Here is an 89,567-nt window from a genome sequence, read left to right as displayed (position 1 = left end):
CCGAGAAGGACATCTACTGGGGCGAGGAGAAGGAATGGCTGGCGCCGAGCGACAACCGCTATGGCGACCTCGCCGACGCCAAGACGCTGGCGAACCCGCTCGCCGCCGTCCAGATGGGCCTGATCTACGTCAACCCGGAAGGCGTGAACGGCAAGCCGGATCCGCTCAAGACCGCCGCGATGATGCGCGAGACCTTCGCGCGCATGGCGATGAACGACGAGGAGACCGTCGCCCTGACCGCCGGCGGCCACACCATCGGCAAGAGCCATGGCAATGGCGATGCGGCCAATCTCAGCCCGGCGCCGGAAGGCGGCGCGATCGAGGACCAGGGCCTCGGCTGGATGAACCGGAAGGGCCGTGGCATCGGCCGCGATCAGGTCGTCAGCGGCATCGAGGGTGCCTGGACCACCCATCCGACGCGCTGGGACAACGGCTTCTTCGAGATGCTGCTCGGCCATGACTGGGAGCTGCGCAAGTCGCCGGCCGGTGCCTGGCAGTACGAGCCGGTCGCGATCGCCGACGCCGACAAGCCTGTGGACGTCGAGGATGCTGCAATCCGCCACAACCCGATGATGACAGATGCCGACATGGCCCTGAAGGTCGACCCGGCCTACCGGGCGATTTCGGAGCGCTTCCTCAACGATTTCGATGCGTTCTCGGATGCCTTCGCCCGCGCCTGGTTCAAGCTGACCCATCGCGATCTCGGCCCGGCCTCGCGCTATTTCGGCCCGGACGTGCCGTCCGAGGAGCTGATCTGGCAGGACCCGGTCCCGGCCGGCCGCGTCGGCTACGACGTCGCCGCGGTGAAGGCGAAGATCGCGGCCAGCGGCCTCTCGATCGCCGATCTGGTCTCGACCGCCTGGGACAGCGCCCGCACCTTCCGCGGCTCGGACAAGCGCGGCGGCAGCAATGGCGCCCGCATCCGCCTCGCCCCGCAGAAGGACTGGGCCGGCAATGAGCCGGCGCGCCTGGCGAAGGTTCTGGCAGTGCTGGAGCCGATCGCGGCCGCGACCGGCGCGAGCATTGCCGACGTCATCGTGCTCGCCGGCAATGTCGGCGTCGAGAAGGCGGCCAAGGCTGCCGGCTTCGACGTGGCCGTGCCCTTCGCGCCGGGTCGTGGCGATGCCAGCGACGCGCAGACCGACGTGGCCTCCTTCGCGGTCCTGGAGCCGCTCGCCGACGGCTTCCGCAACTGGCAGAAGGAAGCCTATGTCGTCACCGGCGAGGAGATGCTGCTCGACCGGGCACAGCTCCTCGGCCTGACGGCGGCTGAGATGACGGTGCTGCTCGGCGGCATGCGCGTGCTCGGCACCAACCATGGCGGCACGAAGCATGGCGTGTTCACCGACCGGGTCGGTGCTCTGACCAGCGACTTCTTCGTCAACCTCACCGACATGCACTACAGCTGGGTGCCGACGGCGAACGGCCTCTACGAGATCCGCGACCGCAAGACCGGCGCGGTGAAGTGGACCGCGACCCGCGTCGACCTCGTCTTCGGCTCGAACTCGGTGCTGCGCGCCTATGCCGAGGTCTATGCCCAGGACGACAACGCCCGGAAATTCGTCGACGACTTCGTCGCGGCCTGGGCCAAGGTGATGAACGCCGATCGATTCGACGTGGGCTGAGCCGCGGTAACAAAGCTTCCCCGCATCGAGAATATCCGACCTCGCCAGTTGCATCGGCGGGGTCGGATTGCATCACCATTGCGGGGTGCAAAAACTGATATTCTTCTTTGCCCGAATAACGCTGCAAGGGCTGATGCTTTGATACGTAGATCGGCGCGCAGTTGGCGCCCACCCGGCATCTAACTTTGGATCCTCGCATTTTCGATGCGCATTATTCGAGATGACGACGCATATCAACGACCTCATCTACGGCTTCGACCCGAACGCGTTTGCGGTGCGCGCCTATCTCACCTATGTGCGTGATGGACGCGCGGCCTTTCTCTGAAAGGCGCTCGCCTTCGAGTTCGAGATGATCGACGTCAGGGAATTTCAATGACGCGAAATTCCAGCGCGATCGAGTAGCGATCTACTCCGGCAAGCCCGCACCCCGGAGCGCCTCACCCATGATTTCCGCGAGGGCGGGCGCACAGTTCACGCCGGCGAACTGGCGGCTGTAGCGGAAGGCAGGCTGTAGTTCGAGGACGCGCGCCGCTGCGGCCCTTGCTTCATCCGATCGTCCAAGTTTGGCCAGTGCAGCCGTCAGCTGCACATAGGTTATGCTGTGCGCCGGGTTGGCCTGGACCGACTTGTAAGCAGCATGGCAGGCTTCGTCATAACGGCCGCGTAAAAGGTGACTCATCGCCTGGGCGTCGAATGCGGCGAAAGCCCACGAGTCGAACGGGCTGAGCCGCATGCCCCGCTCACTCCATTCGATCGCCCGCTCGGCTTCTCCACCCCATCCAAGCATGACGCTGCCCAAGATATAGGTCAGGGCCGAGGATGGGCTGATGTCGAGCGCAGCCTCCAGCGCCGTGAATGCCGCGATGCGATCGTGCCCGTCCATTCCGATGGAGAACCCAGCGAGTGTCAGCGCGGCTGCATCGTCCTGGCCATGGAGCATCGCGGCGCGAGCATGGCGGATCGAGGCAACCCGGTTCACCTCCTGCAGGCCGGTCCGAAGGAAGAGGCAGTGATGGCACATCGCCGCGTTGCCGTGGGCCAGAGCATAGGAAGGATCGAGGTCGATCGCACGTTCGAGCAGGGTGAGCGCGCGCGTCACCTGCTCCGGCATGCCGGAATCGACGTCGAGCTGAGCGCGGAGCACGAGGTCGTAGGCGTCGAGACTGTCGGGCCGCTTGCGCTTCACTCTGTCGATTTCCGCCTTGCGAAGGCTTGGTGCAATGGCACCGACCACAGCATTGGCCATCTCGTCCTGGAGGGCGAAGATGTCATCCGAACTGCGATCGTAATGCGCGGCCCAGACATGTGCGCCGGTCGACGTGTCGATCATCTGGCCAGTGACGCGAACATGACGGCCGACCTTGCGTACGCTGCCTTCGAGCACAAAGCGGACGCCGAGCTCACGGCCGACCTGCTTCACGTCAACGGCACGGCCCTTGTAGGTGAAGGTCGAGTTTCGCGCGATGACGAACAGCCAGTTGATGCGCGCGAGGCCCGTGATGATGTCGTCGACCATGCCATCGCAGAAGTATTCTTGCCCAGGCTCGTCGCTGAGATTGGAGAATGGGAGAACCGCCACGGAGGGCTTTTCAGGCAAGGTAGGCGCCGACGCGGCTCGGACAGAAACGTCACGGACGACAACAGCAGGGCCGACATAGCGATAGCCACGCCGCGGCAGCGTCTCGATCCAGCTCTCGCCGTCGGTCGTGCTCGCCAGCACCCGGCGCAAAGCCGCGACCTGAACCGTCAGGTTGTTGTCGGCGACCGCCAATCCGCCCCAGCCTGCTTCGACGAGGGCGTCCTTGGGCACAGGCACGCCTGCGGTTTCCAGCAAACGGCGCAACAGCGCGACTCCGCGGCGGCCGAGCATGGTCGGCTCGGCCTGATGGTAGAGAATGCCTCCCACCGGGTCGAGGCGGAACGGACCGAACTGATAATGGTCGATGCCGGCTGCCACACGTCAGCTTTAGCAGGTTTTTAGGAACAGATTCACGACTTCCCGGCGCGAGCGGCGGATTCTGTACAGGTCCCGAAAAATTGCGGACTGATGGAGGATCTCATGGGCGCCGAGGCTGTCATTCGCATGCCGGACGAGAACAATGGTGTCATGCTGCGTGGCCATCCCATGGCCTTCCTCGTCACCGGCGAGGACACGAGGCACACGAGCATGTTCGACTGGACGATCCCGGCGGGTTTCGTCACCGGCCGGCATGTGCATCGGGTGCAGGAGGAGACGTTCTATCTGCTTGAAGGCGAATGCGTCTGGCATGTTGGCGAGGCGACCGTCCAGGCGACGCCCGGCACTTTCCTGTTCATCCCGCCGGGCGTGCCGCACAACATCACGAATGTCAGCGATAAGCCGGCCCGCGTGCTGATGACCGTCTCCCCGCCCGGCCATGAGCACTATTTCGAGGAGCTCGCGAAACTCGCTGCCAGTGGATCTCCCGACCCGGCGGCGCTTGCCGATCTGCGAAAGCGCTTCGACACTGATCAGCTCACGACCTTGACGACGCGCAGCTAAACTCCCGGCAGCTTTCTCCAGCCGGGCAACCGCGGCACGAGCCAGCGGCTGGCGAACGCGTTGGTCGAGACCACCCTAGGAGGCTGTTGCTCGCCGACACGCTTCACTGCAGCGATAGCGCCGGCAAAGCCCTCAAACCGGCTGCGCACTGCCGAGAAAAGCTGCGTCCCGGCATCGGTCAGCGCGAGCGGCTGTGGCGTGCGGCAAAACAGGGCACAGCCGCAATAGCGTTCGAGCAGCCGAATCTGATGACTGATCGCAGTCGGCGTCATGCCGAGCCAGTCGACGAGGCCGCCGGAGGCTACCGCGGGAACGAGGGTCGACGTCATCGCGGCAGCGTCCTCGCGATCGCCCGATCATGCAGCACCATCCCTGCCGCCATCGCCGCGACGAACAGGACGACCGGGACGAGCCCCATTGACAGAGCGGCGATCGCCGGCCCCGGGCAGAAGCCGGCCAGCCCCCAGCCGGCGCCGAACAACGCCGAACCGGCAACCAGCCGCCCGTCGACTTCCGTCTTCCCCGGCAGATGGAAGCGGTCGTCGAGCCAGGGGCGACGCAGGCGGCGTTGCAGCATCACGCCCGGCACTGCCACGAGCAGCGCGCCACCGAGCACGAAGGCCAGACTCGGGTCCCAGTGCCCGCTCGCCAGATCAAGGAAGCCGAGCACCCGCGCCGGATCGAGCATCCCGGACAAGGACAGGCCGAAGCCGAAGAGAGCGCCGGCGAGGAGCGCGACGACAATACGCGGGAGCGCGAGGCGGGTCACTGCAGAACCTCCATCAAAGTCGCCACCGCCATCCCCACGACGAGAAAACTCGCGGTCGCGGCGAAGGAGCGCGTCGAAAATCGGGCAAGGCCGAGAATACCATGGCCCGATGTGCAACCCGAACCCATGCGCGTGCCGATCCCGACAGCGAGCCCGGCGACGAGGGTCAGGGGCCAGGGAGCCGCGATCGTGACATTAGGGAAATGGCCGAAGACCAGCGCATAGAGCGGCGGGCCGCACAGGAGCCCGATTACGAAAGCCGCGTTCAGCGTGACCTGCCCTCCGCCGAGCAAACGGCCAACGATGCCGCTGATGCCGGCGATCCGTCCGTCGAGCAGCAGCAGCGTGATAGCGGATAGGCCAAGCAGCATGCCGCCGATCAAGGAAGGCCAATAGGCGCTCATGGCCGCTACTCCGGTTCGCAGAAGATCGTGTAGAGGGCTTCGATCAATCGTGCGGCCTTCTCTTCGCTCAGGCGATAGAAGATCTGCTTGGCCTCGCGGCGCGTCGCGACGACGCCGGCTTCCCGCAGCGCGCCGAGCTGCTGCGACAATGTCGGCTGATGGATGCCCAACCGCGCCTCCAGCTCGCCGACAGCGTATTCGCCTTCGGCAAGCGTGCAGGCGAGCCGCAGGCGTGCGGGATGCGACAACGTCTTGAGCAGGCCCGCAACCTCGTGGGCGCGTGCTTCCATCTCAGCCGGCGGCATCGAGCTGCCCGTCCTGGTCGCTTTCACCACACGGCTCCCGCCAGCGCATCGAGCGGGAACTTGAGATAGCGCCGGCCATTGGCCTCGGGCTCCGGCAGCCGGCCGCCGCGGATATTGACCTGGAGCGCGTGCAGGATCAGCTTCGGCATCGGCAGGGTCCGGTCGCGCGCCTCGCGCAGCGCGATGAAGCGCTCCTCCGTCATGCCGGCCAGATGCGGATTCGCGCGCTTCTGCTCGCCCACCGTGCTCTCCCATCGGGCCGCGCGTCCGCCGGGCTCGTAATCATGTCCGGTGAACAGGCGCGTATCGTCCGGCAGGGCCAGTATCGCCTGGATTGAGGCCCACAGGGCGCTGGCGTTCCCGCCCGGGAAATCCGCCCGCGCGGTGCCCGAATCCGGCATGAAGACCGTGTCGTGCACGAAGGCCGCATCGCCGATTACATAGCTCACGGATGCGAGGGTGTGGCCGGGCGAGAACATCACGCGGCCCGTGAGCTCGCCCAGCCTGAAGCTGTCGCCCTCGGCAAAGAGCCGGTCCCACTGCGAGCCGTCGGTCGCCAGCCCCGGCCAGTTGTAGAGGCCCTGCCAGAGCTTCTGGACATCCGTGACGCGCGCGCCAATGGCCGTCGGGGCGCCCGTCTTCTGCTTGAGATAGTGAGCGGCCGAGAAGTGATCCGCGTGGGGATGGGTGTCGAGGATCCAGTCGACGACGAGCCCCTCGCGCGCCACATAGGCGAGAATCCGGTCCGCCTCATGCGTGGCGGTCGCCCCGGATTTCTCATCGAACTCGTAGACCGGGTCGATGATCGCGCAGCGCCTCGTCTTCGGATCGGTGACGACATACTGAATGCTGCCGGAGCGCGGCTCATAGAAGCCCTTCACCTGCGGCGCCCGGGCCGCATTGCGGGCAAGCCACTGCGCCGCGCCCGAGAGATCAAAACCGCGGGCGCGACCGAAGGCCTCGACCTCGCCGGGCTTCATCCGCCCGGCCAGCACCTCGCCCAGCACATGCAGCGTCAAGGAACGCGTGCCGCTGCGGCAATGGGCGTAGACGGGCCCTTTGGCCCCGGACACCGCCGCTTGGAAAGCGTGGATATCGGCCTCGGTGATCGTGGCGGCCGTTACCGGGATGAAGCGATAGGCAAGACCCGCCCGTTCGAGAATAACCTTCTCGGCTGGGCTGCCGGGCTGGCCCGCCTCCTCGCTGTCGGGACGGTTATTGATGATCGTGGCGAAACCGCCAGCAGCAAGTGCAGAGAGCGTTTCGCGGCTCGGCTGGCTGGCAACCGTCAGCCGGTCGTCGATCTTCACGGCGGTCATCGCGGCATCCTCTCGCAATTAATCATTATACGATATAATATAATGTATATTGATGAAATGCAAGAGCTTCGCGCAACCAGACGCCAAACACGCCCGGCTGCGGCAGATATCGGCTTGCCCAGACGCCATCGCAAGCTGGTCGCGCTCGAGTGCCCCGCTTTGCGCGACATTCGCTTTCGGGCAGCGGAAGTCGGCCTCTCGCTTCGCGAGCTCGCCAGAAAAGCTGAGACCGGACGATATTTTCAGCGCTTTACCCGTCGTATCTGTCTGAGGAGTATCGTGCGGGCAGCAGGCCTCTTTGGTGGAGAAGTTATTCTGCGACCGTCAGGCATCGAATGACCGCCCGACGTCGATGTAAGTGGAGGAAGGCCTCTTCCGTTCACTCCGGACGTGCTCCTTTGCGTCGAGCCTCTCTTGGACGCCGAATTTCCCAATGATCGCAGTGCCCATCAATATCTCGTTGGGCGCGCCAATCTACGGGCTCTTGAGATTTCAAGAGTTTCAGCCTTTCCCTGAATAGCCATCCCACCCTTGGCTCTCCCCGCGGGCAGGGGTCTTTCGTGCCAACGGCCCGCGAAAGGGACGGTGCCGGCGCCAGTCGCATGGCACTCCCAGATAGAGCAGCAGAGGAATCGACGCTGGGAGCGCCGGATCGGCCCTTGCGGAGAGCGCAGCATCGGTCGTGCCGCGAAATACTGCTTGTGTGATGGTATGCTGTCCCCTGGCTTCATCTGCGAGGAGCGGTCGCTCCTGCCCGCTTTGCGCTTTGGCGGCCGAGGGGCGGTCGGGCACGTCCTCGATCACATGCCCATGACGCGGGCCAGCTCCTGCTGCGCTCGAACACCCCTCGGCTTCGCGCTCATCGCGCCAGCCGGCCTTTGATCTCGATTTGGATCTGGTCATCCATGATGTTGACGCCCCGGCCAATGCCGTAGGCGGGCCCCAGAAAGCTGCCGCTGGCGCGGAAGGGCAAGGCGTTGCCGCGCCGGAGCTTGTCGACATCGCGATCGATCATGACTCGCACCCGGAAGGGATGCGTGATGCCCTTGATCGTGAGGCTGCCTCGGATGTCGAGATCATTCCCGCTTATCCGCGTCACAGTGTCCGAGGCGAAGGTCACCTTGGGGTATTTCGCGCTGTCGAGCATGCTTGCTCCCGCGATGAATCCGTCGACCAGAGCGGAGCCTGCGCTGATCGAGGCCGCGTCGAGCGTGACTTTGACATGGCTTTTCTCGGGGTGATCGAAATCGATCGAGAAGGTGCCGTCATAGCGTTCGAAGCGGCCATTGGCGACGACGGCGCCGAAGCTTTGGCCGATGAAGCTCACCTCTGTCGCCGCGCGATCGAAATTCCAGGTCGACTGGGCTTGCGCTGACAGGCCGAACAGGAAGAGGCCGAGGACGAGAATGCTGGGTCGGAGCATGGTCCACCGCAGGGCAATGCGAACTGCCCGCAGGCTAGCCCCTGTCCGTGAAGAGGACGTTGCCATTCGCGGCCGCGAGCGAGCCGAACGCGCCATGGTAAATCGTTAGCCATAGGCAATGTGAGACGCGGATTCGTCTCGGATCTTCGAAATTGCAGGCCTTCTCGCAAGGCGGGCTTGAGATCACAGTTGCCATATTTCGCCGGTCGCCGGCCAGTGGCATTCGTTGGGTTCGTCAGTCGACTTGTCTCGCGAGCTTGCCGGCGAGGCTGATCAGATCGGCTGGTGCGGCCACTCCTATCTTCCGCATTACCCGGCCGCAATGTGCCGCAGCTTCGAGGAAGCGGGGTCCACACCCCTTCTCCCCAAGGACCAGTGTGCATTTGCGATAATCGCGGGCCCCGATCTTGCTCCCCGCGCTGGAACTGATCAGCTTGCGACAAGGACTGATCGGAGTTCGCTCCGGTGTTCCCCCGGGCCTTGGATTTTGGCGACAGCGAGTAAGCTTGGAGCAGGGCAATGTCGGAAGAACTGGCCAATGAACATCTTGAGCACGCCGAGCATGCCGAGCACGCGGTCGCGGAAGGAAACAGCTTCCTGATCACCGTGTCGGCCACGATCGCCGCGCTGGCGGTCGTGGCGGCGATCATCGCCAGCCTGGAGACCGTCGAAACGAGCGGGGCGATTTCCGAAAAGAATGATGCCGTCCTGAAGCAATCCCAGGCGAGCGATCAATGGGGCTATTATCAAGCCAAGAGCCTGAAGCAGAAAATGTACGAGATCGCCGCGGCCGGAGGTGGTCCGAAGGCGGCAGATTTCGGGAAAGAGGCGCAGCGTTACGACGCCGAACAGAAGGAACAGGAGAAACAGGCCAGGGAACTGGAACGTCAGCGCGACGAGAAGCTCGCGGCCGGCGAAAAGCATGAAAACCGGCATCATGGACTGACCTATGCGGCGACCCTGGTCCATGTCGGGATCGCGGTGGCGACCATCGCCATCATCACACGCGGCCAACGCTGGCCCTGGTATGGCTCCCTGCTGCTGGGAGCCACGGGCGTGGCCATGGCAGCCTGGACCTATCTTCGCCCTCCGCTCTAGCTGGACCTGAGCGCGCGCCGTCTCTGAGCGGCATGCTTTATCGGCGCGGGTCCTTACCCTTCCCTCCTGGCCCGGAGAAGAGTCTCAAGGGCTACATCTTGGACGTTCCATGACGAGCGAAGACAAGAACCCCAGCCTCGGCGAAGGCCGGGATTCACAGAGAGCCGCTCTGCTCGAATGCGTCAGAGACGCTTCGGATTGCCGGCCAGGATCTCGTAGCGCTTGCCGCTTCCGTCATCGTCGGTGAAGGTCGCGATGTTGCCTTCGACCGTCACGCTGTAGCAGGTTTCCTCGTCGTCATCGGGAAATTCGAAGCAGACCTTGCCGCCCTTGACCGACCATTTTCCGGTCGCGGTCTCGTCGTCGTCGAGCTGCTTGACGGTACCGTTCTTGAGATAGAACTCGAACAGCGGATCGCCGTCGCTATTCTTGCCGGCGATGGTGTTGCCGACCAGCGCGTTCCAGGCGTCAAGACCGGTCAGGCGGCGCGGCGCAGCGGGCGCCGCCGTCGCGGGAGGAGCCGCCGATGCGACCGAGGGCGAAGCCGGGGAAGGCGCAGGCGCGGCTGCGCCCGGCAAGGCCGGAGACGCCGACTTCACATCGGCATCGACCTTGGCGAAGAACGTGGCGGGGTCCTTGATCCCGACAAGATCTACGAAACCGATCGGGCCGGCTTTCGGCTTCAGCGCGACCGAAATCGATGTCGGCTGCGCGACGAAGCGGGCCACGGCATCGCCGATCGCTTGCGCGTTCGGGGCGCCCGCGAGCAGGAGCGGCACGACCTGCCGCGCCATGGCAACGGTTTCCGCCTGCAGCGCCGCGGGCTGCTTGCCCTGCTGCTGCGCGAAAAGCCCGATCAGCTTGGCCGCGAGGCCCGCATCGACATAGCCCAACTCCACACCCGAAATCGTCCCCTGCAGGAGGGCCAGGGTGCGTTCGTTGCCACCGCCGGCGAAGGCCGCCTTGTCCACTCCGCCGAAGGTGGACTTGAGCTGCAGCGAGCCGGCATTCGCGCCGTTGATCGTGAGGTTGTCGAGTGTCAGCGTCTTGGTCGCCGGATCATAGGTGCTGCCGAAATCGAGCGCCAGTTCGAGCTTGTCATAGCCCGCGGCCTTGAGCTGCTGCCCCGCCACGGCAGCGGTCGGCGGCTGCACCGAAAGCCCCTTGATGCTCATCGCGCCTTTCAGCGGGATCGAGCCGTCGAATGTCGCGTCGGCCGTGAGCGCGCCGAGATTGATCGTGTAGAGATTGCCGCCCGCAGCCGTCGCCGGCGTATCCTTGTCCGGTGCGGTGATCGCCAGATTCGTCCATGAAAAGCGCGAGAAGCGCAGGCCGCCGGGATTGGCGGCGAGCAGCGCGGAGAGATCGGCGCCGTCGAGCACGACCGGTCCGCTCTTGATCGTGACGGGGCCGCCCTCGTCGGTCTTCCCGGCACCGTCGATGCCGGCCAGTTCGGCATGGCCGACCTTGCCATCTCCGACCGCGCCGGCAGCAATGCCGCTGACCGTGATGGTCGAGTTCTTGTTGGTAACGACAGCCTTCGGTATCGCGATCTTATCGGCCTTCAGCTTCGCGAACAGCGCCTTCTTCTCGTCAGCGGGCGTGGCCTCGGCGAACAGCTTCGCCAATTCATCCTGGGCGAGGTTCGTGCCCGTAAACTCGACGCGCGGGAAGGTAACCGATCCGCCATCCTTGTCATTGATGACGACGTTTTCCAGGGTGGTGTCGAGCGCCCAGGCGGGGGACGCGAGCGCACCGGCCATCATGACCAGGCACAGTCCGCCGGCGATTGACCAACCGCCAGCGCGCGATTGCGATGCCGCAAATGAAGCCATGCTTTCCCCCTTGGATTTCCACACTCGGCAAAGCTGCGCGAATACGATGTCGATCGTGACCGAGCGATCGCGACTCGGGTGTCCCAACGACAGGACACGCCTCTGTGACGGACGGCGCGAGCCCTTGCAAGATGGAAAGATCAGCCTGGCAGCGATCCGATTGCGCGAAACCCGCGGAGCGGCCGAGGACCAGGCGGGATTGCCCCGAGCATCATCCCCTTGCACTGATACGCAAGGACACGCTTCCGGCAGTGTCGATCCGCGAGCTTGCGATGAATCTGAAGCATTACGAAGCCTTCTACTGGATCGGCCGTCTCGGCAGCTTCCACGCTGCCGCGCGTCAGCTCGGCGTGTCCCAGGCTGCGATCTCCGCGCGCGTCAGGGAAGCGGAGGAAGGTCTCGGCCTGCCCTTGTTCGAGCGCGTCGGCCGCGGCGTCGTCCTGACACCGAAGGGACAGGAGCTTCTGCCCTATGCGGCCCAGTTCGTCGCGCTAGCATCCGAGGTCCAGCAGCGCATCGGGACGCGCGACGCGATTTCGGGCCGGGTCCGCTTCGGGGCGACCAGCATCCATGCCATGACCTGGCTGCCGAGCTTGGTCGACCGCATCGCGCGCTCCCATCCCGGCCTCGTGCTAGAGGTGGCCGTCGATTCGAGCGAGACGCTGCGCGCCGGGCTGGAGCGCGGCCAGCTCGATGTCGCCGTCGTCGCCGGTCCGCTCGATGGCAGCCGGCTGTTCAGCGTCCCGGTCGGAGCGGTCTCCAATGTCTGGGTCGCCCATCCGCGGCTCAATCTGCCGATGCGCCCCCTCACCGCGCGCGAGCTGGCGGCATGGCCGATCATCTCCGACCGGCCGGGGACGCTGCTGCATACGCTGATGCTGGACTGGTTCCGGCAGGACGGCGCCGAGCCGCACCGCAACCACAGCGCTTCGCATCTGCCGGTACGCCTGCATCTCGCCCGGGCCGGAATCGGCGTTGCGCTGGTCTCGCAATCAGCCGCCGAGCAGGATCTCGCGGCCGGCCATGTCGTGCGGATCGAAACGGCACAGCCAGCTCCGAACCTGTCCTATTCACTCGCCTGCGCGACCACGCCGCCGCCCTTGCCGATGCGCGTGGTCATCGATGCGGCCGCCAGCTTCATCGCCCAGAAAGGCGATCTCAACATGTATTACGCCGCTGCGGGACAAGCTGAGACGGAGGCTGTGGAACCATCGATGGCGCCAGAAAAGGTGATCGATGATTGAAAATATTAATCTATCAATTGGATCATTTATTGAATTTTCTGAAAAGTATTGTTGACTAGTCTTCGAACTGTGACAGACTGCTCTCGCCCGCTGATCGACGAGGTGCTGCCGTGGCTCGACTGAAACGACGTCAAATCCTGACAATGCTTTCGCTCGCGGCCTCAGGCTTGCCGGCGCGTCTGTCCGCCCAGGAGCGGAATGCCGTCATCGAAGGCGCGAAGCGGGAGGGCCGGGTCAATTTCGCGAACTCGGCCTCCGCACCCAATTTTCCGCAGTTCATCCAGGCCTTCACGGCGCGCTATCCCTTCATCGATGCGACGACGGGCCTCTATTCGGCGCCGGCCGGGCGCGTGCTGGCGCGGGTCGATGCCGAGCTGAAGGCACGCGCACTGACCTTCGACGTGCTGCATGTCGCCAATCTCGCGCCCTATCTGGCGATGTCGCAGCGCGGACAATTGCTAGGCTATCGCTCGCCGGAGCTCGATGCTTATCCGCCGGAAGCCTCCGACCGCGACCAATGGGCGATCGCGCGGATCGTCGGCGTCATCATGGCCTATAATCGCAATATTCTCCCGTCGGAGAAGGCGCCCAAGGCCTGGGCCGATATGCTGAGCCCGGAATTCAAGGGCCGCAAGCTCGTCATCCAGGATTCCGCGGCAGGCACGAGCTTCAACCAGATGTATCTGCTGGAGAAGCGGCTCGGCGCCGATTTCATGCGGCGCTGGGGTCAGCAGGAGCCCGTCATCGTCTCCACCGCGGCCCAACTCATCGACATGCTGGTGCGGGGCGAGGCGCTGGTCGGCGCCACCGTGGATCATTTCCGCGCCTTCGATCCCGATGCGGTCAAGGCCGGCATCGTCGGGGTCTATCCCAGCGAGGGCATGCCGCTCGCCACCGCCCCGGTCGCGATCTTCAAGGATGCGCCGAACCCGAACGCCGCGCGCCTGCTGGTCGACTTCACCCTCTCCGCTGAGGGGCAGACCCTGCTCAACACCGAGATCTTCAAGGTCTATTCGATGCGGCGCGGCGTTGCCCCGCCCGCCGGGCAGATGCCGCTGGACCAGACGAAGCCGATGTTGCCGCAGGACCTGCAGGACTACGAGCGCGCCTCCCGCCGCTTCCCGGAAACATTCGACCGCTATTTCAAGGCCTGAACCTTGTCCGTACGTCCGTCACAGAAGGCCGGCCGCGTCAGACGCGGCGCCGGGCAAGAGCGGCTGCTTGCCGTCTCTCTTTCGGCGATCGTCGCCCTCATGGTGCTGGTGCCGCTCGTTGCGGTCGTCATCGGTGCCTTTGGTGACGAGGACGGCTTCACCGTCACGGCGCTTAGCGATGTGCTCGCCTCGAGCCGTGTGCTCGGCAACACGCTGACGGTCGGCCTCGGCACGACGATCCTCGCCACGGGCTTGGGCGGAATCCTCGCGATCATCCTGGTGCGGACCGACACGCCCTGGCGCGCCGGGCTGGAGCAGCTCGTGCTGCTGCCCCTCTACATCACGCCGCTGCTGACCGCGGTCGCCTGGTCCTGGCTCGGTTCGCCGCGCGGCGGGCTGATCAATCTGCTGGCGCAAAGCGGGCTCGGCCTCTCCGGGCCATTGGTCAACCTGCACTCGGCCGGCGGCGTCGTCACCGTCGCGGCGCTGGCTTATGCCCCGCTGCCGTTCCTGCTGATCTCCGGCGCGCTGCGCGGCATGGACCCGGCGCTGGAAGAAAGCGCCCGGGTGCATGGTGCCTCGATCACCGCCGCCTTCCGGCGCGTGACGGTGCCGCTCGCCCTGCCGGCGCTGCTGGGCAGTGCGCTCCTCGTCTTCGTCCAGTCGCTCGGGCTGTTCAGCGTTCCCGCCGTACTCGGCATGCCCGCCAGCTTCTATGTCGCGGGGACCGAGATCTATCGGCTGCTCAACAGCTACCCGCCGCGCGTCTCGCAGGCGGCCGGCTGGGGCCTGCTCCTGCTCGTCGTCACCGCGGCCCTCGTCGCCCTGCAGGCGGCGATCCTGAAGCGCCGCTCCTATGTCACCATCACCGGCAAGGCCTTTCGCCCGCGCATCGTGCAGGTCGGCCCCTGGCGGCCGGTGCTGCTCGGAATCGTGGTGCTTTATGTGCTCGCCGCGGTCGTGCTGCCGGTCGCCACTTTGTGCTGGGCCGCGCTGGTGAACTTCATCACCGTCGATCCGAAGCTGATGAGCTTCGACCTGCGCCATTTCGCCTATGTGCTGTTCACCTACCCCAAGACGCTGCTGGCGGCGCGCAACAGCCTCGTCCTCGGCCTGCTCACGGCGACGATCATCTGCGCGCTCGGCCTCGCCATGGCCTGGGTGATCGTGCGCTCGCGCGGCGCGGCGGCGCGCTTCCTCGACCAGGTCGGCATGATGCCGCTGGCGATCCCGCCGATCGTGCTCGCGCTCGGTCTGCTCTGGAGCTATGTCGGCCTGCACTGGCTGCCGATCTACGGCACGATCGGCATCCTGCTGCTGGCTTACGTCACGCATTACCTGCCCTTCGGCCTGCGTGCGCTGTCGAGCGCGGTCCGCCAGCTCCATCCCGAACTGGAGGACGCAGCGCGGGTCTCCGGCGCCAGCCTGCTCGGCACCCTCAGGCGCATCGTCCTGCCGCTGACCCGGCCGACGCTGGTCGCGACCTGGACGCTGCTCTTCATCCTGTCGCTGCAGGAAATCTCCTCCTCGATCCTGCTCTACACGGCGCCGAGCACCGTGCTTTCCGTTGCTGTCTTCGACCTCTGGGAGGCCGGCAACGTCAACGCGCTCGCCGCCCTCAGCGTCATGCAGCTCTTCGTCACCTTCGCCGCCCTCGCCGTCGTGGCGCGGCTTCGTCAAAAGGCGGTCGCCGCGTGAGCCCTGCATTCGTCAGCGTCGAGGATCTCGTCATCGCCTATGGCGAGGTGCGCGCAGTCGACAAGGTGAGCTTCGGCATCGCCGCCGGCGAGCAGGTGACGCTGCTCGGACCCTCAGGCTGCGGCAAGACCACGACGCTACGTGCCGTCGCCGGGCTGGAACGGCCGCGCGACGGGCGCATCCTGATCGACGGCAAGCCGGCCTTCGACGGCGGCGCCGGCATCGATGCCCCGCCGGAGAAGCGCAACCTGTCGATGGTGTTCCAGTCATACGCCATCTGGCCGCATATGACGGTCTTCGAGAATATCGCCTTTCCCTTCCGGGTTCGCGGGCGTCCGACCGCCGAGCTCAAGCCGACCGTCGACAAGGCGCTGGAGCTGGTCGATCTCGCCCGCTTCGCCGACCGGCCCGCGACCATGCTCTCCGGTGGGCAGCAGCAGCGGGTGGCGCTGGCACGCGCCGTCGCGTTCGGCACCAAGCTCGTGCTGCTCGACGAGCCGTTGTCCAATCTGGATGCGCAACTGCGCCTGCAGATGCGCGACGAGCTCGCCGATTTGCGCAAGCGGCTCGGGTTCACCGCGCTCTACGTCACCCATGACCAGGAGGAGGCGTTCTCGCTCTCCGATTTCGTGGTGGTGATGCGCGGCGGGCGGATCGAGCAGGCTGGCCGGCCGCAGGAGATCTATCGCAACCCGCGTACCCGCTTCGTCGCCGAGTTTCTGGGCGTCCGCAATATCGTCCCCTGTGCGCTGGCGAACGGCGGCGACGAGGTCCGCCTCGAAGACGGAACCGTGCTGCGCGGCCGCGATGTCGCGCCGGAAGCCCCGCCTGATGCGCCCGCCATCGCCTTCCGGCCCGGCGATGTCCGCCTCGACGACCAGCCCGGTGCCGGACAGGGCGGCAGCGGCATCGTCACGCGCTCGCTCTTCGTCGGCGACGTCCAGCACGTCTTCCTCAGATCCGGCCCGGTGGGGCTGTGCGCCCATGTCCGCCCTCGGCCGGGCCTCGAGGAGGGCAAAACCCTGTTCTGGCGCGTGGCGCCCGAAGACTGCCTGATCCTGCGCAAGTGAGACACGCCATGAAAACCGCAACCCTTCCCAATCGGGGTCTCAGGATCCTCTGCCCGAACGGCCATCTCGGCTTCGCGCCGAGCCGTCGCGGCTCCTTCGACCACGGCATCGAAGCCTCGCCCGACATCGTCGCCTGCGATTCCGGCTCCTGCGACATCGGCCCGGTGCCGCTCGGCATGGACGGCACGGCGAGCCCGCTCGCCTGGCAGCGCCACGATGTCGAGATGATGCTGCTCGGCGCCCGGCCGCGCGGCCTGCCGGTGATCATCGGCTCGGCCGGCGACACCGGTACGGACAGCCGCGTCGATCGCTTCGTCGAGCTGGTCCAGGATATCGCGCGCGAGCACGAGCTGCCGCGCTTCAAGCTGGGCTATTTCTATTCGGAGGTTTCCAAGGAGACCGTGCGCGCCAAGATGGCGGCCGGCAGCACCATCGCCGGCCTGCCCGGCCGTACCGACCTGACGCCGGCCGAGCTCGACGCCACCGACCGCATCGTCGCCGTCGCCGGCGTGCACCCCTACATCAGGCTGATGGACATGGGCGCCGACGTCATCATCGGCGGCCGCTCCAGCGACTGCGCCATTTTCGCCGCCCCCGCGATCCGCAAGGGCTATCCCGAGGCGCTGGCCTATTACTTCGGCAAGGTGATGGAGTGCGCCTCCTTCTGCGCCGAGCCCTATGGCGGCAAGGAATCGATCCTCGGCGAGATCACCATGGACGATGTCCGCGTCACGGCGATGCTGCCGGAGCAGCGCTGCACCGTCGCTTCGGTCGCCGGCCACGCCATGTATGAGCGGGCCAACCCCTATTACGAGCACTTCGTCGGCGGCCATATCGACATGCGCGACTGCGTCTACGAGCAGCTCGACGAGCGCACGACGCGCGTGACCGGCCCGCGCTACGTCCCGGCCTCCGATCTCAGGGTCAAGCTGGAAGGCTCCGGCAAGGTCGGCGAGCGCTATGTCGGGCTGGTTGGCATCCGCGATCCCTATACGGTCGCGCGCGTCGACGAGGTCATCGCCTGGGCGCGCCGGATGGTGCAGGAGCGCTTCGGCAGCGAGGGTTACCAGCTCTCCTACAACGTCTACGGGCGCGACGGCGTCATGGGCATGCTGGAGCCGCTGCGCGACAAGCCCGGCCACGAGCTCTGCGTCGTCGTCCAGGCCGTCGCGCCGACCCGCGAGCTGGCCGAGGAGATCTGCATCATGGGCACGCGCCAGATGTTCTATGCACGGCTGCCCGACGTGAAGGGCACGGCCGGCGGCGTCGCCTTCTTGCTCGACGAGGTGATGCCGGCGAGCCCCGCCTATCGCTGGACGCTGAATCACACCATGCCGATCGACGACCCGATGGAGCCGTTCCGGGTCCACATGACCGAAGCCGGAGTCTGACATGAGCCCCGCGAGCCGCCCCCTCTCCGCGATCGCCAAGACGATCCGCAGCAAGAATGCCGGCGTCGACCACATCACCTTCGACGTGATCTTCCCCGACCGCGCAAGCTACGACCATGTCAGGGCGAGCGGCGCTCTCTCGCCCGACGCGGTCTGCAGTGTCTTCGGCATCGAGCGCGAAAGGCTGACCGACCATGTCGAGTTCGACCCGGCCTTCGCCATCAAGTTCACCATCGCCCGCGAGAGCGGCAGCGGCACACTCGGTGACGGCGACCTGTTCGGGAGCCAGCATTATGCGCCGTTGATCGACATTCCGATTCCGGAGCGCGCCGCCGGCTAGATCGCGTGCCGATGGAGCCATAATGCCACCGGCTCCTTCGAACGAGACATGATGTCCGCCGCTGGGCATGGCCTCGATGTTCGGCGCTGGCGCCCAAAGCCTGATCCATATCCCGGATGTCGGCGTCGAGAGTCGATCGATGTCGTAGCGATCCCGGAGACCGGCAAGCGCAGTCGGGTCGGGAGCCCTCGCGCCGCCGGCTTGGCGAGTTTCTCGAAATCGTTCTCGTTCCCGGGGCGGCGAGACGGCCATTCGCAGGGCAGTGACGCCCCGATGCCGAAGGCGCAACCATCACGGGGTCTTCGTCGTTGTAGCATCGTCCCTTCATCGTTCCGTCATTTGAGCCGCCAATAGTCCGGCCCATTCGGCTCCGGCTGCGGACAGCGGTACGGCGGCCTGCGCGCGACGACGAGGCGGCCATGGATGTGAACGCAGTCAAGGAAGCGGTCGCCTGCAGCACGGAATGCGCGCGCATCGGACCGCGATGCAGATGCGGCGACGCCTTCGCCTGAATGACCGCCTTCCGTCCCTGAAACCATCCGCCCTGTATCGAGTGTGAACATGTCCCCCATCAATATGGACCGCATCAAAGACGAGATCATCGACAGCTTCGACGAGGAGCTGGAGCTTCAGCTTGAAGACGACCGACTCGACGACCTGGTCGCGGAAGGGCTGGAGGGGCAGGCCGGCAAGATGCTCGACCGGAAGATCTATTTCCGCGAGCTCTTCCGCCTGCAGCATGAGCTCGTCCGGTTACAGGACTGGGTCCAGTACAAGAAGCTCAAGGTCGTCGTGCTGTTCGAGGGCCGCGATTCCGCCGGCAAGGGCGGCGCCATCAAGCGCGTGACGCAGCGGCTCAACCCGCGCGTCTGCCGCGTCGTCGCCCTGCCCGCCCCGACGGAGCGCGAGCGCAACCAATGGTATTTCCAGCGCTATGTCCCGTACCTGCCGACGGCCGGCGAAATGGTCCTGTTCGACCGCTCCTGGTACAATCGCGCCGGCGTCGAGCGGGTGATGGGCTTCTGCACACCGGACGAGCTGGAGGAGTTCTTCCGCTCGGTTCCGGATTTCGAGCACATGCTCGTGCGTTCGGGCATCATCCTGATCAAATACTGGTTCTCGATCACCGACGAGGAGCAGGAATTCCGCTTCCGCATGCGCATCGAGGATCCGCTAAAGCAGTGGAAGCTCTCGCCCATGGATCTGGAAAGCCGCGTCCACTGGGAAGACTACACCCGCGCCAAGGAGGACATGCTGGAGCGCACCCATACCGAACATGCGCCATGGTCGGTGGTGCAGGCAGTCGACAAGAAGCGGGCACGCCTCAACATGATCTCACATCTGCTGGCGCAGATTCCCTACGAGGACGTGCCCAAGCCGGAAATCGTGCTGCCTGCCCGCGTGCGCAACCCTGACTATCTGCGCCATCCCGTTCCGCCCGAGATGTATGTTCCCGAGCGCTATTGAAGGCTTCATCCTGTCACGCGCCCCTCGCGTGTGACAGGCCCTTGTGCCTCGCAGCAGCTGACCGCGATCATCGGCGGCTCGGTCCGGCTCGGCACCCGAGCCGGCTGCGGAAGTGATCATCCCCTGGTCCATCGCGAAGCGCCGAGTTTCGGCTTTTGCTTGCACGCTCGCGAGCGCTTCGATGCTTGCCGTCTCCAGCGGATATTCGCGGTGACCGACCGGCCCTCGACCGGGCGCAGAAGCGCGCCGCAACGAAGATCTGCGAAGACTTTCCGGGTCGTCCCGCTCTTTCTGTGGCTGACCTGATCATAACGATGCGATCGGCGACAGAGAGTGATTGCGCTACGGGGTTCTGCCGGGCAAGAACGAAGGTCGACGGGCACCAGAATCGTTTTTATGAGGCCGCTGCGCGCTGCCTGGAAGGTCAGATGGTCACACGCGCCGAATTGGCATCGGGGGTGGAACGCGCGTTCCTCGATCACGGCTATCAGTATCTGACGATGGCCGCGCTGGCCGATGCCATCGATGTGACGCGACGGACCGTCTATAACTATTTCGGCTCGAAGGAAGAGGCTTTCCGCTTCCTCATCGAGGATGCCAATGCCCGTGCCGTGGAAGCCGGCTTGGCCGCTGGTCGGGCCTGCTTGGAGCGAGCGCAGGATCCCGTCGAAATCTTTGCGACGGTGCTGGATGTCCGGTATGGCGACAACCGCCGCCGCCTCGCGAAATCGCCGCATGCCGTCGAGATCAACGACCAGGCTTTCCGTCGCTGCCGCGATCTCATGGTTGCCTCCGCGATCTCCTTCCAGGCGGAGCTCGCCACTTTCATCACGGAACTGCAGACCCTCAAGGCGCTTCAGCTGCGGCCGGGCCTCGACGCCCAGACCTTGGCTCAATTGCTCGCCGACGGTGCGCGGGGCACCAATCAGAGCCTCCCGCCGACCGACCCCGAGACGCTCAAGCTGCGCTATCGGGCGATGGTCGGTGCGATCCTGTACGGCGCAGCCACTCAACCCTGACACGCCGGACCGGCGACCTGACCTGACATGATCGGCATTCGCACGCGCCGTGCGGATTTCGGGCGCATTCGCGCACGCGATGCACGCCATCTATAGATTCCCAAATTGCATAAAAGTGTGCAATATGTGTCCCGTTGATTCAAGCGGCCGCGAACCGTGAAGCACCGGGGAAAGTATGAAGACGACGGAAGATCGGGCTTCGGAACTGCTTGCTGCGTCCGGCTTCGATCGCGTCGCCCGCCGTCTGGCCGGCGGGTTTCTGGCTGTCCATGAGGCTGTCCCTCGATTGGCCTCGCTTTTCTCGACGCAACAGCGCTGGCTCATGTCGCACGTGGCTCTGGCGCGCCATTTCTACGCAGTTCGTTCGGGAAGGCCGGGACTGTCGCGGCGCGAGTTCCTCGAGGATCTCCAGCCTCTCGGGCTGGCGAGCCGCAACACGGCAGCGGCCTTCTTCGACGAGGTTCTCCATTACGGCATCGTCCAGCCCGCCCCGGCCGGCGGCCGGGCGCCCGATCTCGTCGTGCCGGCGCCGGCCACGTTGTCGGCGCTGATGGAATGGTTCGCCCTCCATCTTGATGCGCTCGATAGGGTGGATGGCGGCAGCCGGCTCGCGCAATTGCGCCGGACCCCCGAGCACATGCTCGTCACCATGCAGCCGCTGGTCGCCGCCTCGCTCATCGGCAACCCGACCATCCGGCGGCCCCCGCAAAGCTATGCGATCTTCGCCTCCATCGATGACGGGGGCAGCCTGATGGACCGCCTCATTGCCGGCCTCGATGCCGACGCATCGCAGCATGAGGCGCGCGCGCTCACCAATGTCACCTCGATCTCGGCTTTGGTCCAGCGGCTCGATCTCTCGCGCACCCATGCCGGCCGCACGATCGCGGCCGCAGCTGCGATGGGCGCACTCGGCTGGGACGGAACGCCGGGCCGTTCCAGGCTCTGGCTCTCCCAGGCGTTCCGCAACGAGTACGCGCTGATGCAGGCCATGAAGCTGGCCATCATCGACGACGCCTTCGGCGTCACGGTCGGGAGGGACGAGCCGATGATGGAAGCCGACATACCCGAACGCACGGCCGATGATGCATGGGCCAGCCCGCCTCATTGAGCGGCGGCCGAACGCCGCCGATCCGGGTCAGAGACGCTCGCCAAGCAGCGCGAAATTCGCCAGGCTGATCAGATGGGCATGGATCGGCACCAGATAGCCCTTGCGACGCAGGTCGAGCCAAGCCTCGTCGGAAAGCCCGTTCAACCGCTCCTCGGAGATCGCCTGGAAGCCGCTATAGCTCGAGGTCGAGCCATCGGCCGCCCGGATGTCGATATTGATCGTCTGGAACAGGTCCAGTGCCTTCATCGCCTCGGTGAAGGCCGCCGTCGCCTTGGCGGCCTCGGCATATTCCGCGACGAAACCGATGATTCCCCGCAAGGCCTCGGCCGGCTCGCCATCCTCCTGGAACAGCCGCTCACCCTGCTCGTTCTGCAGGCCGGCATAGCCACCGTCGACGCAGATGATCTGCTGCTCGGCCGAGACGTCGCCGCCGATGAAAGGATAGCGCCGCAGATAGGCCGGCGCATGCTGACCGCGCCAGCGCCCTTCGCCGTCGACGAAGCGGCTTTCGCCGGGGCGCATCCCGACCATGAAGAGCGGCGAGACCGTACCGCCCTCGTCCAGGAACAGGATCGGCATGTCGCGGCAGCCGGGAACAAATTCAGCCGTCAGTGCCGGCAGGACATGGGCCTGGGCCGCAAAGGCATAGGGCTTGTCGACGGGCGCCAGGCGGGCTTCGCGACGCGTGTTGCGATCAAGCGCGGCGATGCTGGAATAGAAGAGCGGCAGAGCGGCCATGATCCTGTCCTGATGGCGATAGCTTGGTGTCAGATGGTTTTGCGCAGCGTCAGGCGGAAATAGAGCTCCGCATCGCGCTGGACGGCCGAGACCCGCTCGAGCGGGTGTCCGATGCCGCCTTCCAGCGTTGCCCATTCCAGCGGACGCCAGATCAACCCCGCACCGATCGAGGTGGCGCGCATCGTGAAGTTGGGATTGGCATAGGTCCGGCCGTGGTCGAGGAAGGCGAAGGCCTCGAACTGCTTCAGGACATCCGGCAGCGTGTAGTGCAGCTCGGCCTGGCCGTAAAAGCCGGAATTGCCGAAGGCCGCGCCGATCGGATAGCCGCGCACCGTCGTCGGCCCACCGATCTGAAAAATCTGGTCGCCCGGAAGCTGCGTCTCGCCGGTATATTGCCAGGCGCCGACCAGCGTGCCGTAGACATCGTCGCTGATGCGCCAGACCGAGGCGGTATTGCCGGTCCAGATCGTGTAATTCCGCCGCGTGTCGGCCAGTTTGTCGTGATGGGCGATCTGCCCCCAATTCACCGTGGACGAGTGGTTCAGGTTCGCGATGTTCACGTTCAGCGCAGCGCCGACGCTCGCGCGGGTATAGCGGGTATCGACGGTCGTGAAGTCGAGCTGCTTGCTGTGCCCCGCGCCGACGCCGACAGCGCCCGTTGCCTGCAGCAACACGGACTCGGTCGCGAAGACCGGCTGCGACAGGGTCAGCGACGCGCTTTCCGACACGCCCTCCGGCCGCAATTCGCGGATCGCGCCGTTGACGATGTGATAGCCCGAACGCGTGAAGCTGACGCCGAGCCGCGTGCCCCAGGGCGAGACGGGGAGCGTATAACTGCCGGTGCCGACGATGCTGCCGCGGGCGCGCGAGCCGTAGAAGACCAGGCGATCGTCGATGCCGAGCAGATTGCTGTGCTTCAGGAAGAGCGTTCCCTGGTAGCGGCCCGTCGAGAGCACGCCCTGATTGTCGAAGGAGATCTGGGCCAGGTTGCGCGGCGCCTCCGTCAAGGCGAGATCGAGATCGGTCAGGCCGAAGCTTGCGCCGGCATTGAGCTGCGCCCGGATCTGCGCCTCGTTGAGCCGGTTGAAGATCGAGACGGCGCGGTTGAGCTCCGGCGTGTCGACCACCTCTCCCTCGGCGACCGGAACTTGCGAACGAACATACCAGGGCCAGCTCTGGACGGCGCCCGAAACCGAAACCTTGCCGACGCGCCCCTCGACGAGGCCGATCTTCAGGATACCCCCCGTGAGCTTCTGCGGCGGCAGTACCGCACTCGCCGTGATCTGTCCTTTCGCCGCATAGAGATCGTTGACCGCCTGCAGAATCTTGCCGATCTCGGCGAGATCGACCTTGCGGCCGACATAGCGCGCCCGGATGGCATCGAGCTCGGCCGTATCGAGAAAGCGCGAGGCGTCGAAATCGATGCGCGTCAGCACGACGGTCGCGCCACCGGCGGGAAATTCGAGCCGCGGACCGGCCGGCGCTGCGACGACGCCGGGGCCGCTCTGGCGCTGCGGCGCGGTCCGACGCTCGATCTCCAGCCGCTGTCGCTCGGCCTCATTCTCGATCGTGCGCGACACGACCTGTGCCGAGGCTGTTTCGGCGACGCAACCCAGCAGAAGAACCCAACCGAGGCGCCAGGCAGCGCGCCGTGCCATCCTCAAGGCCGATCCTCCGTCTCATCCAGATTGACCGGCGGCTGGCCGGGTTTGGCCGAGGCCACAAACTCGAGAGGCTGCCCGGAGGGAACGCCGCGCCAGTTGCCGGCGCCGGCCCAGAAGCTGCGCCAGTTTCCGCCCGCGCCGAAGCTGAAGCCGCTGCCGGCGACCTCTCCCGCGGTATCGTTCAGCAAGGCGCCCAGTCGTGGCAGATCGCGCGTCAGCGAGCCGCCGGCCGAGGGCGGGATATCGACGACGTCGGAGTCGAAGCGAATGATGTAGGCGTTCGTCAGCAGCTTCGAGCCGTCCAGGTCGAGATAGAACGGGCGCCCTCTCGCATAGAGCTGCACGTCATAGGCATAGTCCGGTGCCAGCGAGCGGTTGTTGGTGAGCACCGTCATTGACGGTGTCTTCACCGCAAACGCACCGGGAATGAAGGCTTCGGCGATCCCGACCTTGCCCGCTGTCGTCGTCAGCGTGCCGTCGGTCGCGGCAATCCGGCTCGCCAGAATATCGCTGGCCTGGACGTTCAGATCGACACGATCGGCACTACGCTCGCGGAAGCCGGTGATGTCGAGCGCCAGCGGCAAGTCGCCACCCGGCAGGTGAACGATATCGGCGACGATCTGCGTGCCGGTGATGACGATGCTTTCGCCAGCGCTGAAACGGCCCAGGCGCACCGCGTCCGGCGCACCGGCCACAAGCCGACGCGATGCCCCGTTCTGGATCCTGATCGAGCCCTGACCGCTGCGCCCGGCCAGGAACGCCAGGGTGTCGCGGGCCGTGATTGTCCCGCCATCGATGTCACCTGCGGCCATGATCACAGCCGAGCCGCCGGAATTGATGGTCGATGCGACCACGCCCGCCTGGCTCGAGAGCAGGCGGATGTCCCTGCCGGCCAGAAGCGTCCCGATCGTCACGTCTCCAGCCGCTTCGGCATCGGCATTCCCGTCACTCGTCAGCACTGCCGCAGAGATGATTCCCGCCGCAGACCGGATGAAAAGATCTCCTCCGGCATGAGCGGTGCCAACGAGGACCGCCCCCGGCGCGCGCAACCCAAGTCTTCCGCCGGCCGTCAGGCTGGCAATGTCCAGCGAGCCGGCCGTCGTGGCGATTTCCGCGGCGCCACCTGCCGTCAGGCTGGTCGTGACCGATACCGGGCCGGCCGCGGTCAGCGTCGCCGCACCCGCCGCATCGATCGTCCCTGCCGTGATGCCGGCCGCGCTGGAGACCGCCGAGAACGCGCCTGCCGTGGTCGTCGCGCTGGTCAGGCTGATCAGGCCAGTCGCTTGGAGCGAGGTCGCACCGCCCGCCCGCAGGCTCGCCAGGATCAGCGTGCCGTTCTGCGCGGTGACGTCGGCCGTGCCGCCGGCAAGGATCGCGCCGGTCACGCTGATCGAGGTCGCCGCCGTCAAGGAGAGGTTGCCGGCGATGTCGAGGCCGGCCAGTGACAGGTTCGCGCCCGTCGAGGTCACCGCGAGGTCACCCGCCCTCGTGCTCGCATCGCCCAACGTCACCGCGCCCGAGGCCGAGAGCGTCGCACCTGCACCCGCCGTCAGGCTGGCGATGCCCAGCGTACCGGCCGTCGTCGTGACACTCGCCGCGTCGCCCGCGGTCAGGCTGGTCGTGACCGATATCGGGCCAGCCGCTGTCAGCATCGCCGCACCCGCCGCATTGATCGTTCCGGCCGTGATTCCGGCCGCGCCGGAGACCGCCGAGAACGCACCCGCCGTGGTCGTCGCGCTGGTCAGGCTGATCAGGTCGGTCGCTTGGAGCGAGGTCGCACCGCCGGTCAGCAGGCTCGCCAGGGTCAGCCTGCCGTTCTGCGCGGTGATATCCGCCGTGCCGCCGGCAAGGATCGCGCCGGTCGCGCTGATCGAGGTCGCCGCCGTCAGGGTGAGGTTGCCGGCGATGTCGAGGCCGGCCAGTGACAGGTTCGCGCCCGTCGAAGCCACCGTGAGATCGCCGGAGGTCGTACTGCTATCGCCGAGGGTGACCGCGCCCGAAGCCGAGAGCGTCGCGCCCGTTCCGGCCGCCAAGCTGGCGACACCGAGAGCGCCGGCGGTGGTCGTGACACTCGCCGCGCCGCCCGAGGCCAAGCTGGTCGTGACGGAGATCGGCCCCGCCGCCGTCAGCGTCGCCGCACCCGCCACATCGATCGTCCCGGCCGTGATGCCGGCCGCGCTCGACACCGCCGAGAACGCACCCGTGATGGTCTTCGCGCTGGTCAGGCTGATCAGGCCGGTCGCTTGGAGCGACGTCGCCCCGCCCGCCCGCAGGCTCGCCAGAGTCAGCGTGCCGTTCTGCGCAGTCATCCCGGCCGTGCCACCCGCCACGATCGCGCCGGTCGCCTCGATTGAGGTCGCCGCCGTCAGCGTCAAGCTGCCGGCGATGTCCAAGGCGGCCAGCGACAGGTTCGCGCTCGTCGAGGTCACCGCGAGGTCACCCGCCGTCGTGCTCGCATCGCCGAGCGTCACCGCGCCCGATGCCGAGAGGGCCGCGCCTGCCCCTGCCGTCAGGCTCGCAATGCCCAGCGTGCCCGCCGTGGTCGCAATATCAGCCAAGCCCGCGGTCGTTGCCGTATCCACGGACAGATTGCCGCTGGCGAAGAGGCTCGCTGCGCCGGCATCGGCTTTCAGGCTCGTGACATGTGTCGCACCCGAGACACCGATGTGGATGTCTCCGGCCAGGCTGCGCGCCGAAAGGCTCGGCGCCGCGACTGTCATGGCCGCGGTCGCACTGCCAAGACCGCTGCCGGCCTGGAGCGAGACCACGCCACCGGCCCCGCTGGCATCGACCAGCGTGCCGGTGTCTCCATTGGCGAGGATCGAGCCTGCGGCCGTGATCACGATCGAGGCCGTGCCGGCTGGCGCGACAAGTGCGCTGGCAACATGACCGAGCTTGATATCCCCGCCGGAAGCGAGGCTCGCCCGCCCCGCGGCTTGAATGTCGATGCCGTTGCTCATGACGATCTTGGCGCCGGCCAGTGCGATCGCGCCGGCGGAGGAGCGCAGTGTGCCGAGGACATCGATCTCGCCGTCCGCCGTGGCGACGAGGCCGTTCACGGCATCGATTGCGCCCAGGCGCAACGCGCTGGGCGACTGGCCGGAGACGGCCGGCGCCGCCAGCCAGGCCTGGCCGCCGATCTGGCCCGTAACGGATCCGGTGGCTGCGGTTTGCAGGCCGAGCGCCGCGGAAGCCGAACCGACATTGCCGGTGGCGTTCAACTGGACGGAGCTCGCCGAGATCGCAATGCCCGGCAGATAACCCTGGATGCCGCCGCTGCGCGCGGTAAGCGAGGCCGTGCCCGAAGCGAAGATGCGGCCGATCTCGGCAGTGCCGGCATTGGCGACGAGATAGGCGTCGCCCGCAGCCGCGGAGGCCGAGACGAGCTTGCCGCCGATCTGGTAGGTCAGCGGCGTCGCTGCCGAGCCGATGCCACCGCCGCCGGCAGCCAGCACGAGATCGCCGCCGGTCTGGATCTGGACGGGATTGCGCGGCGTCGTCCCGTCGGCCTGCGTGCCGACGACGATACCCTGGGGCGCCTGAAGGTTGATCGTGCCGGTCGCCGAGATCTGGCCGATCGTCAGCGTTCCGCCGGCTGCACGCGGCGTACCGGAGGACCGCACGTTCGTGGTCGCCTGGACATAGGCATCGCCCTGGGCCGAGGCCGAGAACGTCCCCGTCGCGTTGATGAAGAGCGGCGCGGTCTGCTTCACGTCGACGCGGGTGAGCGTGACGCCAGCGGGCAGGTTGCCGAGATCGGTCACCTCGACGAGACTGCCATCCTGCCGCTGCCCCATGATCTTGACGCTGCCGGCCGTGGTCGCGACCGAGAGCGCGGCGAGCTGCGCATCGGTGATCGAACCATTGCGGATGGCGTCGAGCGCGACCTGCATGTCCGGCGCGAGCGAGCCGATGCTCCCGGCGATGTTGAGCGTCACGTCATGACCGACGACCAGCGCCGTGCCGTTGCCGACGACGCCGGAAGCCGGCTGCAAGGCGGATTTGTTGATCGCCGAGATCAGCTGCCGATCGGTCCAGACGGCATCCCCGGCGATGCGGGTCGCAAGGCCGGGAGCTGCATCGGAGGCGGCCGCGCTGAAGCTGAAGCTATTGTCCGCCGTGGCCGGATTGAAGCGGGTCTGGCTGGCCCAGCCGCTGCCGTAAGCCATCTCGAAGACGCCGGAATAGGCGGCATAGCGTGAAGCCGCGTAATCCTTCACCTCCTGCGCGCTCGCCGCATGGCCGAGCGCTGCATCGGCGAAGGCCTGGTAGAGCGGGATCGCATTGTCGCTGAGCGTGAAGACCTTCTGGCTGACGCCACCGACGGTCTGGGTGCTGACGCTGCCATTGCGAACCAGGGCGATGTAGAGCCCGTAGCTCTGCGTCACCTGCTTCTCGAAGCTGGCGACGCTGGCCAGGGCGGCGGCGTCCGCGCCATCGGCCGAGGTCAGCTTGAGCGAGCGGGAGACCTGCGAGAGCTGGTCGGCGCTGAGCGCCTGCGCAGCGGTCTGCCCGGTCGCGGAGACCAGCCTGCCGGCAGCGACGTCGATGCGGACATTGCCGGTTTCGCTTGCGATCTCGCCGACGCGCAGATCGCCCGAGACCTGCGCGATGCCGATATCGCCCAGCGCGCTGACATTGACGACGCCGTCGACATAGCTGCCGTTCGGCAGCAGCGTCGCGACCGCGCGCATCTTAATCGGGTTGGCGATCGAGCCGATGCTGCCGGTATCGCTGGACAGCGTGATGTTGCGGCCGATGACATTGGCGGAGGCCGTGACCACCGAGTCGAGGCTGCCCGTGGCATGCACCCGGATATCGCCATAGGTGCCGGGCGTGCCATCGGCGCGCAGCGCGGCAATGCGGGCGCTGCCGGTGATGTCGAGATTGATGCCGCCGCTGCCGGTGGTCGCGCTGAGCTGCGCACCCGAGGTCAGGGTCGTGGTGATCGCCTGCGAAGCGGTGCCGATTGAATCGCGGGCATTCAGCGTCAGGTTGTTGCTCAGCAGCGAGACGTTGGGCGCCTGCGTGATACTGCCGGCCGATGCGGTGATCGTGGTCGAGCCGCTCGGGTTGACGATATTGCCCTGGAGCAGGACCGAGCTGTTCGAATTGATGTTGACGGTGCCGGCCGCATTGCCGGCGAAACTGATGCCGACGCGATTGTCGGCCTTGACCGAGGCCGTAACCTGCACGAAGGCGCGGGTCACCATCTGATAGTTCCAGATCGCCTGCCCGGCACCGGGCTGCGCAACGAAGTCGCGGTCGCAATGGTTGATCGCCTGCAGGTTGCAGCCGCTGTAATGCGCTTCGTTGTTGATGAAGTCGAGCTGGCCGCCGGTGATCTCCTGCGTCAGTCCGACACTGGTCAAGCCGGGCTTGTTCGTGATCCGGCCCGACACGCCACCGCTCGGGGCCTGCGCATTGCGCGACCACCAATACATCCAATCCGCGCCGGGATTGGTGCTGGGCGACTGGGCGTCGACATAGACCCAGGGATTGCCCGACGTGCCGGAATCGTAGCGCCAGTAGGATACGAGGTCGCGCACCTGCGTGGTCTGCGGCGTCAGCCCCTCCTTCTGGAGCAGGGCCTGCTGCGTCCACTCGTAGCGCGTGCCGGCGACGGGATCGTAGCTTGCCGTGGCGCCGGCGATGAATTCGACCGGGCCGGAGGTGGGCTGGGCACCGTTCATCGTCTTGTAGATGGCGATACCGACGCCCGGCGTATAGGCGTAGATCTTCGTGTTCAGGCCGGAAGTGATCAGTCTGTCGATGATCGTGATCTTGCTGGTGCTGGCGTTCACGCCGGCCGCGGTGCCGGTATTGATGCGGTTGGTGACGAGGTCGAGCCCCGACTGGTTGTTCACGCTGACATTGCCGAAGCCACCATTGACCTTGATGTTGCCGAGCGTGTTCGTGCTGATGATCTGGCCGTCCAGCAGCACCGAACCGCCACCCGAGGACGCGTTGACGTCGGCCATGACGAGGCGGTCGTTGACGACGTCGTAGGAGATCGGCACGGCGTTCGGCGCCGACCAGCCGCCGCCGAAGATGCTGGAGAAACTGACCGTAGTGGTGCCGTCGCGGAGCCAGTCCTGGCGATTGCTGCGCAGGATGTCGCCGACATTCCCGCCGATCGTGCCCTGCCAATCGGTGATCCGGCCGGCCTCGATCGAGGCGTTGATATTGATCGTGGTCGCCTTGATCGCGACCTGGGAGCCGTAGATCTTGGTGCCGCCGCCGGCGGCGGTCGGGTTGCTCTCCCGGTAGACCTGGCGGTCGGGGATGACCATGAAGCGGATATCGTTGCCCATGTCATAGCCGCCGGTGCAGGCATAGCCGGCATCGCCGATATAGCCGATGCAGTTGCCATAGAACTGCATCGAAAAGTTGCGCCGCGTGCCCTCGTCCTGCTTGCCGTAGAGGAAATAGTTCAGGTTGGTCGCGCCCTGGCCGTAGGCGAGCGCATTGGCAACCGCAAAGACCGCCTCGTTGACATTGAGCGCGTCGCCCGGTCCGCCGCCGGGATAGTAGATGGCGCCTGCGTATTCCGCCTGGGGCGCCGCGCCGGCATTGTACATACCGTTCGGCCCGTTCGAGGAGACCACGACCGCGCCGTTCGGGACGGTCGTGTTGAACTGGAGCGCGTCGATGCGCTGGCCGGAGAAGCCGAAGGACCCTTGCGTGTTGTTGAGCGAGACCACGCCGGCGAGGTTGGTGATATCGCCTGATATCAGCAGCCCCGGCCCTTTGCCGCTGGCATCGAGCGCGCCGGTATAGCTGTTGTCGATGGTGATGACCGGCGTGGCGTCGGGATTGGTGTGGCGCGTCAGCGAGCCGCTGGAGCCGATGATCTGGCCGCCGGTCGTCTCGGGAATATAGGCGCCGCCATCGAGGAGTAGATAGGCGTTGCTGCGGTTGATGACGGTGATCGAGGGGCCGCCATTCGCCGTCAGTGTGCCGCTGCCCTCGACCCTGCTGCCGTTGACGCGGACATTGCCGCCTGCGGCATAGAGCTGGCTGAGACGCACCGCCTTGACCGGCGACGAGCTGACACCCGAGATCAGCGTGCCCGAAACCGTGGGGTCGTAGTTGGCGTTGACATAGGCGACCGCATCGAAAGCCGGGTTGTAGCCGGCGGTGACGGGCGCGCCGCTGATGAAGCGGATGGTCGGCGTGTCGTTGGGGCCGCATTGCACGGAAGCGGTGGGTCCACAGCCGATCTCGATGCGCTGGGTGTTGTAGATGCCGGCGGTGGCGGTGCCATTCATCACCAGCGTCGAACTCGACGAGAAGCCAGGGCTGCTCGTCCCGGATGTCACCGGGATGAAATAGAGCTGGTAGCCATGGCCGGTGCCGTCGGCCTGGGCATTCAGCAGCCCGTCATAAGCGCCGAGGCCGATATTCTGGGCGCTGGAGATGGTGGCGCCGTAATCGACCTGGACCTTGGCGTGGTTCTGCAGATCGGTCGAGGCATCGGCGTCTGGAACGGCGATGATGCCGCGGACATAGCCGAGCGCCGTCGCCACGCCGGTGAGGCTGTTGAGGCGCAAGCCCGAACCATCGCGGCCAGCCACGACATTGACATCGGCAAGCCCGATCAGGGACGAGTTCGCACCCACCTTGACGTCATTGTTGGTGATTACAGTGACATCGGCATCGGCGAGGCCGACGCTCGCCAGGCCGTAGGTATTCACATAGGCGTTCGCGCGGACCGTGGCGGTCGTGTACGTGCCGATATTGATCGCGCCGAACGAGCTCAAGGCGTCGTTGCTGCCGAGCGTGACCTCGTTGTCGACATGGGCGCCGTAATGCGCGGTGACGCCTGCTCCCTGCAGCAGGCCGCCCGTAGTCAGGGAGGCGGTGTCGTCGGCCGTCAGCTCGGTCCAGGCCTGGAGGAGCATCGGCCCCGGTGCGGCCGTCGGGCTCATGCCCGAGGCGATCCCGACATTGTCCCCGAGGATGACCTTCGAGGTCCCGGTGATGTCGGTGATCGAAGTCGCGCCAGCCCCGTTGATGCCGCCACCGGCGGCAGCCTGCACGGTGTCGCCGAGGTCCAGCTGCGTGAAGGCGTTGCGGCTGGTGATCGAAACCGCCTGCTGGCAGCTCGACAGATAGCAGCCGGCCGTGTTCGGGCCGGTCGCAGTGATGCGGCTGCCAGCACCCAGGGTGGTGAGGACGTGGACGGTCGCGTCATGGCGCCCGAGCGCGGCGCTGGCGCCCACGGCCGAAGCCTGCAGGCTGTCGATCAGCGCCGCATAGCTGTCGTCATGGCTCGCCGCGATCGTGACGCGGCCGGTATTGATTACGGCGTTTTCGCCGACCGAGGTCGTTACGGTGGCGGTGTTCCCGGTCTTCCCCACCGCGCCCGAGCCGGCATAGAGGCCGCCGCTGCCCGCCTTGGCATGGACTATCTGCGTGTCGCTGCCGGTCGCGGAGAGAGAGAAGCTGCCGGCGCCGCCCGCCGCCATGCTGGCGCCATCGCCGAGCGAGGCAAGGGTGGTGGCGCCGCTGTCAGCCTTGGCATTGACCGAGCCGATGGCTGCGGTGCCGGCTGCGGTGATGCCGGTCGCGGTCGCCGTCTGGATCGTGGTGTTGCTTGCAGTGACCGTGACGGTCCCTGTCGGCAGGCGGACATAGTTGCCGATCGACGCCGTCACCGAGGCCGTGTTGTGGGCCTGCGCATCGGTGCCGGTCGCGGCGACGTAATAGGCGCCGGAACCGGCGATCGCCGAGGCAGCCGCAGAAGTGCCGCCCCTGCTGAAGTCGCCGGTCGCATCAGGCAATTCCGAGGCATCGCCGGCCGACGTGCCGAAGACCGAGCCCGTCGCCAGGACGGAAAGCGTGCCGGCTGTGAACTGGCTCGCCGGCAGGCTGGCATTGTCCTCGATGGCGGCACGCACCGTCGGGGCTGCACTGGCATTGGCGACCGCGACGCCAACGGCGAGACCGCCGGCCACCGCGGCGCCCTTGGCAAAGGCCTTGGCGTCCGGCGAGGCCGTGGCCGCAACGGTAATGGTGCCTGTCCCGACATTTGCACGGGCGCCGGCGCCAATCGTGGCGGAGACATTCGTAGTGTCATCGGCGTCCGCATCGGCGCCTGCGCCGGCCGCGAGCAGGCCGCCCACACCGGCAACGGCAGCGGCATGGGCCGCGCCCCTGCTGGTCGCGTTGATCGACAGTCCCGTGCCGGTGAAGCTCGAGCCTGCGAGATAATTCGCGGCAACCGTGCTTTCGGCCGCGCTCTTCGCCAGCGAGACGCCGAGCGCGAGCCCGCCGGCAACCGTCGCGCCGAACGCGTCCGAACGCCCGGTCTGACTATTGAGGGCGGTGACGGTGGTCGCACCGATCGTGGTCAGCGCACCGCCGAGCGTCGCGCTCACCTGATTGGACAGCGTGCCCTTGGCAACGGCGGCTCCGGCTGCGGCGGCAAGCGCACCCGCTCCGGCCGTCGCCTCGACGCGCGCGGCAGAACCCGTGCCGTCGGCCGAGGTCGCCGTCACGCTGATCGTGCCGGTGTTGGCGGTCGTCGGGGCGAGGCTCGCGACGACGTTGTCGCCGATATTGGTATAGGCCGTCGCCGCGCCGCCTCCGGCCGCGCCGCCGGCACCGACGCCGCTGGCGATGTTGCTGGTCGTCGTACGCGACAACGAGGAGACCGCGACCGAGCCGCTGGTGATGCTGCCGCCGGTGACGGTTGCCGCCGTCCGCGAGCCGTCGGAATCGAGCAGCGCCGAGGCGCTCTGCGCGGCGGGCGCGACGATGCGGCTGCGATTGGCGTTGAAGAAGCTGTATTGCTGCCCCGCATAGGCACGCACCTCGGCATCGCTCGCGGCATGCCCGAGGCTGGCGCTGGCGTCCGCACGATAGGCGGCGAGACCGGCGCTGCTCAGCGTCAGCACGCCGTTGCTCACGGTGCCGTTGGTCAGAAGGCGGGCATAGGCGTCGTTGGCGGCGCTGCGGATCTGATCGGCGCTGGCATCCGGCGTGGTCGCGGTGACCGTCGAACGATAGGCGCTGACGCCGGCATCGCTCATCAGATAGGAGACCGCACCGCCGCTCAGAGCCGTGTAGCGCTGCGCCGCCCAGTCCCGAACCTGCTGATCGGTCGGGCTGGCGATGCCGAGCGCCGTCGCCGCGGCACTGCGCAGGGCTGTGACGCCTGAGTTCGTCAGGGTCAGCGCGCCGTTGGCGACACTGCCATTGGCGAGCAACTGATTATAGTCGGTCTGCGCCGCATCGCGCAGCGCGGCATCGCTCATCGCGGCGCCGGCCGCGCCACGATAAGTGCGATAGGCAGTGAGTCCGCTCGCGCTCAGCACGAGCGCGGCATTGCCGGCCGTGAGCTGGTCGACGCGGGCGAGCGTGCCGTTGCCGCCGGCATTGAGCTCGGCGCCCGCGCCGGAGGGCGTGCCGGTGCCGACAGAGATCACCGCGACCGCGGCACCGATGCCGACAGAGCCGCCGACGCCATAGGTCATGGTGTTCGCGTCGACCGTGCGGTCGGAGGTCGCGGAGGCCGAGACGGCGCCCGGCGCGGACAGGATCGAGCCCGTGATATCGGCGAGCACGCGGCTGTCGAGGCTCGCGATATTGGCGGCCGCACCGGCGCCAAAGGCACCATTGGCGCCGGCCGCCGTGGTCGCATCGATGGAGGTGGTTTCGTTGGCGGTGACGCTGATGCCGGCCAAGCTGGCGGGGCGCAGCGTCGCGGTGACGCCATAGAGCCCGGCGCGGGTCTCGTTCTCGACATCGACGAAGGAGACCATGCCGGCGACACCGGCAAAGCCACCCGCCGCGCCACCGGCGGAAAGCGTGGTGAAATCGTTGACGCTGCGCGCCGCGACCGCAAGCGCGCCGTTGAGATTGAGCGCGGTCTGGCCGGAGCCTCCGCCGATCGTCGCCAGCGTGGTGTTGCGGCTGGTGCCGACTACGAAGGACGAGCCCATGCCGACGCCGCCGGCCGCGCCGGTCGCCGCCTGGGCATAGAAGCCGTTGCGGCTCTCGGCATTGATGCCGACGCGGCCGGCCGTGACGAGGCCCTGGTCTAGAGTGGCCGTGGTCGTGGCCGCGAAGCTATTGACGACGCCGGAAGCCGCGGCGCCGCCGATACCGATCGCGAAGCCCAGCACATTGCTCGCCGCCGATTGCGAGGCGTTGGCGGCGATGTCGAGCGCGGTGACGCCGGCGCCGGCAAAGCCTGGCGTGGTCGTTCCCAGCGTGGAATTCGTTAGCCCGGCATGGGTGGTGCGCCCCATGATCGTATTGGCATCGGCGCCAGCGGCCGCGGCACCGCCAGCCGAGCCGACCGTGATGAAGGTCGCGGCATAGGAATGGCTCGCAGCCTCGATCGCGACAGCCGTCGAATCCGTGCCGGTGAGGCGCGTGTTCGCCGCGCTGTCGTCGACGACGGCGCTGGTGCTGCCGGCGAGCACGTTGCGGATCGGCACCACGGCGATGGCACCGCTGATCGGGAAGATCGATACCGCCCCGGTCACCGAATTCGCCAGCACCGATTGCTGCGAGGTCGCGACGACGCCGAGCCCGTGGATGCTGCGCGCCGACATCGCCAGCGAAGGCTGGGTCGAGCTCGGGTTATTGGCGGTGCTGAGGTCGAAGGCGGAGACGAGCTGGCCGGCATTGTAGCTCAGCGCGCCGCTGCCGCCCGCGCGTGCGTCGACGGTGCTGTCGCTGATCGAGGCCGTCGTCGCGCCCTCGATGCTGTTGTTCACGATCGACAGGCCACCGGCGATGCTGGGCGATGCGACGGTGACACCGAGCGCGCCGGCGACGGCCCCTATCTGGTCGCTATTCGCCGCGAAGACACCGAGGTTATTGTCGGCGATGATGTCGGCGCCGGTGATGGTCGCGGCTACGTCCGTGGCGACGCTGTTGTTCGCGACCGAGCCGGCAAGACCGACATTGCGGGAGATCGCGACACCGACAGCCACGGTGTCGATCCTTGCGGTTGAGCCGCTGAGCAGCACGACATCGCCGGTCGCGCGCAGGCGCGCATCGGCGACCTCGGACGAAACCATGTTGGCGACGTTGCTCTCCACGACGGAGAGGCCGAGCGCAGCCGCTCCGATGCCGATGCCGAGCGAGCCAGCGCTGCCACGGATCGACGAGGCGACATTGCTGGACACGGCGATGCCACCGGCGGTCACCGACGTGCCGACGCCATCGATGCGGGCGCGAACGACGTTCTCGATCGATTGCAGCACGACCGAGGCGGTACCCGCGAACTGCCCGGTCGCGGCGCCGAAGCCGATGGCGACGCCGGTCAGCGTCGCCCCGTCCTGGGCGACGACACTGACATTGCCGCCAGCCGTGACGGTGGCGAAGTCGATCGAAGCGAGATGCGACTGGGCGATCGTGTTGCTGAGCAGCGAGACGCCGACATTGTTGGTCCCGGCCTGCACGGTGCCGGTGATGGCCAGGACGGCCGCGCCGTCGGAATTGGCAGTGCCTCCATTGGCCACCGCGCCGGAGAAATCGACCTGGGATGCGCCGGCAGAAACCGACTGGCGGCCGCGGATGAGATCGTCATAGACGCCGATCCGGCTGCCATCGGCCAGCACCACGACGTCCCCCGCGACCGAGACCGTCGCGAGCGCGCCGCTAACGCCCGAGATCGCCGCGTTCGTCGTCGGCGTGATCCGATTGATGACGAAGGCGCCGCCGAGCGCGTTCCCTCCGAGGCCGGCGGTGATCGCCGAGGAGACGATGCGGCTGGCATTCGCCGCCCTGACCTGCAGCCGGTCGAGGCTGGTAAGCGTGGAGCGCGTCACCTTGGCGCTGACCGCGTCCTCGCCATCGGGGTCGCCGATGTCGACATAGGTCAACGCGATGCCGACGCCGTTCTTGGCGCCAGCATAGGCGGCGCCGCCGCCGATGCCGATATCGGTCGTCTGATAGGCGTCGACCGTGACGAGATTCGATACCGAGGCGTTCGCCGGCGCGATCAGCGTGGAATCGACGATCGAGGCCGAGACGCGGTTCGTCACCAGCCCCAGTGCCACCGACATGGCCGCGGCGGCGTTTCCACCTCCCGAGCCGGCCAGGCCGAGCCCGACGACGGTGGCGCGGCCACCGGCCAGCGCCCGCACGCTGGTATCACCGACATCCGTGAGGGACGACTGGCTGATCCGGGCATCGGTGCTGTTGTCGAGCTTGGCGAAGGCGATCGCGCCGGCAAGACTCGCGCTCGAGGCTTCGCGGGCACCGGTGAGATTGATCGCGGCCGAGCCCGAGCCCAGTTCGAGGATGGTCGAGTTCAGCGCGGTGACGGCGGTGGAGACCGCATTCGTCTTGGCCTCGACCCTGGCGCCGTCGATCCAGGCCGAGGTGCCGAGCTGGGTCGATGCGACTGCGGCGCTGCCGGCCAGGGCGAAGGACGGCTTCCCCCCGCCCTGCGACGCGCTGGCGGCAGAGACGACCGCGAAGAACGGGTCGTCGGTGACGAAATCCATCGTGCCGTCGACGACCGCCGCAGCGACCGAGGCCGCCGAGAGCCACCCGCTGGTCGTTGCCTGGACGCTCAGCGAATCCGTCTCGATGCGGCCGGGCGTGGTGCCGGTGCCGCGCAGGCGATCATCGGACAGATCGCCGGAATTGTCGCCGATATAGCCGCGCGTAATCGTGGTGGCGTCGATCCGGCCGACGGACACGCCGGCGCTGCTGCCGCCCGTGCCGGCCACGACGATCCCGCCGCTGACCGACAGGACCGAGACGGCCTGCTCCGCCGCGACGGCCACGACATCGGCAACGATGACAGCGCGATTGCTGATCGAGGCCAGGGTCTGATTGTTCAGGCTCGCCAGCCCCGCCATACCGCTCAGCACGGTACCCTGCGCTCGGCCCGACGAGGTCACGACCACGTACATCACGTCGGATGTCGTGGCCTTCACGTCCAGCCCCGTCGCCGTGATGGTCGCGCCGTCGGCGATGGCTGCGACCGTCCTGCTGGTGCGGCCGATGCTGAGGAGGGAGCCGCCTGCCGCGGAGCCGGCGCCGCCATTGAGGCCGCCGGTCAGGCCGAAATTGCCGCCGCCATCGATGCTGTGCACCGTCGTGCCGGCGATGACGTTGACGGCCTTGTTCCAGTCCTGGACATAGCCATCGGCCAAAGTCGTCGTCCAAGGCGAAGCCAGCGCCGTCGTGTTGAGCGTCGCACCGCTGGCGACATAGGCCGAGGTGTCGTTGGTGACCCGGAAATAGTCGACCGCGCCGGCCAGGCCGAGCTGCTGGGACTGCGAGCTGGCATTGGCATAGCTCGTCATGATGTTGTTGACGGTGCCGAGATTGCCGTTCAGGTGCGAGACGACCTCGAGGGGGCCGGCCCAGTTCGTCCAGGTATTCGAGATCGGCATCTCGTTGGTCGCGCCAACGCCGATACGGTAGGCGTTGATCGTCACGCCGGAACCGATGAAGGCCGTCGACTCGTGCGCGTAATTGCCGACGCCGATGCCGAAGGAGAGCGAGACCTGCGCCTCTGGCTGCGCGCTCGTCGGATCCTTCGAGTTCGAGTTGATCGAGCTGTCGGCGATCAGGCGCACGCCGAAATCGGACTGGCGGCTCGTCACCACGACGTTGCCGTCGGAATTGAGCGTCGGGGCCACCGCACCTGAATCGGCAGCGATCGCGGCACTGGCGCCGAGGCTGCTGTCGGCGATGGCGATGGCGCTGCCGGCCTTGACGGGAACGCTCGACGAGCCGCTCGAGAGCTTGCCGAAGATCTGGCTGAGCAGGGTCGAGACGGTCGTGCCGCTCGGACCGGCGTTGAAGATCAGGTTGTCGCCGACAGTCGTCGAGGCGCTGGTGGCGTTCTTGGTCGTGTCGGATACGGCCGACACCGTGATGCTCTTCACCTTGTTCGTGCTCGTGCCGAGCGAGGCGCCGAGCAGGGCATCGGCTTGCGCCTTGTAATCGGAATAGGCGATCGCAGCGCCCGCCACGCCCCCCGACGCGGCCACGGAGGTGGCCGAGGTCGAGAAGGAGTTGGTATTGAGCGCGGTGACGCTGACGTTGCTGAGGCCGCCGGTGGTGATCGTCGCGCCCGAATGGACCTTTGCCGCAGTGGTGACGTCGACATTGCCATAGGCGACGGTCGCTGCCGCGAGCGCCGTGCCGACGGTCACCGAGATGGCGGAGACGCCGAGCTTGACGTCGTTCTCAGCCCTGACCGCGAGGTTGCGTCCGACATTGATCGTGGCGCCCGAGGCGATGTCGGCTGTCACGGTGCCAGCGATCTCGCCGATCGAGACCGCCCCACCGAACACGTTGCTGCCCGTGATCGTGATCGCGGGCAGCGAGGCCTCCTGCCGGCCCTGGGCGGTGATGCTGACGTCGCGCGTCGCTTCGATCGTCGCGCCGGTGGCAACCTGGACCCGGCTGGTGATGTCGCTGCCGACATAGCCGCCGTTCAGGCCGTACGCGATACCGGCAGCCGTCTGAGCCGCCAGCGCCACCAGCGAGCCCGGCGAGAAATTGACGTAGGATGCGACCGCCGTGGCGTCCGCCTTCAGCAGCACATCGCGGCCGGTGATCGTGCCGTAAATGTCGATGGTCGAGCTGGCGCTGGCGCGGCCGGCGATCAGCGTTTCCGCGGTCGTCGCGTCGAGCGTCACGTCGCCGGCGGCATAGCTGCTGCCGGAGCTCACCCCGGCCAGCAACTTGCCGCTGACCGTGATGCTGGGCGCCGCCAGCGTGATGCTGCCGGAATTGCCGAGCGAGGGATTCGCGACCGACAACTCGCCATTATTGGCGGAGCGGTTGAAGTTGCGGGTATCGATGATGCCATCGCTGGCGATCGTGATGCTGTTGCTGGCCTCCAGCGACACATTCGTGCCGTTGGTGATCATGTTGGCGCTGCCGCCGGTTCCGATGACGATGTCGGTGGGATCGATATAGAGCAGGCCAGCCTTGCCGTTGCGGGCCGAGAGATCGACATCGACGGCGCCGAGCGTCACCGTGCCCCGGGCGCTGAGCTCGAGGAAGCCGCCATCGCCGATGCTGCCCGCGGTGCCGCGGAAGACCGCGCCGCTCTCCACATCGAGATTGGTGCCGGCGAAGACCCGGGCAGAGCCACCCTTGGCTGCAACGCCCTGCGCGGCGCTGACATCGATCAGGGCACCGCGCGCGATCGCGATGCCACCATCCGAGACGATCGAGACCGTACCGCCTTCGCCGGTGTTCACACTCGGCCGGCCGCTCGCTGTGGATGAAGATGCCTTCGGCTGAGCGCCGGTCGCGGTAATCCGCGCCGTCGCGGCGATGGTCGTGCCCTTGCCCGAGCGGATGGCGATCGACCCGGCAGAGCGGCGTCCCGTCGCAGCCGCATTCAATGACCCGGAAATCGAGGCCGTGTCGGCCGCCACGATCTCGATGCCCCCCCCGCGCCGCGCGACCATCGTGGCGCCCTGGCGCATCCCGTTGGTGTTCACGCTCTGTGCGAAGGCCGCGCCATGTTGCCGGCGACGCTCGCCGATATCGACGGTCGAGGCATTGGCGGCGATCTGGCCGGCGACGCTGACCGAATGGCCGTTGAGGCTGACGCCGCGGCGGGCATTGATGCGGCCGTCGACAGTGATGGTGCCATCGGCCGAGATCGGCACGTCATTGGCGCGCAGGCGCGCGGCAAGCGCCTCGTTCACCACGCCGTTCGGTCCGATGACCTGATCGAGGAACTCGCGCGTGGGCGTATTGACCGTCAGTTGACCGGTATTGATCACGCCGTTCGGCCCGACGGTGAAGCCGGCCGAATCCGAGAAATAGATGTGGCCGCCGATCTGGCCGTTCCGGTAGGAATTCAGGATGCCGTTGATGACGACGGGGCCGTCGCGGACGATGTTGACCAGCGCGCCGGTATTCTGCGGCAGGTGCATGTTGACGGTGGTGCCCGCCGCCTGCTCGAAGCGCGAGAACGAATTGTAGCCGGCGCCGCCGGACACGGTCTGCGTCGTGATCGTCGTCGTCGTGCCATTGACCGAGACGCTGGTCTGGGTGCGGCCATCGGGCGTGATCAGGTTCTGCGCGAAGGCCGGCGCGTTCCACAGCGCCAGCGCCATCGCCTGGCCGACCAGGCAGCGCTGCCGCCACGATGCGAGGATCGAGCGTGGCCGGGTTGCGAATGCGTCGTTGCGCCGGATGCCGGCCCGATAGGGCGCGGAAGCCTGGGCCGGGCGGGGCGAACGACGCTTGGACATGTCAGAGGCGCTCCTTCGCGAGCGCGTCGAGCGCCTGATCGAGGCCACGGGCGGAAAGCGGCAGGGCGAGGTCCCGGCCGGCCGCATCCCTGAACAGAATCCGCCCCGCTTCGCTCGCCTTGCGCCATTGCTTCAGCACGTCGTCGCCGGGGGTGGTTTCCGCGAAACAGCCCGTCGGCAGGCAGCGCCGCCAAGGCAACTCGACCGGCTTGGCCTCCTTCTCGCCCATGGTGATCAGCACGCTGCTCGGGAAGGAGATGCTGACCGGCATGACCGCTGTGATGCGCACCGGCTCACCATTCGCGAGGCGCCCAAGTGCGACCTGGGCGATCGGGGCCTGTTGGCCCTGAGCCTGGAGCACCTGCGCAACCTCGCAGATCCGCACCGTCTTGCCGGCCTCGGCGATCCGCTGGCAGCGCAGCGTCCAGTCGCCGAAGCTCGCGGTCGTGCTGCTGGGCTCGGGAGAGACCATCGCGGCCGGCGCCGGCGCGGCGGCCGGAGGATTCGCAGGCTTCGGCGAAGCGGTCTGGGCCGAAGCTGAACAGGCCAGGACCGCCATGCCGGCGCCGAGCATCGCCCAGGCCAGGATCGTTCTTGTCGTCTTCACATCCCACTCCGACCCAAGCCTTGCCACCGGCTATTCGCGCCCGCTGGCAGCAGGAGAGGTCGCATCGCGCTGGGAGTTGCCCTGCAGCCAAATCGGCTGCACGGACGCGCGAACCCGCAGCGCAACGAAACCCGCTCGTTGAACTGCTCAAGATTGCTCATATTGCTCGATAATGTGCAATATGCGTTTCAAAAATGGTCAGATATTCAGACCATCGAAACGGCCGATTTCCCCTGCAATTTCAGGCAACCGGCCGCCGGGTCCTACCTTGCGGCCCGATCGTTACCACCAGGAGTGCGCTGAGGCCGATGGCGGCCGCGATGAGCCCGAACATCGCCCAGGGGCCGAACCTGTGGAGCAGCGCGAAGAAGACCAGCGGCACGAAGATCGAGACGAAACGCCCGATTCCCCAGGCGAGCGCCGTGCGCGAAGACCTGAGCGCCGTCGGAATGATCTCCGCCGCATAGACGCCGAGAACGCTCGCATAGATCGCGCTGCAAAAGGCGAAGGCGACACCGATCGAGACCAGCGGCGCGAATTCCGAGGCTGCGGCAAAGCTCAACCCGAGCAGCGCCATCGCGACGGCTGTCGCGATCAGACTGGCCTTGCGGTCCACGCGATCGATCACGAAGGCCATGAGCAGATTGCCGATCACCGGGCCGAACATGATCAGGCCGGCGGCGACGACGGAATCTCCGACGCTGAAATGCTTCTTCAGCATCACCGCCCCGCTCATCAGCAGGAAGCCGATCGTCGCCCAAGGCGACAACGCATAGAGCGTGCAAAGCAGGAGGAACCGGCGGCGGACGCTCGTAACGTCGATATCGCCGGATCCTGCGGGCTGCGCCTGCGTCGCGACCGGAGGCGGCGCACCGTCGACGGCGCTGCGCACCTGAAAACGCCGCAAGGCCGCCTCGGCCTCGGCGATCCGTCCGGCAGCCGCCAGCCAGCGGGGCGATTCCGGCAACAGCAGCAGCAACCCCGCGGCCAGGATGGCGAGCAAGGCCCCGGATCCGAGCGCCCATCGCCAGCCATCAAGCCCGAGAAAGCTCGGTGACGTCGCACGCATCAGGAAGATGATCCCCGGCGCGCCAAGAAAGGCCAGGCCCGCGCAGATGCAGATGACGGCACCGCGCCAGCGCGGCGGCATGACATCCGCCAGATAGGCAGCGATCAGCGGCGGGCAAGCGCCAATGCCGATCCCCGACAGGAAGCGAAAGCCGGTCAGTGTCACCGGGCCATCGCTCGCGGCCGCGCCAAGCGAGCCTATCGCGATGACCAGTAGCGCCAGCTGCAAGGCCAGGCGCCGGCCCGTCCGGTCGCCCAGCAGGCCGAAACCCGGCGCCCCGGCTGCGCCGCCCGCGAAGATGGCGGCCAGGAAGAGGGAGAGTTCGGTTTGCGTCATGCTTCGTGGCGGCGCCTGGAACACCGCACCGAGCGCATTGCCCAGGGCAACCTCGGCAATGTCGGCAAAAAGCGCCAATGTCACGACGCTGAGGATCGCCAGCCGCAACCTGCAGAATGGAGCGGCGTCCAGCCGCGCGGCGATCGTCGCTGCCGACGAGGCGAGCGATGACGGGCTGTCCTGCGGCTTCCTCAGCATCCCGAACCGCCTCGAGACGATCGCGCCGAGCGTAAAGCCCGAGGGGGCGTCATGCTGCGCCCGGGCTTCAGCCCTGCGAACGCTCCTGTTCGGTGCCCCCCGTCCAGGCTCAGCCTCGTCGCCACCCTATCCATCGCTCCCCATCCCCATCACAGCGAATACAGCATAGTTCGCCTGCGATCGAGATGCCGTCCGCGCGCCGATAAGCGCCGCGCGGCCGTGTTCAGCCCAGGCGCACCCAGTCCGCCGCTTCGAGCACATAGGGGGCGAAGAGAAAGTCCCGGATACCCGCGATCCGCTCGTTGCGCCAATCGAGCAGCACAAAATGGGCGGGCTTCTGCGCCGCATCGCCGTCAAAGACCAGCATGGCCGGGCGGCCTTCGATTGCCCCCAAGGCGAAACGCCATCTCGTCTCCGCGGCATAGCGCGTGAAATAGGGAGCGATCTTCTCGCGTCCTTCCCAGGCGAGCCGGTTCACCAGATCGAGCTTCACGTCCTCGGCGAGCATGGCGCGGATCGCGTCGAAATCTCCGGCGCGAAACAGGTCGACGAAGGTCGCCATCTTCTGCCTGGCGGCATCGGGCATCAGCGGCAGCCGCGCCTCGGATCTCTTCGCAAGCCGCCGGAGCGCCGTGCGACCCCGCTGCAGCGCCGATTTGGCGGCTGCCGGCGTGCACGCGGCGATGCTCGCGACCTCCTCGACCGAATGGCCCAGCACGTCCTTGAGAATGACCGCGCAGCGCTGAAGCTCGGGCAGCTGCATGAAGGCCTGGAAGCCGACGGCGACGATATCCGCCTCCGGCATCGGCGCCGCTTCGAGCACGTCGGTGAGCGGAACCACCGTGCTCCTGGCCCTGCGGCGCAGGAGATCGAGGCTCGTATTATGGGCGATGCGAAATAGCCAGGCGTCGAGATGATCAACACCCGCGCCTTCGGCCCGTGCGCTCAGCGCCTTGACGAAGGTGTCCTGCACGACATCCTCGCCATCGATCGTCGAGCCGGTCATGCGCGCGCAGTAGCGGTGAAGGCGCGGCCTGAGCGCGGCCAGACGCTCCTCGAATGTGTCCGCGCTCATCTGCCGGCTCCTCCCGTGCGCTCGTGTCGGCATTCCCGAGACAGTGCCTAGATGTCGAGCAGCACCATGCCCCTTCTCGTTCAGAATTGCGCTCTTCGCTACGAGCCACGAAGATCGCCGAAAACCGACTCAAACGTCCTGCGTATCGAAGACAAAGATCTGAACGCCCGTGGCATCGGGAGCGAAAAGCTGGCGATCCGCCGCGGTCGCTCGCCCCTCCGGACTCGCGAAAGCCTGTTTCATCGCCTCCATGCCGTCGAAATGCACCGTCCCGATCAGGTGGATATCGGACGCCCCGGCCAGCGCCGTGACCGGGCCGCGGCTGACCTCGTATTTCCTGACCCCGGGCATCGTCTTGGCCAGGGGGATATGGATTTCGAAATAATGCTTTTCGAACGCCTCGACGTCAGCCGGCTTTCTGTAGATCGCGACCAAACGGGCCATCGTGGTTTCTCCCTCGGTTATGAATACCCAAGAGACGAACCAGCAGCCGGAAACGGATCGCGGCCTTCGCAAAATTTTTGCGGAGCCCCGCGGCGATGGGCTCGCTAGCAGCGACGCTCCCCCTGTTGTCCTGTCACAGGGTCACGATAGCCGCGATGGCAGCTCGTCACGTCCTCGCGCGTCACTTCCGCAGAAACCAGCAGCCAGGCCAGAACAAGCGCGAGCGCGGCCAGGAAGCAACGCCCGATGACGTGAACGACCCGCGGTGCAGCGCGCTTCAGTCGCTTTCCCTCAAGCCGTGTGTCGGGGGCCTGCGCAGCCTTTGGCGGGATGGCCGTCGCGCTCATGGGTGCAAGGCGCTCTCGAGCACGAACAGGAGGTAAGGCACCGAGATCGCCAGCAGGCAGCAGATGGCCCGGGCCGCAGCGGCCAGGGTCTTGGAGCGGCGCAGAGACATGCGGGCGCGAGGCCAGGGTGATGGAGCATAGGAGAACAACATCTTTGGACACACGATATTGTGGGAATAATTCCCACTTATCTGTTTCCAATGAGCCATACAAGAGGCGTTCAAACTTTTGTGGGATTGTATCCCACATTGGAAAGACCTAAATGTCCCACATGTCGGACGCAGCCCAGGATCCCACTGCCGAGAAGCTCTATCCGCCGCTGGCGCGACTGCTGCGCCCGCTCGTGCGGCTGTGCATCCGAGCCGGGATGACGTTCCCGGCGCTCTGCCAGCTGCTCCGGGAGCTCTATGTCAACGTCGCCGAATACGACTTCGCCCTGCCCGGCAAAGAGCAGACCGACAGCCGCGTCAGCCTGCTGACCGGGATCCACCGCAAGGAAGTCAGCCGCCTGCGTGGCGCCGGCGCACCGGTCAACGCGGTGCCGGCTTCCGTCTCGCGCACGGGCGCGATCATCGCGCGCTGGATCGCTTCGCCACGCTATTGCGATGCCGCCGGGGCGCCCCTGCCCCTGCCGCGCACGGCGGATGCCGGGCAGCCCTCCTTCGAAGAACTCGTGGCGTCGGTGACGCGCGACCTGCGCCCGCGCGCCGTGCTCGACGAATGGGTCGACCGCCGAATTGTTACAATCGACGCCGATGATCGCATCGCGCTGGCCGAAGCGGCCTTCATCCCCCAGCACGGCGACGACGACAAATTGTACTATTTCGGCCGAAACCTGCACGACCATCTCGCGGCTTCGGTCGCCAATGTGCTCGCCGCCAAGCCGCCCTTCGTGGAGCGCTCGGTGCATTATGACGGGCTCTCGGCCGAACTGGCCGAGCGGCTCGAGGCGCGCTCGCGCGAGCTTGCACTGGAGATGCTGCAGCAGCTCAACCGCGAGGCGAATGCCGCCTGCGAGAGCGATGCCGGCGGCAATCACCGCTGGAATTGCGGCGTCTATGTCTTCCGCGAGAAGGAACCGGGCGAAGACGACACCGGGGCCAGCCGGGGATGAGCAAGCGCCCTGCATTGACGCGCCGGGCGCTGCTGGCCTCCCTCGGCACTGCCTTGGCCTGGCGCCCTGCGATTGCCGCGCCTGAGCGGCCGCGCGATGTCGGCATCGGCGGCACCGGCTTCGCCCCGGAGGGCAATGCCGGCTCCGACCGCGGCATCGGCGGCACCGGCTTCGTCGGCACGATCCAGCGCTTCGGCAGCATCATCGTCAACGACAGCCGCATTGCCTACCCGCAGGACGTGCCGGTCACCATCGACGGGCTGGTCCGCAGCGCGCGCGACCTGCGCATCGGACATGTCGTGCGCGTCGTCGCGCGGCCTGACGGGAGCGGCCTCGTCACGAACACCATCGCCGTCGAGCGGGAGGTGGTCGGACCGATCACCGCCGTCTATCGGGACGGGATCGACGTGCTCGGGCAACCCGTTCAGACTCGGCCCGACCTTGAAACCAGGGGCTGGCGCAGAGGTGAGCATGTCGCCGTCAGCGGCCTGCGCCGGGTCGACGGGACGATCATCGCCAGCCTGGTCGAACGTCCCGTCGAAAGGATCGAGAGCGTCGTCGGCATCGTCGAGAAGGATGATGACGGGCTCTGGATCGGCGGGCTCAAGCTGCTGGATATCGACGAGGCCCTGGTCGGCCGCCGCATCGCCGTTTCCGGGCGCATCGCGCGGGGCGGCTTCCGGGCGAGCACCGCCGCAGCCGCCACCGCGCTGCCAGCGACCGGTGCCTTCTCGGTCGAGAGCTATCTGCGCGGCGGCGAAGGGCAATTGCTGCTGGGCTCCGGCCTTTCGCTGCACAGCAAAGCCTTCGGCTACGCCCTCTCGCCCTGGCGGGACGTCCGGGCCGTGCTGGACGGGCGCATCGGTCTGGACGGCGTCCCGAGCATCGAGAATATGCGCCTGGCGCGGCCCGACGGCGACGGCGGCGGCAATGACGGCGGCCCTGGCGGCGGCCCTGTCGGAGGTCAATCGTTCGGCCCCGGGGGATTCAGCCAAAGCGGACCGACCGGCGGACCGGGGGGCTTTGGCCCGGGTGGGCGCGGCGAATTGGGCGGCCCCGGCGGAATCGGCCCTGGCGGCGGGCCTGCAGGTGGCGCCCCGGGCGGAGTCGGCCCGGGTGGTGGTGGACCGGGTGGCGGTGGACCGGGAGGTGGCGGGCCAGGAGGAGCAGGCCCCGGCGGAGCGGGCCCCGGTCGGTGAACGGACAGCCGCCGAGCGCTCTCAGGCGGTCAATCGCTCGCCCGGCATGGCCGGCCCGAGCAGCGCATCGAGCGTCGCTGCGAGATCACCGCGGAACGGCCCGAGCGCGAGGCCCTGCCTGCCGGCCAGGCCGCAATCGAGGACGGCATTGAGGGGCCGCCTCGCCGGTGTCGGATGCAGGCTCGACGGAACAGGGACGATCGCCGTAGCGAGCCGGCCGCGACGGCTGGCAGCCTCCAGGATGATCCGCGCCTGCTCCGCGCGGCTGAGCACGCTCTCGCCCGCGAGGTGCATCAGCCCGCCGCTGACTGTCCCGTCGAGCTGACGCCGGGCGAGCGTCAACAGGGCTTCGGCAAGCGCTGGCGCATAGGTCGGCCGGCCATATTGGTCGCCGGCAATCGTCAGCCGATCGCGTCCCTCCGCCCAACCCAGGAGGCGGCTTACGAAGCTTTCGCCGTGCCCCCCGAAAATCCACGAGGTTCGCGCCACCAGCGCCGAAGGCAGCGCATCACGCACCGCGCATTCCCCGGCATGTTTCGAGGCGCCGTAGACATTGATTGGTCGCGGCGTGTCGCTTTCCCGATAGGGCCGGTCCTGCGCGCCGTCGAAGACGCTGTCAGTGGAGACATGGATGAGCGGCAGCCCCGCTCGCGCGCAAGCCCTGGCAAGCGCGGCGGGAGCGTCGCGATTGAGGGCGAAAGCCAGCTCCGGCTCGCTCTCCGCGCGATCGACCGCCGTATAGGCGGCGGCATTGATGACGGCAGCGGGGCGGAGCCGGTCGAGCAGGCGTTCAGATGCATCCGGCCGCGTCAGGTCGAAATCGGGACGGCCCGCGGTGACGATGCTGCCGCCGCCCCGCTCGGCCAGCGCCCTGGCAAGCTGGCCGGAACGCCCCAGCACCAGGATGATCGGCGCGCTCATACCGGGCGCTGCCCGCTTGCCGCATCGGCAGTGATCCCGACATTGCGGGCAAAGCGAGAGCGCAGGCCGGCATTCCACCACGGAATGAGAGCGCGATCGGGCGGCCCCAGCCGGTTGCACACCCCGTCGACCAGGCCGTTGACCAGCGCCGTCACGCAATCCCGCGAGAAGCCGTGATGGACGAGATGCACCGCGAGCCGAACCGGCAGCGAGATCACGAACTTCGCCTTGTGCCGCATCGGAACATGCGGCAGGCGCAGCATGGCGAGCTGATTGCGGACATAGGTGTAGAGCCGGCGCGGGGGCTGGTCGGTCAGCAGCAATGCGAGCGGCAGGCGGATGACCCCACGGCCGAGCTGATGCGGCATCGAAACCGCTGGATCGACCCAAATCGAATAGCCGGCGCCCCCGGCGCGCAGACACCATTCGATATCGATCGCGTCGATGAAATAATCGCTGCGGAAATCACCGATGGCCGCCAGCGCATCAAGTGGGATCAGCGACCCCGAGGAAATGACGAAGCGCGTCCGCACGGGGCTGCGCTTGTCCCGAGGCTGCACCGGCGCCGCGGATAACCGCATCGCATCGCCTTCGCGATCGACCGGCTGCGGCCCCACCACGGCGACACGCTCGCCGCGCTCCATGAGATCGCGATAGGTCGCGGTCAGGGCTCCGACGAGCCCGGGCTGCGGCTGGCTGTCCTGGTCGAGAAGGAACAGGAACTCGCTGCCGCAGATTTCGGCGAGTTGGCGCAAGGCATTGTAGGCGGCACCGAGCCCACGGTTGAGGCCGGGCCTCAGCACCACCAGTTCAGCCGCACCGGCCGTAGCTTCAAGCGCCTGCTGCTCCTCGCCGCTGACCGGCGAATTGGCGTAGATGGCGATCGTCGTGACGTCGTCGGCCAGCGAAGCAACGAGCTGCTGCAGCGCCTCGGGTTGCGGGCGATAGATCACGATGCCGGCGACGCAGCGTGCCCTGTTTGCAGCAGAAGCCATCATGCCGGAATTCTCCTGGATGAAGATGATTGGAGCGGGGCGAGCACGTCCTGCAACGGCCCGTCGGCGACGAGCCGGCCGTGCTCAAGCCGCAGCGCGCGGGTGCAGAGGCTGGCGAGCAGGCTGTCGCTGTGCGAGGCGAGGACGAGGATGCCGGCGCGGGCGACGAAGCCAGCAAGCCGCGCCTGCGCCTTGGCCATGAAGGCTGCATCGCCGGCAAGGATGCCCTCGTCGAGCAACAGAACCTCGGGATCGACGCTGGTGCAGATCGCGAAGGACAGCCGTGTCTGCATGCCCGCCGAATAGGTGCGGATCGGCATGTCCAGAAAGCCGCCGAGCTCGGTGAAGTCGGCGATCTCATCGATACGGCTCTCGATCTGTCGGCGGCTGAGGCCGAGATAGAGCCCGCGCAGGCGGATATTGTCGTAGCCGCTCGCCTCGCCATCCATGCCGAGGCCGATATCGAAGAGCGGCGCGATCTTGCCATGGACGGCAACGCGCCCCCTCTGCGGGACATAGATGCCGGCGAGCACGCGCAGCAGCGTCGTCTTGCCGGCGCCGTTATGGCCGACGAGGGCGACGCGCTCGCCATGGTCGATGCCGAGATCGATGCCGCTGAGGGCTTCGACACAGGTCCGTGCGCGGGCATCGGAGCCGATGCGGCCGCCGGTGGCGCTGCTGACGATGCGATTGCGCAGGGAGCGGGCGCTGCCGCCATAGAGCGGGAATTGCACGCTGACGCCGTCGAGACGGATCGAGCTCATCGCCGCCTCACAACCAATAAGCCACGCGCCAGCGCAGCCGCGCATAGAGCGCGAAAGCGAGCCCGAGATTGAGCAATGTTACGATCGTTGCGACCGCGAAGCTCTCCATCGGAAAGCCCGCTCCGAGCAGCGGGGCACGCACGATTTCGATCAAGTGGAACAGCGGATTGAGTTCCGCCAGGACACGTCGCGTTCCGAGGTCCTCGGCACGCCAGAGCACCGGCGTCACGAACAGCAGCATCTGCGTCGCATTGGCGACAAGGGGCATCATGTCGCGAAAGCGCGCGCCGACGAGGCCGAGCGTCACGCTCCAACCGATGCCGTTGAGCAGCAGCAGGACGAGCCCCGGCATGGCCGCAAGCCCCACCCAGCCCGGCCGAACGCCGCAGGCGAGAAGGACGAGCAGGACGATGACCGCGTTGTGGGCAAGGATGATCAGGTTTCGCCAGACGACACGCAGGACATGGATGCCGATCGGCGCCGGCATCTGCTTGATCGCCGCCGTCGCCGCGGTGAAGGTCGCTGCCCCCTCGTTCAACAGGGCTGTGATCAGCGACCACAGCACCATGCCCACGGTCACATAGGGCAGATAGGTGAAGACCGGCACGCGGAAGAGCGCAGCATAGGTGACGCCGAGCCCCGCGACGAAGACGGCGAGGCTGATCGTTACCCAGAACGGGCCGAAGACCGAACGGCTGTAGCGCTGGCGGACGTCGTACCAGCCCATGGTGAGCCAGAGTTCGACGAGGCCAAGCGCCCCGGCGGCATCGGCCATCGCACCGCGCCAGGGATGGCGACCGCGCGAACGCGCATCGTGAACAAGCATTGCTGGGGCTGACACCAGCCGACCTCCTCGAACAGACCTCCCGCCTCCAGCGATCCGCAGGAAACGACCGGCGGCGGGTTGACAGGCTGATTAAGTGTGAATAATTCCCACGTCAATATCGTGTGGGAAAATTTCTCACATCTATTAACCGCGCCGACCTCGGGCGAACACACGGAAGCGAGCAATGCAGATCAGGAAGGCGGTGATCCTGGCGGGCGGCCGCGGCACACGGATCATGGAAGAATCGGAGCATCGCCCGAAACCGATGATCGAGATCGGCGGCCGGCCGATCATCTGGCACATCATGAAGCTGTATTCGCGCTACGGCATCAACGAGTTCGTCATCTGCCTGGGCTACCGCGGCTATGCCCTGAAGGAGTATTTCGGGAACTACCTGCTCCACTCCTCGGACGTGACCTTCGACTTCACGCAGGGCGGCATGACCGTCCATGCCGGCCGGGCCGAGCCGTGGAAGGTCACGCTGGTCGATACCGGGCAGGAGACGATGACGGGCGGGCGCATCGCCCGCGTGAAGCCCTATCTGGAAGGCGAAAGCTTCTGCCTGACCTATGGCGACGGCGTCTCGGACGTGCCGATCGACCGTCTGATCGCCTTCCATGAAAGCCATGGCCGCGCCGCGACGGTGACGGCCGTGCGTCCACCCGGCCGCTTCGGCGTGCTCGATCTCGACGGCAACGGCGTCACCGGCTTTCGCGAGAAGGCGGCGAGCGATTCCGGCTTCATCAATGGCGGCTTCTTCGTGCTGTCGCCGCAGGCGCTCGACCAGATCGCCGGCGACGACACTGTCTGGGAAAGCGGCCCGATGGAAGGCCTCGCCCGCGACGGCGAGCTGATGGCCTATCCGCATGACGGCTTCTGGCAGCCGATGGACACGTTGCGCGACAAGCGCCGCCTGGAAGAGCTCTGGGATACCGGCGAGGCGCCATGGCGGGTCTGGTGAACCCCGATCCGGCCTTTTGGCGCGGGCGGCGCGTGCTCGTCACCGGCCATAGCGGCTTCAAGGGAAGCTGGCTCGGGCTATGGCTCAAGCGGCTGGGTGCGATAGCGCTCGGCCTGTCGCTGCCGGCGCAGGACGAGGCGGAACGCGAACGACTCGGCTTCCTGGCCGATGTCATGCCCGGCATCGCCTGCGACATCCGCGATGCGCAGGCGACACGGGCCGCCCTTGAAGGATTTGCGCCGGAGATCGTGCTGCATCTCGCGGCGCAGCCGCTGGTGCGCCCCTCCTATCGCGATCCACGCCTAACCTTCGAGACCAATGTCCTGGGCACCCTAAACCTGCTGGAAGCGATCCGCGCCCAGCCGAGCGTGCGCAGCGTCGTCATCGCGACCACCGACAAATGCTATGAGAACCGCGAATGGCCCTGGCCCTATCGCGAGATCGATCCGCTCGGCGGACATGATCCCTACAGCGCCAGCAAGGCCTGCACCGAGATCCTCGCCGCATCCTGGCGAAGCTCCTTCGCGGGATCATCCGATCGCTTGATCGCGATCGCGACGGCACGCGCGGGCAACGTCATCGGCGGCGGCGACTGGGCACAGGATCGGCTCGTGCCGGATGCTGTCCGGGCCCTTTCGAGCGGCGAGACGCTCGCAGTGCGCAATCCCGGTGCGACGCGGCCTTGGCAGCATGTCCTCGATGCGCTCTGCGGCTACCTGCTGCTGGCCGAGCGGCTGCACATGGATGGCCCCTCCTTCGCGGAAGCCTGGAATTTCGGCCCCGACAGTGGCGCCGAGCGCTCCGTGTCGGAGGTTCTGGAGACCTTGGCCCAAGCTTGGGGCGCCGGAGCCACGTCGCAAGCCGATGCTGCGTCCGGCCCGCATGAGGCGAACCGCCTCGCGCTCGATTCCAGCAAGGCGCGCCAGCGCCTCGACTGGCGCCCACGGCTCGATTTCGAAGCGGCCGTCGCCCTGACCGCACGCTGGTACCGACTCCACGACCGGGGAATGCCCGCCGCCGAACTCATCGCCGCCGATATCGAATCCTATGAAAGCGGAGCCTTTCGCTCATGAATTCCTGCAAGTGCCGCTTCTGCAGCGCTCCCCTGACCACGGTCTTGGCCGATCTCGGCATGACGCCGCTCGCCAATGCCTTCGTCGCCTCGGCCGATGCCGGCGAGCCCGAGACGTTCTTCCCGCTACAGGTCTATGTCTGCGATGCCTGCAAGCTGGTGCAGGCGCGCGATGTCGAGACGCCCGGCGCGATCTTCAGCGACTACGCCTATTTCTCCGGCTTCTCGCAAAGCTGGCTCGACCATAGCGAGCGCTACGCCGCGGCGATGGCCGAGCGCGTCGGGCTATCGGAGGTCAGCAAGGTCGTCGAGATAGCCAGCAACGACGGCTACCTGCTGCAGTTCTTCCAGCGTGCCGGCATACCGGTTCTGGGCGTCGAGCCGGCGGCCAATGTCGCGGCGGTGGCGCAGCGCCGGGGCATCCCGACGCAAGTGCGGTTCTTCGGCCGCAAGACGGCTCGTGACCTCGCAGCCCAAGGGCATCAGGCCGATCTGATCGCCGCGAACAACGTCATCGCGCATGTGCCGGACCTCAACGATTTCGTCGCCGGCTTCGAGCTGCTGCTGAAGCCGAAGGGCGTGCTGACCCTGGAATTCCCGCATCTGCTGCGGATGCTGATCGAGAACCAGTTCGACACGATCTATCACGAGCACTTCTCCTATTTCTCCTTCCTGGCGATCGAGCGGGTGCTCGCGGCCCATGGCCTTGCCGTATTCGATGTCGAGCGATTGCCGACGCATGGCGGCTCGCTGCGCGTCTTTGCCGGGCACGTCGGCGCCGCAGGGCGCGCGCCTTCCGAAGCCGTGCTGGCATTGCGGCGGGAGGAGGAGGCCTTCAGCCTCGACCGGATCGATTCCTATACGGGCTTCGCCGAGCGGATCGCCCGGACGAAATGCGCCCTTCTCGATTTCCTGATCGACGCCAGGCGGGCGGGCAAGCGGGTCGCGGCCTATGGCGCGCCGGCCAAGGGCAATACGCTGCTCAACTATTGCGGCATCGGGCCGGAACTCGTCGCCTTCACGGTCGATCGTAGTCCGCACAAGCAAGGCAAGCTGCTGCCGGGCACGCGCATCCCGGTGAAGGCGCCGGGAGCCATCCTGGAGGAAAAGCCGGACTACCTGCTGATCCTGCCCTGGAACCTCAAGAACGAGATCATGCGGCAGATGGCGGCGCTGCATGACTGGGGCGGGCGCTTCGTCGTGCCGATCCCGCAGGTCGAGGTGCTCCAGTGATCCTCACGGAAACCCGCATCGCCGGCGTCTTCGTCGTCGATCTCGCGCCGCTGGCGGACGAGCGCGGGCATTTCGCGCGCAGCTACTGCGCCGATGTCTTTGCCAGACACGGCATCCGTTTCGCGCCGGTTCAGTGCAATCTGTCCTTCAATCCGCATCAGGGCACGCTGCGCGGCCTGCACTACCAGGCGATGCCGGTTCCGGATGCCAAGCTCGTGCGCTGCTCGCGCGGCGCGATCTTCGATGTCGCGGTCGACCTGCGCGCGGATTCCCCGACCCATGGCGAATGGATCGGCGTCGTGCTGGATGCGGCGCGCGGGCGGGCCCTGTTCGTGCCGGAAGGCTGCGCCCACGGCTTCCAGACGCTCAAGCCCGACAGCGAGGTCTTCTACATGATGGGCGCGGCCTATCGCGCCGATCTCGCCCGCGGCCTGCGCTGGAACGATCCCGCCTTCGGCATCGATTGGCCGGACCCTGCGCCGCGCCTGAATATGCGCGACGGCGCCTGGCCCGACCATCGCGCCTGATCTCCCCTTTCCGAGCACGGTTCGAGACATGACGGATATCGAGACCATGGCAGGCCGCCAGGATATAGAGGCGCCGAGCGCGCATGGTCGCTTCGCCGCGCTGCGCGCCTTGCTGAAGCGCGCGCGTGGACTGCCCTTCCATCCCGCGGGGAACCTGCGGCCTGACGCTACCGCCGGCCATTGGCGCAGCGACGGCTTCGACTGCTATTTCTACGTGCCGCAGCGGCTGCCGGCCGGCCTCCTCTCCATCCGGTTCGCTGCGACCCTGCCCGATGCCGACGAGGAGAGGCAGGATCGCTGGCGCCTCTATTTCGATATCGGCGAAGGCTTCCGCGCCGAGGACAGCATCGCCATCCCCGTCGGCGGCGACAGGATCGAGATCGCGGCAATTATCGACCTGCCGGCCCCCGCCCGCGCCTTCCGCATCGACCCCAGCGAGACTCCTTGCCGCTTCGCGCTGCATGAACTGGCGCTGACATCGCTTGCCGTCGAACAACCCGGCGGATTGGCGGTGCTGCGCCAGCTGCGGAACCTGCATCGACGAGGCGTCCTCGGGCGCAAACTGATGCGGGCAGGCGGCATGCTGCTGCGCGGCGAATGGCAGGGCCTGCGCCAGCGGATCGCAGCCGGCGGCGGGGGAGAAGCGGCCGTCTATGCCAACTGGATACGCAAGAGGACCGTGACGGAGGAGCTGCGCCAGCGTTTCGTCACGAAGGCCAAAGCGTTTCCAGTCAAGCCGCGCTTCTCGGTGGTCATGCCGACATTCAACTCGCCGCCGGTCTTCCTCGCACAGGCGATCGAGTCCGTGCTGGCGCAGACCTATCCGGACTGGGAGCTGCTTGCCGTCGACGACGGCTCGACCGATCCGGCGACGCACCGCATCCTCAGGGAGTTCGCAGCCCGCGATCCGCGCGTCAGACCCACGTTCCTGCCAGCCAATGGCGGCATCGCGCAGGCCAGCAATGCGGCGCTCGCGCAGGCGAAGGGGGACTACATCGCGCTGCTCGACCATGACGACATGCTGGCGCCGCACGCGCTCCACGCCTTCGCGGATGCGATCAACCGCGATCCGCAGGCCGACTGGCTCTATTCGGACGAGGACAAGATCGACCAGGCCGGCCGCCGCTCCGCGCCCTTCTTCAAGCCGGACTGGTCGCCGGCCTATTTCCTCTCCTGCATGTACACCTGCCATCTCGGCGTCTACCGGACGAGCCTGGCGAGGCGCCTCGGCGGCTTCCGCCCCGAATTCGATTTCGCGCAGGATTACGACCTTGCGCTGCGCTTCGCCGCGGCAACGCAGCAGATCGTCCATATCCCCGATGTCCTCTACCACTGGCGCACGCTGCCGCAGTCGACCGCCTCGGGCGGCGAGGCCAAGCCGCAGGCCGAACTCGCGGCCCGGCGAGCGGTGCAGGATTTCGTCGACCACGGCCGGTATCCTGGAAGCGTCAGCCGAGGGCCATTGCCCGGCACGCATCGCGTAGGCTTCGACATCACCGGCGAGCCCCTGGTCTCGATCGCCATCCCGACCGCCGGCTATCGCAATGCCGCCGATACAGGCTGGTACGTGCTCGACCTCATCCGTTCGATCCGCGAGCGGACGACCTATCCTCATGTCGAGATCGTGGTCTCCGAGAATGGCGACCTGCAGCCGGAGCTGATGCAGGCGCTGCGCGATCTCGGTGCGCGGCTCATCCGCTATGACAGCGAGACCTTCAATCTCTCCGACAAGATGAACCGGCTCGCCGAAGCGGCGCGGGGCGAGTTCGTCATCCTGCTCAACGACGACATCCGGGTCATTTCGCGCGGCTGGATCGAGGAAATGCTGATGTGGTGCCAGCAGGACGGCATCTCGGGCGCCGGCGCGAAGCTGTTCTTCCCGGACGGGCGCATCCAGCATGCCGGCGTGCTGCTGCTGGGTCAGGGCCCATCGCACCCCTATTATCTGCACCACGGCTCGGAGATCGGGCAGGTCTGCTCGGCGGTCGTGCCGCGCGACTACAGCGCGGTGACAGGCGCCTGCACGATGATCAGGCGCGCGGATTTCCTGGCGGTCGGCGGCTACGATCCGGCCTATCGGATCAACTATAACGACGTCGATTTCTGCATGAGGCTCAATGCGCATACCGGCGGGCATTTCGTCTTCACGCCCTATGCCTGCCTGGAGCACCATGAATCCGTCAGCCGGCCGGAACCCGCGCCCGGCGAACTCGACGCATTCAACCGCCAATGGGCCGAGGTCGTCGGGCGCGATCCGTTCTACAATCCCAACCTGTCCCAGAGCTCCCCGCGTTTCGCGCTGGCGACCGATCCGCCGTCGCTTGCGGAGGTCTACGGGCTGTGAAGGCCGCGGGTCTGGTTCGCCGGGAAGGCGCCGTGCTAGAGCGGCGCCATGGCCTCGCGCTTCACCCTCGTCGAACCCGCCACCGCCCGGCAGGAAATCAAGAAGAGCCGCTTCATCGCCATGGCCGCTCCCGTAGCAGACGAAGCCGCGGCCAAGGAGTTCATCGCCGCGCAATCCGATCCGGAAGCCAATCACAATTGCTGGGCCTGGCGGTTCGGGCAGAGCTACCGCTTCAACGATGACGGGGAGCCGAGCGGCACGGCCGGCAAGCCGATCCTCGCGGCGATCGACGGACAGGCGCTCGACAGCGTCGCCGTCGTGGTCACCCGCTGGTTCGGCGGCATCCTGCTCGGCAGCGGCGGCCTGATCCGCGCCTATGGCGGCACGGCGGCGCTCTGTCTGCGCGAAGCCGGCAAGGTCGAGCTCGTCGAGATGGCTACGGCTTCGATCGCCTGCCCGTTCAGCGATCTCACGCGCGTCCAGGCGCGGCTTGCGGCGCTCGCGGGCGTGCAGATACGTGAGCAGGCCTTCACCGATACGGGCGCAGTCCTGACGATATCCGCACCAAAGACCGAGGTCGATGGCGTGACCCGGCTGGTGACCGACCTCACCAGCGGACGCGCGCTGATCCGGCACGACGCATAACTGCTCCTGTCAGGCCTGCCTCACACGCGGCGGAACAATGGCAAGCCATGGCTGTTACCCCTCCACCGTTTGGGATGGAGGCAATGATGGGCTTGCTCGAGATCGGCATGGTTCTGGCCTGCGCTTCTGCTTTCGGCTTCTACATCTCGGCCAGCGAAGATTGAGGCCGCCACGGTCATCGCGCGTCGCATGAGGGCGGGCGCGACGCGACCCAGTCCGGGAGCGCAGGCTCGCGCCCGGCATGTCGCTCATCGTCGTCGCCGGCCATATTGGCCGCGCATATCGAGAGTGGCGGCAAGAACCCGCCGATGGTCGGTGATGAATTCTTCCACCCGTCGCTTCGTCCGGTCGCGACCAATATCGGCTTCATCTTCGAGCAAGGTCCCTGGCCAGCGCGTGCCATGCGTGCCGCTTCCTCCTGCGCGCGGTAGAGGCGCTGATCGCAGTGACGCATATGCTGTTGCCGGTGCTGGGCCGCATCGTCTCCGACCAGGGTCGACAGCGCTGACTGGCTGCGGAATAGGCCAATCAGGCTTAAACAACCGCCGGACGGAGCCTATCGCGAGGGCCGTGTCCTCCCGGCCCGTTCGCATGCGGAGACCGGCCATGAATCCCATCGAAATCTGGGCGTTGGGCTATGCCCTGACACGCAGCTATCCTGCCCCGCGCGCCGTGCCCACCGGCCTGTGGCTGGAAATCAGCAAGCCCGATCAGCGCGGCCGCTTCGTACTGCCCGAATTCGATCCGGCGGCCTTCGCGGAATTGGCGCAGTCGATCGAGGAGCCGGGACGCAATGGTCGGAGATCGCCTCCGTGATCAGCCAAGGGACGCTAGATCGCGGCTCTGCTTCGGAACACGATCACAAGCCTCGCGTTCCAAACCGGTGCGAGCTGATTTATGAATGAGTGGAAGCCGGTCTTCTGCTCATCGCCATCAGCCACCAGGACTTCTGGGAACAGGCACAGCATGATGCGTCATCTCATCGCAGCGGCGGCGCTCTCGCTGGGTATGCTGGTCTCTCTCCCAGCCAGCGCCCAGTTCGATGCGACGCCTGGCAATGGACCGCTCTATCCCGGCGGCCCCCGGCAAGGTCTGGGGCCACCGTCGATCACCGACAGCGTTCCTGATATCCGGCTGCATTCGAGCCAAGGCGGCATTCCCGGCGCCGGGCCGGCGGTCGGCTCGGGCGCCAACGATTTGCGCTCCTACGAACCGTCTCCGAACAGGCTGTATCGCCGGACCGACCGGGTGAGCGGTTTCGGGCGCCATTGCCGGACACCATCGCGACAATGTGCCCTCGCACGAGCCGCCGCGCTGGGCGACGATTGCTCCTGCCGCACCTCCAGGAACGGGCGCAGGCAGGGTTACGTGGTTCGATAGCCGCCTGCCCTGCCAAGTGATCGATCCGGCGGCAGCTTGAATATTCCGGCCTGGACTGCAAGCCGGCTATTCCGCCCGACGCATTCCCGTGTGAAGATCGCACATCGGGGATGGATGGCCGGCATGACTCAAGCCTATACGCTCGACGCTCTCAAAGAGGATGTTGCCGCCGGCCGCATCGATACCGTGCTCGCCTGTCTCGTCGACATGCAGGGGCGCCTGATGGGCAAGCGCTTCCATGCCGCCTTCTTCCTCGAAAGCGGGCATCACGAGACGCATAGTTGCAACTACCTGCTCGCCACCGACATGGAGATGGAAACCGTAGCCGGCTATGCGGCGACGAGCTGGGCCGCCGGCTATGGCGACTACACGATGAAGCCGGACCTCTCGACCCTGTGCCGCGTGCCCTGGCTCGAAGGCACCGCGCTCGTGCTCTGCGATGTGCAGGACCATCACGGCCATGACATCCCGCATTCGCCGCGCGCGGTGCTGAAGAAGCAGGTCCGACGGCTCGAGGCGATGGGGCTCAAGGCCTATATGGCGACCGAGCTCGAATTCTTCCTGTTCGACCAGAGCTACGAGAACGCCTGCGCCAGCGGCTATCGCGACCTCAAGACCGCGAGCAGCTACAACGAGGATTACCACATCTTCCAGACGACCAAGGAAGAAGCGGTGATGCGGGCGATCCGCAACGGCTTGCAGGGCGCCGGCATCCCCGTGGAGAACTCCAAGGGCGAGGCTTCGGCCGGGCAGGAGGAGATCAATGTCCGCTATGCCGACGCGCTGACGATGGCGGACCGACATGCGATCATCAAGAACGCCTGCAAGGAGATCGCCTGGGCGCAGGGCAAGTCGATCACCTTCCTCGCCAAGTGGAGCAACGCGCATGCCGGCTCCTCCTCGCATATCCACCAGTCGCTCTGGAGCGCCGACGGCAAGACGCCGCATTTCCTCGATATGCAGGCGAAACACGGCATGTCGCCGCTGATGCGGAACTATGTGGCGGGCCTGCTGGCGCATGCCTCCGACATCACCTGTTTCCTCGCGCCCTATATCAATTCCTACAAGCGCTTCGTCGCCGGCACCTTCGCTCCGACCAAGGCGATCTGGAGCGCCGATAATCGTACCGCCGGCTACCGGCTCTGCGGTGCCAGCACCAAGGGCATCCGCATCGAATGCCGCGTCGGCGGCTCGGACCTCAACCCCTATCTCGCCATGGCGGCGCTGCTCGCCGCCGGCATCGACGGCATCGAGAAGAAGATGGAGCTGGAAGAGGCCTTCGTCGGCGATGCCTATGGCGGCCGGGATATCCGCGAAATCCCGAAGACCCTGCGCGACGCGACCGTGGCGCTGAAGGGCTCGGCGATGCTGTGCAGTGCCTTCGGTGACGACGTGATCGACCATTATGTCCGCGCCGCCGAATGGGAGCAGGAGGAATACGATCGCCGGATCACCGATTGGGAAGTGAAGCGCGGTTTCGAACGCGCCTGACCCGGCTCCCTCCTCTCACAGCGAATTTCAGCCAGACGGATGCCAATGATGACGATGATCCGATGCGTGTCGCCGGTGGACGGCTCGGTCTATGCCGAGCGGCCGGCTCTCAGCCTCGACGATGCCAAGGCCGTGGTCGCCCGCGCCCGCAAGGCGCAGAAGGCCTGGGCCAGGCGCCCGCTCGACGAGCGCATCGCGCTTGTGCTCAAGGGCGTCGCGCGCCTCAACGAGATGGGGCAGGACGTCGTGATCGAACTCGCCTGGCAGATGGGCCGGCCGATCAAGTACGGCGGCGAGTTCAAGGGCTTCAACGAGCGCTCGAACTACATGGCCTCGATCGCGAACGAGGCGCTGGCTCCGCTCGTCGTCGAGGACAGCGCCGCCTTCAAGCGCTTCATCGCGCACGAGCCGCATGGCGTCGTCTTCGTGATCGCGCCGTGGAACTATCCCTATATGACCGCGATCAACTCGGTCGCGCCGGCGCTGATCGCCGGCAATGCGGTCGTGCTCAAGCATGCCAGCCAGACCCTGCTCACCGGCGAGCGATTGGCGCGGGCCTTCCACGAGGCGGGCGTGCCGGAGGAGGTCTTCGCCAATGTCTTCCTGGACCATGAGACGTCGTCGCGCCTGATCGCCGAGAAGCAGTTCGACTTCATCAACTTCACCGGCTCGGTCGCGGGCGGGCAGGCGATCGAGCGCGCCGCCGCCGGCACCTTCACCGGGATCGGGCTGGAGCTCGGCGGCAAGGACCCCGGCTATGTCATGGAGGATGCCGATCTCGACAAGGCCGTCGACACACTGATGGACGGCGCGACCTTCAATTCCGGGCAGTGCTGCTGCGGCATCGAGCGCATCTATGTGCATGAGAGCCTCTACGACGCCTTTGTCGAGAAATCGGTCGCCTGGGTCTCGAATTACCGCCTCGGCAACCCGCTCGATCCCGAGACTTCGCTCGGCCCGATGGCGCATAAGCGCTTCGCACAGGTGGTGCGCGAGCAGATCGCCGAGGCGACAGCGAAAGGTGCACGGGCCCTGGTCGATCCCAAGCTGTTCCCGCAGGACGATGGCGGCGCCTATCTCGCGCCGCAGGTCCTGGTCGATGTCGACCATTCAATGACGATCATGCGCGAGGAGACATTTGGCCCGGCGGTCGGCATCATGAAGGTGCGCGACGATGCCGAGGCCCTCGCGCTGATGAACGACTCGAAATACGGTCTCACGGTCTCGCTCTGGACCGGCGATGCCGAGCGCGCCGCGCGGCTCGGACAAGACCTCGAAACCGGCACCGTCTTCATGAACCGCGCCGATTATCTCGATCCGGCCCTGTGCTGGACCGGCGTCAAGGAGACCGGGCGGGGCGGCTCGCTCTCGGTCATCGGCTTCCACAACCTCACCCGTCCGAAATCCTACCATCTGAAGAGAGCTGGCTGATGCCGATCACCGCGAACTGGAGCTATCCGACCGCCGTCAAGCTGGGCGCCGGGCGGATCAGGGAACTGGCCGATCACTGCAAGGCGCTCGGCATGAAGCGGCCGTTGCTCGTGACCGACCGAGGCCTCGCGAGCATGGCGATCACTGCCAATGCGCTCGACATCCTCGAAGCCGGCGGACTCGGCCGCGCGATCTTCGCCGATGTCGACCCCAACCCGAACGACCGCAATCTCGACGACGGCGTCCGCGCCTTCAAGGCGGGCGGGCATGACGGCGTCGTCGCCTTCGGCGGCGGCTCCGGCCTCGATCTCGGCAAATGCGTGGCCTTCATGGCCGGGCAGACCCGTCCGGTCTGGGATTTCGAGGATGTCGGCGACTGGTGGACGCGCGCCTCCGTCGAGGGTATCGCGCCGATCGTCGCGGTGCCGACCACGGCGGGAACCGGCTCCGAGGTCGGCCGCGCCTCGGTCATCACCAATTCGCAGACCCATACCAAGAAGATCATCTTCCACCCGAAATTCCTGCCGGGCGTGACGATCTGCGACCCCGAACTGACGGTCGGCATGCCCAAGGCGATCACCGCCGGCACCGGCATGGACGCCTTCGCGCATTGCCTCGAAGCCTATTCCTCGCCGTTCTTCCATCCGATGAGCCAGGGCATCGCGCTCGAAGGCATGCGGCTGGTGAAGACCTATCTGCCGCGCGCCTATGCCGACGGCAGCGATATCGAGGCGCGTACGCAGATGATGGCCGCCGCCGCGATGGGCGCCGTCGCCTTCCAGAAGGGGCTCGGCGCGATCCATTCGCTCTCCCACCCGGTCGGGGCGGTCTACCACACCCATCACGGCACCACGAACGCTGTGGTGATGCCGCCGGTGCTGGGCTTCAATCGCCCGGCGATCGAGGACAGGATCGCGGCGGCAGCCGCCTATCTCGGTATCCCCGGCGGCTTCGACGGCTTCTATGATTTCGTACTGAAACTGCGGGCTGATCTTGGCATTCCCGACAAGCTCGCGGCGCTCGGCGTCGGCACCGACCGGATCGACGAGCTGGCCGAAGCCGCCGTGGCCGACCCCTCGACCGGCGGCAACCCGGTGGAGCTGACTGTCGATGCGGCGCGCAAGCTGCTGATCGAGTCGATCTGAGATCGATGGATGCTATCGGCCGGCGCGCAAACTGCGGACGATGTTCGCGGCGCGCCGGATCGCGGTGATCGCGGCACCGACCGCAATGAGCCAGAGTGCGCCAACGAGCACCTGATTGTGGCCGCTCCAGAGCGGCTCCAGCAGCGACAGCACGGCCGCGGCCGTGATCATCGCCATGCGGTGCTGCTTGGCCATCGGCCCGGAGAAATCGGCGGGCAGGCCGCAATTGCGTCCGAGCTCGCGGGCATAGGCGGTCAGCACGGCAAAGGCCGCTGCGGCCCAGCCCAGCGTCGGCACGCTTGCGCCATAGCCGGCGCCGATAAGGATCAGGATATCGGCGACGCGGTCAGGGAATTCGTTCCAGAACGGCCCGTCCGGCGCCTGCTTGCCGCCCTCGATCGCCACCATCCCGTCGAAGAGGTTGCAGAGCAGCCGGAACTGGCAGAAGAGCGCGGCGACGAGCAGCAAGGCAATGCGCGAGCCGCCCGTGGCCGCACCCGCATGCCAGAAGGCGATGCCGGCGACGGCCGCCATCGCCATGCTCGCCATCGAGATCTGGTTCGGCGTCACGGATGCCGTGCTCAAGCGGCGGGCAATCGTGCGGGCCCAGCCTGAATCGCGACTGGCGAGCGGGCGGCGGTTCTCGTCCTGCGCCATGAGTCAGGCCTTCCGGATGCGCCAGAGCGAATAATTGTAGAGCGCGGCGTAGCTCGTCGCGACGGTGAGCGGCACGGCGATGGTCTTCGCGATCTCGGGCGTGCCACCGATCGTATGGAGAAGAGTCAGCAGGCTCGCGGAGACGAGGCCGGCGATCACCGGCGGCGCCAGCAAGGCTGCGAGGCCGGAGAAGCGGCTGGCGAGATATTCGATCGCGCGCTTCAGGACCAGCGTGATCGTCGCCGAGATCGCGCCCTGCAGGAGCCCAGCCTGAAGCGGCGCCGGCATCGGGTGGGCGCGGTTGGCGAAGGCCGCCCAACTGCCCATCGCGACGAAAGCGAAACCGACATGGACGATGCTGCTCCGCATCAGGCGCGCGAGCGGTCCGCTCATACGGCCGACCAGCCATAGCGGACGAGATGGAAGAAGATCGGGGCGGAGAAGACGACCGAGTCGAGCCGGTCGATGAAGCCGCCATGGCCGGCGATCAGGTTACCCCAATCCTTGACGCCGCGATCGCGCTTGATCGCCGACATGACGAGACCGCCGAAGAAGCCCATGAGGACGATGACCAGCGCGAGGAAAGCCGCCTGAAGCGGCGTGAAAGGCGTCATCCAGGACAAGCCGGCGCCGACCGCGGTGGCGCTCAGCGCGCCGCCGACGAAGCCCTCGACCGTCTTCGAGGGCGAGAGCTTCGGCGCGATCTTGGTGCGTCCCAGAAGCTTGCCCCAGACATATTGCAGGACGTCGCTGATCTGCACGACGATGACGAGGAAGGCGATCAGCAGGACGTTGCGGCCTTCGTAGCCGGCGATACCGAGGCTGAGCAAAGCCGGCACATGCGAGGTGGCGAAGACGCAGATCATCAGCGCCCATTGCACCTCGGCGATGCGCACGAGGAAATGCTCGGTGTCGCCGCGCGCCGCCGCGATGATCGGCATCAGCAGGAAGGCGTAGACGGGGATGAAGATCGAGTAGAGCCCATACCACTCGATCCAGATCAGATAATATTGCACCGGCAGCACGATGAAGAAGGCCGCGGCCAGCGCCCAGTGATCGGCGCGGCGGGTATCGGTCAGCGTGATGAATTCGCGCAAGGCGGCGAAGGAGCAGAAGCCGAAGAGCAGGGTGACGCCGGTCTTGCCACCGATGAGGGCAAGCCCCATCAGCACGACCATGACCCACCAGGCCCGGATGCGGTCGTTCAGGTTCTCGACCACGGCATTGGAGCCATCCGGCGAGAGCTTGCGCTGCAGCACGAAGCCGATCGTCGAGGCAAGGACGAGAACGCCGAGAATGCCGGCGAGCACGGCCACCAGATCGGGATGCGGCATCGTCATGACGCGTTCGACTTGGGGGACAGGGCGAGCAGCGCGGCCTCAGTCCGCGCCAGGAAATCGGGCTTGGCCTCACCGTCAGCGAGGCGCAGCGGCGCGCCGAAGGTGACCGTGCAGATCAGCGGGATCGGCACGAACTCGCCCTTGGGCATGACGCGGTTGAGATTGTCGATCCAGGCCGGCACGAGCGCCACGTTCGGCCTGGTCTGCGCCAGATGGAACAGGCCGCTCTTGAACGGCAGCAGGCGCGCCTCGGTGGTGTTGCGCGTGCCCTCCGGGAAGACGATCAGCGAAGAGCCGGCATCGAGCGCCTCGGTCATCTGCGCGATCGGATCGCTGGTGCGGCTCTCGCGGTCGCGGTCGATCAGCACGGCGTTGAAGACGTCGCGGCCGATGAAGCGCCGCAGGCTGCCCTTCAGCCAGTAGTCGCTGCCCGCGACCGGCCGGGTGATGAAGCGTATGCGCCGCGGCAGCACAGTCCAGATCAGGACGAAATCGCCGTGGCTTGCATGGTTGGCGAAGTAGATACGCTGCTCGTCGGTAGGCTCGACGCCCGCCCAGCGGCCGCGGACGGCCGTGATGAAGCGGGCGAAGAAGAGAATGAGCGCGCCAGCCAGACTTGCCCCTGCCCCACGCATGCGCCGTTTCCGCCCCCGTTAGCCTTCCAGAGGAGGTAGCGCCTGTTTCGAGCCCTGTCGATATCGGCAACAGGCGGACGCCCCCGCCGTCACCTGATCGAGGTCACGACGGGAGGATGAGCAAAGCAACCGGGCGTCGCGATGGCGCCCGAAGTTGATCTCAGATCGCGCGGGTGATGCCACCGTCGACGCGCAGGTTCTGGCCGGTGATATAGGCCGCGTCCTTCGAGGCGAGGAAGGCGATGGTGCCGGCGATCTCGTCGCTGGTGCCATAGCGCTGCATCGGCACGCCCTGCCGCCGCTCCTCGGTCGCCGGCAGGCTGTCGATCCAGCCCGGCAGCACGTTGTTCATGCGGATATTGTCGGCCGCATAGGTGTCGGCGAAGATCTTGGTGAAGGAGGCGAGCCCGGCGCGGAACACCGCCGAGGTCGGGAACATCGAACTCGGCTCGAAGGCCCAGGCCGTCGAGATGTTGATGATCGCGCCGGCCTTCTGCTTCTGCATGATCGGCGTCACCAGGCGCGTCGGCCGGATGGCATTGAGCAGATAGGTGTCCATGCCGCGATGCCAGTCCTCGTCGGTGATGTCGAGGATCGGCGCGCGCGGCCCATGACCGGCGCTGTTGACGAGCACGTCGACGCGGCCCCAGCGCTCCATAGCGAGATCGACAAGGCGCTTCAGGTCGTCGTTCGACTGGTTCGAGCCGGTGACGCCGATGCCGCCGAGCTCGACGGCCAACGCCTCGCCCTTGCCCGAAGAGGAGAGAATGCCGACGGCGAAGCCGTCCTGCGCCAGGCGCTTCGCCGCCGCGGCGCCCATGCCGCTTCCGCCCGCCGTGACCAGCGCCACTTTTTCTACCGACATGCTATCCTCCGGTTCGATACCGCGGCAGCCCATGTCGCCGCAGAAGCCTCGTTCGCTTCATCACTAGCACCGCCGAAGCCGAGCGGCGAACCAGTTCCGCACAGCGCAGCCAGTAGAAAAACTATCGTATGCCTTCGTCATCTCGCCGCTTGCCGCCTTTGAACGGCCTCCGTGTTTTCGAGGTCGTGTCCCGCCACCTCAATTTCCGGCTCGCTGCCGAAGAGATCGGGGTGACGCAAGGCGCCGTCGCGCAGTTGATCCGCGGCCTCGAAGCCGAGCTTGGCATGAAGCTGTTTCAGCGCCGCCCCCAGGGCCTGGAGCCAACCGAGGCCGGGCAGCAATATGCCGCCAAGATCCGGCGCGCCTTCGAGCTGATCGCAGAAGCGACGCGGGAGCTGCGCGCCGAACCGCAGCGCCTCACGATCAGCGTCACGCCGAGCCTCGCCTCGCGCTGGCTCATTCCACGCCTGACCGATTTCACAGCCGCCCATCCTACGATCGACCTGCGGATCGTCGCGACCGACCGCCTCTCGAATTTCGAGACGGACGACGTCGATCTTGCGATCAGGCTCGGGCAGCCGCCATTCGGCCCCGGACTCAATGCGGAATTGCTGCACGCGCAGACCATCGTCGCCATCGGCAGCCCGCTACTGGTCGAAAAGCTCGGCGCCCCCGGCGATCCCCGGAATTTTGCGCGCTATCCGTTGTTGCACGATGCCCACGACTTCTGGCCAGCCTTCCTTGGCTTTGCCTTCCCGGCTGGCGCGCCCACCTCTGCGCAGAATGTACGCTTCAACCAGACCTCGCTCGCGGTCGAAGCGGCGATCGCCGGCCAGGGCCTCGCACTGGCCAGCCTTTTCCTTGTGGCCGATGACATCGCATCAGGCCGTTTGGCCCGTATTCTCCCGGCGGAGCTGCCCGTCGATGCAGGATTCCATATCGTCACCCCGCGAAAACCTCGGCATCCCGGCCCGGTCGAAGAGGTCTGTCGCTGGCTGGCCGAAGCTGCCGCGGGACACCGCGCTGTCCGGTCGGCTCGCCGCCCCAGTTCGCGATCGGACGCCGCGCTCGCATAATCTCAGTTCCGCGAAACAAATTTGCATCCGGCCGACAGGATTGCAGCGCTTCTTTCGACGCATCTGCATTATCCCTTCGGAACTCCGCAAACGAGGCCGCATCGATGCCCAAGCTCGATCTCGACGATCTCCAGTCACAGATGACCGAATGGCGCCGCCACCTGCACACCCATCCCGAGTTCGGCTTCGAAGAGACGCGGACCGCCGCCTTCGTCGCGGCAAAGCTGCGTGAATTCGGCCTGAACGAGGTCGTCGAGGGCATCGGCGGCACCGGCGTCGTCGGCACGCTCAAGCGCGGCAGCGGCAACCGCGCCATCGCCTTGCGCGCCGACATGGATGCTTTGCGCATCACCGAACAGGACGACCAGCCCTATCGCTCGCAGACGCCCGGCGTGATGCATGCCTGCGGCCATGACGGCCATACCAGCATGCTGCTCGGCGCGGCCAAGCTGCTGGCGGAGGAAGGCGGTTTCGACGGCACCGTGCGCTTCCTGTTCCAGCCGGCTGAGGAATGGGGGCGCGGCGCGCTTGCCATGCTCGATGACGGGTTGATGGAGCGCTTCCCCTTCGACGAGATTTATGGCCTGCACAACATGCCTGGCCTCGGCATCGGCCGCTTCGAGACGCGCGCCGGCTCCTTCATGTCGGCCGAGGACAATTTCGAGATCGTTTTGAAAGGTGTCGGTGGCCATGCAGCCCGGCCGCATTCCGGCAGCGAGGTTCTCGTTGCAGCCTGCGCGCTCGTGATGCAGCTCCAGACCATTGTCTCGCGCCGCCTGAGCCCGGCCGATATCGCGGTCGTCTCGGTGACCGAACTGCTGACGGACGGTACCCGCAACGTGCTGCCCGGAACGGCCCGCATCCTCGGCGACGCCCGCAGCTTCCGCCCCGAGGTCAGCGCCGAGATCGAACGGCAGATGAGCATCATCGCGCGCGGCACGGCCGAGAGCTACAACCTCGCCTGCGAGATTACCTATACGCGCGAATTCGTGCCGCTGGTGAATGACGCGGCGCTCTCGGAGGAGGTGCTCGCCACTGCCCGCACCGTGTTGGGCGACGACAATGTCGCGATCGCGTCCGAGCCGATGACGGGCTCGGAGGACTTCGCCCGCTTCCTCGACCATGTGCCCGGCTGCTTCGCCTATGTCGGCAATGGCGAGGGCTCGGCCCCGCTGCACAACGCATCCTATGACTTCGACGATCGCGGGCTGATCCACGGCGCGCGGTTCCACGCCGGAATCGTCAGGCACAGGCTGGGAGCCGGCTGAGCTTCAGACGCGCCGGAGACAAATCTTTCCGGCTGCCGCGCCATCGAGGAAGCGGCTTGCAAACATTCCCCGATCTATGGAGCCAAACCCTACGCTCACCGGCGTAGACATGAGCCTGTACTCGCCTCCATGGCTGTCGAACAGGCTCATGCTTCAATATTCAGGCGCGCTTCGGCCGGCGCACGGCCCGCAGGGTACTCTTGCCGCCATCGCCGCAATAGAACAGGCTGGCGCCATCCGATTCCAGACCGGAGAGGCCCACGCCGGAGGGCATCGCGAGCGCATCCAGCCCCTTGCCAGTAGCAGGGTCGATCCGGCGCAATTCGCTTTCACCCTCCTCCCAGGTGCCGTGCCACAACTCGCCGTCGACCCAGGTCACGCCGGTGACGAAGCGGTTGGTCTCGATGCTGCGCAGCACCTTGCCGGTGGCCGGGTCGATCTGGTGGATCTTGCGCTCGCGGTAATGGCCGACCCAGAGCGAGCCCTCGGCCCAGGCCAGGCCGGAATCACCGCCCTTGCCCGGCGCCGGGATCGTGCCAAGCACGGAGCCGGTCCGCGGGTCGATTTTCTGGATGCGGTCCTCGGCGATCTGGAAGAGATGCGTGCCGTCGAAGGCCGTGCCGGCATGGGCGGGAACGTCAATCGTGCGGACGACCTCGCCGCTGATGGTATCGAGTTCATTCAGCCGGTCGCCAGACGCGAACCAGACATTGACGCCGTCGAAGCTGACGCCGTGGACCTTCTCGACGCCCGGAAACGGGCCGTAAGTGCGGGCGATATCGGCAGCGGGGATCGTCATGGCGTTGCTCCTGCGTCTGTGTCAGGCTCGACCCTAGCCATCCGGCCATGACGCCGGGAGTAACAAACTCGTCGCGAAACCCGGCATCGGCGGCATCACCCAGCGGCGGGCCCGTGCCTGCCCATAGGACTGGACCTTGCCGGTCCCGGCGAGAGCATCGAGCGCACGCTGGACGCTGCGCTGGCTCGATCCGAGCGCCAGCGCCAAAGCGGAGCTCGACCATGTCTCACCATCGGCCATGAGGGCGAGCACCGTGGCATGCTTCTCCTCGACCGGGCGCGCGAGCACCACGATCCCGGTCGCGCGGCGCGGCGCGATGACGAAGCCGGCTTCCGTTGCGCTGATCCGCGCCAATGGCCGCAACGCCGCGCGCAGACGGCCGATCTCGACGCGCAATCGCGCCCGGTGCGATTCATCGGTGAAGCGCGAGCCGAAGGCACTGGCGATCAGCACATCGCGCGGCGCATCCATCGGCCAAGCTTCGGCCAGGGTCCGAACCAGGGCAAAGAGCACGGGGCGCGTCGCCAGCGACACGAAGCCGGCCTGGTCGCGGACACCGTGGCGGCAGGCATCGACGATCAGCACCTCCGAGGCTTGCAGATCCTCGACCGCGTCCAGCAGCAAGGGATGCTCGACGCCATCGGCGATCAGGCGCGCCGCCGGTTCCTCGAGCAGGCGGCTTGCAGCTTCGACCTCGGCGATCAGCGCCGGGATTCTGGCGCGACCGGCTGCCTCGCCCGCTTCCGCCAGCGCGGCTCGCGCGTTTCGCGCTGCCATGCGGCGCAAGGCGATGCCGGCGCGGGCTAATCCGTGGATGGAGCGCAGCGCGGCCGGAAGACGGGCCGGATCAATGCCGACGAGCCGCTCGTGGGCATGGTCGAGACGGCCGATCAGCAGGAGCCGACGAATGTCGAGCAGGCGGGCATGGGCGGCGTTCGCCCAGTCGCCATGGGCTTCGAGCACCGCGCCGGCCTCTTCGAGCCTTCCCGGTGCCCAGCCGAGATCGCGCGCGGCCAGGGCGACCTCCGCTTCGGCGACCGTGCAGCGGGCACGCGCGACTGCTTCCTTCGTCCCGAAGGCACGGCCGGCGCGGCGCAGCAAAATCTTGGCACGGGCGAAGTCGCCGAGCTGCGCCATCGCGATGCCACGCAGCGCCAGGGCCGGCGCGTCGTCGCGCAAGGCGACTCGGTTCAGCGCGCCCAACGGATCGCCCTTTGCCAAGGCCTGCGCCGCCGCCGTGATCAGCGAGTCCATCGGAATCCCGCCAAACTTGTCACTCCCACCCTCTGCCGCCCTCGCCTTACCACCGATCGTGACGCCGCATCGAGTGTCGAGGCGGCGCGGACATCTGGCGACAGGAGTGAGACATCATGACCAGTCATGCGATCGGAACGCGCGAAGAATGGCTTGCCGCCCGGCTCGAACTGCTGGAGGCCGAGAAGGCGTATACGCGGCAGGGCGATGCGCTCGCCGAACGGCGGCAGGCGCTGCCCTGGGTCAAGGTCGAGAAGGACTACGTCTTCCAGACCGAACAGGGCGACGCCTCATTCGCCGACCTGTTCCAGGGGCGCTCGCAGCTCCTCGTCTACCATTTCATGTTCGGCCCGGACTACAAGGCCGGCTGCCCGTCCTGCTCGGCGATCGCCGACGGGTTCAACGGCTCGACCACCCATCTCGCGAATCACGACGTGATGCTCTGGGCGATCTCGCGGGCGCCGATCGACAAGCTCATCGCCTTCCGCGACCGGATGGGCTGGAGCTTCCCCTGGGCCTCGTCCGGCGAGAGCGACTTCAATTTCGACTACAACGTCTCCTTCACGGAGATGCAGGAGCGGACGCAGGGCGTCGACTACAATTTCCGCCATCAGCCGAAATTCGAATGGCGCGGCCCCAGCAACGAATTCGAACGCTCCTTCGCCACGATGGCCGGGGTGGACGTGCCAACCTATCACCGCGACCGGCCGGGCATGAGCGCCTTCATCCGCGAGGGCGGCGCGATCTATCACACCTATTCCAGCTATTCGCGCGGCGTGGACGGCGTCTGGGGCATGTATGCCTGGCTCGACCGCGCGCCGAAGGGCCGCAACGAGGCCGATGGGCCGTGGTGGCTCCATCGCGACCGCTACGCCGCCCGCCAAGCCGTGTCGTGAACGCGATCCGGACAGGTTGCGAAACGAACCCCGCGTCCGGTCGACAGGCCGGGCGCGGGGCTCCGTTCGTCTTCTTCGGAACGGTGGCCCTGCTCTTCACAGCTGCCACGGCCGTCACGATCCTGTCCTGCGCCTCGATGGAGACGATGGGCGCGGTGCCAATGGCCGGCGGCTGGCTGCTCTCGGGGATCTGGCTGCCGCTCTGCGGCCAATCATGGTTCGAGACCGCCGCCAGCTTCCTCGGCATGTGGTTCGTAATGATGGTCGCCATGATGCTGCCGTCGCTGTCGCCGGTGCTGTGGCATTATCGGAAGGCATCGCTCGAAATCGGAGCAAAACAGCCCGACGGGCTCGCGGCGCTGGCCGGCGCCGGCTATTTCGCCGTCTGGACCGGCTTCGGCCTTGTCGTCTTTCTGCTCGGCGCTGCCCTTGCGCAGATCGCCGTGCAGTTTCCCTCACTTAGCCGCCTTGGTCCGGTAGCGGGCGCGCTCCTCGCCCTGATCGCCGGGCTCTCACAGTTCACGCATTGGAAGGCTCTGCTGCTGGCGGATTACGGCAGGCTTCCTAACGTCTTGTCGGCACGTATCGGGCTGTTGGAAGCAGTTCGAACCGGCACCGCTCTCGGCCTGCGCTGCTGCCTGTCCTGCATCGGCCCGATGGCAGCGTTGACCGTGAGTGGCCTCATGGACTTGCGCCTGATGGCCGGCGCAACGATCGCCCTTACGGCCGAGCGCCTCCTGCCGGCGGCAACACGCATCGCAGACGCCATCGGCGTCGCTATGGCCGCGGCCGGGCTGCTTCTGCTCGTGCAGGCGCTCGGATGACCAGCTCCGCGCAGGGCGCCCGCGGCGACCAGTTTAGCATGGCGCCGGCAAAGCTCCTTGACGCAGCGCAAATTCACTGCTTCATTCACCTAAAGCATCAAGTGTAAAAGTTGATGCATGAAAGGGATCGCCATGGCTCAACCTGCCAACCCCGAGGCCTCTCCCTGGATCGGCGCCGCCGCATCGGCCGCCGCGCAATCGCGCAGCGCTATTTTCGAAATGAGCCGGCAAGCCGAGAGCGCGGTCATCGACCCGCGTGATGCCGGCGGCTTTCCCGCCGGATGGCGCCGCGCCATCGCGGCGCGGATCGCGACCCTGAACGCGCTGCCGGAGCTGGCCGCGCACTACCTCGCCGACGTGACCGATCCGGCCTTGCGCGGCCTCGCCGATCCCAACATAGCCGGGCGCGACGCCCGCGAGCGCGGTGTCATCACCTTCATGGACCGGGTCGCGACCCAGCCGCGCTCCGTGCAGGCCGAGGAGATCGAGGGGCTCAAGGCGGACGGCGTGGCCGAGGCCGATATCGTCCGGCTCTGCGAACTCAACGCCTTCATGAGCTATCAGTGCCGTGTCCTCGCCGGGCTCGCGGCCCTCAAGGGAGCCTCCGCATGAGCCGGGTCGTGCATCGTTTCACCCGCAACGTGCCGGACTGGCAGCCGCGGGTCACCCCGGTCGATCTGGCCAAGGCCAGCCCCGAGCAGCTCGACGCGCTGAAGATCACACCGTCCAACACCAAGGTCTCGGATTACGTGCTTGTGCTGGCGCATGATCCGGAGACGCTCAACGTGCGCTCGCCGCTGTTCAACGGCATCATGTACGACCCGGGCGGCCTGAGCCGGGCCGAGCGCGAGCTCGGCGCGATCGGCGCCTCCGTGGTCAACCGCTGCATCTACTGCGCCGCCGTGCATGCCGCCCGCCATGCGCAGCTCAGCAAGGACACCGCCGTCACCGACGAATTGTTCGCCAATGGCGAGAAGGCCAAGCTCGGCCCGCGCGACCAGGCGATCTTCGACTATTCCGTCAAGCTCTCGCAATCGCCGCCGGCGGTGACCGAGACCGACACCGCCCGCCTGCGCGAGGCCGGCCTGGACGAGGCCGAGATCGTCGATCTCATCCTGTCGACGGCCCTGTTCGGCTGGGCCAACCGGCTGATGCACATCCTCGGCGATCCCGTCCGCAAAGACGGGTGAGATGAGCCGCCTCAAGATCCTCGAGGCCTATCTGCAGGTCGCCTCGCTCGGCAGCGTCACCGCGGCGGCGAAGCATCTGGGCGTGTCCCAGCCTTCGGTCAGCCGGATGATCCAGGAGCTGGAGCGCGATCTCGGCCAGCCGCTGTTCGAGCGCGTCGGCCAGCGGCTCGTGCTGACGCAGAAAGGCATGGTGCTGCGCGACGACGTCGAGCGGGCTCTGGCCGGCTTCGTCAATCTGTGGGAGCGCGCCCGCGAGGTGATCGGCGAGGCCGAACCGCCGATCCGGATATCGGCAGTGTCGTCGCTGGCGTTCGGCCTGCTCACCGATGCCTGGAACGGCGCCGATACGCCACGGCTCGCGATCGAGGTCGAGAATCCCGATCGCGTTCAGAACGCCGTGATCTCCGGCGATGCACAGTTCGGCGCGACGAGCGCGCCGCTGCTGCACCGGGACCTCGCGCTCGAATGGCTGGGCACGGCGCCTTGCGTGCTCGCCGTGCCGGAGACCGATCCGCTCGCCCGGATCGAAGGGCCGGTCGATCTTCATGCCCTGTCCGGGCGCGACCTCGTCGGCATGTCGCTGCGCCGTGGCTTTCCGGCGCGCATCCGTTCTGCGCTCCAAGCGGCCAATGTCGATGTTCGGGTCAGAATCCGCACGACCTCGACCATGAACGTTCTGTCCTTCATCCGGGCCGGCGCGGGCATCGCGATCGTCGAGCCGTTGACACTGACCGGCAACCCGACGCCCGGCATCCGCATTCTACCGCTGACGACCTCGATCCCCTATTGCTTCGGCGTCGTGACTGCCCGTGGCGTCACCATCTCCGACAAGGCCCGCGACCTGATCGCCGCGCTCAAGGCGAGCGCGCAGAAGCGGATCGCCGATTTCACCCTGATCCCGCCCGAAGAGCACCACGCGCTCCTCGCCTCGCTGACCAAACAGGAGACGCGGCTGTGACCGAGAAACAGGCCGGGGCACCGGAAGGGCTGGAGGCGCTGAACCGGCGCGTCGCCCGCGAGCTCGAACTGCTGACCCTGCCTGCCGCGCCCTGGGTGCCGGAGCGAAGCGTCGGTGGCGAGCCGGTACTCGATGTCGCGATCATCGGCGCCGGCATGGCCGGGCTCGCCGCGGCGGCCGCCTTCCGCAATATCGGCCTGCGCGCCGTCAATTTCGACCGGCGCCCACAGGGTTTCGAAGGCCCCTGGGCGACCACGGCGCGGATGGAGACATTGCGCTCGCCGAAAACCCTGACGGGGCCGGCGCTCGGCATCCCCTCGCTGACCTTCCGCGCCTGGTTCGAGGCGCAGTTCGACGCAGCGGACTGGGAGGCGCTCGACAAGATCCCGCGCCTGATGTGGATGGACTATCTGCGCTGGTTCCGCGAGGTTCTCGCGCTCGATGTCCGCAACGGCCATGAGATCGCGATGATCCATCTCGGCCCCGAGCATGCGACGCTGGAGATCGACGCGCCCGAGGGCCGTCAGCGCGTACTGGCGCGCCATGTCGTGCTCGCGACCGGCCGCGACGGGCTCGGCGGCCCGGCCGTGCCGGAGATCGCGGAGAGCCTGCCACGCGAGCGCTGGGCCCATTCCTCGGATACCAACAATTACGCCCTGCTGCGGGGCAAGCGCGTCGCCGTCATCGGCGCCGGCGCCTCGGCGATGGACAGCGCCGGCACCGCGCTCGAAGCGGGCGCGGCCAGCGTCGACCTGCTGATCCGGCGCCGCGACATCCCCCGCATCAACCGCGGCAAGGGCATGGGCCATCCTGGCTCCATCGCCGGCTATCGCCATCTGCCCGACGCCTGGAAATGGCGGATCAACAGCTATGTCGCCCGCGAGCAGGTGCCGCCGCCGCGCGCCAGCGTGCTGCGCGTCTCGCGCCATCCGAACGCGTTCTTCCGGCAGGGCACCGCCCTGATCTCGGCCCGGATGGATGGCGATGAGATCGTGGTCGAGACCAGCGCCGGCACGATGCGCTTCGACTTCATGATCTTCTCGACCGGCTTCAAGGTCGATTGGGGCAATCGCCCCTTCCTTCGGGAGATCGCGGCATGCGCCCGCAACTGGGTCGATCGCGGCATGCCCGAAGATGCCGAGCCGAGCCTCGGCGCCATGCCCGATCTCGGCCCGGCCTTCGAGTTCCAACCGAAGGTGCCCGGCACCTGCCCCGGGCTCGAGCGCATCCACTGCTTCTGCTACCCGGCGATGATGTCGCACGGCACGGTCTCCGGCGACATCCCGGCGATCAGTGACGGCGCCGAGCGCTTATCTCAGGCGATCGCGTCGAGCCTCTTCCGCGAGGATATAGAGGCCCATTTCCAGCGCGGCCAGGCGTATTCGGAGCCCGAGATCTTTGGCGACGAATGGGTGCCGATCCTGCCCGCACCGGCGAAGGTGCCGGTCTGATGCTCGGATGGCTGCTCCAGCGCGTCGCGCAGGCGCTCCTCGTCATCTTCGCCATGTCTCTCGTGGTCTTCCTGGGCCTGCATGCCGTCGGCAACCCCGTCGATCTCCTGCTGGCGCCGGACGCGACGCAGATCGAACGGGCGGAACTGATAGCGCGTCTCGGCCTCGACCGGCCGCTCTGGGAGCAGTACCTCAACTTCGCCAGCAGCGCCCTGCAAGGCGATCTCGGCCGCAGCTTCGTCTATAACGTGCCGGCCGTGACGCTGATCCTGCAGCGCCTGCCGGCGACGCTGGAGCTCGCCTTCGCCGCGACCATTTTCGCGATCATCCTGGGCGTGCCGCTCGGGCTCTATGCCGGGCTCTATCCCGAGCGCGCCTTCTCGAAGCTGATCCAGACCGGCAGCATCCTCGGCTTCTCGTTGCCGACCTTCTGGGTCGGGCTCCTCCTGATCATGACCTTCAGCGTCTCGCTCGGCTGGCTGCCGGCGAGCGGGCGCGGCGCGACGGTGCGCGTCTTCGGCGTCGAATGGTCATTCCTGACGCTGAACGGTTGGCGCCACCTGCTGCTGCCGGCGATCAACCTGTCGCTGTTCAAGGTCTCGCTGGTGATCCGCCTGACGCGGGCCGGCGTGCGCGAGGTGCTGCCGCTCGACTATGTCCGCTTCGCCCGCGCCAAGGGGCTGCGCCGTGGCCGGATCGTGGTGATGCATATCCTGCGCAACATCATGATCCCGCTGGTGACGGTGCTGGGCCTGGAACTGGGCTCGACCATCGCTTTCGCGGTGGTGACCGAGAGCATCTTCGCCTGGCCGGGCTCGGGCAAGCTCATCCTCGACAGCATCAACGCGCTCGATCGGCCGGTGGTGACGGCCTATCTGCTGGTGGTGGTGACGCTCTTCGTCGTCATCAACCTCGTCGTCGACATCCTCTACCGCTTCCTCGATCCGCGCGTCCGCGAGGAGGCCTCGGCATGACCACGGTTCCAGTCGCCAGCGGCCGCCGCCCCGCCGTTACGGCACTGCGCCGTTTCCTGCGCGCACCCTCCGCCCTGGTCGGGCTCAGCCTGATGGCCCTGCTCGTCATCGGCGCCGTCTTCGCGCCGCAGATCGCGCCGCAGAACCCGTTCGACCTTGCCGCCATCGACGTGCTCGACGCCCGGATGACGCCGGGCTCCGTCTCGTCGGGCGGCGACATCACCTATCTCCTGGGCACGGACGGACAGGGCCGCGACCTGTTCTCGGCAATCCTCTACGGGCTCCGGACCAGTCTCACCGTCGGCGTCGGCTCGGCCGTGCTCGCCGGCGTGATCGGCATCCTGCTCGGGCTGATCGCAGCCTGGAGCGGCGGGCTCGTCGACGCGCTGATCATGCGGCTCGTCGACCTCATCATGTCGCTGCCCTCGATCCTCGTCGCGCTGCTGATGCTGGCGCTGCTGGGCCGAGGCATCGGCAATGTCGTGCTGACGCTGGTGCTGCTGGAATGGGCCTATTATGCCCGCACCGCCCGCGCGCAGGCGCTGGTCGAGCGCAAGCGCGATTATTTCGAGGCAGCGCGGGGGCTCGGCCTGCCGACGTCGCGCATCCTCCTGCGCCATGTCTTGCCCAATTGCCTGCCGCCGCTGCTGGTGATCGCCGCCTTGCAGGTCGCGCGCGCCATCACGCTGGAGGCGACGCTCTCTTTCCTCGGGCTCGGCGCGCCGGTGACGCAACCTTCGCTCGGCCTGCTCATCGCCAACGGCTTCCAGTTCATGCTCTCCGGCGAGTACTGGATCAGCTTCTTCCCGGGCCTGACGCTGCTCGCCGCCATCGTCGCGATCAACCTCGTCGGCGACCGGCTACGCGAGGTGCTCGATCCGAGGGCGCTGAAATGACCGCGCCGCTGCTCGAACTCCGCAACCTGCGCACCCGCTTCCGCACCGATCGCGGCGATCTCGACGCCGTGCGCGACGTCTCCTTCACCTTGCGGGCCGGCGAGACGCTCGGCCTCGTCGGCGAGAGCGGCTCGGGCAAATCGGTGACCGGCTTCTCGATCATGGGGCTGATCGACCCGCCCGGCCGGATCGTCGGTGGCGAGATCCTGTTCCGCGGCCAGGACCTGACCAGGCTCGACGAGGAAGCCATGCGCTGCCTGCGGGGCAACCGCATCGCCATGGTCTTCCAGGACCCGATGATGACGCTGAACCCGGTGCTCCGTATCAGCACGCAGATGATCGAGACGATCCGGGCGCATGAGACGATCGACGACGCCACCGCGCGTATCCGGGCGCGCGACCTGCTCGGCGCCATGGGCATCCCGAGCCCGGAAGCACGGCTCGACGCCTATCCGCACCAGCTCTCCGGCGGCATGCGCCAGCGCGTCGCCATCGCGATCGCGCTGATCAACAAACCCGACCTGATCATCGCCGACGAGCCGACCACCGCGCTCGACGTCTCCATTCAGGCTCAAATCCTGGCCGAGGTGCAGCAACTCACCCGCGAGAGCGGCACGGCCCTGCTCTGGATCACGCACGACCTATCGGTCATCGCCGGCATCGCCGACGAAATCGCGGTGATGTATGCCGGGCGCATCGTCGAGCAGGGCAGCGTCGACGCCGTGCTCGACCAGCCAAGCCATCCCTATACCGCAGGCCTGATCGGCAGCCTGCCAGGGGCGAGCGCGCCGGGCTCGATGCTGGTACAGATCCCCGGCACGACGCCGGACATGGTCGACCCACCGCAGGGTTGCGCCTTCGGGCCGCGCTGTTCGCGCCACGACGAAGCCTGCGAGCGCCAGCCCGCCTTCACCGAGGGCGCGCATCGTCTGCGCTGCTTCCATCCCCTGTCCGGCCCAGCCTCGGCCGCCGAGCTGCCGGCATGACGAAAACCTCCTCTCCCGCGCTGGAGACGCGCAACCTGACCCGGCATTTCGGCCGCGCCGACGGGCTTGCGGTGAAGCTGCATCTGGCGAAGCGCCAGCCGATCATCCGGGCGCTCGACGGCATCGACCTGACGATCCCGACCGGAGAATTCATCGGGCTCGTCGGCGAGTCCGGCTCCGGCAAGTCGACGCTCGGGCGCATCGCCGCCGGCCTGCTGCCGCCGAGCACAGGCGAGGTCGAGGTCTTCGGGCGCTCGCCGCAGGGCGACCGCTCGGTGCATCGTGACGTGCAACTGATCTTCCAGGACCCGCAGGCGAGCCTCAATCCGCGCATGCGGGTCGCGGAAGCCATCGGCGAGGCGCCGCTCGTCCACGGCATCGCCTCCCGTTCCGAGATCGACGATTATGTCTGCGCGCAGATGCGCCGGGCCGGGCTCGATCCGGCCTATCGCCAGCGTTTCCCGCACCAGTTCTCCGGCGGCCAGCGCCAGCGCATCTCGATCGCGCGGGCGCTCGCCCTCCAACCGCGCTTCCTGGTCTGCGACGAGTCGGTCGCCTCTCTCGACGTCTCGATCCAGGCGCAGATCCTCAACCTGTTCATGCAGCTCCGGCGCGAGCTGGACCTGACCTATCTTTTCATCAGCCACGACCTGCGCGTCGTCCAGCACATCGCCGACCGCGTGGTGATCATGTATCTCGGCCGCATCGTCGAGGATGCACCGGCCGCCCGGTTCTTCGCCCATCCCAACCACCCCTATACGCAGGGGCTGCTGGCGGAGATCCCGGACCTCAAGCAGCGCCGGCGCGTCTATGCGCCGGTGAAGGGCGAGATCCCGAGCCCGGCCGCGCCGCCGCCCGGCTGCCATTTTCATCCGCGCTGCCCGGCCGCCTTCGACCGCTGCCGCGTCGAAAGACCCGCCCTGCGCGAAATCGTGCCGGGCCATCGTTCCGCCTGCCACCTCAACGACGCCGCACCGGCGCCAGCCCGCGCGCAAACAGGAGAGATCGCATGACCAAATTGAGCACGCTTGCCTTGTCGGCAGCGCTGATCGCCTTCGCAGGCGCCGCCGCGGCGGAAGACCTGCGTATCGGCTTCGCCGACCCGGTCTCGGCGATCGACCCGCAGCTCAACAACTATGCCGGCGACCACTCGGTCTCGCAGCATTTCTTCCCCGCGATCGTCGCGCAGAAGACGATCGGCGGCATGGCGCCCGGCCTCGCCACCTCCTGGAAGAACACCTCGCCAACGACCTGGGAATTCAAGATCCGCGACAAGGCCGTCTGGACCGACGGCAAGCCGGTGACCGCCGAAGACATCGCCTTTTCCTATGAGCGCGCCCAGAACGTGCCGGGCTCGGTCGCGAGCTTCAAGAGCTTCCTGCGCAGCGTCGCCAAGGTCGAGGTCAAGGACCCGCAGACGCTGCTGATCACCACCAAGGAGCCGGACCCGCTGCTGCCGATCAACATCTCCAGCATCTATATCGTCAGCAAGCATGTCGGCCAGACCGCGACCACCGACGACTACAACAGCGGCAAGGCGATGGTCACCGACGGCCCGTATGCCTTCGTCAGCTACACGCCGGGCGACCGGATCGAGATGAAGCGCAACGACACCTACTGGGGCGAGAAGGCCGAGTGGGACAAGGTGAGCTATCGCTACATCGCCAACCCGGCGGCGCGCACCGCGGCGCTACTCTCGGGCGATGTCGATATGATCGACAAGGTCTCCTTCTCCGATATCGAGAAGCTGGAGAAGAACCCCAAGGTCAAGGTCTGGTCCTATCCCGGCCTGCGCGCGTTGATCCTGCAGCCGAGCTTCAACCCGGCCCCGTCCAAGTTCATCACCGACAAGGCCGGCAAGCCGCTCGACAAGAACCCGCTGCTCGACGTGCGCGTGCGCCGGGCGCTCAACATGGCGATCAACCGCGAGGCCATCGCCGACCGCGTCGCACGCGGCGGCGTCACCGTCGCCACGCAATGGATGCCGGCCGACACCTTCGGCTACAATCCCGACTACGCCAAGATCGCGGTCGACCCGAACAAGGCCAAGGCGCTGCTGGCCGAGGCCGGCTATCCCGACGGCTTCAAGCTGACCATGCATGTGCCGGGCGAGCGCTATCCGCTGGCGCCTGAGACCGCGCAGGCCGTCGCCCAGTTCTGGACCCGCATCGGCGTCGAGACCCAGGTCGAGGTCGTGCCCTTCTCGGTCTACGTCACCGGCGCCAACAAGAACGAATACGCGATGAGCGTGATCGGCTGGGGCAACGGCACCGGCGAGGGCACCTATGCGATGACCTCGATCCTCGCGACCAACGACAACGCCAAGGGGCTCGGCGCCTCGAACTGGGGCCGCTACAGCAACCCGAAGCTGGACGAGGCCCTCGCCAAGGCCGGCGCCGAGTTCGACGATCCCAAGCGCGAGGCGATCATCAAGGACGCCGTCAAGGTGGTGATGGACGATGTCGGGATCATCCCGCTCTACCATTACAAGAACATCTGGGCGAGCCGGCCGGACCTCAAGGTCGTGCCCTGGAACAGCGACCGCACCGTCGCCATGCAGGTCAGCAAGGCCAAATAAGACCGAAGTCAAGGACTCCGCCATGCCCGCCGCCTTCGCGATCAGCCCCGCCATCGACCTGATCGACGTGCCTCGCCGGATCGTGCTTTCCGGCCTGCCGGCGGGCGCGGAGGTGACCATCGCCGCCGAGACGCCGCGCGACGGCCATCTCTGGCGGGCCGAGGCTGTGTTCGCAGCCGGAGCCGATAGCAGCGTCGATCTCGAACGCGACGCGCCCCTGCGTGGCGACTATGCCGACGTCGCGGCGATGGGATTGATCTGGGCGCAGACCGGCAACGGAGAGCTGTTCCCCGCGGACCTGACGCACCCGCTCGAAACCACGCTCACCGCCCGGATCGGCTGTGAGACGATCGCCTCCGGGCGCTTCAGCCAGGTCCTGATGGGCGAAGGCGTGACCCGTCATCCCCTCGCCGAGGACGGACTTGTCGGGACGCTGTTCCTGCCGGCGGGCTCAAGCCCACATCCGGCGATCATGATCCTCAACGGCTCGGGCGGCGGCATCAACGAGCCGCGCGCCGCGCTCTGGGCCTCGCGCGGCGTGGCGGCGCTGGCGCTCGGTTATTTCGGCGCGCCCGGCCTGCCGAAATACATCTCGAACACGCCGCTGGAGTACTTTGCGCAGGGCCTCGACTGGCTGCGCGCCCGCGTGCAACCGCTCAACGATTTCATTGCCGTCGCCGGGCAGTCGCGCGGCGGCGAGCTCGCGCTCCTGCTCGGCGCGACCTTCCCCGACAAGGTCTCAGGCGTGCTGGGCTATGTGCCGAGCGCCTTCGTGCATGGCGGGCAGGCCGCCGCCGACCCCGCTCTCGGCCGCGACGGCCCCGGCTGGACGCTGGACGGCAAACCGCTCGTCCACCAGTGGCAGGACAACGCCACGGCGAGCTGGAAGCCCTATGACGAAGCGACCGAGACGCGCCGCAATGCCGATGCGATGCGCACCGCGCTCGGCGACCCCGCCGCCATGGCCCGCGCCCGCATCCCGGTCGAGCGCATCGCCGGGCCGGTGCTGCTGCTCTCGGGTGGCGATGACGGCGCCTGGCCCTCCGATCTCTATTCGCTGATCGTGCAATCGAGCCTGCTCGCGACAGGGCATCCGCATGAGGTTCTCTGGAAGAACTGGCCGGCGGCCGGCCATTCCATCCTGTTTCCCTATACGCCTGCGACCCGGATCGCCCATCGCCATCCGGTCAGCGGCATCGCGACCACGATGGGCGGCACGCCTGCCGCCAATTCCGAGGCCAATGCCGGCGCCTGGGAAGCGGCGCTTGCTTTCGTCAGGCGCCATGGTGGGTTGGCCGGCTGAAAACGCATCGGGAAACCCCGGCGCATGCGACATATGGGCTCGGACCAGCAAACCACAGGCACAGCCTGCGGCCCCTTGTGCGCAGAAGAATTTTCGCGTCATGGTCCCGCTGACGCCATGCCGGCGCAGCGCTGCTGCTGTGCCGGCTCATCATGACCTCGGCTCACCGGATCGCGAATGGTTTCTGTAGCGCTGAAGACGGTTTCGAAGACCTGGGGCGGCACCGCCGCCGTCGATGCCATCAGCTTCACCGTCGAAGGCGGCAATCTCGTCGCGCTGCTCGGCCCATCCGGCTGTGGCAAGTCGACCACCCTCAGGCTGATCGCCGGGCTGGAGGAGACAAGCAGCGGTACGATCGAGATCGGCGGGCGCAACGTCACCCATGCCTCGCCCTCGCAGCGCGGCATCGCCATGGTCTTCCAGAACTATGCGCTGTTCCCGCATCTGAGCGTCGCCGAGAACATCATGTTCGGGCTCAAGGTCCGCAAGGTCTCGCGCGCCGAGCGCGACGAGCGTCTCGCCCGCGCGGCCTCGATCCTGGGCCTTTCCGCCCTGCTTGAACGCAAGCCCTCGCAGCTCTCGGGCGGCCAGCAGCAGCGCGTCGCGCTCGGCCGTGCCATTGTCGCCGAGGCGCCGGTCTGCCTAATGGACGAGCCGCTCTCCAATCTCGACGCCCAGCTGCGCGTCGAGATGCGGCGTGAGATCCGCGAATTGCAGCAGCGGCTCGGGATGACCATGGTCTATGTCACGCATGATCAGGTCGAGGCGATGACCATGGCCGACCAGGTCGTGCTGATGCGCAACGGCCGGATCGAGCAGGATGCGCCGCCGGACGTGCTCTACGAGAACCCGGCGACGATCTTCGCCGCGCGCTTCGTCGGCACGCCGCCGATGAACGTGCTGCCGCTCGCCACCGTGCAGGCGCGCGGCGGAGCGATCACCGCTCCGTCCGATCTCGATCCCGCGAGCCTTGCCGTGGGCATCCGCCCGGAGATGGTCGAGATCACCGGAAGCGGCGTTGCCGCCGATGTCGTCGCGGTCGAATATCTCGGCTCCGACACGCTGCTGGAAACCCGGATCGACGGCCATTCCTTCATCGTCAAGCGGCCCGGAAAAGTGCGGGCCACAGCCGGCGAACAGATCTACATCACGTTGTCACAATCGGCGCTGCACTGGTTCGACCTGGCGTCTGAACGAAAGGTGGTTCGCAACTGAACCGGCCGGAGCGTCGGACGTGCGGACCATCCCAGCAAGGGAGAGAGGATATTATGGACAGGCGTGAATTTCTTGGCGGCACCGCCGCTCTAGCAGGCGCGACCGCTCTGCCCGGCATCGCCCGGGCGCAGAGCACCGAGCTCTCGTTCTTCTACCCGGTCGCCGTCGGCGGGCCGATCACCAAGCTGATCGACAATTACGCCGCCGGCTTCGAGAAGGAGAACCCCTCGGTCAAGCTGAAGCCGATCTATGCCGGCACCTATCAGGAGACCATCGTCAAGGCGCTGACCGCGCATAAGAGCGGCACCCCGCCGGTGCTGTCGGTGCTGCTCTCGACCGACATGTTCACGCTGATCGACGAAGAGGCGATCGTGCCCTTCGATGACTTCGTCAAGACCGATGAGGACAAGAAGTGGCTCGCCAGCTTCTATCCCGGCTTCATGGAGAACAGCCAGACCGGCGGCAAGACCTGGGGCATCCCGTTCCAGCGTTCCACGGTGGTGCTCTACTGGAATAAAGAGCTTTTCAAGGAAGCCGGCCTCGATCCCGAAAAGCCGCCGAAGACCTGGGCCGAGCAGGTCGAGTTCGCGCAGAAGCTGACCAAGCGCGATGCCGCCGGCAACACCACGCAATGGGGCATCCAGATCCCCTCCTCCGGCTTCCCCTACTGGCTGTTCCAGGGCCTGACCACGCAGGCCGGCGCGATCCTCGCCAACAGCGCCGGCGACAAGACCGATTATGCCAATCCGGGCGTCGTCGAGGCGCTGCAGTACTGGGTCGACCTCGCGCAGAAATACAAGGTCCACCCGCCCGGCATCACCGAATGGGGCACCACGCCGCGCGACTTCTTCGAGAAGAAGATCGCGATGATGTGGACCACCACCGGCAACCTGACCAATGTCCGCGCAAACGCCAAGTTCCCCTTCGGCGTCGGGGTGCTGCCGGCCGGCAAGAAGCCGGGCAGCCCGACCGGCGGCGGCAATTTCTACCTGTCGAAGAAGGCCACCAAGGCCGAGCAGGAAGCCGCCTTCAAGTTCGTGCGCTGGATCACCACGCCCGAGCGCGCGGCGCAGTGGAGCGCCGATACCGGCTATGTCGGCGTGACGCCGGCCGCCTATGAGACCGAGGCGATGAAGAAATACGTCGCCGACTTCCCGCAGGCGATCGTCGCGCGCGACCAGCTCTCGAGCGCGGTGGCCGAACTTTCGACCCATGAGAACCAGCGCGTCACCAAGGCGCTGAACGACGGGTTGCAGGCCGCGCTGACCGGCACCAAGGCGCCGCAGAAGGCGATGGAGGAGGCGCAGGCCGAGGCCGAGCGCATCCTCAAGGCCTATCGCTGATCCCGCTGCGATGACGAACCGCGCGACCGCGACGATCCATGGCTGGCTGCTTCTGCTGCCGGCCATGGCTTGCCTGGCCCTGTTCACGCATTGGCCCGCGGTCGCGAGCTTCATCGAGAGCTTCTACTCGACACCTAAAGCGCGCCGCCCGGCGCGCTTCATCGGGCTCGAGAACTACCAGCAGATGCTCGCCGACCCGATCTTCTGGAAAGCGCTGAGCAACAATCTCTGGTTCGCGCTCGGCACGATCCCGACCTCGATCGCACTGGCGCTCCTGATGGCGGTCTGGGTCAACGACAGGATCGCGGGGCGCACGCTCGTGCGCATGGCCTATTTCACGCCGACGATTCTGCCCATGATCGCGGTCGCCAATATCTGGCTGTTCTTCTACACGCCGCAATATGGACTGCTGGAGCAGATCACCGGCCTGTTCGGCGCGCGCTCGACCAACTGGCTGGGCTCGCAGGACACCGCGCTCTACGCCATCACCATCGTCGCGATCTGGAAGGAAGCCGGCTTCTTCATGATCTTCTACCTCGCAGCGCTGCAGGCGATCCCGCCGAGCCTCGGCGAGGCTGCGGCGATCGAGGGCGCCTCACGCTGGACCTTCTTCCGGCGCATCCAGTTCCCCCTGTTGATGCCGACGACGCTGTTCGTGCTGATCAACGCGGTGATCAACGCCTTCCGCATGGTCGACCATATCGTGGTGATGACGCGCGGCGGGCCGGACAATGCGACGACGCTGCTGCTCTATTACATCTATCAGGTCGGTTTCGGCTTCTGGGACACGGCCTATGCGGCGACGCTGACCTGCGTGCTGCTGGCGCTGCTCGCGCTCGTCGCCTTCGTCCAGTACGGCTGGCTCGAACGCAGGACGCATTATCAATGAGCGCCGCGCCCCACCCCGCCCCGGCCGCGACGCGCACCGATCCCTACGCGCCGAAAGGCCTCGCGCTCACGCTGGAATCGACCGGCGCGATTCTGCTCGCCCTGCTCTGGGTTCTGCCGCTGGCCTACGCCGTCTGGGCGGCGTTCCATCCGGCCGAATATACGACGCGCTTCGTGCTGACCGCGCCGCTGACGCTCGACAATTTCACGCGCGCCTGGGCGGCGGCGCCCTTCGCCCGCTATTTCCTCAACACTTTCATCCTGGTGACCCTGATCCTCGTCTTCCAGATCGTGCTGGGCACGCTCGCGGCCTATGCGCTGGCCCGGCAGGATTTCTGGGGCCGCGACGTCGCCTTCGTGCTGATCCTGGCGCAGCTTATGATCATGCCGGACGCGCTGATCGTCGAGAACTACCGCACGCTCGCCAAGGTCAACCTGATCGACACGATCCCGGCGATCGCCCTGCCCTATATCGCCTCGGCCTTCGGCATCTTCTTGCTCAGGCAGACCTTCAAGACCGTGCCGAAGGAGCTCGACGATGCCGCGCGCGTCGAGGGCGCGAGCCCGTTGCAGGTGTTGATTCGGGTCTATGTGCCATTGGCGAAGCCGACCTATGTCGCCTACGGCCTCGTCTCCGTGAGCTATCACTGGAACAACTTCCTCTGGCCGCTGCTGGTAACCAACTCGGTCGAGTCGCGGCCGCTGACGGTGGGCTTGCAGGTGTTCTCCTCGGCTGACCAGGGCATCGACTGGGCCGTGATCTGCGCGGCGACCTTGATGACCTCGGCCCCGTTGCTCGTCGGCTTCCTGCTGTTCCAGCGCCAGTTCGTGCAGAGTTTCATGCGCGCCGGCATCAAGTAAGGACTACCGGCTCGATGAAGCTGATCACCTGGAATATCCAGTGGGCCCGCGGCGTCGACGAGAAGGTCGATCCGCATCGCATCATCCATCACGCGCGGCAGATGGCGGATTTCGACGTGCTCTGCCTGCAGGAGGTCGCGGCGAATTTTCCCGATCTCGACGGCAATGACCATACCGACCAGTTCGCGCTGTTCGGCGAATTGCTGCCGGGCTTTACAGCGATCGAAGCGATCGGCGTCGATGTCTCGGATGGCGCGGGCGGGCGCAAGCGCTTCGGCAACCTCGTCTTGTCGCGCTTGCCGGTGGCGCAGGCGCTGCGCCATGTCCTGCCCTGGGAAGCGGCAGCGACGCGCAACATGCCGCGCGTACTGGTCGAGGCGATGGTCGAGATGCCTTTCGGCCCGATCCGGGTGATGACGACGCATCTGGAATACTCCTCGCCCGTCCTGCGCGCCGCACAGGTCGAAGGCATCCGGCAGGTCCACCGCATGGCGGCTGCACGACAAGCGACGCCCCGCGCGCCCGGCCCGCACACCTATGCGCCGACGCCGAACGCCGCGAGCGCGATCCTGACCGGTGATTTCAACATGCGGCCCGATGATACCGGGATGGCGCAACTGCTCGCGCCGTTCGATGGTGACGTTCCGCCGCTGGTCGATCTCTGGCCTGTGCTGCGGGGCGATGAGCCGCATCCGCCTTCCGCCTTCATCTGCGAGCAAACCTACGGCCCGCCGGGTTGCCTCGACTTCGTGCTGGCGACCCCGGACCTCGCCGAGCGGGCGCGCTCGATCGTCTATGACATCGAGACGCGGGCCTCGGACCATCAGCCGATCCTCGTCGAATTCGATCTCGGATGATCTTCACCCGACAAGATCACGAGCGGCTCGATGCCATCCTGCGCGAGGCGGCACGGCGCGAGGTTATGCCGCGTTTCCGGCGCCTTTCAGACAGCGACATCCGCGCCAAGCAGAATCCGGTCGATGTCGTGACGGAAGCCGACGAAGCGGCCGAGCGCTTCATCTGCGCCGAGCTGGCCAAGGCCTTTCCGGGCGCGGCGATGATCGGCGAGGAGGCGGTGACGCGCAAGCCCGCCCTGCTCGGCCAACTGGCTGAAGCCGACCTCGCTTTCGTCATCGATCCGATCGACGGCACGCTGAACTATGCCAGCGACCTCTCGCTCTTCGCCGTGATGGCCGCGGTCGTCGTCCGGGGCGAGATCGCCGCCGCCGTGATCCATGATCCGACTGCCGATGACAGCGCCATGGCGCTGCGCGGCGAAGGAGCATGGATGAGTTCTGCGGATGGTGCGAGCCGCGACCTGCGCGTCGCTCCGGCCGCCGAGACCCGACAGATGAACGGCATGGCGAGCTGGCAGTACTTCCCAGAGCCGCTGCGCAGCACGCTTCCCGGCCGTTTCCCGGCCTTCCTCGAAGTCGGTTCGCTGCGCTGCTGCGGACAGGAATATCGGCTGGCGGCCGCCGGGCGCCTGCAATTCCTGCTCTACGGCGTGCTCAACCCATGGGACCATGCGCCGGGCGTGCTGCTCTACAGCGAGGCCGGCGGCCATGCGCGCCTTCTCGACGGCCGGCCCTATGCCCCGACAGAGCGCCCGGCCGGCCTGCTCTGTGCGCCCGACGAGACGAGCTGGCAGGAAATCAGGTCGATTCTGCTGGATTGAGTGACGTCAGTCGCCGCTCAATCCTCGTCGTCGCGCTGACGCGGACCTTCCCCGAGGATCTCTCTTTTCCCTGCGTGGTTAGCTGGCCCGACGATGCCCTCGTTCTCCA

At 66.9% G+C, this 89,567-nt stretch carries 71 protein-coding genes; 44 read left to right on the top strand and 27 right to left on the bottom strand.

Annotated features, from left to right (window positions below; genetic code table 11):
- On the top strand, nt 1-1,625 hold a 1,625-nt coding region (gene katG, locus Q0Q36_RS10900), incomplete at its 5' end, for a catalase/peroxidase HPI (protein WP_293798096.1).
- 406 nt (nt 1,626-2,031) lie between these two features.
- On the opposite strand, the gene Q0Q36_RS10895 is transcribed toward katG, so the two are convergent.
- Nucleotides 2,032-3,582: a winged helix-turn-helix domain-containing protein gene (locus Q0Q36_RS10895; RefSeq protein WP_293798095.1), complete on the bottom strand. Its 1,551-nt coding sequence runs from the start codon at nt 3,580-3,582 to the stop codon at nt 2,032-2,034.
- A gap of 102 nt (nt 3,583-3,684) precedes the next feature.
- Between Q0Q36_RS10895 and Q0Q36_RS10890 the strand changes: the two genes are divergently transcribed.
- Nucleotides 3,685-4,146 (top strand): cupin domain-containing protein, encoded by a 462-nt coding sequence (locus Q0Q36_RS10890; RefSeq protein ID WP_293798094.1) that lies wholly within the window; start codon nt 3,685-3,687, stop codon nt 4,144-4,146.
- Here Q0Q36_RS10890 and Q0Q36_RS10885 read toward each other — a convergent pair.
- From Q0Q36_RS10885 to Q0Q36_RS10860, 6 genes are all read right to left on the bottom strand, one after another.
- The gene (locus Q0Q36_RS10885) at nt 4,143-4,475 is read right to left on the bottom strand and encodes a LysR family transcriptional regulator (RefSeq protein WP_293798092.1); all 333 of its coding nucleotides are present in this window, start codon (nt 4,473-4,475) and stop codon (nt 4,143-4,145) included. The two genes, Q0Q36_RS10890 and Q0Q36_RS10885, sit on opposite strands and share 4 nt — an antisense overlap.
- The gene (locus tag Q0Q36_RS10880; protein ID WP_293798088.1) at nt 4,472-4,915 is read right to left on the bottom strand and encodes a YeeE/YedE family protein; all 444 of its coding nucleotides are present in this window, start codon (nt 4,913-4,915) and stop codon (nt 4,472-4,474) included. The genes Q0Q36_RS10885 and Q0Q36_RS10880 overlap by 4 nt, the downstream gene beginning before the upstream one ends.
- Nucleotides 4,912-5,319 (bottom strand): YeeE/YedE family protein, encoded by a 408-nt coding sequence (locus Q0Q36_RS10875; RefSeq protein ID WP_293798086.1) that lies wholly within the window; start codon nt 5,317-5,319, stop codon nt 4,912-4,914. The genes Q0Q36_RS10880 and Q0Q36_RS10875 overlap by 4 nt, the downstream gene beginning before the upstream one ends.
- 5 nt (nt 5,320-5,324) lie before the next feature.
- On the bottom strand, nt 5,325-5,624 hold the full coding sequence (gene bigR / locus Q0Q36_RS10870; RefSeq protein WP_293798099.1) for a sulfite-sensing transcriptional repressor BigR: 300 nt from the start codon (nt 5,622-5,624) through the stop codon (nt 5,325-5,327).
- 23 nt (nt 5,625-5,647) lie between these two features.
- Nucleotides 5,648-6,943: a bifunctional sulfur transferase/dioxygenase Blh gene (blh, locus tag Q0Q36_RS10865; RefSeq protein WP_293798084.1), complete on the bottom strand. Its 1,296-nt coding sequence runs from the start codon at nt 6,941-6,943 to the stop codon at nt 5,648-5,650.
- Between the two features lie 859 nt (nt 6,944-7,802).
- Entirely contained in the window at nt 7,803-8,366 is a 564-nt protein-coding gene (locus tag Q0Q36_RS10860; protein ID WP_293798083.1) for a YceI family protein, read from the bottom strand.
- A 519-nt stretch (nt 8,367-8,885) separates the two neighbouring features.
- Here Q0Q36_RS10860 and Q0Q36_RS10855 point away from each other — a divergent pair.
- Nucleotides 8,886-9,464 (top strand): DUF4337 domain-containing protein, encoded by a 579-nt coding sequence (locus Q0Q36_RS10855; RefSeq protein ID WP_293798081.1) that lies wholly within the window; start codon nt 8,886-8,888, stop codon nt 9,462-9,464.
- A gap of 182 nt (nt 9,465-9,646) precedes the next feature.
- Here the strand turns inward: Q0Q36_RS10855 and Q0Q36_RS10850 are convergent, their stop codons facing one another.
- A complete protein-coding gene (locus tag Q0Q36_RS10850) occupies nt 9,647-11,230 on the bottom strand; it encodes a hypothetical protein (protein WP_293798079.1) in 1,584 nt (527 codons plus the stop codon).
- Nucleotides 11,231-11,571: 341 nt separating this feature from the next.
- Between Q0Q36_RS10850 and Q0Q36_RS10845 the strand changes: the two genes are divergently transcribed.
- The 8 genes from Q0Q36_RS10845 (at nt 11,572) to Q0Q36_RS10810 (ending at nt 20,682) form a co-directional block, all read left to right on the top strand.
- Complete coding sequence (locus tag Q0Q36_RS10845) at nt 11,572-12,543, top strand: LysR family transcriptional regulator (protein ID WP_293798077.1); 972 nt, start codon at nt 11,572-11,574, stop codon at nt 12,541-12,543.
- Nucleotides 12,544-12,686: 143 nt separating this feature from the next.
- Nucleotides 12,687-13,697 carry an extracellular solute-binding protein gene (locus Q0Q36_RS10840; RefSeq protein WP_293798075.1) on the top strand — a complete coding sequence of 337 codons (1,011 nt, stop codon included), beginning with the start codon at nt 12,687-12,689 and terminating at the stop codon, nt 13,695-13,697.
- Between the two features lie 3 nt (nt 13,698-13,700).
- Entirely contained in the window at nt 13,701-15,395 is a 1,695-nt protein-coding gene (locus Q0Q36_RS10835; protein ID WP_293798072.1) for an iron ABC transporter permease, read from the top strand.
- Complete coding sequence (locus tag Q0Q36_RS10830) at nt 15,392-16,465, top strand: ABC transporter ATP-binding protein (protein ID WP_293798070.1); 1,074 nt, start codon at nt 15,392-15,394, stop codon at nt 16,463-16,465. The genes Q0Q36_RS10835 and Q0Q36_RS10830 overlap by 4 nt, the downstream gene beginning before the upstream one ends.
- Nucleotides 16,466-16,473: 8 nt before the next feature.
- Nucleotides 16,474-17,856 carry an acyclic terpene utilization AtuA family protein gene (locus tag Q0Q36_RS10825; RefSeq protein ID WP_293798067.1) on the top strand — a complete coding sequence of 461 codons (1,383 nt, stop codon included), beginning with the start codon at nt 16,474-16,476 and terminating at the stop codon, nt 17,854-17,856.
- A gap of 1 nt (nt 17,857) precedes the next feature.
- Nucleotides 17,858-18,196, top strand: coding sequence for a DUF4387 domain-containing protein (locus Q0Q36_RS10820; protein ID WP_293798065.1), 339 nt, complete (start codon nt 17,858-17,860; stop codon nt 18,194-18,196).
- Between the two features lie 555 nt (nt 18,197-18,751).
- Nucleotides 18,752-19,663 carry a polyphosphate kinase 2 gene (gene ppk2, locus Q0Q36_RS10815; RefSeq protein ID WP_293798064.1) on the top strand — a complete coding sequence of 304 codons (912 nt, stop codon included), beginning with the start codon at nt 18,752-18,754 and terminating at the stop codon, nt 19,661-19,663.
- 428 nt (nt 19,664-20,091) lie between these two features.
- Nucleotides 20,092-20,682: a TetR/AcrR family transcriptional regulator gene (locus tag Q0Q36_RS10810; protein WP_293798062.1), complete on the top strand. Its 591-nt coding sequence runs from the start codon at nt 20,092-20,094 to the stop codon at nt 20,680-20,682.
- 139 nt (nt 20,683-20,821) lie between these two features.
- Here the strand turns inward: Q0Q36_RS10810 and Q0Q36_RS10805 are convergent, their stop codons facing one another.
- Nucleotides 20,822-20,953 (bottom strand): hypothetical protein, encoded by a 132-nt coding sequence (locus tag Q0Q36_RS10805; RefSeq protein WP_293798061.1) that lies wholly within the window; start codon nt 20,951-20,953, stop codon nt 20,822-20,824.
- A gap of 51 nt (nt 20,954-21,004) precedes the next feature.
- Here Q0Q36_RS10805 and Q0Q36_RS10800 point away from each other — a divergent pair, with 51 nt between their 5' ends.
- Nucleotides 21,005-21,790 carry a hypothetical protein gene (locus Q0Q36_RS10800; protein WP_293798060.1) on the top strand — a complete coding sequence of 262 codons (786 nt, stop codon included), beginning with the start codon at nt 21,005-21,007 and terminating at the stop codon, nt 21,788-21,790.
- A 27-nt stretch (nt 21,791-21,817) separates the two neighbouring features.
- Here Q0Q36_RS10800 and Q0Q36_RS10795 read toward each other — a convergent pair whose 3' ends face one another.
- The 7 genes from Q0Q36_RS10795 to Q0Q36_RS10765 all read right to left on the bottom strand — a co-directional run bounded on the left by Q0Q36_RS10795 (nt 21,818) and on the right by Q0Q36_RS10765 (nt 45,128).
- Nucleotides 21,818-22,528 carry a SapC family protein gene (locus Q0Q36_RS10795; protein ID WP_293798059.1) on the bottom strand — a complete coding sequence of 237 codons (711 nt, stop codon included), beginning with the start codon at nt 22,526-22,528 and terminating at the stop codon, nt 21,818-21,820.
- A gap of 29 nt (nt 22,529-22,557) precedes the next feature.
- Complete coding sequence (locus Q0Q36_RS10790; protein ID WP_293798058.1) at nt 22,558-24,186, bottom strand: ShlB/FhaC/HecB family hemolysin secretion/activation protein; 1,629 nt, start codon at nt 24,184-24,186, stop codon at nt 22,558-22,560.
- Between the two features lie 2 nt (nt 24,187-24,188).
- Nucleotides 24,189-41,399 (bottom strand): leukotoxin LktA family filamentous adhesin, encoded by a 17,211-nt coding sequence (locus Q0Q36_RS10785; RefSeq protein WP_293798055.1) that lies wholly within the window; start codon nt 41,397-41,399, stop codon nt 24,189-24,191.
- A gap of 1 nt (nt 41,400) precedes the next feature.
- Nucleotides 41,401-42,006, bottom strand: coding sequence for an invasion associated locus B family protein (locus Q0Q36_RS10780; RefSeq protein WP_293798053.1), 606 nt, complete (start codon nt 42,004-42,006; stop codon nt 41,401-41,403).
- Nucleotides 42,007-42,247: 241 nt separating this feature from the next.
- Nucleotides 42,248-43,609 carry an MFS transporter gene (locus Q0Q36_RS10775; protein ID WP_293798051.1) on the bottom strand — a complete coding sequence of 454 codons (1,362 nt, stop codon included), beginning with the start codon at nt 43,607-43,609 and terminating at the stop codon, nt 42,248-42,250.
- A 223-nt stretch (nt 43,610-43,832) separates the two neighbouring features.
- Entirely contained in the window at nt 43,833-44,684 is an 852-nt protein-coding gene (locus Q0Q36_RS10770; protein WP_293798050.1) for a sigma-70 family RNA polymerase sigma factor, read from the bottom strand.
- A gap of 129 nt (nt 44,685-44,813) precedes the next feature.
- Complete coding sequence (locus Q0Q36_RS10765) at nt 44,814-45,128, bottom strand: EthD family reductase (protein WP_293798048.1); 315 nt, start codon at nt 45,126-45,128, stop codon at nt 44,814-44,816.
- Nucleotides 45,129-45,737: 609 nt separating this feature from the next.
- Here Q0Q36_RS10765 and Q0Q36_RS10760 point away from each other — a divergent pair.
- Nucleotides 45,738-46,589, top strand: a complete 852-nt coding sequence (locus Q0Q36_RS10760) for a DUF6502 family protein (RefSeq protein WP_293798045.1) — start codon at nt 45,738-45,740, stop codon at nt 46,587-46,589.
- A complete protein-coding gene (locus Q0Q36_RS10755) occupies nt 46,586-47,788 on the top strand; it encodes a DUF5666 domain-containing protein (RefSeq protein WP_293798042.1) in 1,203 nt (400 codons plus the stop codon). The genes Q0Q36_RS10760 and Q0Q36_RS10755 overlap by 4 nt, the downstream gene beginning before the upstream one ends.
- Before the next feature lie 21 nt (nt 47,789-47,809).
- On the opposite strand, the gene rfbD is transcribed toward Q0Q36_RS10755, so the two are convergent.
- The 4 genes from rfbD to Q0Q36_RS10735 are packed head-to-tail and all read right to left on the bottom strand — an operon-like array spanning nt 47,810 to nt 51,309.
- Nucleotides 47,810-48,709 (bottom strand): dTDP-4-dehydrorhamnose reductase, encoded by a 900-nt coding sequence (rfbD, locus tag Q0Q36_RS10750; RefSeq protein WP_293798039.1) that lies wholly within the window; start codon nt 48,707-48,709, stop codon nt 47,810-47,812.
- Nucleotides 48,706-49,707, bottom strand: a complete 1,002-nt coding sequence (locus tag Q0Q36_RS10745; protein ID WP_293798038.1) for a rhamnosyl transferase — start codon at nt 49,705-49,707, stop codon at nt 48,706-48,708. The genes rfbD and Q0Q36_RS10745 overlap by 4 nt, the downstream gene beginning before the upstream one ends.
- Nucleotides 49,704-50,468 (bottom strand): ABC transporter ATP-binding protein, encoded by a 765-nt coding sequence (locus Q0Q36_RS10740; protein ID WP_293798036.1) that lies wholly within the window; start codon nt 50,466-50,468, stop codon nt 49,704-49,706. The genes Q0Q36_RS10745 and Q0Q36_RS10740 overlap by 4 nt, the downstream gene beginning before the upstream one ends.
- Before the next feature lie 7 nt (nt 50,469-50,475).
- Complete coding sequence (locus tag Q0Q36_RS10735) at nt 50,476-51,309, bottom strand: ABC transporter permease (protein ID WP_293798035.1); 834 nt, start codon at nt 51,307-51,309, stop codon at nt 50,476-50,478.
- A gap of 169 nt (nt 51,310-51,478) precedes the next feature.
- On the opposite strand from Q0Q36_RS10735, the gene rfbF reads away from it, so the two are divergent.
- From rfbF to Q0Q36_RS10685, 10 genes are all read left to right on the top strand, one after another.
- Nucleotides 51,479-52,255 (top strand): glucose-1-phosphate cytidylyltransferase, encoded by a 777-nt coding sequence (gene rfbF, locus Q0Q36_RS10730; protein WP_293798033.1) that lies wholly within the window; start codon nt 51,479-51,481, stop codon nt 52,253-52,255.
- Nucleotides 52,240-53,328, top strand: a complete 1,089-nt coding sequence (gene rfbG / locus Q0Q36_RS10725) for a CDP-glucose 4,6-dehydratase (protein ID WP_293798032.1) — start codon at nt 52,240-52,242, stop codon at nt 53,326-53,328. The genes rfbF and rfbG overlap by 16 nt, the downstream gene beginning before the upstream one ends.
- Nucleotides 53,325-54,560, top strand: a complete 1,236-nt coding sequence (locus tag Q0Q36_RS10720) for a class I SAM-dependent methyltransferase (RefSeq protein WP_293798030.1) — start codon at nt 53,325-53,327, stop codon at nt 54,558-54,560. Before rfbG ends, Q0Q36_RS10720 begins: the two co-directional genes overlap by 4 nt.
- Nucleotides 54,557-55,087 (top strand): dTDP-4-dehydrorhamnose 3,5-epimerase, encoded by a 531-nt coding sequence (rfbC, locus tag Q0Q36_RS10715; protein ID WP_293798028.1) that lies wholly within the window; start codon nt 54,557-54,559, stop codon nt 55,085-55,087. The genes Q0Q36_RS10720 and rfbC overlap by 4 nt, the downstream gene beginning before the upstream one ends.
- A 28-nt stretch (nt 55,088-55,115) precedes the next feature.
- Entirely contained in the window at nt 55,116-57,431 is a 2,316-nt protein-coding gene (locus tag Q0Q36_RS10710) for a glycosyltransferase (protein ID WP_293798026.1), read from the top strand.
- Between the two features lie 48 nt (nt 57,432-57,479).
- Entirely contained in the window at nt 57,480-58,076 is a 597-nt protein-coding gene (locus tag Q0Q36_RS10705) for a YigZ family protein (RefSeq protein WP_293798023.1), read from the top strand.
- Nucleotides 58,077-58,682: 606 nt separating this feature from the next.
- Complete coding sequence (locus Q0Q36_RS10700; RefSeq protein WP_293798022.1) at nt 58,683-58,892, top strand: hypothetical protein; 210 nt, start codon at nt 58,683-58,685, stop codon at nt 58,890-58,892.
- A gap of 687 nt (nt 58,893-59,579) precedes the next feature.
- Nucleotides 59,580-60,947, top strand: coding sequence for a glutamine synthetase family protein (locus tag Q0Q36_RS10695; RefSeq protein WP_293798020.1), 1,368 nt, complete (start codon nt 59,580-59,582; stop codon nt 60,945-60,947).
- Nucleotides 60,948-60,995: 48 nt separating this feature from the next.
- A complete protein-coding gene (locus Q0Q36_RS10690; RefSeq protein ID WP_293798019.1) occupies nt 60,996-62,378 on the top strand; it encodes an aldehyde dehydrogenase family protein in 1,383 nt (460 codons plus the stop codon).
- Nucleotides 62,378-63,523, top strand: coding sequence for an iron-containing alcohol dehydrogenase (locus tag Q0Q36_RS10685; RefSeq protein WP_293798018.1), 1,146 nt, complete (start codon nt 62,378-62,380; stop codon nt 63,521-63,523). Before Q0Q36_RS10690 ends, Q0Q36_RS10685 begins: the two co-directional genes overlap by 1 nt.
- A gap of 12 nt (nt 63,524-63,535) precedes the next feature.
- On the opposite strand, the gene Q0Q36_RS10680 is transcribed toward Q0Q36_RS10685, so the two are convergent.
- From Q0Q36_RS10680 to Q0Q36_RS10660, 5 genes are all read right to left on the bottom strand, one after another.
- On the bottom strand, nt 63,536-64,180 hold the full coding sequence (locus Q0Q36_RS10680) for a CDP-alcohol phosphatidyltransferase family protein (protein WP_293798017.1): 645 nt from the start codon (nt 64,178-64,180) through the stop codon (nt 63,536-63,538).
- Between the two features lie 3 nt (nt 64,181-64,183).
- Entirely contained in the window at nt 64,184-64,573 is a 390-nt protein-coding gene (locus Q0Q36_RS10675) for a hypothetical protein (RefSeq protein ID WP_293798016.1), read from the bottom strand.
- Nucleotides 64,570-65,520, bottom strand: a complete 951-nt coding sequence (locus Q0Q36_RS10670) for a phosphatidate cytidylyltransferase (protein ID WP_293798014.1) — start codon at nt 65,518-65,520, stop codon at nt 64,570-64,572. Before Q0Q36_RS10670 ends, Q0Q36_RS10675 begins: the two co-directional genes overlap by 4 nt.
- Entirely contained in the window at nt 65,517-66,155 is a 639-nt protein-coding gene (locus tag Q0Q36_RS10665) for a 1-acyl-sn-glycerol-3-phosphate acyltransferase (protein ID WP_293798013.1), read from the bottom strand. The genes Q0Q36_RS10670 and Q0Q36_RS10665 overlap by 4 nt, the downstream gene beginning before the upstream one ends.
- Nucleotides 66,156-66,315: 160 nt before the next feature.
- Nucleotides 66,316-67,020, bottom strand: a complete 705-nt coding sequence (locus tag Q0Q36_RS10660; RefSeq protein ID WP_293798011.1) for an SDR family oxidoreductase — start codon at nt 67,018-67,020, stop codon at nt 66,316-66,318.
- A 128-nt stretch (nt 67,021-67,148) separates the two neighbouring features.
- On the opposite strand from Q0Q36_RS10660, the gene Q0Q36_RS10655 reads away from it, so the two are divergent.
- Nucleotides 67,149-68,096, top strand: coding sequence for a LysR substrate-binding domain-containing protein (locus Q0Q36_RS10655; RefSeq protein ID WP_293798010.1), 948 nt, complete (start codon nt 67,149-67,151; stop codon nt 68,094-68,096).
- 104 nt (nt 68,097-68,200) lie between these two features.
- A complete protein-coding gene (locus tag Q0Q36_RS10650) occupies nt 68,201-69,364 on the top strand; it encodes a M20 aminoacylase family protein (protein WP_293798008.1) in 1,164 nt (387 codons plus the stop codon).
- Between the two features lie 160 nt (nt 69,365-69,524).
- On the opposite strand, the gene Q0Q36_RS10645 is transcribed toward Q0Q36_RS10650, so the two are convergent.
- Both Q0Q36_RS10645 and Q0Q36_RS10640 read right to left on the bottom strand, forming a co-directional pair.
- Nucleotides 69,525-70,163, bottom strand: a complete 639-nt coding sequence (locus Q0Q36_RS10645; RefSeq protein WP_293798006.1) for a glutamine cyclotransferase — start codon at nt 70,161-70,163, stop codon at nt 69,525-69,527.
- 33 nt (nt 70,164-70,196) lie between these two features.
- Nucleotides 70,197-71,417, bottom strand: coding sequence for a helix-turn-helix domain-containing protein (locus Q0Q36_RS10640; RefSeq protein ID WP_293798005.1), 1,221 nt, complete (start codon nt 71,415-71,417; stop codon nt 70,197-70,199).
- 116 nt (nt 71,418-71,533) lie between these two features.
- On the opposite strand from Q0Q36_RS10640, the gene Q0Q36_RS10635 reads away from it, so the two are divergent.
- The 18 genes from Q0Q36_RS10635 (at nt 71,534) to Q0Q36_RS10550 (ending at nt 89,458) form a co-directional block, all read left to right on the top strand.
- Nucleotides 71,534-72,313, top strand: a complete 780-nt coding sequence (locus Q0Q36_RS10635) for a DUF899 domain-containing protein (RefSeq protein WP_293798004.1) — start codon at nt 71,534-71,536, stop codon at nt 72,311-72,313.
- An 83-nt stretch (nt 72,314-72,396) separates the two neighbouring features.
- On the top strand, nt 72,397-73,137 hold the full coding sequence (locus Q0Q36_RS10630; RefSeq protein ID WP_293798003.1) for a DUF2182 domain-containing protein: 741 nt from the start codon (nt 72,397-72,399) through the stop codon (nt 73,135-73,137).
- Between the two features lie 132 nt (nt 73,138-73,269).
- Nucleotides 73,270-73,749, top strand: a complete 480-nt coding sequence (locus Q0Q36_RS10625) for a hypothetical protein (RefSeq protein WP_293798001.1) — start codon at nt 73,270-73,272, stop codon at nt 73,747-73,749.
- Nucleotides 73,746-74,327, top strand: coding sequence for a peroxidase-related enzyme (locus tag Q0Q36_RS10620; RefSeq protein ID WP_293797999.1), 582 nt, complete (start codon nt 73,746-73,748; stop codon nt 74,325-74,327). The genes Q0Q36_RS10625 and Q0Q36_RS10620 overlap by 4 nt, the downstream gene beginning before the upstream one ends.
- A gap of 1 nt (nt 74,328) precedes the next feature.
- Nucleotides 74,329-75,285, top strand: a complete 957-nt coding sequence (locus Q0Q36_RS10615) for a LysR family transcriptional regulator (RefSeq protein WP_293797996.1) — start codon at nt 74,329-74,331, stop codon at nt 75,283-75,285.
- Nucleotides 75,282-76,736 (top strand): NAD(P)/FAD-dependent oxidoreductase, encoded by a 1,455-nt coding sequence (locus tag Q0Q36_RS10610; protein WP_293797994.1) that lies wholly within the window; start codon nt 75,282-75,284, stop codon nt 76,734-76,736. The genes Q0Q36_RS10615 and Q0Q36_RS10610 overlap by 4 nt, the downstream gene beginning before the upstream one ends.
- Nucleotides 76,736-77,710 (top strand): ABC transporter permease, encoded by a 975-nt coding sequence (locus Q0Q36_RS10605; protein ID WP_293798098.1) that lies wholly within the window; start codon nt 76,736-76,738, stop codon nt 77,708-77,710. Before Q0Q36_RS10610 ends, Q0Q36_RS10605 begins: the two co-directional genes overlap by 1 nt.
- Nucleotides 77,707-78,606: an ABC transporter permease gene (locus Q0Q36_RS10600; protein ID WP_293797992.1), complete on the top strand. Its 900-nt coding sequence runs from the start codon at nt 77,707-77,709 to the stop codon at nt 78,604-78,606. Before Q0Q36_RS10605 ends, Q0Q36_RS10600 begins: the two co-directional genes overlap by 4 nt.
- Nucleotides 78,603-79,592 (top strand): ABC transporter ATP-binding protein, encoded by a 990-nt coding sequence (locus tag Q0Q36_RS10595; protein ID WP_293797991.1) that lies wholly within the window; start codon nt 78,603-78,605, stop codon nt 79,590-79,592. The genes Q0Q36_RS10600 and Q0Q36_RS10595 overlap by 4 nt, the downstream gene beginning before the upstream one ends.
- A complete protein-coding gene (locus tag Q0Q36_RS10590; RefSeq protein ID WP_293797988.1) occupies nt 79,589-80,605 on the top strand; it encodes an ABC transporter ATP-binding protein in 1,017 nt (338 codons plus the stop codon). The genes Q0Q36_RS10595 and Q0Q36_RS10590 overlap by 4 nt, the downstream gene beginning before the upstream one ends.
- Nucleotides 80,602-82,170, top strand: coding sequence for an ABC transporter substrate-binding protein (locus Q0Q36_RS10585; protein WP_293797987.1), 1,569 nt, complete (start codon nt 80,602-80,604; stop codon nt 82,168-82,170). The genes Q0Q36_RS10590 and Q0Q36_RS10585 overlap by 4 nt, the downstream gene beginning before the upstream one ends.
- Before the next feature lie 22 nt (nt 82,171-82,192).
- On the top strand, nt 82,193-83,473 hold the full coding sequence (locus Q0Q36_RS10580) for an acyl-CoA thioesterase/bile acid-CoA:amino acid N-acyltransferase family protein (protein ID WP_293797985.1): 1,281 nt from the start codon (nt 82,193-82,195) through the stop codon (nt 83,471-83,473).
- Nucleotides 83,474-83,650: 177 nt separating this feature from the next.
- Nucleotides 83,651-84,688, top strand: a complete 1,038-nt coding sequence (locus Q0Q36_RS10575; RefSeq protein ID WP_293797983.1) for an ABC transporter ATP-binding protein — start codon at nt 83,651-83,653, stop codon at nt 84,686-84,688.
- Between the two features lie 53 nt (nt 84,689-84,741).
- Nucleotides 84,742-86,031: an ABC transporter substrate-binding protein gene (locus tag Q0Q36_RS10570; RefSeq protein WP_293797981.1), complete on the top strand. Its 1,290-nt coding sequence runs from the start codon at nt 84,742-84,744 to the stop codon at nt 86,029-86,031.
- Nucleotides 86,032-86,041: 10 nt separating this feature from the next.
- Nucleotides 86,042-86,920, top strand: coding sequence for a carbohydrate ABC transporter permease (locus Q0Q36_RS10565; protein ID WP_293797978.1), 879 nt, complete (start codon nt 86,042-86,044; stop codon nt 86,918-86,920).
- Nucleotides 86,917-87,780, top strand: a complete 864-nt coding sequence (locus Q0Q36_RS10560; RefSeq protein WP_293797976.1) for a carbohydrate ABC transporter permease — start codon at nt 86,917-86,919, stop codon at nt 87,778-87,780. Before Q0Q36_RS10565 ends, Q0Q36_RS10560 begins: the two co-directional genes overlap by 4 nt.
- Nucleotides 87,781-87,794: 14 nt before the next feature.
- The gene (locus tag Q0Q36_RS10555) at nt 87,795-88,637 is read left to right on the top strand and encodes an endonuclease/exonuclease/phosphatase family protein (protein ID WP_293797975.1); all 843 of its coding nucleotides are present in this window, start codon (nt 87,795-87,797) and stop codon (nt 88,635-88,637) included.
- Nucleotides 88,634-89,458, top strand: a complete 825-nt coding sequence (locus Q0Q36_RS10550; RefSeq protein ID WP_293797972.1) for an inositol monophosphatase family protein — start codon at nt 88,634-88,636, stop codon at nt 89,456-89,458. Before Q0Q36_RS10555 ends, Q0Q36_RS10550 begins: the two co-directional genes overlap by 4 nt.
- Nucleotides 89,459-89,567 lie beyond the last annotated feature (109 nt).

It is taken from the genome of uncultured Allobosea sp. (genome assembly GCF_945957345.1).
In the GTDB taxonomy this organism is placed as follows: Bacteria; Pseudomonadota; Alphaproteobacteria; order Rhizobiales; family Beijerinckiaceae; genus Allobosea.
The sequence above is the reverse complement of the archived record's forward strand: the minus strand, read 5'-3'. Positions and strand labels throughout refer to the sequence as shown.

Coding starts and splice junctions, on each gene's coding strand:
- rfbD (WP_293798039.1), bottom strand. CDS start 48,709: ATGAGCGCGCCGATCATCCTGGTGCTGGGGCGTTCCGGCCAGCTTGCC.
- Q0Q36_RS10685 (WP_293798018.1), top strand. CDS start 62,378: ATGCCGATCACCGCGAACTGGAGCTATCCGACCGCCGTCAAGCTGGGC.
- Q0Q36_RS10620 (WP_293797999.1), top strand. CDS start 73,746: ATGAGCCGGGTCGTGCATCGTTTCACCCGCAACGTGCCGGACTGGCAG.
- Q0Q36_RS10655 (WP_293798010.1), top strand. CDS start 67,149: ATGCCTTCGTCATCTCGCCGCTTGCCGCCTTTGAACGGCCTCCGTGTT.
- Q0Q36_RS10580 (WP_293797985.1), top strand. CDS start 82,193: ATGCCCGCCGCCTTCGCGATCAGCCCCGCCATCGACCTGATCGACGTG.
- Q0Q36_RS10755 (WP_293798042.1), top strand. CDS start 46,586: ATGAGCAAGCGCCCTGCATTGACGCGCCGGGCGCTGCTGGCCTCCCTC.
- Q0Q36_RS10850 (WP_293798079.1), bottom strand. CDS start 11,230: ATGATGGCCGGTGCGCTCGCGTCCCCCGCCTGGGCGCTCGACACCACC.
- rfbF (WP_293798033.1), top strand. CDS start 51,479: ATGCAGATCAGGAAGGCGGTGATCCTGGCGGGCGGCCGCGGCACACGG.
- Q0Q36_RS10575 (WP_293797983.1), top strand. CDS start 83,651: ATGGTTTCTGTAGCGCTGAAGACGGTTTCGAAGACCTGGGGCGGCACC.
- Q0Q36_RS10640 (WP_293798005.1), bottom strand. CDS start 71,417: ATGGACTCGCTGATCACGGCGGCGGCGCAGGCCTTGGCAAAGGGCGAT.
- Q0Q36_RS10890 (WP_293798094.1), top strand. CDS start 3,685: ATGGGCGCCGAGGCTGTCATTCGCATGCCGGACGAGAACAATGGTGTC.
- Q0Q36_RS10810 (WP_293798062.1), top strand. CDS start 20,092: ATGGTCACACGCGCCGAATTGGCATCGGGGGTGGAACGCGCGTTCCTC.
- Q0Q36_RS10885 (WP_293798092.1), bottom strand. CDS start 4,475: ATGACGTCGACCCTCGTTCCCGCGGTAGCCTCCGGCGGCCTCGTCGAC.
- Q0Q36_RS10800 (WP_293798060.1), top strand. CDS start 21,005: ATGTCGCACGTGGCTCTGGCGCGCCATTTCTACGCAGTTCGTTCGGGA.
- Q0Q36_RS10825 (WP_293798067.1), top strand. CDS start 16,474: ATGAAAACCGCAACCCTTCCCAATCGGGGTCTCAGGATCCTCTGCCCG.
- Q0Q36_RS10765 (WP_293798048.1), bottom strand. CDS start 45,128: ATGGCCCGTTTGGTCGCGATCTACAGAAAGCCGGCTGACGTCGAGGCG.
- Q0Q36_RS10560 (WP_293797976.1), top strand. CDS start 86,917: ATGAGCGCCGCGCCCCACCCCGCCCCGGCCGCGACGCGCACCGATCCC.
- Q0Q36_RS10790 (WP_293798058.1), bottom strand. CDS start 24,186: ATGGCACGGCGCGCTGCCTGGCGCCTCGGTTGGGTTCTTCTGCTGGGT.
- Q0Q36_RS10710 (WP_293798026.1), top strand. CDS start 55,116: ATGACGGATATCGAGACCATGGCAGGCCGCCAGGATATAGAGGCGCCG.
- Q0Q36_RS10660 (WP_293798011.1), bottom strand. CDS start 67,020: ATGTCGGTAGAAAAAGTGGCGCTGGTCACGGCGGGCGGAAGCGGCATG.
- Q0Q36_RS10570 (WP_293797981.1), top strand. CDS start 84,742: ATGGACAGGCGTGAATTTCTTGGCGGCACCGCCGCTCTAGCAGGCGCG.
- Q0Q36_RS10855 (WP_293798081.1), top strand. CDS start 8,886: ATGTCGGAAGAACTGGCCAATGAACATCTTGAGCACGCCGAGCATGCC.
- Q0Q36_RS10760 (WP_293798045.1), top strand. CDS start 45,738: ATGTCCCACATGTCGGACGCAGCCCAGGATCCCACTGCCGAGAAGCTC.
- Q0Q36_RS10690 (WP_293798019.1), top strand. CDS start 60,996: ATGACGATGATCCGATGCGTGTCGCCGGTGGACGGCTCGGTCTATGCC.
- Q0Q36_RS10695 (WP_293798020.1), top strand. CDS start 59,580: ATGACTCAAGCCTATACGCTCGACGCTCTCAAAGAGGATGTTGCCGCC.
- Q0Q36_RS10845 (WP_293798077.1), top strand. CDS start 11,572: ATGAATCTGAAGCATTACGAAGCCTTCTACTGGATCGGCCGTCTCGGC.
- Q0Q36_RS10720 (WP_293798030.1), top strand. CDS start 53,325: ATGAATTCCTGCAAGTGCCGCTTCTGCAGCGCTCCCCTGACCACGGTC.
- Q0Q36_RS10605 (WP_293798098.1), top strand. CDS start 76,736: ATGCTCGGATGGCTGCTCCAGCGCGTCGCGCAGGCGCTCCTCGTCATC.
- Q0Q36_RS10785 (WP_293798055.1), bottom strand. CDS start 41,399: ATGTCCAAGCGTCGTTCGCCCCGCCCGGCCCAGGCTTCCGCGCCCTAT.
- Q0Q36_RS10860 (WP_293798083.1), bottom strand. CDS start 8,366: ATGCTCCGACCCAGCATTCTCGTCCTCGGCCTCTTCCTGTTCGGCCTG.
- Q0Q36_RS10705 (WP_293798023.1), top strand. CDS start 57,480: ATGGCCTCGCGCTTCACCCTCGTCGAACCCGCCACCGCCCGGCAGGAA.
- Q0Q36_RS10775 (WP_293798051.1), bottom strand. CDS start 43,609: ATGCTGAGGAAGCCGCAGGACAGCCCGTCATCGCTCGCCTCGTCGGCA.
- Q0Q36_RS10550 (WP_293797972.1), top strand. CDS start 88,634: ATGATCTTCACCCGACAAGATCACGAGCGGCTCGATGCCATCCTGCGC.
- Q0Q36_RS10820 (WP_293798065.1), top strand. CDS start 17,858: ATGAGCCCCGCGAGCCGCCCCCTCTCCGCGATCGCCAAGACGATCCGC.
- Q0Q36_RS10600 (WP_293797992.1), top strand. CDS start 77,707: ATGACCACGGTTCCAGTCGCCAGCGGCCGCCGCCCCGCCGTTACGGCA.
- Q0Q36_RS10670 (WP_293798014.1), bottom strand. CDS start 65,520: ATGACGATGCCGCATCCCGATCTGGTGGCCGTGCTCGCCGGCATTCTC.
- Q0Q36_RS10770 (WP_293798050.1), bottom strand. CDS start 44,684: ATGAGCGCGGACACATTCGAGGAGCGTCTGGCCGCGCTCAGGCCGCGC.
- Q0Q36_RS10805 (WP_293798061.1), bottom strand. CDS start 20,953: ATGGACAGCCAGAAACCCGCCGGCCAGACGGCGGGCGACGCGATCGAA.
- Q0Q36_RS10585 (WP_293797987.1), top strand. CDS start 80,602: ATGACCAAATTGAGCACGCTTGCCTTGTCGGCAGCGCTGATCGCCTTC.
- Q0Q36_RS10645 (WP_293798006.1), bottom strand. CDS start 70,163: ATGACGATCCCCGCTGCCGATATCGCCCGCACTTACGGCCCGTTTCCG.
- Q0Q36_RS10565 (WP_293797978.1), top strand. CDS start 86,042: ATGACGAACCGCGCGACCGCGACGATCCATGGCTGGCTGCTTCTGCTG.
- Q0Q36_RS10740 (WP_293798036.1), bottom strand. CDS start 50,468: ATGAGCTCGATCCGTCTCGACGGCGTCAGCGTGCAATTCCCGCTCTAT.
- Q0Q36_RS10650 (WP_293798008.1), top strand. CDS start 68,201: ATGCCCAAGCTCGATCTCGACGATCTCCAGTCACAGATGACCGAATGG.
- Q0Q36_RS10625 (WP_293798001.1), top strand. CDS start 73,270: ATGGCTCAACCTGCCAACCCCGAGGCCTCTCCCTGGATCGGCGCCGCC.
- Q0Q36_RS10680 (WP_293798017.1), bottom strand. CDS start 64,180: ATGGCGCAGGACGAGAACCGCCGCCCGCTCGCCAGTCGCGATTCAGGC.
- Q0Q36_RS10795 (WP_293798059.1), bottom strand. CDS start 22,528: ATGGCCGCTCTGCCGCTCTTCTATTCCAGCATCGCCGCGCTTGATCGC.
- Q0Q36_RS10595 (WP_293797991.1), top strand. CDS start 78,603: ATGACCGCGCCGCTGCTCGAACTCCGCAACCTGCGCACCCGCTTCCGC.
- bigR (WP_293798099.1), bottom strand. CDS start 5,624: ATGCCGCCGGCTGAGATGGAAGCACGCGCCCACGAGGTTGCGGGCCTG.
- Q0Q36_RS10635 (WP_293798004.1), top strand. CDS start 71,534: ATGACCAGTCATGCGATCGGAACGCGCGAAGAATGGCTTGCCGCCCGG.
- Q0Q36_RS10555 (WP_293797975.1), top strand. CDS start 87,795: ATGAAGCTGATCACCTGGAATATCCAGTGGGCCCGCGGCGTCGACGAG.
- rfbG (WP_293798032.1), top strand. CDS start 52,240: ATGGCGGGTCTGGTGAACCCCGATCCGGCCTTTTGGCGCGGGCGGCGC.
- Q0Q36_RS10590 (WP_293797988.1), top strand. CDS start 79,589: ATGACGAAAACCTCCTCTCCCGCGCTGGAGACGCGCAACCTGACCCGG.
- Q0Q36_RS10700 (WP_293798022.1), top strand. CDS start 58,683: ATGAATCCCATCGAAATCTGGGCGTTGGGCTATGCCCTGACACGCAGC.
- Q0Q36_RS10745 (WP_293798038.1), bottom strand. CDS start 49,707: ATGATGGCTTCTGCTGCAAACAGGGCACGCTGCGTCGCCGGCATCGTG.
- Q0Q36_RS10675 (WP_293798016.1), bottom strand. CDS start 64,573: ATGAGCGGACCGCTCGCGCGCCTGATGCGGAGCAGCATCGTCCATGTC.
- Q0Q36_RS10665 (WP_293798013.1), bottom strand. CDS start 66,155: ATGCGTGGGGCAGGGGCAAGTCTGGCTGGCGCGCTCATTCTCTTCTTC.
- blh (WP_293798084.1), bottom strand. CDS start 6,943: ATGACCGCCGTGAAGATCGACGACCGGCTGACGGTTGCCAGCCAGCCG.
- Q0Q36_RS10615 (WP_293797996.1), top strand. CDS start 74,329: ATGAGCCGCCTCAAGATCCTCGAGGCCTATCTGCAGGTCGCCTCGCTC.
- Q0Q36_RS10875 (WP_293798086.1), bottom strand. CDS start 5,319: ATGAGCGCCTATTGGCCTTCCTTGATCGGCGGCATGCTGCTTGGCCTA.
- Q0Q36_RS10840 (WP_293798075.1), top strand. CDS start 12,687: ATGCTTTCGCTCGCGGCCTCAGGCTTGCCGGCGCGTCTGTCCGCCCAG.